Annotated in this window: 115 protein-coding genes and 1 pseudogene (2 of these 116 cut by a window edge); 42 read left to right on the top strand and 74 right to left on the bottom strand. The window is 71.6% G+C overall.

Annotation, left to right across the window (positions count from 1 at the left end; genetic code table 11):
- A protein-coding gene (locus tag DEJ18_RS01880; protein WP_111081891.1) for an NAD(P)-dependent alcohol dehydrogenase crosses the window boundary here: on the top strand, positions 1-493 show its 3' portion. It extends 554 nt beyond the left edge of the window; the window shows 493 of its 1,047 coding nt (coding positions 555-1,047); the start codon falls outside the window, past its left edge; its stop codon occupies positions 491-493.
- A 211-nt stretch (positions 494-704) separates the two neighbouring features.
- Positions 705-1,667 carry a helix-turn-helix transcriptional regulator gene (locus DEJ18_RS01875; RefSeq protein WP_181434092.1) on the top strand — a complete coding sequence of 321 codons (963 nt, stop codon included), beginning with the start codon at positions 705-707 and terminating at the stop codon, positions 1,665-1,667.
- Positions 1,668-1,712: 45 nt separating this feature from the next.
- Here the strand turns inward: DEJ18_RS01875 and DEJ18_RS01870 are convergent, their stop codons facing one another.
- Genes DEJ18_RS01870 through DEJ18_RS01855 form a run of 4 tightly spaced genes read right to left on the bottom strand, consistent with a single transcriptional unit; the run spans position 1,713 to position 5,580 of the window.
- Positions 1,713-3,122 carry a PhoX family protein gene (locus DEJ18_RS01870; RefSeq protein ID WP_111209337.1) on the bottom strand — a complete coding sequence of 470 codons (1,410 nt, stop codon included), beginning with the start codon at positions 3,120-3,122 and terminating at the stop codon, positions 1,713-1,715.
- Positions 3,112-3,969 carry a TIGR03943 family putative permease subunit gene (locus DEJ18_RS01865; RefSeq protein ID WP_111209336.1) on the bottom strand — a complete coding sequence of 286 codons (858 nt, stop codon included), beginning with the start codon at positions 3,967-3,969 and terminating at the stop codon, positions 3,112-3,114. Before DEJ18_RS01865 ends, DEJ18_RS01870 begins: the two co-directional genes overlap by 11 nt.
- On the bottom strand, positions 3,956-4,975 hold the full coding sequence (locus DEJ18_RS01860) for a permease (protein WP_111081887.1): 1,020 nt from the start codon (positions 4,973-4,975) through the stop codon (positions 3,956-3,958). The genes DEJ18_RS01865 and DEJ18_RS01860 overlap by 14 nt, the downstream gene beginning before the upstream one ends.
- Positions 4,976-4,998: 23 nt before the next feature.
- On the bottom strand, positions 4,999-5,580 hold the full coding sequence (locus DEJ18_RS01855) for a TetR/AcrR family transcriptional regulator (RefSeq protein WP_111209335.1): 582 nt from the start codon (positions 5,578-5,580) through the stop codon (positions 4,999-5,001).
- Between the two features lie 91 nt (positions 5,581-5,671).
- On the opposite strand from DEJ18_RS01855, the gene DEJ18_RS01850 reads away from it, so the two are divergent.
- Together DEJ18_RS01850 and DEJ18_RS01845 are read left to right on the top strand one after the other, a co-directional pair.
- Positions 5,672-5,986: a DMT family transporter gene (locus DEJ18_RS01850; protein WP_111081885.1), complete on the top strand. Its 315-nt coding sequence runs from the start codon at positions 5,672-5,674 to the stop codon at positions 5,984-5,986.
- A pseudogene (locus DEJ18_RS01845) lies at positions 5,986-6,198 on the top strand (DMT family transporter); the annotation flags it as partial. The gene DEJ18_RS01850 and the pseudogene DEJ18_RS01845, both read left to right, overlap by 1 nt.
- A gap of 202 nt (positions 6,199-6,400) precedes the next feature.
- Here the strand turns inward: DEJ18_RS01845 and DEJ18_RS01840 are convergent.
- Positions 6,401-7,540, bottom strand: coding sequence for a CE1758 family FMN-dependent luciferase-like monooxygenase (locus DEJ18_RS01840; protein WP_111209334.1), 1,140 nt, complete (start codon positions 7,538-7,540; stop codon positions 6,401-6,403).
- 99 nt (positions 7,541-7,639) lie between these two features.
- A complete protein-coding gene (locus tag DEJ18_RS01835; protein ID WP_181434091.1) occupies positions 7,640-8,554 on the bottom strand; it encodes a phosphatase PAP2 family protein in 915 nt (304 codons plus the stop codon).
- Between the two features lie 280 nt (positions 8,555-8,834).
- Here DEJ18_RS01835 and DEJ18_RS01830 point away from each other — a divergent pair, with 280 nt between their 5' ends.
- Positions 8,835-9,287: a DUF4383 domain-containing protein gene (locus DEJ18_RS01830; protein WP_181431167.1), complete on the top strand. Its 453-nt coding sequence runs from the start codon at positions 8,835-8,837 to the stop codon at positions 9,285-9,287.
- Positions 9,288-9,550: 263 nt separating this feature from the next.
- Here DEJ18_RS01830 and DEJ18_RS01825 read toward each other — a convergent pair whose 3' ends face one another.
- The 9 genes from DEJ18_RS01825 to DEJ18_RS01785 form a co-directional block, all read right to left on the bottom strand.
- Positions 9,551-10,891 (bottom strand): ATP-dependent DNA helicase, encoded by a 1,341-nt coding sequence (locus DEJ18_RS01825; protein ID WP_111209332.1) that lies wholly within the window; start codon positions 10,889-10,891, stop codon positions 9,551-9,553.
- On the bottom strand, positions 10,888-12,873 hold the full coding sequence (locus DEJ18_RS01820; protein WP_111209331.1) for a bifunctional copper resistance protein CopD/cytochrome c oxidase assembly protein: 1,986 nt from the start codon (positions 12,871-12,873) through the stop codon (positions 10,888-10,890). The genes DEJ18_RS01825 and DEJ18_RS01820 overlap by 4 nt, the downstream gene beginning before the upstream one ends.
- 130 nt (positions 12,874-13,003) lie before the next feature.
- Positions 13,004-13,291, bottom strand: coding sequence for an HU family DNA-binding protein (locus DEJ18_RS01815; protein ID WP_111050904.1), 288 nt, complete (start codon positions 13,289-13,291; stop codon positions 13,004-13,006).
- Positions 13,292-13,598: 307 nt separating this feature from the next.
- Positions 13,599-13,904, bottom strand: coding sequence for a 30S ribosomal protein S14 (gene rpsN / locus DEJ18_RS01810; RefSeq protein ID WP_110823155.1), 306 nt, complete (start codon positions 13,902-13,904; stop codon positions 13,599-13,601).
- Positions 13,905-13,907: 3 nt separating this feature from the next.
- The gene (gene rpmG / locus DEJ18_RS01805) at positions 13,908-14,078 is read right to left on the bottom strand and encodes a 50S ribosomal protein L33 (protein ID WP_022903746.1); all 171 of its coding nucleotides are present in this window, start codon (positions 14,076-14,078) and stop codon (positions 13,908-13,910) included.
- Positions 14,078-14,314: a 50S ribosomal protein L28 gene (rpmB, locus tag DEJ18_RS01800; RefSeq protein ID WP_110905118.1), complete on the bottom strand. Its 237-nt coding sequence runs from the start codon at positions 14,312-14,314 to the stop codon at positions 14,078-14,080. Before rpmB ends, rpmG begins: the two co-directional genes overlap by 1 nt.
- Positions 14,315-14,672: 358 nt before the next feature.
- Complete coding sequence (locus DEJ18_RS01795; RefSeq protein ID WP_111209330.1) at positions 14,673-16,121, bottom strand: lipase maturation factor family protein; 1,449 nt, start codon at positions 16,119-16,121, stop codon at positions 14,673-14,675.
- 10 nt (positions 16,122-16,131) lie between these two features.
- Positions 16,132-16,614 carry an SDR family NAD(P)-dependent oxidoreductase gene (locus DEJ18_RS01790; protein WP_111209329.1) on the bottom strand — a complete coding sequence of 161 codons (483 nt, stop codon included), beginning with the start codon at positions 16,612-16,614 and terminating at the stop codon, positions 16,132-16,134.
- Positions 16,615-16,621: 7 nt separating this feature from the next.
- Positions 16,622-16,945 (bottom strand): DUF1330 domain-containing protein, encoded by a 324-nt coding sequence (locus DEJ18_RS01785; protein ID WP_181434090.1) that lies wholly within the window; start codon positions 16,943-16,945, stop codon positions 16,622-16,624.
- A 38-nt stretch (positions 16,946-16,983) separates the two neighbouring features.
- Between DEJ18_RS01785 and DEJ18_RS01780 the strand changes: the two genes are divergently transcribed.
- Positions 16,984-17,331 carry a hypothetical protein gene (locus tag DEJ18_RS01780; RefSeq protein ID WP_111209327.1) on the top strand — a complete coding sequence of 116 codons (348 nt, stop codon included), beginning with the start codon at positions 16,984-16,986 and terminating at the stop codon, positions 17,329-17,331.
- A 159-nt stretch (positions 17,332-17,490) separates the two neighbouring features.
- Here DEJ18_RS01780 and DEJ18_RS01775 read toward each other — a convergent pair whose 3' ends face one another.
- Positions 17,491-18,246 carry a sulfite exporter TauE/SafE family protein gene (locus tag DEJ18_RS01775; protein WP_181434089.1) on the bottom strand — a complete coding sequence of 252 codons (756 nt, stop codon included), beginning with the start codon at positions 18,244-18,246 and terminating at the stop codon, positions 17,491-17,493.
- 138 nt (positions 18,247-18,384) lie between these two features.
- Between DEJ18_RS01775 and DEJ18_RS15960 the strand changes: the two genes are divergently transcribed.
- Positions 18,385-18,678, top strand: coding sequence for a helix-turn-helix domain-containing protein (locus DEJ18_RS15960; RefSeq protein ID WP_111209325.1), 294 nt, complete (start codon positions 18,385-18,387; stop codon positions 18,676-18,678).
- 224 nt (positions 18,679-18,902) lie between these two features.
- On the opposite strand, the gene DEJ18_RS01770 is transcribed toward DEJ18_RS15960, so the two are convergent.
- Positions 18,903-19,547, bottom strand: a complete 645-nt coding sequence (locus DEJ18_RS01770) for a TetR/AcrR family transcriptional regulator (RefSeq protein WP_111209324.1) — start codon at positions 19,545-19,547, stop codon at positions 18,903-18,905.
- A gap of 146 nt (positions 19,548-19,693) precedes the next feature.
- On the opposite strand from DEJ18_RS01770, the gene DEJ18_RS01765 reads away from it, so the two are divergent.
- From DEJ18_RS01765 to DEJ18_RS01755, 3 genes are read left to right on the top strand one after another with little or no spacing between them, the layout of a single operon-like run.
- Complete coding sequence (locus tag DEJ18_RS01765) at positions 19,694-20,017, top strand: putative quinol monooxygenase (protein ID WP_111209323.1); 324 nt, start codon at positions 19,694-19,696, stop codon at positions 20,015-20,017.
- A 27-nt stretch (positions 20,018-20,044) separates the two neighbouring features.
- Entirely contained in the window at positions 20,045-20,737 is a 693-nt protein-coding gene (locus DEJ18_RS01760) for an SDR family NAD(P)-dependent oxidoreductase (protein ID WP_111209322.1), read from the top strand.
- Positions 20,734-21,894 carry a low temperature requirement protein A gene (locus DEJ18_RS01755; RefSeq protein ID WP_111209688.1) on the top strand — a complete coding sequence of 387 codons (1,161 nt, stop codon included), beginning with the start codon at positions 20,734-20,736 and terminating at the stop codon, positions 21,892-21,894. The genes DEJ18_RS01760 and DEJ18_RS01755 overlap by 4 nt, the downstream gene beginning before the upstream one ends.
- A 47-nt stretch (positions 21,895-21,941) precedes the next feature.
- Here DEJ18_RS01755 and DEJ18_RS01750 read toward each other — a convergent pair whose 3' ends face one another.
- The 6 genes from DEJ18_RS01750 to DEJ18_RS01725 all read right to left on the bottom strand — a co-directional run bounded on the left by DEJ18_RS01750 (position 21,942) and on the right by DEJ18_RS01725 (position 27,169).
- Entirely contained in the window at positions 21,942-22,628 is a 687-nt protein-coding gene (locus DEJ18_RS01750; protein WP_111209687.1) for an alpha/beta fold hydrolase, read from the bottom strand.
- A 10-nt stretch (positions 22,629-22,638) separates the two neighbouring features.
- Positions 22,639-23,061, bottom strand: coding sequence for a Fur family transcriptional regulator (locus DEJ18_RS01745; RefSeq protein WP_111081869.1), 423 nt, complete (start codon positions 23,059-23,061; stop codon positions 22,639-22,641).
- Positions 23,058-23,978 (bottom strand): metal ABC transporter permease, encoded by a 921-nt coding sequence (locus DEJ18_RS01740; protein ID WP_111081868.1) that lies wholly within the window; start codon positions 23,976-23,978, stop codon positions 23,058-23,060. Before DEJ18_RS01740 ends, DEJ18_RS01745 begins: the two co-directional genes overlap by 4 nt.
- On the bottom strand, positions 23,978-24,871 hold the full coding sequence (locus tag DEJ18_RS01735; protein WP_111209321.1) for a metal ABC transporter ATP-binding protein: 894 nt from the start codon (positions 24,869-24,871) through the stop codon (positions 23,978-23,980). Before DEJ18_RS01735 ends, DEJ18_RS01740 begins: the two co-directional genes overlap by 1 nt.
- On the bottom strand, positions 24,868-25,782 hold the full coding sequence (locus DEJ18_RS01730; RefSeq protein WP_111209320.1) for a metal ABC transporter solute-binding protein, Zn/Mn family: 915 nt from the start codon (positions 25,780-25,782) through the stop codon (positions 24,868-24,870). The genes DEJ18_RS01735 and DEJ18_RS01730 overlap by 4 nt, the downstream gene beginning before the upstream one ends.
- Before the next feature lie 121 nt (positions 25,783-25,903).
- Positions 25,904-27,169, bottom strand: a complete 1,266-nt coding sequence (locus DEJ18_RS01725; RefSeq protein ID WP_111209319.1) for a PTS transporter subunit EIIC — start codon at positions 27,167-27,169, stop codon at positions 25,904-25,906.
- Positions 27,170-27,348: 179 nt separating this feature from the next.
- On the opposite strand from DEJ18_RS01725, the gene DEJ18_RS01720 reads away from it, so the two are divergent.
- Together DEJ18_RS01720 and DEJ18_RS01715 are read left to right on the top strand one after the other, a co-directional pair.
- Positions 27,349-27,585, top strand: coding sequence for a PTS sugar transporter subunit IIB (locus DEJ18_RS01720; protein ID WP_110823137.1), 237 nt, complete (start codon positions 27,349-27,351; stop codon positions 27,583-27,585).
- The gene (locus DEJ18_RS01715; protein ID WP_111209318.1) at positions 27,582-28,034 is read left to right on the top strand and encodes a PTS sugar transporter subunit IIA; all 453 of its coding nucleotides are present in this window, start codon (positions 27,582-27,584) and stop codon (positions 28,032-28,034) included. Before DEJ18_RS01720 ends, DEJ18_RS01715 begins: the two co-directional genes overlap by 4 nt.
- A gap of 21 nt (positions 28,035-28,055) precedes the next feature.
- Here DEJ18_RS01715 and DEJ18_RS01710 read toward each other — a convergent pair whose 3' ends face one another.
- The 6 genes from DEJ18_RS01710 to DEJ18_RS01685 form a co-directional block, all read right to left on the bottom strand.
- A complete protein-coding gene (locus DEJ18_RS01710) occupies positions 28,056-28,790 on the bottom strand; it encodes a GntR family transcriptional regulator (protein ID WP_111081863.1) in 735 nt (244 codons plus the stop codon).
- Positions 28,791-28,975: 185 nt separating this feature from the next.
- Positions 28,976-29,551, bottom strand: coding sequence for a GNAT family N-acetyltransferase (locus tag DEJ18_RS01705; protein ID WP_181434087.1), 576 nt, complete (start codon positions 29,549-29,551; stop codon positions 28,976-28,978).
- A 124-nt stretch (positions 29,552-29,675) separates the two neighbouring features.
- The gene (locus DEJ18_RS01700; protein WP_111209316.1) at positions 29,676-31,289 is read right to left on the bottom strand and encodes a dihydrolipoamide acetyltransferase family protein; all 1,614 of its coding nucleotides are present in this window, start codon (positions 31,287-31,289) and stop codon (positions 29,676-29,678) included.
- A gap of 44 nt (positions 31,290-31,333) precedes the next feature.
- Positions 31,334-32,293, bottom strand: coding sequence for an alpha-ketoacid dehydrogenase subunit beta (locus DEJ18_RS01695; RefSeq protein ID WP_111209686.1), 960 nt, complete (start codon positions 32,291-32,293; stop codon positions 31,334-31,336).
- Between the two features lie 86 nt (positions 32,294-32,379).
- Positions 32,380-33,516, bottom strand: a complete 1,137-nt coding sequence (locus DEJ18_RS01690; RefSeq protein ID WP_111081860.1) for a thiamine pyrophosphate-dependent dehydrogenase E1 component subunit alpha — start codon at positions 33,514-33,516, stop codon at positions 32,380-32,382.
- Between the two features lie 5 nt (positions 33,517-33,521).
- Positions 33,522-34,619, bottom strand: a complete 1,098-nt coding sequence (locus DEJ18_RS01685) for a histidinol-phosphate transaminase (RefSeq protein ID WP_111209315.1) — start codon at positions 34,617-34,619, stop codon at positions 33,522-33,524.
- A gap of 257 nt (positions 34,620-34,876) precedes the next feature.
- Between DEJ18_RS01685 and DEJ18_RS01680 the strand changes: the two genes are divergently transcribed.
- The 5 genes from DEJ18_RS01680 to DEJ18_RS01660 all read left to right on the top strand — a co-directional run bounded on the left by DEJ18_RS01680 (position 34,877) and on the right by DEJ18_RS01660 (position 39,602).
- Positions 34,877-35,278 (top strand): phage holin family protein, encoded by a 402-nt coding sequence (locus tag DEJ18_RS01680; RefSeq protein ID WP_111081858.1) that lies wholly within the window; start codon positions 34,877-34,879, stop codon positions 35,276-35,278.
- A 51-nt stretch (positions 35,279-35,329) separates the two neighbouring features.
- Complete coding sequence (locus tag DEJ18_RS01675) at positions 35,330-35,842, top strand: low molecular weight protein-tyrosine-phosphatase (RefSeq protein ID WP_111081945.1); 513 nt, start codon at positions 35,330-35,332, stop codon at positions 35,840-35,842.
- On the top strand, positions 35,839-37,224 hold the full coding sequence (purB, locus tag DEJ18_RS01670; protein WP_111209314.1) for an adenylosuccinate lyase: 1,386 nt from the start codon (positions 35,839-35,841) through the stop codon (positions 37,222-37,224). Before DEJ18_RS01675 ends, purB begins: the two co-directional genes overlap by 4 nt.
- A gap of 551 nt (positions 37,225-37,775) precedes the next feature.
- Complete coding sequence (locus DEJ18_RS01665) at positions 37,776-38,321, top strand: L,D-transpeptidase (protein WP_258376818.1); 546 nt, start codon at positions 37,776-37,778, stop codon at positions 38,319-38,321.
- 195 nt (positions 38,322-38,516) lie between these two features.
- Positions 38,517-39,602 carry a hypothetical protein gene (locus DEJ18_RS01660; RefSeq protein ID WP_111209313.1) on the top strand — a complete coding sequence of 362 codons (1,086 nt, stop codon included), beginning with the start codon at positions 38,517-38,519 and terminating at the stop codon, positions 39,600-39,602.
- 114 nt (positions 39,603-39,716) lie between these two features.
- On the opposite strand, the gene DEJ18_RS01655 is transcribed toward DEJ18_RS01660, so the two are convergent.
- On the bottom strand, positions 39,717-40,631 hold the full coding sequence (locus tag DEJ18_RS01655; protein ID WP_111209312.1) for a LysR family transcriptional regulator: 915 nt from the start codon (positions 40,629-40,631) through the stop codon (positions 39,717-39,719).
- A 71-nt stretch (positions 40,632-40,702) separates the two neighbouring features.
- Here DEJ18_RS01655 and DEJ18_RS01650 point away from each other — a divergent pair, with 71 nt between their 5' ends.
- Positions 40,703-41,794, top strand: coding sequence for an EamA family transporter (locus DEJ18_RS01650; RefSeq protein ID WP_111209311.1), 1,092 nt, complete (start codon positions 40,703-40,705; stop codon positions 41,792-41,794).
- Here the strand turns inward: DEJ18_RS01650 and DEJ18_RS01645 are convergent.
- The gene (locus DEJ18_RS01645) at positions 41,763-42,746 is read right to left on the bottom strand and encodes an epimerase (protein WP_111209684.1); all 984 of its coding nucleotides are present in this window, start codon (positions 42,744-42,746) and stop codon (positions 41,763-41,765) included. The genes DEJ18_RS01650 and DEJ18_RS01645 overlap by 32 nt on opposite strands.
- 20 nt (positions 42,747-42,766) lie before the next feature.
- Complete coding sequence (locus DEJ18_RS01640; protein WP_111209310.1) at positions 42,767-43,465, bottom strand: DUF4166 domain-containing protein; 699 nt, start codon at positions 43,463-43,465, stop codon at positions 42,767-42,769.
- A gap of 48 nt (positions 43,466-43,513) precedes the next feature.
- Here DEJ18_RS01640 and DEJ18_RS01635 point away from each other — a divergent pair, with 48 nt between their 5' ends.
- Positions 43,514-44,428, top strand: coding sequence for a cation diffusion facilitator family transporter (locus tag DEJ18_RS01635; protein WP_111209683.1), 915 nt, complete (start codon positions 43,514-43,516; stop codon positions 44,426-44,428).
- A 39-nt stretch (positions 44,429-44,467) separates the two neighbouring features.
- Here the strand turns inward: DEJ18_RS01635 and DEJ18_RS01630 are convergent, their stop codons facing one another.
- A complete protein-coding gene (locus tag DEJ18_RS01630) occupies positions 44,468-45,097 on the bottom strand; it encodes a hypothetical protein (protein WP_111209309.1) in 630 nt (209 codons plus the stop codon).
- Positions 45,098-45,274: 177 nt separating this feature from the next.
- Positions 45,275-46,534, bottom strand: a complete 1,260-nt coding sequence (locus DEJ18_RS01625; RefSeq protein WP_111209308.1) for an MFS transporter — start codon at positions 46,532-46,534, stop codon at positions 45,275-45,277.
- Between the two features lie 48 nt (positions 46,535-46,582).
- Here DEJ18_RS01625 and DEJ18_RS01620 point away from each other — a divergent pair, with 48 nt between their 5' ends.
- Entirely contained in the window at positions 46,583-47,491 is a 909-nt protein-coding gene (locus tag DEJ18_RS01620) for a LysR family transcriptional regulator (RefSeq protein WP_181434086.1), read from the top strand.
- Positions 47,492-47,551: 60 nt separating this feature from the next.
- Here DEJ18_RS01620 and DEJ18_RS01615 read toward each other — a convergent pair whose 3' ends face one another.
- From DEJ18_RS01615 to DEJ18_RS01600, 4 genes are all read right to left on the bottom strand, one after another.
- Complete coding sequence (locus DEJ18_RS01615) at positions 47,552-47,821, bottom strand: hypothetical protein (protein WP_111081849.1); 270 nt, start codon at positions 47,819-47,821, stop codon at positions 47,552-47,554.
- The gene (locus tag DEJ18_RS01610; RefSeq protein ID WP_258376817.1) at positions 47,818-48,459 is read right to left on the bottom strand and encodes a DUF308 domain-containing protein; all 642 of its coding nucleotides are present in this window, start codon (positions 48,457-48,459) and stop codon (positions 47,818-47,820) included. Before DEJ18_RS01610 ends, DEJ18_RS01615 begins: the two co-directional genes overlap by 4 nt.
- 181 nt (positions 48,460-48,640) lie before the next feature.
- Entirely contained in the window at positions 48,641-50,719 is a 2,079-nt protein-coding gene (locus DEJ18_RS01605) for a lectin-like domain-containing protein (protein ID WP_111209306.1), read from the bottom strand.
- A gap of 103 nt (positions 50,720-50,822) precedes the next feature.
- Positions 50,823-52,463, bottom strand: coding sequence for a glycoside hydrolase family 13 protein (locus DEJ18_RS01600; RefSeq protein WP_111209305.1), 1,641 nt, complete (start codon positions 52,461-52,463; stop codon positions 50,823-50,825).
- Positions 52,464-52,589: 126 nt separating this feature from the next.
- On the opposite strand from DEJ18_RS01600, the gene DEJ18_RS01595 reads away from it, so the two are divergent.
- The 5 genes from DEJ18_RS01595 (at position 52,590) to DEJ18_RS01575 (ending at position 56,504) form a co-directional block, all read left to right on the top strand.
- The gene (locus DEJ18_RS01595; RefSeq protein WP_111081845.1) at positions 52,590-53,147 is read left to right on the top strand and encodes an NADPH-dependent FMN reductase; all 558 of its coding nucleotides are present in this window, start codon (positions 52,590-52,592) and stop codon (positions 53,145-53,147) included.
- Between the two features lie 166 nt (positions 53,148-53,313).
- On the top strand, positions 53,314-53,829 hold the full coding sequence (locus tag DEJ18_RS01590; protein ID WP_111209304.1) for a MarR family winged helix-turn-helix transcriptional regulator: 516 nt from the start codon (positions 53,314-53,316) through the stop codon (positions 53,827-53,829).
- Positions 53,830-53,976: 147 nt separating this feature from the next.
- Positions 53,977-54,483, top strand: coding sequence for a Dps family protein (locus DEJ18_RS01585; protein WP_111209303.1), 507 nt, complete (start codon positions 53,977-53,979; stop codon positions 54,481-54,483).
- A 13-nt stretch (positions 54,484-54,496) separates the two neighbouring features.
- A complete protein-coding gene (locus DEJ18_RS01580; RefSeq protein WP_111209302.1) occupies positions 54,497-55,297 on the top strand; it encodes an SDR family NAD(P)-dependent oxidoreductase in 801 nt (266 codons plus the stop codon).
- Between the two features lie 10 nt (positions 55,298-55,307).
- On the top strand, positions 55,308-56,504 hold the full coding sequence (locus DEJ18_RS01575; protein ID WP_111209301.1) for an NAD(P)/FAD-dependent oxidoreductase: 1,197 nt from the start codon (positions 55,308-55,310) through the stop codon (positions 56,502-56,504).
- 144 nt (positions 56,505-56,648) lie between these two features.
- On the opposite strand, the gene DEJ18_RS01570 is transcribed toward DEJ18_RS01575, so the two are convergent.
- The 5 genes from DEJ18_RS01570 to DEJ18_RS01550 form a co-directional block, all read right to left on the bottom strand.
- Positions 56,649-57,755: an alpha/beta fold hydrolase gene (locus DEJ18_RS01570; protein WP_111209300.1), complete on the bottom strand. Its 1,107-nt coding sequence runs from the start codon at positions 57,753-57,755 to the stop codon at positions 56,649-56,651.
- Positions 57,756-57,809: 54 nt separating this feature from the next.
- The gene (locus tag DEJ18_RS01565; RefSeq protein WP_111209299.1) at positions 57,810-58,685 is read right to left on the bottom strand and encodes an SMP-30/gluconolactonase/LRE family protein; all 876 of its coding nucleotides are present in this window, start codon (positions 58,683-58,685) and stop codon (positions 57,810-57,812) included.
- A 90-nt stretch (positions 58,686-58,775) separates the two neighbouring features.
- Positions 58,776-61,142, bottom strand: a complete 2,367-nt coding sequence (gene treS / locus DEJ18_RS01560; protein WP_111081944.1) for a maltose alpha-D-glucosyltransferase — start codon at positions 61,140-61,142, stop codon at positions 58,776-58,778.
- A 56-nt stretch (positions 61,143-61,198) separates the two neighbouring features.
- Complete coding sequence (locus DEJ18_RS01555; protein WP_111209298.1) at positions 61,199-62,818, bottom strand: protein kinase domain-containing protein; 1,620 nt, start codon at positions 62,816-62,818, stop codon at positions 61,199-61,201.
- Positions 62,819-62,945: 127 nt separating this feature from the next.
- On the bottom strand, positions 62,946-63,803 hold the full coding sequence (locus DEJ18_RS01550; RefSeq protein ID WP_181434085.1) for a DUF1206 domain-containing protein: 858 nt from the start codon (positions 63,801-63,803) through the stop codon (positions 62,946-62,948).
- Positions 63,804-64,038: 235 nt separating this feature from the next.
- On the opposite strand from DEJ18_RS01550, the gene DEJ18_RS01545 reads away from it, so the two are divergent.
- The gene (locus tag DEJ18_RS01545) at positions 64,039-65,856 is read left to right on the top strand and encodes a glycoside hydrolase family 15 protein (protein ID WP_111209296.1); all 1,818 of its coding nucleotides are present in this window, start codon (positions 64,039-64,041) and stop codon (positions 65,854-65,856) included.
- A 16-nt stretch (positions 65,857-65,872) separates the two neighbouring features.
- On the opposite strand, the gene DEJ18_RS01540 is transcribed toward DEJ18_RS01545, so the two are convergent.
- The gene (locus DEJ18_RS01540) at positions 65,873-66,349 is read right to left on the bottom strand and encodes a calcium:cation antiporter family protein (RefSeq protein WP_258376816.1); all 477 of its coding nucleotides are present in this window, start codon (positions 66,347-66,349) and stop codon (positions 65,873-65,875) included.
- A 75-nt stretch (positions 66,350-66,424) separates the two neighbouring features.
- Positions 66,425-66,934 carry a calcium:cation antiporter family protein gene (locus DEJ18_RS01535; protein WP_258376815.1) on the bottom strand — a complete coding sequence of 170 codons (510 nt, stop codon included), beginning with the start codon at positions 66,932-66,934 and terminating at the stop codon, positions 66,425-66,427.
- Positions 66,935-67,056: 122 nt separating this feature from the next.
- On the opposite strand from DEJ18_RS01535, the gene DEJ18_RS01530 reads away from it, so the two are divergent.
- Positions 67,057-67,662: a DnaJ family domain-containing protein gene (locus DEJ18_RS01530; RefSeq protein WP_111209295.1), complete on the top strand. Its 606-nt coding sequence runs from the start codon at positions 67,057-67,059 to the stop codon at positions 67,660-67,662.
- 237 nt (positions 67,663-67,899) lie between these two features.
- Here the strand turns inward: DEJ18_RS01530 and DEJ18_RS01525 are convergent, their stop codons facing one another.
- The gene (locus DEJ18_RS01525) at positions 67,900-68,580 is read right to left on the bottom strand and encodes a hypothetical protein (RefSeq protein WP_111211621.1); all 681 of its coding nucleotides are present in this window, start codon (positions 68,578-68,580) and stop codon (positions 67,900-67,902) included.
- A 211-nt stretch (positions 68,581-68,791) separates the two neighbouring features.
- Here DEJ18_RS01525 and DEJ18_RS01520 point away from each other — a divergent pair, with 211 nt between their 5' ends.
- From DEJ18_RS01520 to DEJ18_RS01500, 5 genes are all read left to right on the top strand, one after another.
- On the top strand, positions 68,792-71,266 hold the full coding sequence (locus tag DEJ18_RS01520) for a phosphoketolase family protein (RefSeq protein WP_111211445.1): 2,475 nt from the start codon (positions 68,792-68,794) through the stop codon (positions 71,264-71,266).
- A gap of 67 nt (positions 71,267-71,333) precedes the next feature.
- Positions 71,334-71,801 (top strand): GtrA family protein, encoded by a 468-nt coding sequence (locus DEJ18_RS01515; RefSeq protein ID WP_111211444.1) that lies wholly within the window; start codon positions 71,334-71,336, stop codon positions 71,799-71,801.
- Entirely contained in the window at positions 71,798-72,481 is a 684-nt protein-coding gene (locus DEJ18_RS01510) for a fumarylacetoacetate hydrolase family protein (RefSeq protein ID WP_111211443.1), read from the top strand. Before DEJ18_RS01515 ends, DEJ18_RS01510 begins: the two co-directional genes overlap by 4 nt.
- A 156-nt stretch (positions 72,482-72,637) precedes the next feature.
- Entirely contained in the window at positions 72,638-73,636 is a 999-nt protein-coding gene (locus DEJ18_RS01505) for a sugar phosphate isomerase/epimerase family protein (protein ID WP_181434277.1), read from the top strand.
- The gene (locus tag DEJ18_RS01500; RefSeq protein WP_111211441.1) at positions 73,629-73,808 is read left to right on the top strand and encodes a hypothetical protein; all 180 of its coding nucleotides are present in this window, start codon (positions 73,629-73,631) and stop codon (positions 73,806-73,808) included. Before DEJ18_RS01505 ends, DEJ18_RS01500 begins: the two co-directional genes overlap by 8 nt.
- 75 nt (positions 73,809-73,883) lie before the next feature.
- Here the strand turns inward: DEJ18_RS01500 and DEJ18_RS01495 are convergent, their stop codons facing one another.
- The 3 genes from DEJ18_RS01495 to DEJ18_RS01485 all read right to left on the bottom strand — a co-directional run bounded on the left by DEJ18_RS01495 (position 73,884) and on the right by DEJ18_RS01485 (position 77,664).
- Positions 73,884-74,084 carry a hypothetical protein gene (locus DEJ18_RS01495; protein ID WP_111211440.1) on the bottom strand — a complete coding sequence of 67 codons (201 nt, stop codon included), beginning with the start codon at positions 74,082-74,084 and terminating at the stop codon, positions 73,884-73,886.
- 149 nt (positions 74,085-74,233) lie between these two features.
- Positions 74,234-76,777 carry an ATP-dependent DNA ligase gene (locus DEJ18_RS01490; RefSeq protein WP_111211439.1) on the bottom strand — a complete coding sequence of 848 codons (2,544 nt, stop codon included), beginning with the start codon at positions 76,775-76,777 and terminating at the stop codon, positions 74,234-74,236.
- Positions 76,774-77,664 (bottom strand): SDR family oxidoreductase, encoded by an 891-nt coding sequence (locus DEJ18_RS01485; RefSeq protein ID WP_111211438.1) that lies wholly within the window; start codon positions 77,662-77,664, stop codon positions 76,774-76,776. The genes DEJ18_RS01490 and DEJ18_RS01485 overlap by 4 nt, the downstream gene beginning before the upstream one ends.
- Positions 77,665-77,831: 167 nt before the next feature.
- Here DEJ18_RS01485 and ku point away from each other — a divergent pair, with 167 nt between their 5' ends.
- Positions 77,832-78,839 (top strand): non-homologous end joining protein Ku, encoded by a 1,008-nt coding sequence (ku, locus tag DEJ18_RS01480; protein WP_111211437.1) that lies wholly within the window; start codon positions 77,832-77,834, stop codon positions 78,837-78,839.
- 104 nt (positions 78,840-78,943) lie between these two features.
- Here ku and DEJ18_RS01475 read toward each other — a convergent pair whose 3' ends face one another.
- The gene (locus DEJ18_RS01475) at positions 78,944-79,447 is read right to left on the bottom strand and encodes a DUF6328 family protein (RefSeq protein WP_111082561.1); all 504 of its coding nucleotides are present in this window, start codon (positions 79,445-79,447) and stop codon (positions 78,944-78,946) included.
- 67 nt (positions 79,448-79,514) lie between these two features.
- Positions 79,515-80,000 (bottom strand): hypothetical protein, encoded by a 486-nt coding sequence (locus DEJ18_RS01470; RefSeq protein WP_111211436.1) that lies wholly within the window; start codon positions 79,998-80,000, stop codon positions 79,515-79,517.
- Positions 80,001-80,214: 214 nt separating this feature from the next.
- On the opposite strand from DEJ18_RS01470, the gene DEJ18_RS01465 reads away from it, so the two are divergent.
- Entirely contained in the window at positions 80,215-80,754 is a 540-nt protein-coding gene (locus DEJ18_RS01465) for a putative antibiotic biosynthesis monooxygenase (RefSeq protein WP_258377011.1), read from the top strand.
- A gap of 11 nt (positions 80,755-80,765) precedes the next feature.
- Here DEJ18_RS01465 and DEJ18_RS01460 read toward each other — a convergent pair whose 3' ends face one another.
- The 9 genes from DEJ18_RS01460 to DEJ18_RS01420 form a co-directional block, all read right to left on the bottom strand.
- Positions 80,766-81,701 carry a Ppx/GppA family phosphatase gene (locus tag DEJ18_RS01460; protein ID WP_111211434.1) on the bottom strand — a complete coding sequence of 312 codons (936 nt, stop codon included), beginning with the start codon at positions 81,699-81,701 and terminating at the stop codon, positions 80,766-80,768.
- 80 nt (positions 81,702-81,781) lie between these two features.
- Positions 81,782-82,639: a ribokinase gene (locus DEJ18_RS01455; protein WP_111211433.1), complete on the bottom strand. Its 858-nt coding sequence runs from the start codon at positions 82,637-82,639 to the stop codon at positions 81,782-81,784.
- 9 nt (positions 82,640-82,648) lie between these two features.
- The gene (locus DEJ18_RS01450; RefSeq protein ID WP_111211432.1) at positions 82,649-84,358 is read right to left on the bottom strand and encodes an MDR family MFS transporter; all 1,710 of its coding nucleotides are present in this window, start codon (positions 84,356-84,358) and stop codon (positions 82,649-82,651) included.
- Positions 84,355-84,978: a TetR/AcrR family transcriptional regulator gene (locus DEJ18_RS01445; protein ID WP_181431239.1), complete on the bottom strand. Its 624-nt coding sequence runs from the start codon at positions 84,976-84,978 to the stop codon at positions 84,355-84,357. Before DEJ18_RS01445 ends, DEJ18_RS01450 begins: the two co-directional genes overlap by 4 nt.
- Positions 84,979-85,044: 66 nt before the next feature.
- Positions 85,045-85,527, bottom strand: coding sequence for a GNAT family N-acetyltransferase (locus DEJ18_RS01440; protein WP_258377010.1), 483 nt, complete (start codon positions 85,525-85,527; stop codon positions 85,045-85,047).
- 54 nt (positions 85,528-85,581) lie between these two features.
- A complete protein-coding gene (locus DEJ18_RS01435) occupies positions 85,582-86,274 on the bottom strand; it encodes an HAD family hydrolase (protein WP_111211463.1) in 693 nt (230 codons plus the stop codon).
- Between the two features lie 137 nt (positions 86,275-86,411).
- Positions 86,412-87,017 (bottom strand): DUF3618 domain-containing protein, encoded by a 606-nt coding sequence (locus DEJ18_RS01430; RefSeq protein ID WP_258371232.1) that lies wholly within the window; start codon positions 87,015-87,017, stop codon positions 86,412-86,414.
- Entirely contained in the window at positions 87,017-87,466 is a 450-nt protein-coding gene (locus DEJ18_RS01425; protein ID WP_181434276.1) for a phage holin family protein, read from the bottom strand. Before DEJ18_RS01425 ends, DEJ18_RS01430 begins: the two co-directional genes overlap by 1 nt.
- Positions 87,463-88,374 carry a hypothetical protein gene (locus DEJ18_RS01420; RefSeq protein ID WP_111211431.1) on the bottom strand — a complete coding sequence of 304 codons (912 nt, stop codon included), beginning with the start codon at positions 88,372-88,374 and terminating at the stop codon, positions 87,463-87,465. The genes DEJ18_RS01425 and DEJ18_RS01420 overlap by 4 nt, the downstream gene beginning before the upstream one ends.
- Positions 88,375-88,567: 193 nt before the next feature.
- Here DEJ18_RS01420 and DEJ18_RS01415 point away from each other — a divergent pair, with 193 nt between their 5' ends.
- Positions 88,568-89,329, top strand: a complete 762-nt coding sequence (locus DEJ18_RS01415) for a glycosyltransferase family 2 protein (RefSeq protein ID WP_111211430.1) — start codon at positions 88,568-88,570, stop codon at positions 89,327-89,329.
- 166 nt (positions 89,330-89,495) lie between these two features.
- Here the strand turns inward: DEJ18_RS01415 and DEJ18_RS01410 are convergent, their stop codons facing one another.
- Entirely contained in the window at positions 89,496-90,425 is a 930-nt protein-coding gene (locus DEJ18_RS01410) for an NADP-dependent oxidoreductase (RefSeq protein WP_111211429.1), read from the bottom strand.
- Positions 90,426-90,517: 92 nt separating this feature from the next.
- Between DEJ18_RS01410 and DEJ18_RS01405 the strand changes: the two genes are divergently transcribed.
- Positions 90,518-91,018: a MarR family winged helix-turn-helix transcriptional regulator gene (locus tag DEJ18_RS01405; protein ID WP_111211428.1), complete on the top strand. Its 501-nt coding sequence runs from the start codon at positions 90,518-90,520 to the stop codon at positions 91,016-91,018.
- Between the two features lie 307 nt (positions 91,019-91,325).
- Here DEJ18_RS01405 and DEJ18_RS01400 read toward each other — a convergent pair whose 3' ends face one another.
- The 6 genes from DEJ18_RS01400 to DEJ18_RS01375 form a co-directional block, all read right to left on the bottom strand.
- Positions 91,326-92,513: an ROK family transcriptional regulator gene (locus DEJ18_RS01400; protein WP_111211427.1), complete on the bottom strand. Its 1,188-nt coding sequence runs from the start codon at positions 92,511-92,513 to the stop codon at positions 91,326-91,328.
- Between the two features lie 148 nt (positions 92,514-92,661).
- The gene (gene yicI, locus DEJ18_RS01395; protein ID WP_111211426.1) at positions 92,662-94,917 is read right to left on the bottom strand and encodes an alpha-xylosidase; all 2,256 of its coding nucleotides are present in this window, start codon (positions 94,915-94,917) and stop codon (positions 92,662-92,664) included.
- Positions 94,917-95,843, bottom strand: coding sequence for a carbohydrate ABC transporter permease (locus DEJ18_RS01390; protein WP_111211425.1), 927 nt, complete (start codon positions 95,841-95,843; stop codon positions 94,917-94,919). Before DEJ18_RS01390 ends, yicI begins: the two co-directional genes overlap by 1 nt.
- Positions 95,840-96,742, bottom strand: a complete 903-nt coding sequence (locus DEJ18_RS01385; protein ID WP_181434279.1) for a carbohydrate ABC transporter permease — start codon at positions 96,740-96,742, stop codon at positions 95,840-95,842. The genes DEJ18_RS01390 and DEJ18_RS01385 overlap by 4 nt, the downstream gene beginning before the upstream one ends.
- A gap of 205 nt (positions 96,743-96,947) precedes the next feature.
- Positions 96,948-98,252: an ABC transporter substrate-binding protein gene (locus DEJ18_RS01380; RefSeq protein ID WP_111211423.1), complete on the bottom strand. Its 1,305-nt coding sequence runs from the start codon at positions 98,250-98,252 to the stop codon at positions 96,948-96,950.
- 99 nt (positions 98,253-98,351) lie between these two features.
- Positions 98,352-99,359, bottom strand: coding sequence for a LacI family DNA-binding transcriptional regulator (locus tag DEJ18_RS01375; protein ID WP_111211422.1), 1,008 nt, complete (start codon positions 99,357-99,359; stop codon positions 98,352-98,354).
- Positions 99,360-99,633: 274 nt separating this feature from the next.
- On the opposite strand from DEJ18_RS01375, the gene DEJ18_RS01370 reads away from it, so the two are divergent.
- The 3 genes from DEJ18_RS01370 (at position 99,634) to DEJ18_RS01360 (ending at position 103,306) form a co-directional block, all read left to right on the top strand.
- Positions 99,634-100,119: a hypothetical protein gene (locus DEJ18_RS01370; protein ID WP_111211421.1), complete on the top strand. Its 486-nt coding sequence runs from the start codon at positions 99,634-99,636 to the stop codon at positions 100,117-100,119.
- Positions 100,120-100,309: 190 nt separating this feature from the next.
- Positions 100,310-102,199 (top strand): ABC transporter ATP-binding protein, encoded by a 1,890-nt coding sequence (locus DEJ18_RS01365; protein WP_111211420.1) that lies wholly within the window; start codon positions 100,310-100,312, stop codon positions 102,197-102,199.
- A 39-nt stretch (positions 102,200-102,238) separates the two neighbouring features.
- Positions 102,239-103,306, top strand: a complete 1,068-nt coding sequence (locus DEJ18_RS01360) for a hypothetical protein (RefSeq protein WP_146241632.1) — start codon at positions 102,239-102,241, stop codon at positions 103,304-103,306.
- Between the two features lie 9 nt (positions 103,307-103,315).
- On the opposite strand, the gene DEJ18_RS01355 is transcribed toward DEJ18_RS01360, so the two are convergent.
- From DEJ18_RS01355 to DEJ18_RS01335, 5 genes are all read right to left on the bottom strand, one after another.
- Positions 103,316-103,738 carry a 3-keto-5-aminohexanoate cleavage protein gene (locus DEJ18_RS01355; protein ID WP_111211418.1) on the bottom strand — a complete coding sequence of 141 codons (423 nt, stop codon included), beginning with the start codon at positions 103,736-103,738 and terminating at the stop codon, positions 103,316-103,318.
- A gap of 185 nt (positions 103,739-103,923) precedes the next feature.
- Positions 103,924-104,607: a hypothetical protein gene (locus DEJ18_RS01350; protein WP_111211417.1), complete on the bottom strand. Its 684-nt coding sequence runs from the start codon at positions 104,605-104,607 to the stop codon at positions 103,924-103,926.
- Positions 104,608-104,887: 280 nt separating this feature from the next.
- A complete protein-coding gene (locus tag DEJ18_RS01345; RefSeq protein WP_111211461.1) occupies positions 104,888-105,970 on the bottom strand; it encodes a Gfo/Idh/MocA family protein in 1,083 nt (360 codons plus the stop codon).
- Positions 105,967-106,659, bottom strand: coding sequence for a ThuA domain-containing protein (locus DEJ18_RS01340; RefSeq protein ID WP_111211416.1), 693 nt, complete (start codon positions 106,657-106,659; stop codon positions 105,967-105,969). Before DEJ18_RS01340 ends, DEJ18_RS01345 begins: the two co-directional genes overlap by 4 nt.
- A gap of 46 nt (positions 106,660-106,705) precedes the next feature.
- Positions 106,706-107,899, bottom strand: a complete 1,194-nt coding sequence (locus tag DEJ18_RS01335; protein ID WP_111211415.1) for a Gfo/Idh/MocA family protein — start codon at positions 107,897-107,899, stop codon at positions 106,706-106,708.
- A 237-nt stretch (positions 107,900-108,136) separates the two neighbouring features.
- Between DEJ18_RS01335 and DEJ18_RS01330 the strand changes: the two genes are divergently transcribed.
- Together DEJ18_RS01330 and DEJ18_RS01325 are read left to right on the top strand one after the other, a co-directional pair.
- A complete protein-coding gene (locus DEJ18_RS01330; RefSeq protein ID WP_111082582.1) occupies positions 108,137-108,565 on the top strand; it encodes a hypothetical protein in 429 nt (142 codons plus the stop codon).
- A gap of 80 nt (positions 108,566-108,645) precedes the next feature.
- Positions 108,646-109,998, top strand: coding sequence for an FtsX-like permease family protein (locus DEJ18_RS01325; protein ID WP_111211414.1), 1,353 nt, complete (start codon positions 108,646-108,648; stop codon positions 109,996-109,998).
- Between the two features lie 40 nt (positions 109,999-110,038).
- Here the strand turns inward: DEJ18_RS01325 and DEJ18_RS01320 are convergent, their stop codons facing one another.
- Positions 110,039-110,887: a class I SAM-dependent methyltransferase gene (locus tag DEJ18_RS01320; protein ID WP_111211413.1), complete on the bottom strand. Its 849-nt coding sequence runs from the start codon at positions 110,885-110,887 to the stop codon at positions 110,039-110,041.
- A 136-nt stretch (positions 110,888-111,023) separates the two neighbouring features.
- Between DEJ18_RS01320 and DEJ18_RS01315 the strand changes: the two genes are divergently transcribed.
- Positions 111,024-111,185, top strand: coding sequence for a hypothetical protein (locus DEJ18_RS01315; RefSeq protein ID WP_181434275.1), 162 nt, complete (start codon positions 111,024-111,026; stop codon positions 111,183-111,185).
- 37 nt (positions 111,186-111,222) lie between these two features.
- Here the strand turns inward: DEJ18_RS01315 and DEJ18_RS15895 are convergent, their stop codons facing one another.
- On the bottom strand, positions 111,223-111,307 hold the end of the coding sequence (locus tag DEJ18_RS15895) for a GrpB family protein (RefSeq protein WP_181434274.1). The gene runs 1,574 nt beyond the window's last position; the window shows 85 of its 1,659 coding nt (coding positions 1,575-1,659); its start codon lies off the right edge, out of view; the stop codon is at positions 111,223-111,225.

Raw genomic sequence — 111,307 nt, 5'->3', positions numbered from 1 at the left:
CGGGCTCGGCCACATGGGCGTCAAGATCGCCGCCGCACTCGGCGCCGAGGTCACCGTCCTGTCGCAGACCACCTCCAAGAAGGAGGACTCGCTCGGGTTCGGCGCGAAGGCCCACTACGCCACGAAGGACCCGGAGACGTTCGAGCAGCTCAAGGGCTCGTTCGACCTCATCATCAACACCGTCTCCGCAAAGATCGACATGGCCGCGCACCTCAGCCTGCTCAAGGTCGACGGCACCATGGTCAACGTGGGTGCCCCGTCCGAGCCCCTCGAGGTCCCGGCCTTCGCGCTGCTCCCGGGCCGACGCAGCTGGGCCGGCTCGTCGATCGGCGGCATCCAGGAGACCCAGGAGATGCTCGACTTCTGCGCCGAGCACGGCATCCTGCCGGAGACCGAGCTCATCAGCGCCGACCAGGTGAACGAGGCCTACGAGCGCGTCCTCGCCTCGGACGTCCGCTACCGCTTCGTCATCGACGCCGCGACGCTCGCCTGAGGCGGCCCGCGGGCCGGATCCGGCACCGCCGGCCAGCCGCACCGGACAGGAGGTCCGCCACCAGTCGGTGACGGGCCTCCCGTCCGCACCGGGCACGATCCTGACCGTGACCTCCATGAACCGCCCCGAAGGTCCGCAGAACGCCGTCCACCGGGGCACACCGCGCCGGCCCGCTCGCGATCGGGCGCTCCAGCAGGACAAGGTGGGAGACATGACGAGCCCGGAGAACCCGGCGCCGAAGGGTGCCATCGTCGCCGTGTCGGGGACCGACACCGGTGGCGCGATCCAGGACCTGGCCGGCATGTACGCCGGACGCTCCTGGTACTCCTCGCACGTCGACCGTGACTACTGGTACAAGTACGTCGGCGTCGGCGACGACCAGATGAGCATCCGGCGGTCGCAGATGCACGGGTACCTCCGCGGCGACGTCGCCGTCGAGGGCGAAGTCGTCGTGCAGTGGATCGACGCCGGCCGTGCCCGCGTCGACGTCGGCCGCGACGAGGTCCGGATGCAGCCGGGCATCCCGACGCTCTTCCCGATCGAGCAGCGGTTCGAGATGGAGTACGAGGACTGGGACCAGCGCCTCGTCCACCTGGACCGGGACCTCGTGCTCGACGTGGCGGCCGAGCAGTTCCTGGTCGACGGCACCCTGGCGTTCGACCGTGGGACCCCACCGTCCGCCGCGGCCGTCGAGGTCTGGCGCGGCTCCGTGGCCGCCGCCGTCCGTTCGCTGCGGGTCGACGGTCCGTCCTCGTTGGCGTGGCACGAGGCGCAGCGCGAGGTCGCCCGTTCCCTGTTCGGCCTGTACCGGTTCCAGGGCGAGGCCCGACCGGACGGGTACGGCGAGCGCCGCAACGCCCGGCTCCGGGCCGCGGTCGAGTTCCTGCACGAACACGCCGGCGAGCCGCTCAGCGTGTCCGACATCGCCCGGGCCGCCGACCTCAGCGTCCGGGCGCTGCAGGAGTCGTTCCAGCGGACGCTCGACCGCACGCCGATGAACTACCTGCGCGAGGTGCGACTGCGGCACGTCCGCGCAGAACTGCTGGCGGCGGAGCCGGGGACGGCGTCGGTGGCCGAGATCGCGTCACGGTGGGGCTTCACGCACATGGGCCGGTTCTCGGGCGAGTACCTCAACCGGTTCGGCGAGTACCCGCGGCAGACGCTCCGGCACTGACCGCGGCCAGCTGATGAGGCACCGCGCCGGACGTCGGGCGCCCGATCAGCCGACCTCGTCGCCCGTCGGGAGGGCCGTGCACCAGTCGATGGCGGTGCCCGCGAGCGATGCCTCGAGTGCACCCGACGTCGCGTCGACGACGCTGACGAGCGCCCCGCCGGACGACTGCGTCGCCACCGCGACGAACTGGCCGTTCGGCGACGGACAGACCCCGGTGATGCTCGCGTCGTCCGGGACGGTCACCGCGAGCCGGGAGGCCCGTGCCCCGTCCACGCGCAGGATGCGGGCCGCCAGGGTGCCGTCGGCACGGACCGACCCGACGACCCGCAGGTACGACCCATCAGCGATCGGCGCGATCCGGCCGAGGTAGGCCGATTCGGTGCTCGCCGCCGGCGCCGGCAGGTCGCTGCGCTCCCCCTCGGTCAGGTCGAGCTGCACGATGCCGTTGCCGGTCTCGACGACCGCGGTCGTCCCGGAGCCGACGAAGCCGTGCAGGTACGTGGCCGACCCCAGGCGGACGGCGTCGCTCCGCCCGCTCATGTCGACGAGCACCAGGTCGTCGGTCCCGGTCCGCACGAGGGCGCTCGCCGTGCGGGGCACGTACGCCCACTGAGCGACGGAGATCGGGGTCGCACCGACCGTCGGGGTGCCGTCGGCGGCGATCGGTTCGGGCTGGTGCGTGCCGGTGAGGTCGACGACGTACAGGCCGACGTCCTCCGAGCGCCCGGACGACGTGTCGGCGTACACGAAGCCGAACGAGGACCCGTCGACCGCCGCGTGCAGGGCCTTCGCGGTGCCCACCGGACTCGGCATGGACAGCCGCTCGACGGGCACGGCGTCGTCCTGCACCCCGCCGGCGAGCGGCACGATGTCGATCGCGGAGCCGCCGCCCTGGTCGTCCCGGAGCACGACGAGGGAGCGGGCGAGCACGGCGTACTCGGTGATGCCCTGCGCCCGGTAGACGGTCCGGGAGCCGGCGGCGTCGAGGCCACGGCGGACGATGCTGTCCGGGCCGCCTCCGGACCCCGGCACCACGGCGAGGACGTCGGTGCTGCCGGTCCGGATCGTCGTGCTGAGTTCGGACGTCGCCGCCTGCCCCGGCGCGCGCACACCGCGGACCGTCAGCGTGTACTCGCGGTCGTAGGCGAGGGGTCCGGCGAACTCGACCGCGACGGTGTTCCCGCTCGACGTGACCGAGAACGGGGCGGCCGGACGGACCCGCACGGCGGACGCCGGGACCTGCTGCACGGCCTGGTTCGCGGTGAGGATGACCCGCTGCGCCGGCCGGGTGACGAGGTCGCCGGCGTCGTAGGACACCGACCGCAGCCGGGGGCCCTGCTGCGACCCCACCACGGCGGCGAGCGTCGCGATGACGGCGAGCACCAGGACGGTCGCCAGGAACCGACGGCGGAACCGCTGCGTGACCGGGCGGCGCGGGCGGGACTCAGTACTCATACGGGTCCGAGGGCTGGTCGACCGGGGTGACCTCGGCGGCACGGATGACGAGGCGCGCGTCCGAGGACGTGTCCGGGTTCGCGGCGAGGGCGCCCTCGACGCGGACCCACTGACCCTCCTGCGGCTCGGTGTCGTCGGTCGTCACGCCGACGCCGACGGGCTGGGCGTCGACGGCACAGCAGCTGACGACGAAGCGACTGAGGGTGAAGGTGCCGTCCGCCCCGGGCACGACGAACCCGGTCAGGGTGAGCTTGCGGCCGACGAGCGCGGTCGTGTCGGTCGTCTGCCGGATGAGCGCTGCCCAGTCCTTGACGCCGTAGTCCGACGTGTCGACCGACTCGCTGCCGAGCAGGGCCACCGGCGCTCCGGCACCCGTCGCGTCGGAGAGCGACGCCGATCCCACGCTCCGCTGCTGGGCGGTGCGGGCGGAGAGCGTCGTCGGCGGCAGGACGAGCATCGCGACCACGGTCCCGATCGTGACCAGGGCGGCGACGGACCCGAGCACCAGGTGCAGGACGCGTCCGCCCCCGGCCGGGCGGGGTTCCGGGTCACCGTCGTGGGCGTGCGCGCCGTGGCGGGCGACGACGACGAGGCCCGCGACCGACGCGGGGACGGCGACCGCGGCCAGCACGAGGGTGAAGGTGGCGTAGCGCGGGTTGATGTACAGGTCGAGGTGGTCGGCGATCCCGAGCCACAGGGTGCCGAGGGCGACCGCGAGCACCGAACCGAGGCCGAGCAGGGTGCGGCGCATGACCGTCCGGTCGGGCCCCGTGCCGGCGGTGGGCCCGTGGTCGTGCTCGTGGTCGTGCGCCGTGTGCACGGCCTTCGACGGCTCAGACGAGGACATTCATCACCAACCCGACGGTCGCGGCGAACAGGACGCAGACGACGGCGAGCAGCACCAGGAAGCGTGCGCGGAACGTCGTGCGGAGCAGGGCGATCATCTTGACGTCGATGATCGGCCCGATGATGAGGAACGCGGTGATGGACCCGGGCAGGAACGTCGACGCGAAGGACAGCGCGAAGAAGGCGTCCACGTTCGAGCAGAGTGACACCGTCATCGCCAGGAGCATCATCGCGAGCACCGACAGCACCGGGTTCGACCCGACCGCGACCAGGGCGCTGCGCGGCACCGCGACCTGGATCGCCGCGGCCAGCCCGGCACCGACGAACAGGGCGGGCATCATCGTCGCGGTCTCGCCGCCGAAGTGCGATGCGCTCTCCCGCCACTTGTCGCGGACCGGCGGGGCACCGACGGCGGCACGGCACCGGGCCTCGAACGCGGGGAGCAGCAGGTCGGCCGGGCGTCGGTGTGCGGCGACGATCCAGCCGACGAGGTTCGCGACCACGAAGCCGCCGACGATGCGGGCGGGGAGGATCCACCCGGACCAGCCGAACGCCTGCGCGGTGCTGATGATGACGAGCGGGTTGAGGATCGGAGCCGCGACGAGGAAGGTGACCGCCTCGGCCGGGGTGAACCCGCGGAGCATGAGGCCGCGGGCGAGCGGGACGTTGCCGCACTCGCACACCGGGAAGAGCATGCCGATGAGCGAGATGACCGCGCGTCGGGGGATCGGTCTGGTCGGCAGGATGCGCTCGAGGACCCCGTGCGGGACCCAGACCTCGACGACGATCGACAGCACGATGCCGAGCACCACGAAGGGCAGGGACTCCACGACGACGCTGATCGCCAGCGTGAGGAAGTCCTGCAGGACGTCCGGCAGCCCCGCGGTGCCGACCGCCGGTGAGACCAGGCGGACGGCGAGGAGCGCCACGACGGCGGCGAGCACCAGACCGGGGCCGGTGAGCGTGCGGGAGCGCGTCGTGACGGGGCGGGCGCGGGTGCTCGTCACCCGGACAGGATAGGCGACCCGGGTCAGTGCCCGGCGACGAGGCCGGCGACGTGCCGCTCGAGCACGGCGATCGCCCAGTCGCCCGACTCCCCCGGTGCGAGACGGGCCACGTGCATCGCCAGGCCGTCGACGAGCGCGTGCAGTCGGCGGGCCTCGTACTCGCGGTCGGCCTCGGGGACCCCGAGCAGGTCGAGGACCATCTCGCACCACTGCCGCATCTCGGCGACGACCCGGTCGAGGGCGGGACGGAGCCCGGGATCGGTCAGGGCGGCGTTCCCGAGCGCCAGGTAGACGTCGAGTTCGATGACGCGTTCCTCGTCGAGGGGCAGCAGTTCGACGAGGACGGCGCGGACCCGGTCACCCGACGCCAGGTCGTCGGGGATCGCGTCGATGCGCTCGCGGGTCCGGGCGAACACGAGGGAGATGGCGTGCTCGCGGACGCTCGCCTGGGTGGGGAACGCGTAGCGGACGGTGCTCGGTGGCAGGCCGGCCTCCGCGGCGACGTTGCGGACCGACAGGGCACCGAGGCCGTCCCGGGCGAGGACCCGACAGGCCGCTTCCGACACCGTCCGGCGGCGTTCCTCGAGGTCGATGCTGCGCGACATGCACCAATGCTCGCACGACTGTACGACTTCGTGCTAGAACTGGTGGTCGTGAAGTCGCACACTCGTACGACTATGATCGAGAGGAGTCGCCATGGCCTGGGTCGTCCTGGTGCTGTCAGGAGTGCTGGAGGCCGTCTGGGCCACCGCGCTCGGAGCGTCGAACGGGTTCAGGAAGGTCGTGCCGACCGTCGTGTTCGTCGCCGGCATGGCCCTGAGCATGGTGGGACTGGCGTTCGCCATGAAGGAGATCCCGGTCGGCACCGCCTACGCCGTGTGGGTCGGCATCGGTGCCTCGCTGACCGTCGTCGTCGCCGTCCTGCGCCGAGAAGAGGCCGCGTCGGTCGCCCGCATCGCCCTCGTCCTCGGACTGGTCGCGTGTGTCGTCGGACTCAAGGTGGTCAGCTGATGCCCTGGGTCGTCCTCTTCGTCAGCGCCGCGTTCGAGACCGTCTGGGCCACCGCCCTCGGTGCGAGCGACGGCTTCACCCGCCTCGCCCCGTCCCTCGTGTTCGCCGTCACGATCATGCTGAGCCTCGGCGCCTTCGGCTACGTCCTCAAGCACATCCCGATCAGCACCGCCTACGCGGTGTGGACCGGCACCGGCGCCGCGCTCACGGTGCTCTGGGGCATGGCGACGGGTGCCGAACCGGTCACGCTCCTCCGCCTGCTGTTCATCGCCGGCATCGTCGGCTGCGTCGTCGGCCTGAAGCTGGTCCCCGCGCGGCCGCCCGAGCCGCGCCGCGCGGGCCGAGCCTCCGCCGGGCGGGCCCCTGCGCCCGACCGCGAGGCGGATCCCGTCCGTCAGGTGGTCACCGGAGAGGTCAGACCGACGCGCCGGTCCACTCGTCGACCGCGGCCACGTGGTCGGTGCCGGCCGTGCCGGCCGCTCGTGCGGCGGCGACGCGCTCGGCGTGCGTCGGCGGGTTCGCCGGCACGTGCTCCGGGCGGTCGGACTCGTTGATGCGGCGGAGCTCCGGCACGATGTCCTCGGCCAGGATGTCGATCTGCTCGAGCACGGTCTTGAGCGGCAGACCGGCGTGGTCGATGAGGAACAGCTGGCGCTGGTAGTGGCCGACGTGGTCCTTCATCGTGGCGTACCGGTCGATGACCTGCTGCGGCGAACCGACGGTGAGCGGCGTCTGGGTCGTGAAGTCCTCCATCGACGGCCCGTGTCCGTACACCGGGGCGTTGTCGAAGTAGGGGCGGAACTCGTCGATCGCGTCCTGCGAGTTCTTCCGCGCGAAGAACTGTCCGCCGAGCCCGACGATCGCCTGGTCAGCACGACCGTGACCGTGGTGCTCGTAGCGCTGGCGGTACAGGCCGACCATCTGCTCGGTGTGCTGGATCGGCCAGAAGATGTTGTTGTGGAAGAAGCCGTCGCCGTAGTAGGCGGCCTGCTCGGCGATCTCCGGGGTGCGGATCGAGCCGTGCCAGACGAAGGGCGCGACGCCGTCGAGCGGACGCGGGGTCGAGGTGAAGCCCTGCAGCGGCGTGCGGAACTGCCCCTGCCAGTTCACGACCTCGTTCTCCCAGAGCTGGCGGATGAGCGCGTAGTTCTCGACGGCGAGGTTCAGGCCCTGGCGGATGTCCTTGCCGAACCAGGGGTAGACCGGGCCGGTGTTGCCGCGGCCCATCATCAGGTCCATGCGGCCGTCGGAGATGACCTGGAGCATCGCGTACTCCTCCGCGATGCGCACCGGGTCGTTCGTGGTGACCAGGGTCGTCGACGTGGAGAGGGTGATGTCCTTCGTCACACCGGCGAGGTAGCCGAGCATCGTCGTCGGGCTCGACGCCACGAACGGCGGGTTGTGGTGCTCACCGGTGGCGAAGACGTCGAGCCCGGCCTGGTCGGCGTGCTGCGCGATGGTCATGATGTCGCGGACGCGCTGGGTGTCGTCCGGCGTGGTTCCCGTGGTGGGGTCGGTCGTGACGTCACTGACCGTGAAGATCCCGAACTGCATGATGCGCCGCCTCGTCTGTCTCTGGCTCGTTCCGGTTCGATGCGTTTGCATCGACCTGATGGGTCCAACGTAGCGCAGGCCGTGGCATTCCCGCGAGCGTCAGACGCGGACCGGAGGCGCCGACGCACTCGTCGTCGGCGGCACGTGGTGCATGCCGTCCGCCAGCCACACCGCGGTGATGGCGGCGAGGACACTCGCGGACGACGCCATCCGCCCCGCCAACAGCATGGCGTCGTGGTCCCCGTCCCCCGCCGTGCCGACCAGGAGCGCGACCACACCGACCACCAGCGCCGCCCCGACCGCGACGAGGAGCACCACCGTCACCACCCGACGCGGGCCACGTCGGCCGTCGCGGTCCCCTCGGACACCCCGGTCCACCTGGGGTCCGAGGGCCCGGACGAGCCCGAGCCAGAACAGCGCCACCGCACACGCGCCGACGATGTCGCTCACGCGGTGCCACCCGTACACGACCGTCTGGTTGGCGACGAACACCGCGTAGACGGCGCCCACGACCAGGACGGCCGGCCGGAAGCGTCGGGGCGTGACCATGAGCACGGCGAACGACGCGGCGAGTGCGATCGTCGCGTGGCCGGACGGGAACGAGTTCGGCGTCGTCGACTGAGCGATCTCCGGGCGCTCGGCGATACGCTTGAGCAACGTCGAGGTGGCCGCGGACGCGAGCACCACGAAGCCCGCTCCGAGCCCCACGGCGAGCCGCCTGCGTGCGAACGCGACGGCGGCGATCACGACGACCAACAGCAGGATCACCGGCACCGAGATGACGTTGAGGGCGGTGTCCGACCCGAACAGGTCGGACTCGCGGACACCGCCGAGCGCGGCGTCCTCGATCCGCTGCCCCGCCGGCGTCAACACCGCGACCGCGTAGACGGAAGGCACGATCACGAACCCCAGAGCCGCGAGCAGCGCCCACCGGAACCTCCGGGACACGCTCGGTCCACGTCCCTCGTCACGGGACTCCGGGGCGGTGCGCTCGGGGGTCCGGATCACGGGCATCGTCCTCCTCGGTGTCATGGTGGTCGGTCTCGTCATCCGTCTGGTGGGCGGGAAGCGATTGGGTCGCTCGGGGCCCGACACGATACCGTTGCAGCACTCGTCGGGAGCTGGGAACACCAGCCTCCGGAGCAAGGCCACGGCCGTCCTGCAGCAGGTGTCCGGACAGCGTGACACAGGTCGGGCCGGCTCCGGTCGGGCCAGCTCCGGTCGGGCCGGTGCACAGCTGCGAGACGGCGGGCAGCCGTACAGCGCGATCGTCGCGCAGGAAGAGGAGACCGAAGTGGCCATCAAGGAACCGGGCATCACCGCCTCGCCGAACCGCGCCCTGGCGATGACCGCCGGCACGCTGTTCGCGATCTGGGGCTTCCTGGGCTTCTTCTTCGCGCAGGACAACGGCGGCGCGTTCTTCAGCCGCGAGGGCGGGTTCCTCTGGAACTCCTTCATGCTCAACCCGGCACTCTGCGCGATCTGGGCGCTCCTCGCGGCCGCGTTCTTCATCGTGGGCCTCGGCAACACGATCGGGTCCCGCGCGGTGAACCTCGTCATCGGCGTCGTGCTGCTCGTCCTCGCCGTCTACGGCTTCGTGTTCTCGAACACCTCGGCGAACGTGCTCGCACTCAACACGACCGACAACGTCTTCCACGCCGTCGTCGGCGTCGTCCTGGTGCTCACCGCACTCGGCGCCGACAAGGAGAACCTCCGCGCCCTGCGGGCGGCCGGCGCGCGCGCCTGACGCTCCCCGAGCCCTCCCGACGCCCGTCTGCCGGTCCGGCAGGCGGGCGTCGTGGTGTCCGGGGCGGCGACGCGGCGAGCAGCACTGCCGGGAGGGCGGTGGGGCACTGCCGGGAGGGTGGTCGGCGCGACAGCGCCGCCGGGAGGCCCGTGGGCGCGCCGACAGGAGGCCCATGGGCGCGGCGGCGGCAGCGGCAGCCGTCCCGGAGTGGTCGCGCAGCGCGCCACAGCTCGCGCACGTCCCCGTCCCCGTGCGCGTCCCCGTCAGGAGTCGGCGGGGTCCTCCGCCCCACCCGGCGCGTCCGCGTGGGCCGGCTTCGCCGCCTCGAGCTGGGTCGCGACGACCCGGGGTGACTCGGACATGAACCGACGCACGTCCAGGTCGACGATGATGTCCGCCGGACGGAGCGGCCGTGTCAGGTACAGCCCGTCGAGCGACGTCAACCGCGACAGCGCCACGTACGTCTGCCCGGCGCTGAACACCCGGTTGCCGAGGTCGACCACCGCACGGTCGTAGGTGCTGCCCTGCGACTTGTGGATCGTCACCGCCCACGCCAGCCGGAGGGGGAACTGCTGGAACTCCCCCACGGTGTCCTTCTTGAGCTCCTTCTTGTCCGGGTCGTAGGAGTACTTGAACTTCTCCCACACGGACGGCTGCACCTCGAAGTCCTCACCGTCGACGCTGACCCACACCGTGTCCCGGATGCTCCGCACGATGCCGAGGGTCCCGTTCACCCAGCGCTGGTCCGGGTCGTTGCGGAGGAACATCACGTGTGCGCCGGGCTTCAACTCGAGCGCTTCGTCAGCCGGGAAGGTGCGCCCACCGAAGTCGCCGTTGACGTCCGCCCTGGCCGTCTTCACCTTGCCGGGGAGTCGTTCGAGGGCCGCCTTGTTGATCCGGGCCACGGTGTCGTTCCGCGTCGCCAGGGTGATCGCGTCGTCCGGGGCGGGGCGGGCTCCGGCGTCGTTGAGCTGCTGGGCGACGTCCGCGGTGACCCGCCCGTGCCGGACGGCGGTGAGCATCGCGGCGAAGGCGTCGTCGCGCTGACGGTGCACCGTGGCGAGCTCGATGATGTGCAGCTCGGCTTCGAGCCACACCTTCGCGTCGAAGAACCACATCGACCGGTAGTGGTCGGTGAAGTACGCGCGCTCGTCGCCGTCGCCCGGGACCGGGGGGAGTTGGTACGGATCACCGAACATGACGACCTGGACGCCCCCGAACGGTTCGGACCGCCGACCGCGTGCCTTCCGCAGCGCCCGGTCCATCGCGTCGAGCAGGTCGGCGTTCACCATCGAGACCTCGTCGATGACCAGGGTGTCGATGGTGTTGAGGAGCTTGCGGGTGTCGGGCCCCTGCTGCAGTTCGGCGTCGGCGATGAGGCCGATCGGCAGGCGGAACAGCGAGTGGATGGTCTGCCCGCCGACGTTGAGCGCGGCGACACCGGTCGGGGCGCAGATGACGACCTGCTTCTCGGTGTTCCACGACAGGTGGTTGAGCAGCGTCGACTTGCCGGTGCCCGCGCGTCCGGTGATGAAGACGTGGTCGCGGGTGGACTCGATGTACTCGAAGACCGCCCGCTGTTCGGCGGAGAGCTCGACGCTCACGGTGCGCTCGACCCGCTCGGCACGCCGTCATCGACACCGGCCGGAGCGGCGGCGACCGGGAGGCCCGTGGCCGCGTCCACCGCAGCGCTGCCGCCAGCCTCGTCCTGACGCCGCACTCGCACGAGTCCGACCACCACGACGGTGACGACCACGAGCACGCCGGCGACGATCAGGACCGTCCCGCCGCGTGCCTGGTCGACGAGCGGGTCCGGGCCCCAGGTGCGGCCCATCGCCCCGAACCAGGACGCCTGCAGCAGCCCGAGCGGTCCCTGCATGGCGATCCCGAGCGACACCGTGCCCGCGGCGACGACGACCGCACCGGCCACCCGCACCAGGAACGCCGCGGTCGACGGACGACGGGCGCCGATGGCGATCGGCGTGAGCAGGGTCGGGAGGGCCAGGAGCCCGACGAGCACGAGGACGAGGTCGACCACCGTGCGGCCCATGGCGTCACTGACGGACCAACGCAGCACGTCGGTCGCGTACACGCCCCACCAGACGCCGGCGAGCAGCAGGAACGCGGGGAACGGCTGGACGAGGTACCGCACCACGGCGTTGTCGACGAAGACCGTGGTCCACTCGGCGACCCCGGCGCTGTCGTCGGTGCGCGGCCGGACGGCGGCACGGATGAGCTGCACCGGAGCCGCGGCCCAGACGAGGGCGGGCACGACGAGCCCGAGCAGCACGTGCGCGCCGACGTTCGCCGACACGAGGTACCGGTCGTACGTGTGCAGGGAGCCGGAGGTCGCGACCACGAGCGCCACGACCGCGATGCCGGCGGCGACGGAGCGGCCGACCGGCCACGTTCGTCCCTGGCGGCGCAGCCGGACGACCCCCGCGGCGTAGGCGGCGACGAGCAGCACCGCGGCCATGAGCCAGAAGAGATCGATGTTCCAGTTCGTCGACCAACCCCACGGGCCGGGCGCGGTGGGGAGCGAGTCGTCGGTCAGGACCTCGGCGGGCGTCGGGTCGCTGGTCTTGCTCAGCGCCAGCTGCCCGGCGGGCGTCGCGGTCCGGCCGAGTGCGGCGGCGACGCCGGAAGCGACGCCCATCACCGCGAGCTCGACGACGACGAGCGTCCAGAACGGCCGGACCCGTGCGGGCGCGGTCGTCAGCGCGGCGATGACCCGGCGGCGGTGCACCGCCCCGATGATCCCCATCACGATGATGGCGCCCACCTTGACGAGCACCAGGACGCCGTAGGGGCTGCCGAGCTCGTCGAACGCCCCGAGACGGATCTGGGCCGAGACGACGCCCGAGACGGCGACGAGCACGAAGCAGCCGAGCGCCACGCTGGAGTAGCGGCCGACCACGGCGGCGAGACGCGCACCCGGCAGGACGTCGCGCACGAGCACGAGCATGACGAGTCCGCCCACCCAGAGCGCCGCACCGACGAGGTGCAGCCCGAGCGCGGTGACCGCGGCGTCGTGGCTGGCGGTCCCCGCGGCGTGGCCCTGCTGGGTGAGCGGGACGAGGCCGATCAGCGACACGGCCGTGGTCAGGGCGACCATCCCGCGCGACCGCACGGCGAAGCACAGCACCGTGACGACGGCGGCGACGAGCACGGTGGTGAGCCAGGCGAGACCGAGGTCGGTCCCGGTGAGGAAGACGCCCATCGACTGCCCGAAGCCGGCGTCGAGGCTGACGGCCCCACCCGCGACGCTGAGGTAGGTGAAGAACGTGGTGACGGCGGACGTGACGGTCCACACACCGGCAGCGCCCGCGGCGACGTCGACGGCCCGGTCCCACTCGGGTGCGGTCCGTGACAGGCCGATCGTGGCGAGGCCGAGCCCGCCGATGGTCGCCGCTGCCGACAGGTCGACGAGCATGCGGGTGAGCGGCAGCCCGAAGCGGACCACCGCCCCGGGGTCGGCGATGAGGGCGGCGTCGGCACCACCGCCGACGACGAGCGCCACGAGCAGGGACACGAACGCCACGAGCAGCAAGACGCCGGGGCCGGCGATGCGCGCGATGCGGTTCACCCGTCAAGCCTAGGCGGTGCCCCGGGCGCTCCGGGAACGCCGAGGGGCGTCTCTGGACGGTGGCGAGGGCCCGGCGGGGACGACGGAAGGGACGGCGCGGACGCCGTCCCTTCCGTGGAGCTGAGCGGTCCTACTTGACGGCTGCCTTGAGCTTGCTGCCGGCGCTGACCTTGACCGAGTCGCTCGCGGCGATCTCGATGGCCTCACCCGTCTGCGGGTTGCGGCCGGTGCGCGCGGCGCGGTGGGTCTTCTCGAAGGCGATCCAGCCGGGGATCGTGACCTTGGTGTCGTCCGCGACGGACTTGCCGACGACGGCGAAGAGCGCGTCGACGACGCCGTTGACGGTGGCCTGGCTCTGGCCGGACTCGGCGGCGACGGCAGCGACGAGCTCGGTGCGGTTCAGTGACTTGTCAGCCATTGGATGTCCTCCTCGGACTTCTTGCGTATGGGTCGGACGCGGAACGTCCGGATGTTGCGGGACGGTTGCCCCGTGCTGCGGGCCCAGCGGGCCGAGGGCCCGTGGAACCGGTGATGAACCTACCAGCCGGTTCCGTCGTTCCTCGTCGACTCGCCCGGTTTTCCGGGCCTGTCGAGCAACGCAAGGGGCTGCTGTGACCCGTGTGACGACCGTTGTCGCTGTCTGCCGTCAGAGGATGACGCGTGCCGGACAACGACGACGCCCCCGCGACCTCGGGAGGTCACGGGGGCGTCGGCAGGACTGGTGCTTACCAGGAGCTCTTCGTGATGCCGGGGAGCTCACCACGGTGGGCCATGTCGCGGAACCGGACACGGCTGATGCCGAACTCACCGAGGTGACCGCGGGGGCGGCCGTCGATGGCGTCGCGGTTGCGGTAGCGGACCGGCGACGCGTCGCGCGGCAGCTTCTGCAGGCCGACACGGGCGGCCTCGCGGGACTCGTCGGTGCCGTTCGGGTCCACGAGGGCCTTCTTCAGCTCGAGGCGACGCTCGGCGTAGCGCTCGATGATGACGGCGCGCTGGTTGTTCTTCGCGATCTTGCTCTTCTTCGCCATGGCCTAGCGCTCCTCACGGAAGTCGACGTGCTTGCGGACCACCGGGTCGTACTTCTTCAGCACGAGACGGTCGGGGTTGTTCCGGCGGTTCTTCTTGGTCACGTAGGTGAACCCGGTGCCCGCGGTGGAACGAAGCTTGATGATCGGACGGATGTCCTGACCCTTCTTCGCCATCAGATCTTCTCCCCACGGGCGAGGATGCCCGCCACGACGGATTCGATGCCACGAGCATCGATCACCTTGATGCCCTTGGCGCTGACGTTGAGCGTCACGTTACGACGCAGCGACGGCACGTAGTAGGTCTTCTTCTGCACGTTCGGGTCGAAGCGACGCTTCGTCCGACGGTGCGAGTGCGAGATGTTGTGACCGAAGCCGGGAACGGCGCCGGTCACCTGGCACACTGCAGCCATGGTTTCCTCCTGATGAATACCGTGCAGCCGATCGGCTGCACCCAAGGTCACTTGCCTGGCACGCACGCGCTGCACCACCGGAGTGGCTGAGCGAGGGGGTTGTGCGCGCCGCCCAGACCGGGGGCGGTCCGGATCGACGAGTCGACCTGGGCCAGCGCATCCGGGCCTGGAGGCTCGGATCCGGTACCACGCGACCGCGGCGTTCGCGACGGTCGGAGGGCAGAACAACGGGCGCTCCGCGCAGGCGCGGAGAACCAGCCGCCCACGTTACGCGACCCTCGGGCGCGTCGCAAGCCGGGCCTCCCGTGCACGACTGCGTCCGCGGCGGCCGGGCCGCAACCGCGGCCGCTCGCCGACGTCAGCGGCGCAGGCCCGACGGCGGCAGGAGCAGTCCGCGCTCCTGGCGGATCCAGTAGAGCCCGGTCGCGCGCCGTTCCGCCCGGGTGGCGAACCGGTACCGGAACACCCGCGCCCGCACCCACCGCGGCCGCTGCCCGTCGAACGGGTCGTGCCGGAGCAACCGGAGCGTCCTCCGGTCCGCCTCGAGCAACCGGAGCACGAACACCCGGAACCAGCCGTCGTCGGCCCCGAGCGCCAGGAACCACATCAGCCAGTCGAGCCGTAGGTGGTACGGCGCGAACTGGGCCGGACGGCGGCGCGGATCACCGGGCTTCCCCTTGAACTCGTAGGGCAGCCAGTCGTCCTCGTCCGGGACCTCGGCGAGGGTCCCCTCGACGATCACCTCGTCCCGCTCCTGCGTCACGCTGCCGAAGGCGCCGTAGGCGTTGGCGAGGTGCCAGCGGTTGAAGGACGCGTTCATGAGCTGCCGCCGGGAAACCAGGTTCTTCGCCGACGGCCAGGACAGCACGAGCAGCAGCAGGCCGACCGCGACCGTCAGGCCGACGAACCACGCTGGCGTCGCGGTCGGGCCGACCTCCGCGACGTCCTGGAGGAACGGCAGCACCGTCGCGATCGACCGGTCGTCGATCGCGGCGAAGGTGAGCACGAGGGTGATCCAGTTGAGCCAGGCGAAGTTCCCCGTCACGACGAGCCACGCCTGGGTGAGCAGGACCAGTGCCGCGGCGATCGAGGCGACCGGCTGCGGGGCGAAGAGCAGGAACGGGACCCCCAGCTGGACGACGTGGCTGCCCAGGGTCTCGAGGCGATGCACCGGCCGGGGCAGCAGGTGGGCCGTCCGCGACATCGGGTTCGGCATCGGCTGCGTCTCGTGGTGGTAGTACAGCGCCGTCAGGTCCCGCCACGACCGGTCCCCCCGCATCTTGATCATGCCCGCGCCGAACTCCAGCCGGAAGACCAGCCAGCGGATCGCGATGAGGACGACGATCGGCGGTGCGACCTCGTCCGACCCCAGGAACGCGACGACGAACAGGGACTCGAGCAGGAGCGACTCCCACCCGAACGAGTAGAACGTCTGCCCGACGTCCGAGATCGACATGTAGGCGAGCCACAGCAGCAGGAAGCAGACCACCGGCACCCATGCCGGCCCCCGCTGCGGCAGACCGACGACGATGCTGGCCGACAGCACGGCGCCGCCACCCGCGAGGATCCGCAGCCGCCGGTCGGTGTAGCGCCACCACCGCCACACGACGGGCAAGGTCTGCGCGTACCGCCGCTCCATGAACCGCGGGACGGGCAACAGGCCCCGCTCGCCGAGGAGTGCCGGGAACTGGGCGATCGCGGACAGGAACGCCAGGCACGCGATCGCCGCCACCCCGCGCTGGAGCACGAAGCGGGCGACGTCGTAGTCGCCCGCGCCCGCCCAACTCGTCCATGCCTGAAGGTCCACGGGCCGGAGGCTACGCGGGCGGTGCCGCGGGGAGGTCCGGGACCGCGCAGTCCGGCCGGAGCGGGTGACGGCTGACCGCGGCCCCGGCACCAGCGTCGTGAAGCGATGGCAGGAACGCGCTGGTCACCCGGACCGCCGACAGGTGATTGATGTCGACCGAGTCGACCCATTCCTCGTCCGGGATCCCGGCGATGCCTTCAGGGTGGACCCGTGCGGCTCCGGCATTGTCGACCAGGATGTCGACGCGGCCCGAGGCATCGAGTGCGGCGGTGGCGAAGCCTTCGACTCCGTCCACGGTGCTGATGTCGCCTGGGATGAAGGTGGCGCCGTCCGGAGTTTCGCCGGTAGCGCTGCGAGCGGTGACGACGACAGTCGCGCCGCCGTCGCGGAGTCGCCGCGTGATCGCGGCGCCGCGTCCTCGCGAGCCCCCGGTCACGACGGCACGCTTGCCAGCGAACTCGGTGCGGTCGGGCGGATTGATGTCGGTGAACATGCGCGGGTCAGATGGTGGCGGGAAGGCCGGGCAGGAAGACCAGGCGGCGGCGCATCGCGGTCGCTGCGATCTGACGGGCGGGCGCGTACTCCTCCGAGTCGTACCAGGCCTCAAGGGTCTCCATGTCGGGCCACTCGACGACGGCGAGCACGATGCCGGCGTCACCCTCGGCGATGGTGGGCTGGGCGCCGAGGACGACGAAGCGGCCCCCGAACTCCTCCACCGTGCCCGGCGTCGATTCGGAGTAGCGCTGGGCGCCGGCGGGGTCGAGTACTTCGAAGACCTCGGTGACGCTGTACGCGGGCGTGCGGGTGGTGGCATTTTCGGACATTGCGTGCTCCTTCGTCGAGGAGGAGGGCATCGGACCCATTGCACGGCGTCATCGATGCGTACGTCACCCCCGCACATCGGGACCACCCCGAGGCTGGCTGTCCCTCGGCTGCGCTGCCGGTCGACGCCAGCCGGCACGGGGCGGCACCACAGGCGGCATACCTGGTCGGGCTGGAGGGGTACTTCGCGAACATCACCGATCTGCTCTTGCAGCGCGCCGACGAGGATGGCGTCGAGCTGAGTCCGCCGGCCGCGCGCGAGCAGGCAATCGCGATGTTCAGTCAGATGGTCGGTGCACTCGTGATCTCCCGCGCCGTCGCCGAGCCGGACACGTCGTTGTCCAACGAGATCCTGACCGCAAACACCCGACAACTCCATCGGCAGTGACGGCAGTCGACGACCCATCGGCCATCGGGCACGCTGCCTCCAGCCGGCGCCCCGGGATCAGGTTGCGGCAGTGTCCGATGGCCGATCCCGTACGCGACCGGGCACGCCATTCCGCTTCGAGGGCGGTGATTGCTCCCTCCCATCCGGGTCGTGCGTCCGTCACAGCATGGTCATGCCCTTGATGAGGCTCGCGACGGCGCCTGCCCCCGCCGTGACGAGCATGATCCTCCGGCCGGTCTTGTGGGATGTGTGCCGTGCCGACCATGGCCCGATGGCGACGCCGGTGATGATGGCGGCAGCGGCACCAACCCATTGAGCGGCGGTGAACGTCGGCAGTTCGAGCTCCCCGACCGCGGCCAGGCCCGCGACAGTGGCGACACACATGACCGCGAACACGAACTGCGAGCTCGCCGCGAAGGCAGCGGCGCGCCAGCGAGTGAGTACGGCGAACACCGACAACGGCACCCCGCCGACCCCGGCGATCACGTTGATTGCCCCTGCCGTGATGCCAGTGATCCCGCTCGCCAGGAGTGAGCGCGAGCGATCACTCTCACCTTCCGACCGCCGGAACCGGTCGAGCAGGACGACCACGCCGAGGAGCACCAACGTCACGATGCCGATGGTCACCTGCAACGGCCCACCGGGAAGCAACGAGTGAACGGCGACCCCTGGCACAACGCCTACCGCGCCGCCCACTGCGAGCGTGATGGTCGACCGCCATTCGACCGCGCGCCACTGCTGCACGAGCAACAGCACCGAGGCGCCGCCCCCGCAGATGACGACAGCAGCGACGCCCGGACCTGGCCCGAGGGCGAGAACGAGCAGCGGACTCGCGAACAACCCGAAGCCGATCCCCGCCAGCCGCTGCAGAACAGTTCCGCCGAGGAGACAGGCGAGGATCAACACGTACGTCACACGACGACCCTTCCAGCAGAACAGACCCGCAACCTCAGTTTCGTCCTTCGGGAGCCCAACCGGGGTCGTTGTGTCTTGGTAGCGGATCGATCTCCGGCATAGTCAGCGCTCGAACGAGCGCCTCCGCGCTGCCGTCGAGTGGATTCACGAGCACGCTGCCGAACCAGTCAGCGTCTCCGACATCGCAAAGCGGCGGACTTGAGCGTCCGGGCAACCCAGGAAGCGTTTCAACGTCACCTCGGCGTTACACCTATGCAGTACCTCCAGCAGTTGCGACTCGAGCACGTTCGCCAGGAGTTGGTTCAAGCGGACCCGCCGACGACCGCTGTGCAGGCAGTCGCTCGCCGGTGGGGGCTTGCGCACCTCGGCCGATTCTCCGCCGCGTGCCTCAACGCCTACGGCGAGTACCCACGCGAGACCCTCCGGCGCTGACACGGCCATCTCAATAGCCGACCGTTCACCGGGCAGCTGCGACCAGGATCAGGACGACGGCGGAGTCGGTCACCGCACCGTGCCGCCGGTCGCCGTACACCGCCGTGGTGTTGCCCCCCCCCTGAGTAGTCGATGCTCCAGTGCGGTCAGCTCGCGGAAGTACAAGCTCTCCGCGTCAGTGAGACCCTTACCCGATTGGCGACAGACTAGGCGTATCCCTCGGCTTACCCGGACGCTCGTCCATGCTCCTCTGCGAGAAGGGGCCATAACGTGGCGACAACGCGTTCGGCGAAGTCGGCTGGGACATCGTGCCCGTACCGATTGAAGTCGGCGAAGTAGCTACCGAACGCCAGGCTCACGATGATGTCGATGTCCACGTCCTTCCGGACGGCGCCCCTCTCTTGAAGTTGTGTGAGCACGTCCGCGAGTTCCTGGCATCGCGGCTGGTTGCCGTGCTCTCGCATCTGCGCCAGCAGGCCTGGCTCGCGCTCGGCTTCGGCCATGAAGTTGCCGTGCAGGCTCATCGCTCGAGGATTGTGGAAGCGCGGATCGAGCCGACGTACCGCCTCGACCATTGCTTCTCGTGGGGTGAAATCGTCGAGGTTCAGGGGTGGGTACGCCTCGCGCTGCTTGCGTAACCCGTACTGCAGGGCTTCGACGACGAGTTCGTACTTGTTTGGCCAGCGCCGGTACAGCGTCGGACGCGTCACGCCAGCGTGTTCGACGATGTCCCGGATCGTCATCGACGAGTAGCCCTTCGTCGCGAGCAGCGCCCGCGTCGACTGGATGATCGCTTCTTCGATCAGTGGGTCGCGTGGGCGGCCTCCGGCGCTCGTCGGCGTCTGATCGTTGCTGGTTCCGTCAACCATCCCTGACCTCTCGCAGTCGCATTCGGTTTCATTACACGTCTTGACTGTAACGCAGGAGGACCGCTAGCGTTCAGCACGCCAGGTTTCGTTACAGACTGTGTCTGTAACCAAACTTGTCTGAGCCCAAGCTACGAAAGGAACCTCACATGACAGCGACCTCCGATGGTTACGTGACCGTCCTCTGGGACGCGAAGGCCAAGCCCGGCCGGGAGGACGATCTCAAGGCGTTCATCGCGGCCGCGGTCACGCCGTCCCGGAACGACCCCGGGAACATCGACTACGAAGCGCACGAGGTCGAGGGCGAGCCTGGCGCGTTCGTGATCTACGAGCGCTGGGAGAAGCGCGCCCTCCTCGACGCCCACCTCAGCGCACCGCGGATGGCGGCGCTCGTGCCGGAGATGCTCGAACTGATCGACGGGTCCATCGAGGACGGCATCCGGGTGCTGCGTCCCTTTCGGCCCGAGGCCTGAGCCGGACTGAACGAGGAGGAGAGAACCATGACCACAACGCTCATCACCGGCGGGAACCGCGGACTCGGGTACGAGGTCGCCCGTCGCCTGGTCGATGCCGGCCACGCCGTCTGGATCGGTGCTCGCGACGCGTCTTCTGGGCAGGAAGCAGCAGACCGCCTCGGCGCCCACTCCGTGTCCCTGGACGTGACGGACGATGCGTCCGTCGGGGCCGCCGCTGCCATGATCCGAGCCCAGGCGGGACACCTGGACGTCCTCATCAACAACGCCGGCATCCTCGGCGAGGTTGCAGCTCCCGAGGACATGACGGCGGATCAGCTGCGCGAGGTGTACGAGACCAACGTGTTCGGGCTCGTCCGCGTCACCCGTGCATTCCTTCCGCTGCTCCGGCAGGGGACCGACCCCTCGGTGATCAACGTCACCAGCGGCATGGGATCGTTCACGTTGACGCACGATCCTGCGCGGGTGGAGTCGCAGTACACCCTTGCGGCGTACGGATCGTCGAAGAGTGCCGTCACGATGCTCACCACGCAGTACGCGAAGACGGTTCCGGACGTCCGGTTCAACGCGGTCGATCCCGGGCAGACCGCGACGGCATTCACCGGTCACGTCGGGCAGTCCGTCACAGAGGGGGCCGAGGCAGCGGTGCGCATCGCCACGCTCGGCCCAGCGGCACCGACCGGAACCGTGACCGACCGCTTCGGCATCCTTCCGTGGTGACCGGACAGCTCCGGCGTCGAGGCGACGCTGGCACGCAGCGCGCCGCGACGCTGGAGCTGTTCTACGACCTCGTGTTCGTCTTCGCGATCACGCAGGTCTCACACCTCCTCCTCGGTCACCTCACGTGGGCGGGCGCTGGCCAGGCTGGGACCGTCCTGCTCGCCGTGTGGTGGTCGTGGAACTACACCACGTGGGCCACGAACGAGCTCGATCCCGAAAAGAACCCCGTCCGTCTCCTGCTGATCGCCCTCATGCTGGGGAGCCTGCTGATGGCGATCGCCGTCCCGCAGGCCTTCGGCGAGCACGGGCTCCTCTTCGCGGCCGCCTACCTCGCGATACAGGTCGGCCGCCACGCCTTCCTCACATTCGTGGCGGCCGCGCGCGGCAGCGTCCAACGGGAGCAAGCGGGACGCATCCTCGTCTGGTTCCTGATCGCCGGCGTGTTCTGGGTCGCGGGTGGGCTGGTCGAGGGCGGCTCGAGGGCAGGGCTGTGGTTGCTTGCGCTGGCCCTCGACTACATCGCTCCACGCATGCTCTTCCCTCTCCCCGGCCGACCGCGGCTCGCGGCGGAGTCCTGGCGGCTCGCCACCGGCCACTTCGCCGAACGATTCGGGTTGATCGTGATCGCTGCGATCGGCGAGACGATCATCCTGACCGGGGCAACCACCTCACAGCGGGAACTGGACGCAGGCACAGTGGCCGCGTTCATCAGCGCGTTCGCCGGGTCGGCAGCGCTCTGGTGGCTGTACTTCACCTCCACGAGCGAACTCAGCGAACGTTCGCTCGACGGTGCAGCGAGCCGTACCGGTCGCGCACGCGACATCTACACGTACGGCCACGTTCTGATCGTCGCCGGGATCGTCTTGACCGCCGTGGGTGACGAACTCATGATCGCGCATCCGTCGGACCCACTCCGGAGTGAGCAGCTGACCGCTGTCGTCGGGGGCCCCGTCCTCTTCCTCCTTGCGCAACTCGCACTGCAGTCACGGGCGACGCATCGCCTGGAACTCACCCGGCTGGCGGCGATCCTCGCGTGCGCGGCGCTGGGTCTGTTTGGTCGCTCCCTTCCCGCACTGCTGATCGGCGCACCGCTCGTCGCGGTGCTCATCGCCGTGGCGGTGCGCGATCAGGTCGTCGAAACTCGACGCATACGGTGAGTGTCGGCGGCCGGCAGCCAGCACCCGGGCGCCCGGCTCCCGGCCGGCTAGACGCCGTCCGTCGGACGGGGCGCGAGCGCCTGCACGATGAGCGCCCCGAGCTCCCGCGGCGCCGTGAGCATCGGCCAGTGCCCGGTGTGCAGCCCGACGATCTCGAGTTCCTCGGTCGCCACGAGTTCCGCGGCCCAGGCCTGGTGGTCGGCGACCATGCCGACCAGTTCGTCCGGCGCGATCTCGCACGTGATGACCGTCGCCGGGATCCGGTGTCGAGCGGGGTCGGCGTAGTGGAACCGGTCCGAGGCCACCCGCTCGGGTTCGGCGACCGCTCGGCGCTCGAGGTCCGCCCGGATCTCCGGCGTCATGTCGCGCACCGTCGCGGGCTCCCACACGTCCCACGACGGCAGCGGCACCTGCCCGTCGACGACCGGCAGCTCGTCGTTGACGCATCCGCCCTCCGGCCCGGGGAACGTGTCGACGTAGACCAGGTGCCGCACCCGGTCCGGACGTCGGTCGGCTGCCATGGCGGCGATCGGCCCGGCGCCGGAGTGCCCGACGAGCACCGCGGGCTCAGGGGCGGCGCCGAGGCGGTCGGCGAGGTCCGCGACCTGGTCGTCGAGCGTGGCCCCGCTCCGCGTCACCGCGTCGACACTGTGCCCGGCCGCTCGGAGGACCGGGACGACGTCGTCCCACGCGCTCGCGTCGAGCCAGAACCCGGGCACCAGGATGACGTGCATGTCGCGGAGACTACGCGCCACCTCGGACAGCGGCACGGGCCGTGCACTCGGCGCATTCGCCGAAGACGTCGACCACGTGGCTGGCGTTCGAGAACCCGTTCGCCGCGGCGGTGGCTCGCGCCCATTCCTCGACCGGGTCGGCCTGGATCTCGACGGTCCTGCCGCACACTCGGCAGATGAGGTGGTGGTGGTGGTTGTCCGTGGTGCACGCCCGGTAGAGCGACTCGCCGTCCTGCTGGAGCGAGTCTGCGTCCCCGTCGCTGGCCAGGTCGGACAGCGCCCGGTACACGGTGGCGAGGCCGATCGTCGACCCGCCGTCCCGCAGGTGCGCGTGCAGCGACTGGGCGCTGACGAACCCCTCGGTCTCGGAGAGGGCACCGCGGACCGCTTCGCGCTGCCAGGTGTTGCGTCGTGGCTTCTGCACGGCGTTCATGCTGCGACTCCTTCCTTCGTGGCGGCCGGGAGGCCCGTCCCACCGCCGGTGTGCTGCTCACGGTCCGTCACCCGGTCGCGTCCACGGCGCTCCTTCCGGGCCCCGAGGACCCGGCAGACCACCCAGATGAGGAACGAGATCGTCGTCACGTACGGGCTGATCGGCAGGCCGCCGCCGAGTGCCAACAGGATCCCGCCGACCACCGACGTCACCGCGAACCCGACGGACAGCAGCGGCACGAGCACCGGGTTGACCGTCACGCGCAGGGCCGCGGCCGCCGGGGTGACCAGGAGCGAGAGCACCAGGAGTGCCCCGACGATCTGCACCGACACGGCGGTGGCCAGGCCGAGCGCGAGCATGAACACGAGCCCGAGCGTCCGGACCGGGACGCCGGCGGCTGCGGCCACGTCGGGGTCGACGGACGAGAACATCAGCGGCCGCCAGATCACGACGAGGACGAGGACGACCACGGCGGAGATGACGACGAGGAACCCGAGCTGCGGGTTGTCGACGGCGACGATCTGCCCGGTGAGCAGGCCGAACTTGTTCGCCGCCCGGCCCTTGTAGAGCGCGAGGCAGAGGATGCCGAGGCCGAGCCCGAACGGCATGAGCACCGCGATGATCGAGTTGCGGTCGCGGGCACGGCTGCCGAGCAGGCCGATGAGGAGCGCGGCGATGAGCGAGCCCACCACCGAGCCACTGACGACGTTGACGCCGAGCAGCAGCGAGACGCTCGCCCCGGCGAAGGACAGCTCGCTGATGCCGTGCACCGCGAACGGCATGTTCCGCGCGACGACGAACGGGCCGATGAGGCCGCCGACGACGCCGAGCACGGCGCCCGCGATGATCGAGTTCCGCACGAGCACGAGCAGCTCGCCGTAGTCCTGGAACGAGAAGACCGTCGACCAGATGTCCATCAGAACCGCCCCTCGTCCGGGTCGGCCCCGTGCGGGGCGGGTTCACAGTGGTGGTGGCCGTCGCCGGCGGTGTCGTGCGCGTCACTCGCGCCGACGATGACGATCCGGCCCATCGTGCGCACGACGTCGACGGGCGTGCCGTAGAGGTCGCTGAGCACGTCGGCGCGGAGGACCTCGTCCGGCGCGCCGATGCGGAATCGTCCGCCGGCGATGTACAGGACGCGGTCGACCACGTCGAGGATCGGGTTCACGTCGTGGGTGACGAAGAGCACCGCGGCGCCCTGCTGCCGACGTTGCCGGTCGATGAGCTCGGTGACGCCACGCTGGTGCCGCAGGTCGAGCGAGATGAGGGGTTCGTCGCACAGCAGGAGTGCGGGGTCGGCGGCGATCGCCTGCCCGACGCGGGTGCGCTGCTGTTCGCCGCCGGAGAGCTCCGCGACGGGGGCGTCCGCGAAGTCCGTCGCACCGACCTCGTCGATGATCCGTTCGATGCGCTCCCGCTCTGCCCGACGCTCGGGGCGGACGCCCCAGCGGTGACCGGTGACGCCCTGGGCGATCATGTCGCGGGCGCGCAGGGGCGTGCCGGAGTCCATGAGCCGCTGTTGCGGGATGTACCCGATCCTCCGGTGCCCGCGGCGGACCGGTCGTCCGAGGAACGACATCGAGCCGCTCGTCAGCCGCTGCTGACCGAGGACGGTCCGGAGCAGCGACGTCTTGCCCGCTCCGTTCGGCCCGAGGACAGCGACGAACTCCCCCGGTGCGACGTCCAGGTCGAGTCCGTCCCAGAGCGTCCGGCTGCCGTACGACAGCCCGGCCTGACGGAGGGCGAGCACAGCGGGACCGCCACTGCGCTCGGCAGTGGCGGTCCGGGTCGGCTCCTGGACCGTCGTCACTTCGTCAGTGCCGCCTGCACCGCGTCGATGTTCGCCTGCTGCCACGAGACGTAATCCTCCCCCTTCGGGAGCGTCTCCGTCACACCGACCACCGGGACACCGGCGTCCTCGGCGGCCTTCTGCACCTGCTCGGTCTCCGGGCTGGAGGTCTGCTCGTTGACGGCGAGCAGCTTGACGTCGTCGTCCGAGAAGAGCTTGAGCGTGTCGTTGAGCGCCGCCGGCGGGACGTCGTCGCCCTCCTCGATCGCCTCGGAGAAGTCGTCCGGCGTCACGTTGTCGAGACCCATCGCGTCGAACAGGTAGCCGGGCACCGGCTCGGTGTACGCCACCTTGTCGCCGTCGACGGTCTGCTCGATGTCCTCGGTCTGCGACTCGAGGTCCTGCAGCTTCTCGGTCAGTGCGTCGGCGTTGGTCGCGAACGTGCTCTTGTCCGCGCCGTCCAGGTCGCTGAGCCGCTTCGCGACCTCGTCGACGAGCTTCACCATGGCCGGGTAGCTGTAGAAGACGTGCTCGTTGAACTCGTCGGAGCCGCCCGAGTCGAGCCCGGACACGTCGACGGCGTTGATCACGTCGGCCTCCGTGTTCGACGACTCCGCGAGCGTCGTCATGAAGTCGTCGTACCCGCCGCCGTTCTCGATGAGCAGGTCGGCCTTCGACACGGCGAGCTGCGTCTTCGCGCTCGACTCGAACGAGTGCGGGTCCTGCGACGGGTCGTTCAGGATGCTCGTCACGTCGACGTGGTCACCACCGATGGTCTCGACGATCGAGCCGTAGACGTTCGTCGAGGTCACGACGCGGATCCGACCGTCACCAACGTCGTCCGACGAGGTGGAGGAGGCCGCGCACCCGGTCAGGGCGAGCGCGGCGGCGCCGACGACGAGCGGCAGGGCGAGGAAGCGGCGGGAGTGCATGCGGAGGACGCTAGCGCCAGGTGATAACGATTGTCAAAAGCGCGAGCATCAGACGATCCGTAGAACGACGGGAGGCCCGTCACCAGCTGGTGACGGGCCTCCCGGAGGGCAGCTCCGGCGACTACGGCTTGGTGACCGCGTCGATCGAGTTCTCGGCGATCGTGTCGTCCTCACGACCCGGGGTCCGCAGGTTCCACTTCTTGATGACGAAGCTGAAGAGGAAGTAGTAGACGACCGCGTACGCCAGGCCGATCGGGATGAGCCAGATCGCCCCGTCCGCCTTGCCGAAGTTCAGCACGTAGTCGATCGCACCCGCCGAGAACGAGAACCCGTCGTTGATGCCGAGGGCGTTCACCAGCGCCAGCGAGGTCCCAGTGAGGACCGCGTGGATGACGTAGAGCGGGAACGCCACGAACATGAAGGAGTACTCGAGCGGCTCGGTGATGCCGGTCACGAACGAGGTCAGCGCGGCCGAGAGCATGATGCCGCCGACGAGCTTGCGGTTCTGCGGCTTGGCGTTGCGCCAGATCGCCAGGGCGCCGGCCGGCAGCGCGAACATCATGATCGGGAAGAACCCGGCCTGGAAGATGCCCGCCGAGGGGTCTCCGGCGAGGAAGCGCGCGATGTCGCCGTGGTAGGTGACGCCGTCGGTGGTGAAGCTGCCGAGCTGGAACCACGGGAAGAAGTTGAGCAGCTGGTGCAGGCCGACGGGGATGAGCATGCGGTTGACGAACCCGAAGACGCCACCACCGATGACGGCGTTGTCGGCGACGGCCTGGCCGGCAGCGGTCAACGCGATGTCGAAGTAGCGGTAGACGAACGACATGAGCACGGCGATGACGAGGCCGGCGACCGCGGTCAGGATCGGCACGAGGCGACGACCGGAGAAGAACCCGAGGAAGTCGGGCATCTTCGTGCGGTGGAACTTCTGCCAGAGCAGTGCGGAGACGAGCCCCATCACGATGCCGCCGAGGACCCCGAAGTTGATCGTGGCCTGGTCGCCGTTCGCGTCCTCGACGCCGGCGAGCACGATCGGCGACATGGCCGCGAACACCTGGTACATGACCATGTAGCCGACGACCGCGGCGAGGGCCGTCGTGCCGTCGGACTTCTTCGCCCAGCCGATCGCGATGCCGACCGCGAAGAGCAGCGGCAGCCACGTGAAGACACCGTTGCCGGCCGCGGCGATGATCGTCGCACCCTGCTCGAAGCCGGGGATCGCGCCGAGCATGTCGGACTGGCCGAGTCGGAGCAGGATGCCGGCCGCGGGCATGACCGCGATCGGGAGCAGGAGGCTGCGGCCGAGCCGCTGCGCGTTGGCGAAGAGCCTGCTCTGCTTCTTCGGCGTCTTCTTCTCCGGCACGTCCGTGGGGGCAGCGGTGCTCATCGGCGGTCCTCTCGTCATCGGGTGGAGCTGGTCGGGGTGAGTTGAGTCGTGTGGTCGGCGCAGGTACCCTCGGCAGTGTCGCCAGGTCCGGTCCTGTCCGGTCATGACCAGTTCGTAGTGTCGATGACCACGGACGGCCGTGTCAACCTGTGAGCGAACCCGTAACGAGGAGGAAACAGATGGCCGACATCAAGGCAGCCGACATCATCGCCGCACTCGGCGGAACCGACAACATCGACGAGGTCGAGGGCTGCATCACGCGCCTCCGCGTCGAGGTCGAGGACGGCGACCTGGTGGACAAGGACGCCCTCAAGGCAGCCGGCGCCCAGGCCGTGGTCGGCGGCGGCACCGGCTGGCAGGTCATCGTCGGTCCGATCGCCGACAACCTCGCGCAGGACATCCAGGACGAACTGTGACGGTCGTCCGCACGCCGTTCGCCGGTCCGGTCGTCGCACTCGCCGACGTGCCGGACCCGGTGTTCGCCGAGCAGCTCGTCGGTGCGGGCGTCGCGGTCGACCCCTCCGGTACGACCGGTCCGGTCACCGCGGTGGCACCGGTCGACGGCACCATCGTCAAGCTGCACCCGCACGCCTTCGCGCTGCAGGGGTCGGCGGGCACCGACGTCCTCGTGCACGTCGGCATCGACACGGTCAAGCTCAAGGGCGAGGGCTTCGAACTGCTCGCCACCGAGGGTGACACCGTCTCGGCCGGCGACCCCGTCGTCCGCTTCAACCCGTCCGCCATCACTGCGGCGGGCTACTCGCCGGTCGTGCCGGTCGTCGTGCTCGGTTCCACGCCGGACTCGGTCCCCCAGGACACCGTCGGCAGCACGGTAGCTGCCGGGGACGCCCTGTTCGAGGTCTAACGACGCTGCTGACGCGGCGGGTCAGGCGATGGCCCGCGCTGCCGTGACCTCCATCTGGACCCGGTAGCGGTCGGACCGGTACCAGCTGCGGGCGTGCTCGACCGGCCGGGTGCCCGAGTAGGACACCCGGTCGAACTCGAGCAGCGGCGCCCCGGTCCGGGTGCCGAGCAGCGTCGCGACCTCGTCATCGGCGGGATTGGCCGCGACGGTCTGCTGCGCCCGGTCGATGGGGTGCCCGTAGACGTCCGCCGCGATGGAGTACACCGAGCCCGACAGGTCGTGGTCGAGCAGACCGGGGAAGACCGCTGCGGCGAGCCAGGCGTCGTCGACCGAGACCGGCGCACCGTCGGCCATCCGGAGGCGCTTGAGGTGGTACGCCGCCTCGCCCTCGGCCAGGCGGAGCGCGGCGACCGTGGCGGCGGGCGGCACACGCTCTTCGCGGACCAGCACCACGGTCGTCGGCACGTGCCCCATCGCCCGCATCTCCTCGGTGAACGAGGCGAGGTGCAGCGTGGACTGCATCGGACGGTGCGCGACGAAGGTGCCCTTGCCGCGCACCCGCTCGAGGTGCCCCTCGTTGACGAGCTGCCCCAAGGCCTCCCGGACGGTGATCCGGGAGACGCCGTACTCGGCGATGAGCTGCCGCTCCGAGGGGATCGCGGCACCGGGTGCGAGCCGCGTGGTGATGAGGTCGAGCAGGATCCGCCGCAGCTGCTGGTGCTTCGGTTCAGCACCCTCGGTGATGCGGCGGGACAAACGGACTCCTCGTGCTGCGGCGGTGGTCCTGTGCGGACATGACCAGTGCTCTCACAGTACCGTTCCATCCCGAGCGGACCAACGACGGCATGGCGTCGTCCAGGCCCGGTGGGCGCTGTGCAGGCCCTCCCCCGGACCGCGACGACCGGGCCGGCTCGGTGCTCGCCGACCGGCCGGGAGGCCCGTCAGGCGTTGTCGACGAGCCAGTCGAGCTGGGCGGGGGACAGCGCCCGGTCACTCCACGCCTGGCACTCGACACCGGCCGGGGCAGCCGTGCGCGTCGGTCCCTGCCACACCTGGGACAGACCCACCCGGGCCAGCACACGCGCGGACGCCGGGTTGTTCGTGAGGACCCTGGCGGTCACCGGGACGTCGGGCCGGAGCTCGCGCGCGGCGTCGACGGCAGCGCGGGACAGTTCGGTCGCGTACCCGTGCCCGTGGTGCTCCGGGACGAGCCGGTACCCGAGGTTCCAGACGCCCCCGGCGGTGAGGTCGACACCGCCGATGCCGAGGAACACGCCGGACTCCGCCGAGCGGACGGCCCACGAGCCGAGCCCGTGCCGCACGCGACCGCCGATCTTCCGCTGGACGAGGTCCTCGGTCTCTGCGCGGGCGATGTGCCGCCCCGCGGGCAGGTGGGTCCACGTGCGGGCGTCGGAGAACAGCTCGTGCACCGCGTCGATGTCCGCGGGCGTCACGGGGGTGAGCACCAGGCGACCCGTCCGGATCTCCTGCTGCGGGATGAGCAGCTGGTGGACCATGCCCTGATCCTCCCCCGCGCCGCCGACATCGGCGTGAACGGCACACCAAGACCGCGCGACCCGGACCGTGCCGGCCAGCAGGGTCGGCGCGGACCGGATCGCGCGGTGCGGACGGTGTGGTTCGTCAGTCGAGCAGGAGCGCGGGCTCCTCGATGACCGAGGCGACGTCATGCACGAAGCGGGAGGCCACGTCACCGTCGACCACGCGGTGGTCGAACGAGGCGCCGATCGTGGTCACCATGCGGGAGCGGACGTCGCCGTCGACGACCCAGGGCTTGGGCTTGATCGTGCCCATCGCGACGATCGCGACCTCACCCGGGTTGAGGATCGGTGTGCCGGTGTCCATGCCGAAGACACCGATGTTCGTGATCGTGATCGTGCCGTCGGCCATCTGCGCCGGCGACGTCTTGCCGTCACGGGCGGTGAGGGTCATCTCCTCGATCGCCTTCGCGAGCTCGAGGAGCGACATGTCCTGCGCGTCCTTGATGTTCGGCACGAGCAGCCCGCGGGGCGTCGCGGCGGCGAACCCGAGGTTCACGAAGTGGTGGACGATGATCTCGCGGTCGGTCCACGACGAGTTCACCGAGCGGTTCCGGCGCACGGCCCAGATCACGGCCTTCGCCATGATGAGCAGCGGCGACACCTTGACCCCGGCGAACGTCGGCGACTCCTTGAGTCGCTTGACGAACTCCATCGTGCGGGTCGCGTCGACGTCCACGAACAGCGACACGTGCGGGGCGGTGAACGCCGACGTGGTCATCGCGGTCGCGATGGCCTTGCGGACACCCTTCACCGGGATCGTCTCCTGGCGGACGCCACCCCACTCGGGCGTCTCGATGTTGCGGAAGACGCTGGCCTGCTTGGCGTGCCGGATGACGTCGTCACGCGTGACCTCGCCGGCGAGCCCGGTGGCGACGACGGTCGTCAGGTCGACGTCCAGGTCCTTCGCGAGCTTGCGGATCGGCGGCTTCGCCATCACCTGCAGCGCCGAGGCGCTCGGCATCGTCGGGCGGGCGGGACGACGGCCCTGGGCGGCGACGGCGTCGGCGGTGGTCGCCTCGCCGTCGTCGGTCACCAGGTCGAGGTCGGCCTCCCGACTGGAGGCCCGGCTCGCCTCGGCGGCGGCCGCTGCGGCCCGGCGTGCGCCCGGCTTCCGGCGGGACGGCGCGGACGTGGCAGACCCGTACCCGACGAGGACGGCCCCGGAGCCTTCGTCCGTGCCGACGACACCGGCGTCGACGGCGACCTGGGCCGACGCGGGGGCGGTGGCTGGTGCGGGGGCGGCGGCCGGAGCGGGGGCGACGGCCGGAGCGGGCACGGCGGCGGCCTGCGCGCTCGGCGCGGGAGAAGCAGGCACCGGTGCCACGGGTGCCGGAGCAACGGGTGCCGCGGCAGCGGCGGGCACTGCCGGGGTCGGGGGCTGTGCTGGGGTCTGGGTCTGCGCGACGGGAGCGGCGTCGGCGACGGGAGCCGGGCCTCCCGTCGGTGCCGCGGCCGCGTCGGACTCGACGCGGATGATCGGCTTGCCGACCTCCACGGTGTCGCCCTCGGCGACGAGCAGCCCGGTCACCGTGCCGGCGAACGGCGACGGCAGTTCGACGAGCGACTTCGCGGTCTCGATCTCGACGAGCACCTGGTCCACGGCGATCTCGTCACCGGGGGCGACGCGCCACTGGACGATCTCGGCCTCGGTCAGGCCCTCCCCCACGTCGGGCAGGGGGAATTCGGCGACGGACACGTCGGCTCCTTCAGCAGGGTTCGGTCGTACGGGACGGGTGCGGGTCAGTAGGCGAGGGCGCGGTCCACGGCCTCGAGGACGCGGTCGGCGTCGGGCAGGTGGAAGTGCTCGAGCTTCGACTGCGGGAACGGGATGTCGAAGCCGGAGACCCGCAGCGGCGGCGCCTGGAGCGTGTAGAACGCCCGCTCGGCGACGGTCGCGGCGATCTCGCTGCCGACGCTGATGAAGCCGGAGTCCTCCTGCGCGATGACCAGGCGACCGGTCTTGCGCACCGAGGCGAGCAGCGGCTCCCAGTCGATGGGCGAGATCGAGCGGAGGTCGACGACCTCGCAGCTCGTGCCCTCGGCCTCTGCGATGTCCGCCGCCTGCATGAGCGTCGCCACCATCGCGCCGTGGCCGACGAGGGTGACCTCGGTGCCGGTGCGCGCGACGCGCGTGGTGTGCATCGGGACGTGCCCGTCGACCAGGTCGACCTGGCCCTTCGGCCAGTAGCGCGACTTCGGCTCGAAGAACACCACCGGGTCCTTCGACGCGATCGCCTCCTGGATCATCCAGTAGGCGTCGTTCGGGGTGCTCGGGCTGACCACGCGCAGGCCGGGGGTGCGCGCGAAGTACGCCTCGGGGCTCTCCTGGTGGTGCTCGATCGCGCCGATGTGCCCGCCGTAGGGGATGCGGATGACGATCGGCAGCGACATGTGCGCCGGCAGCCGGTTCGCCATCTTCGCCAGCTGCGAGGTGATCTGGTTGAACGCCGGCCAGACGAAGCCGTCGAACTGGATCTCGATGACCGGGCGGTACCCACGGAGCGCCAGCCCGATCGCGGTCCCGACGATGCCGGACTCGGCGAGCGGGGTGTCCCGCACGCGGTCGGCGCCGAAGCGGTCCTGCAGGCCCTCGGTGATGCGGAAGACGCCGCCGAGACGACCGATGTCCTCGCCCATCAGCAGGACCTTGTCGTCCGCCTCCATCGCCTTCGCCAGGCCGGCGTTGAGCGCCTTGGCCATCGGGAGGGTCGGGGTCGGGTCAGCGGGGACCTCGCCTGCGCCCGGGTGCGACCGGAGCGTGTAGTCGAAGAGCTGCTCGGTGGTGCTCATGCGTGGGCTCCTGCGTCCTGGCCGGCCTCGTAGTCCCGGAGCCATGCGCGCTGCTCGTCGATGCGCGGGTGCGGCTCACGGTAGACGTTGTCGAACATCGCCTCCATCGGCGGGTCCTGGAGGGCGTTCGTGCGGGTGCGGATGTCGACCGCGATCTGCTCGCCCTCGGCGTCGAACTCCGCGAACTGGGCGTCGGTCGCGCCGCGGCTGCGGAGGTACGCCTCGGACCGGGTGATCGGGTCACGGGCGACCCAACCGGCGAGCTCGTCGTCGGCCCGGTAGCGGGTGGGGTCGTCGGAGCTGGTGTGCGCACCGATGCGGTAGGTGTCGGCCTCGACGAACGCCGGGCCCTGACCGGTCCGGGCGTGCTCGGTCGCGACGACGCTCGCCGCGTACGAGGCGAGCACGTCGTTGCCGTCCACCCGGATGCTCGGGATCCCGAAGCCACGCGGCCGGTCGACGAGCGGGGTCGGCGACTGCACCGACACCGGCACCGAGATCGCCCAGTGGTTGTTCTGCAGGAAGAAGACGACCGGGGCGGTGTGCGACGCAGCGAACACGTACGCCTCGTTCACGTCACCCTGGCTGGTCGCGCCGTCGCCGAAGTAGACGATCGAGCACTCGTCGACCGTCGGGTCACCGGTGCCGACGACGCCGTCGAGCGCCTGGCCCATCGCGTACCCGGTGGCGTGCAGCGTCTGCGCGCCGATGACGAGCGTGTAGATGTGCGTGTTGCCGCGCTCGTCCGGGTCCCAGTTGCCGTGGGCCTGCCCACGGAACAGCGAGATGATCTCCATCGGGTCGACCCCGCGCTGCAGGACGACGGCGTGCTCGCGGTACGACGGGAAGACGTGGTCCTGCGGTCGGAGCGCGAACGCGGACCCGACCTGGGCGGCCTCCTGCCCGTGGCTCGGCGCCCACAGACCGAGCTGGCCGGTGCGCTGCAGGTTCCCGGCGGCGTGGTCGAAGCGTCGGGTGAGCACCATCTGCCGGTGCATCGCGAGGAGGGTCTCGTCGGGGAGGGCCTGTGCGACGGCGGCGAGTTCGGCGTTCTCGTCGGTCTCCACGAACCGGCCCTCGGGGTCGAGGAGCTGGACGGGGGTCGTCGCAGGAGCCGCGGCGCGGAACAACATGTCGGTCAGCGTACCGGCCGGTCGGAACCCGCTGTTGTGAGACGTCCCACAACGGCACCCGCGGTTTCGAGGAGCTTTGCGACAGCCTCGTGCTCGCCGATCGAGATGCGGATGCCCTCGGGCGCGAAGGCCCGGACGATGAGGCCGGCGTGCTCGAACGCCTCTGCGGCGAGCGCGGTGTGCTCACCGGTCGGGAGCCACACGAAGTTGCCCTGCGCCTCGGGGACGTCCCAGCCCTGGGCGAGCAGCCCGGCGCGGATCCGGTCCCGGCGCTCCGCCAGCTCGGCGACCCGCTCGAGGAGCTCGCCCTCGCGCTCGAGACTGGCCAGCGCTGCCGCCTGTCCCTGCGCCGTCACCGACAGCGGGATGGCGCACGCACGGACGGCATCGAGGACGTATGCCGGTCCGAGCGCGTACCCGACGCGCAGGCCCGCCAGACCGTACGCCTTCGAGAAGGTCCGGAGCACGACCAGGTTCGGGTACCGCTCGAGCAGCGCCGGACCACGGACCGCGTCGACGTCGGTGACGAACTCGGCGTAGGCCTCGTCGAGCACCACGAGCACGGAGGCCGGCACCTGCGCCATGAACGCCTCGAACTCGGGCCCGGTGACGATCGGCCCGGTGGGGTTGTTCGGCGTGCAGACGATCACCATGCGGGTCCGTTCGGTGACCGCCGCTGCCATGGTGTCGAGGTCGTGCCCGCCGTCCGGCCGGTTCGGCACCTGCACGCTCGTCGCACCGGCGACCGTGACGACCCCGGGGTACGCCTCGAACGACCGCCAGGCGTACACGACCTCGTCACCGGGGCCCGAGGTCGCCTTCGCCAGCTCGTGCAGGATCGCGACGCTGCCGGGGGCGACGTGGACCTCGTCGACCGTGGTGCCGAAGCGGTTGGCCAGGACGGCACGGACCGCGAGCGCGGTGGCGTCCGGGTACCGGTTGAAGGCGGTCTGCGCCTGCACGGCCTCGACCACGCCGGGCAGCGGCGGGAAGGGGTTCTCGTTGCTCGAGAGCTTGAGGGCGTCCGGCGCGGCCTGGCGTCCCTGCTTGTAGGGCGGCAGGACCGCGATCTCAGGACGGATGTGCACAGGTCGGTCGGTCACCGGGTCAGGCTAACGGGCAGGACCGCGATGCTGCGCCCCCGAGGTGACGGATGTGCACAGGTCGGTCGGTCACCGGGTCAGGCCAACGGGCAGGACCGCGATGCTGCGCCCCCGAGGTGACGGATGTGCACAGGTCGGTCGGTCACCGGGTCAGGCCAACGGGCAGGACCGCGATGCTGCGCCCCCGAGGTGACGGATGTGCACAGGTCGGTCGGTCACCGGGTCGGGCCAACGGTCGCACGCGGCATCATGGGTTCATGCGGTTCCTCGTCCGGCTCATCGTCAACGCCGTCGCCCTCTGGCTCACCACCCTCATCGTGGCCGGGGTGTCGGTCGACTCGTTCGGGGACGGTGGTCCCGTCGAGACCGTCCTCACCTACCTGCTCGTCGCACTCGTGTTCGGGATCGTGAACGCCGTGGTCGGGACCCTCATCCGGATCGTCGCGTTCCCCCTCTACGTGCTGACGCTCGGGCTCATCTCGTTCGTCGTCAACGGCGTCCTGCTGCTCATCGTCGCCGGGGTCTCGACCGCTCTGGGCTTCGGGCTGTCGGTCGAGTCCTTCGGCTGGGGCATCGTCGGGGCGTTCGTGCTCGCGGTGGTCTCCTGGCTGGTCGGGCTCGTCGCCCGCCCGGTGCTCCGCGGCCGCGGTCGTGCCTGACGGACGGGCATCGCGCCCGTCACCCGGCTGCGCCATGATGTGCACATGACCATGGACGCCGGCGCCCCGTCGCCCTTCCGTGTCTCCTTCGTCTGCAGCGGCAACATCTGCCGGTCGCCCATGGCCGCGATCGTGTTCGCGCAGACGGCCGCCGACGCGGGCATGGCCGACCGCTTCGTCGTCGAGTCCGCCGGCACCGGCGACTGGCACGTCGGCGAGCCCGCGGACGAGCGCACGATCGCAGCGCTCGCGGCACGCGGATACGATGGCAGCAGGCATCGCGCCCGTCAGTTCGACCCGGACCGGTTCCCGGACCTCGACCTGGTGGTCGCACTCGACCGCTCCCACGAACGCATCTTGCGTTCATGGGCTCCGACGATGGACGACGCCGCCAAGGTGACGCTCCTGTTGCGGTACGACGACGCCTGGCCTCAGCAGGCCGACGTGCCGGACCCGTACTACGCGGACCGACACGAGTTCGACCGGGTGCTCAGCACGGTCGAACAGGCCTGCCGAGCGCTATTCCACCAGCTCGAGCCGGCAGTCCGCCAGGGAGCCCCATGACCCCCCTTCCCCCGCAGCCGATCAGCCCGCTCGACGGGCGTTACTACCCGATCGTGCACACGGTGGGTGAGCACCTGTCCGAGGCCGGGCTGAACCGGGCCCGGATCCGGGTCGAGGTCGAGTGGCTCGTCTTCCTCACCGACCACGCGATGTTCACCACCTCGCCGCTGTCGGTCGATGACAAGGCAGCCCTCCGCGCGATCGTCGACGACTTCGGTCAGGCGCAGATCGCGGAGCTCGCCGAGATCGAGGCGACCACGCGTCACGACGTCAAGGCGGTCGAGTACTTCGTCCGCCGTCGGCTGAGCGACCTGGGCCTCGACGCCGTCGCCGAGCTCACCCACTTCGCCGCGACGAGCGAGGACGTCAACAACCTGTCGTACGCGCTCACCGTGCGGGACGCGGTCGAGCACGTCTGGCTGCCGTCCGCACGCGCGGTCGTGGAGCGCCTGCGGGAGATGGCCACGAGCCTCCGCGCCGTCCCGATGCTCTCGCACACGCACGGCCAGCCGGCGACGCCGACCACGCTCGGCAAGGAGATCGCGGTCGTGGTCTACCGCCTGGAGCGGATCCTGTCCCAGGTGGAGCGGGGCGAGTACCTCGGCAAGTTCTCCGGCGCGACCGGCACCTTCTCGGCGCACCTGGCCGCCGACCCCGAGGCGGACTGGCCCGCACTGTCCCGCGAGTTCGTCGAGGGCCTGGGCCTGACGTGGAACCCGCTGACGACCCAGATCGAGTCGCACGACTGGCAGGCCGAGCTGTACGACCGGGTCCGCCACGCCAACCGGGTCCTGCACAACCTGGCGACCGACGTGTGGACCTACATCTCGATGGGGTACTTCACGCAGATCCCGGTGGCCGGGGCCACGGGGTCCTCGACGATGCCGCACAAGATCAACCCGATCCGGTTCGAGAACGCCGAGGCGAACCTCGAGATCTCGTCGGCGCTGTTCTCGACGCTGTCCGAGACCCTCGTCACGAGCCGCCTGCAGCGCGACCTGACCGACTCCACCACGCAGCGGAACATCGGCGTCGCGTTCGGGCACTCGCTCCTGGCGCTCGACAACCTGCGCCGCGGGCTCGGCGAGATCGCGGTGAACGAGACGCGCCTGGCCGAGGACCTCGACGGCAACTGGGAGGTGCTCGCCGAGGCGATCCAGACGGTCATCCGTGCCGAGGTCACCGCAGGGCAGTCCGACATCGAGGACCCGTACGCGATGCTCAAGGAACTCACGCGCGGCAAGCGGATCGGACGGAACGACCTCGTCACGTTCGTGAACGGGCTCGACATCTCGGACGGCGCGAAGGCCCGACTGACGAACCTGACGCCCGCCGGCTACACCGGCCTGGCAGACGAGCTGGTCGACCACCTGGACGTCTGACCCCTCCGCACGACGCGACGTCGGCGGCGGTGCGCAGCGCGATCGCGTTGCGTGTCGCCGCCGACGGTGCGGTTCGCGACCGGACGGGAGGCCCGCCTCATCGAGCTCCCGGAACCCACCGGTTGCTGCTACGTTCGCGGTGCTGCGTCCGCTCAGCCCGGGGGCGGCAGATCGTGACGTGCCCGCTCGCCCGACTGGATGGACCCACACTCCGTGCTCCGCTCCCACATCCCCGCAGTCGCCACCGTCCTCGCGGCCACCGCCGGGCTCCCCGGCTGACCGTGGCGAGCTCCCCGACCGGCCCACGACGGCGTGCGCCCCTGGTCGCCGCCGCCGTGACCGTCGTGTGCGCCGGGGTGGTCGCCGTCGTGCTGACGGGCACGCTGGCTCCCACGCCGGCGCCGGCCGGAAGCCCCACCGCAGTCCCGTCGCCGACCCGGACGGCCGCCGAGACCCCGCCTCCGTCCCCCTCTGGGACGCCGGTCGACCTCGCTGCGGTCGACGCCCCGGCATCGACGACGATCGCGACGGCCTCTGGCTCGTCTGTCCCGGTGAGCGCCGAGCCCGACGGCCCTGCGACCGGGCGGCTGACGAACCCGCAGTCGTCCGGCGCGCCGTTGGTGTTCCGCGTGGTCGACCAGCGCGACGGCTGGGTGCGGGTGCAGCTGGCGCAGCGTCCGAACGGCAGCACCGGCTGGGTCCCCGACACCGCGGTGTCCCTGTCGACCACGGACTACGCGATCGTCGTGACCGAGGCCACGAACACCCTCGACCTCTACCGCGCGGGGGACGTCGTCGACTCGTACCCGGTGGCCACGGGGACCGGGGGGACGCCCACGCCGACGGGCCGCTTCGCGCTGACGGAGCTCCTCGCGCCGACGAACAGCGGCTACGGCCCGTACGCGTACGGCACGACGGCGTTCTCCGACGTCCTCAACTCCTTCGGTGGTGGAGCGGGTCAGATCGGGCTGCACGGCACGGACGACGCTTCGAGCATCGGCGCCGACGCCTCGCACGGCTGCATCCGGATGCGGAACGCCGACATCTCCGCCCTGGCCGGACGCCTGCCGCTCGGGACGCCGTTCCAGGTGCGCTGAGCCGGGCCAGGTCGCGCCCGTCCGGGACCCGACCGACCGGAGGCGGGCGACGCCGATCCCGAATCGTGACCTTCAGCGCACCTTGCCGTGAGAGAACTTCAATACGATGTCGAGGGACTCAAGGGGGGCCGCGACGTCGCGGGAGCCGGGGTCTGCGTCGCGCCCCGCCCGGGCGCCCGTTCCCGGGAGCACAACATGCACCGTCCACCGCTCACCGCCGCGCTCGCGGCCTCCGTCCTCGCCGCCGCGCTCGTCACGCTGCCGGCCGTCGCGAACGCGGACACCACGACGATCCAGGCGACGACCCCGTCGTCCACCGAGAACCAGGCACGCGCGGTCGCGAGCGGCGGAGACGAGTGGTTGACCCAGGCCGACCTCACGACCTGGAGCACGGGCGCGTTCCCGGAGTCCTGGTTCACGACCGGTCCCACCACGTCGAGCGTCGGCGGCCTCGAGCTGCCGCTGGGGACGGCCGTCGGGCACGCCCGCACCGGCGATGCCACCACCGACCTCACATCCCTCTACAGCTCGGACCGCGCGGGCCGCGAGGGCCTCGGGCTCGCGACCGCCGACCTCGTCGCGAGCGGCGGCGCGCGCTACAGCGTCTTCGTCGACCTCGGGGGTTCGACCGACAACACGACCCCGGCCGTGCTCACCGCGGTGAACGGTGGCGCCACGGGTGTCGACGGTCCGTGGCGCTCCGCCGTCCCGATCGGGGACATCGCCGCCGGTACGGACGCCGCCCTGGCGGACTTCCAGGCACAGATCGCCGCCACGTCGCCCGACGCCGTCATCACCGGGTACGGCGCGTCGGCCGCCTCCGCAGCGGGCACCGTCGTCGGCATCCTCGGCGACGGCACCGACTCGTACTTCACGCCCGAGCCCACGGGCACCATCGTCCTCCCCGGAACGGTCACCCCGTCGACCCTCCGGGCCGCGGGGATCGACATCACCGCCACGGGCTTCATCCCCGGCGAAGAGGTCTCTGCGTTCCTGCTCCTGCCCAACCTCGAGGTCGTCCCGGACAGGAACGTCTTCACCGCCGGCGCGGACGGAGCCGTCTCCGGCACGGCGGAGTTCCAGTCCTCACTGCCGGCCAGCGAGTACCGACTCTTCGTCGAGGGCCTGGACTCCGGCGTCGCCGTCGTGTTCGCGTTGACGGTCAGCCCCGATGCCGTCACCACGCCTCCGGTCGCGCCACCGGTCGCGACGCCCGCACCGACGCCGGGAAGGGCGCCGGTTGCCGTCCCCGTCGCCGGTCCCGCGGCCTTCACCGGCTGAACCACCCCGCACGCCCCGGGCGGCGACGCGCAACCGACCACCGGAGCGCGTCGCCGCCCGTCCTGCGTCCTGCGGACGGGAGGCGCGTTCCGGTCCGGCCCGCACCGCACCTGCTCAGGTGGTGACGTCCGTCGCCTCGGCGACCAGGGCCTCCAGGACGACCCGGACCGCGGGACGGACCGCGCGGTCCGGACGGACCAGCGCCTCGATCCGCCGGCCCGCCCGGACGTCGGCGAGGGTGGCGAGGTGGAACCGTCCGGGTGCGCGCGTGCGTGAGGTGTAGCGGGGCACGAGCGCGATGCCGTGTCCCGCGGCGACCAGGTTCTCGATCACCGGCAGGTGGATCGTGCGGAACGCCACCGACGGTGGCGTGTCCGACGCGGCCGCCATCGCGGTGAGCACCCGGTCGATCGGGTAGTCCTCGGGCACGCCGATCCAGGTCTCACCGACGACGTCCTCGATGCCGACCCGTGCCCGGCCTGCCAGGGGGTGGTCGAGCGGCAGGGCGACGTCGAGCGGTTCCCGGAGCAGCGGGACCGTCTCGACGGTCCGGCGGTCCGCACCGCGGGCGCCGTCGGGCCGGTGGCCGATGACGACGTCGTGGTCAGCGGTCAGCGGGGCGAACTCGCCCTCGCTCACGTCGACGTCGGAGAGTTCGAGCGCGATCGCGGGATGGGCGCGCATGCGGGTGAGGAGCCCGGGCAGCAGCAGTTCCGCGGCCGAGGGGAACACCGCGAGGTCCACCGTGCCGGTGGCACCGGCGAGGTGCTCCGCCCACGCGGACTCGACGGTCGCGAGGGCGGTCGCGACGCCGGTCGCCATCCCCGCCAGGGCACGACCGTGCTCGGTGAGGCGCACGCCGCGGCCGACGCGTTCGACGAGCGGCACCCCGGCCTGACGCTGCAGGGTCCGGAGCTGCTGCGACACGGCACTCGGTGTCCGGTGCGTGGCGGTGGCGACCGCGGTGACACTCCCCCGCTCGGCGAGTTCGCGGAGGACGGGCAGCAGGGCGATGTCGAAGCCGACCATGCAGGGACCCTACAACGAGCCTGTCGGATCGTTCGCTGGTGCTACTGCGTCGGGTGCGGGACGATCATCCGGTGCTGTTCCGCGATCGCATCCTCGCCCTGGTCGTCGCCGTCGCCTGGGGCCTGAACTTCCCGGCGACCGCGATCGCGCTCGAGCACTACCCGCCGTTCCTGCTCGCGGCGGTGCGGTTCACCCTGCTCGCGGTCCCGACGCTGCTGTTCGTGCCACGGCCGAAGGTGCCGTTCCGGTGGATCCTGCTCGTCGGCGCGACGCTCGGGGTCGTGCAGTTCGCGTTCCTGTACCTCGGCATGGCCGCCGGGATGCCGTCGGGACTGGCGTCGCTCGTGGTGCAGGCGGCAGCGCCGTTCACGGTCCTGCTCGCCGGGGTGCTGCTCCGGGAACGTCTGACCGCGCGCCAGGTGATCGGCGTCAGCATCGCCGTCGCGGCCCTCGGCGTGATCGCCGTGCACCGGGCGCAGACCGCGGCGCTGCTGCCCGTCGCGCTGGTCCTCTGCGGTGCCCTCGGTTGGGCGTTCGGCAACGTGGCGACGCGGCGGACCGGCCCGGTGAACCCGCTGCACCTGACGCTCTGGTGGGCGGTCGTCCCGCCGATCCCGATGGCCGTGCTGTCGTTCGTCGTCGAGGGACCCGAGCGGATCGGCCACGCGCTCGGCACCGCGTTCACGCTCGAGGCACTGCCGGCCGACCTCGGCGTCCTGTACATCGTCGTCGCGGCCAGTCTGGTCGGCTACGGCATCTGGTCGCGGCTGATGGGGAAGTACCCGTCGAGCACGGTCGCGCCGTTCTCGATGCTCGTGCCGGTCGTCGGGGTGCTGGCCTCGTGGGCGGCGTTCGGCGAGGTCCCCGACGTGGTCGAGGCCGTGGCCGGTGCAGTCGTCGTGGGGGCGGTGCTGTGGTCGTCACGGCCGCCCCGCGTCGTCGAGACGCCGCCGGACCTGCGTGACGCCGCCGGATCCGGAGGTGTCCTGGGCGGACCGGGGCGTCCTCAGCAGACGGGGGCGTCCCCCGTCACCGACTCGGTCGACTCCACCGCAGCCGCCGACGCCGCGGCTGCCGGCTCCACCACCGCCGACGACGCCGCGGCTGCGGCTGCGGCGGCCGCGGCCGGCCTCACGCCCGGCGCTGGCGCCGCTGGGCGATGATCTCGGCGAGTGCCCCGCGCAGGTGCGGGTACCGGAACTCGTAACCGGCCTGCGTGAGCCGGGTCGGCACCACCCACCGGCTCTTCAGCACGAGCTCGGTCTCGGTGCGGATCGCGAACGACCCGAGCTCGAGCATCCACCGCCAGGTCGGCAGGCCGGAACGCCGCCCGACGGCGTCGCGGAGCGTGGCCATCACGGTGCGGTTGTCGGACGGGTTCGGACTCGTGACGTTGACGACGCCGTCGAGGTCCGCGTGGTCGCGGATGAACCGGATCGCCCCGAGGACGTCGTCGATGTGCACCCAACTGAAACGCTGCCGCCCGTGCGTGTGCCGGTCGTGGTGGTACGTGCCCACTGCGAGACGCGCCCGGGTCGGGAACCACGGGCCGTCGTACTGCGGTCCGCCGAGGCCGGCCTGCGCGAGACGGAGCAGGGGCACGAGCGCGCTGCCGTCGCCGAGCACGATCGCCATCCGCAGCGCCACGCGCCGGGTGCTCGGCAGGTCGGCGCCGAAGAGGGCGTCCTCCCACGCGCGGGCGACCCCGACCGAGAAGCCCTCCCCGAGCTCCCCCGTCTCCTCGTCCTGCGGGCGGTCGTCGGCGTGCCGGTAGATCGTCGCGGTGGACGCGTTGAGCCACAGCGGTGGCGGGTGCTCGGCGGTCCGGATCGCCTCGGCCAGCTCGAGCGTGGTGTCGACCCGGGAGCGCAGGATCTCCGCACGGTTCCGGCGTCCGTACCGGCAGTTCACGCTCTTGCCGGCCATGTTCACGACGAGGTCGGCTCCGTCGACGAGTTCCCGGATCCGCAGGGTGTTCCCCCAGACCGCGTCGCCGGCGCGACCGACGGTGACGACCTCGTACCCCTCGGCGCGGAACGCGTCCTGCAGGTACCGGCCGACGAACCCGCTCGCCCCCGCCACCACCACACGCCGCTGCTGCTGCTGCTCGCTCATGCTGTCCTCCTGGTCCCGTGTCACGCGTCGTCGGGCACGACGGCGTACCGGAACGCCCCCTCGTACCGGTACAGCGTGCCGAGGACCGGGGCGGAGAGCACCAGGGACACGCGCTGCACGTCGGCATCGTCATCGAATCGTTCGGTGAGCACCACCCGCGGTGCGATGACGGCCGGGAGGCTCCACCCACGTCCCAGCGCGCGGACCGTCACGCGCGTGGAGACCAGGCGGAGGGCTCCGGCATCCGGTCCGGTCGCCGCGACGTCCACGGCCAGCAGCGCGCTCACCCGGCCGCGGTGGCCGAGGTGGTCGACGAGACCCTCCGGCTCGGCGGTGATCGCGTCGACCATCGTCCGGTCGCCGGAGCGGAAGTGGAAGGTGCGGCGAGCGCGGACGGCGACGCGTCCGGCGTCACGAGCGGGGACGGGACCGGGCGCGAGGTCGACGGCCCCGGCTCCGGCTCCGCGACCGACGCGCACCGGGCGGTTCTCGACCGTGAACGGGACGTCGTGCTCCCAGACCGGGAACACCACGGCGTCGCGGGCGAAGAGCGCCAGGACGGGCCAGAGCCACCGGCGCGGGGTCCCGACGACGGTGAAGACCCCCTCGCCGCGGCCGACGGACCCGGGCGGGACCGGACCGAAGTAGGTCCGGAGATGGGGGTGCAGGCGGGCGAGGACGTCGGCGGGCGCACTCAGCTCGTACGGCGACCGGCTCACGACCCCGATCCTGGCACGTCGTCGGACGGTGCTCCTACGATGGCGGGCATGGGACACGACCACGGCCACACGCACGGACACGCGTCCGAGCGCGCGCTGCTGGTCGCCTTCTGCATCTCCGCGGGGATCCTGCTGGCCGAGGTCGTCGGGGCGGTCGTGACCGGGTCGCTCGCCCTGCTCGTCGACGCCGGGCACATGGTCGTCGACACCGGCGGGCTGGGCATCGGCCTCGTCGCCACGCGTCTGGCACGGCGGATCCCGACGGCCCGACGCACGTGGGGGTACCAGCGGGCGGAGGTCCTCGGCGCGACCGCACAGGCCGCGATCCTGCTCGCGGTCGGCGTCTACGTGGTGATCTCCGCGGTCCAGCGGTTGTTCGTGCCCGAGGAGATCGAGGCGGGACCACTGCTCGTCTTCGGCTTCGTCGGGCTCGTCGGCAACCTCGTGGCGTTCGCGGTCCTCGTCCGGGCGTCGGGCGAGGGGTTCACCTCGCGGGCGGCGCGACTCGAGGTCCTCAACGACACCCTCGGGTCCGTCGCCGTCATCGCGGCCGCCGTCGTGCTGTTCCTGACCGGCTGGGAGCGGGCGGACTCGGTCGCAGCACTGCTCATCGGGGCGCTCATCCTGCCCCGTGCCGTGAAGCTCCTGCGCGAGACCGCGGACGTCCTGCTCGAGGCCACCCCGCGGGGGCTCGACCTCGACGCGGTCCGCGGGCACATCCTCGAGCTCGACCACGTGATCGCCGTGCACGACCTGCACGCCACACTGGTGTCGACCGGTGTCCCGAACCTCACCGCGCACGTCGTGGTGGACGACCACTGCTTCACGACCGCGCACGCACCGGCGATCCTGGACGAGTTGCAGCAGTGCGTGGCGGAGCACTTCGACGTGCCGGTCGAACACTCGACCTTCCAGCTCGAACCGGTGTCCCACCAGCGACACGAGCACGAGGTACACGCCTGACCGGTGCCGACGCGCCCCACGGGGCCTCGGTCCGGTGGGTCAGCAGTCCGACTCGTCCGTCGGGTACGCCGTGATGACCCGCTCCGTCGTCGCGGACACGATCACCTTGACGAAGCCGTCCGGGCTGGGCGTGCTGCCGTCGTCGAAACGGACCGGTGCGGCGTAGCAGACCTTGCCGTCCCCGGCGTCGACCGGCAGCCCCTTCTGCGGGTCGGTCAGAGCCGTGTGCACGGCGGTGAACATGGCGTCGTCCCAGTCCCGGCTCGTGGTGTGGCCGCGGAGGACGTCCTCCCAGTCGGCGGTGTGCCGGACGCGGATGTGCTCGTAGCCCTGCGCGGCGTTCCCGCACTGCATCACGACCGTGCCGAGGGCCGTGGTCCCGTACGAGGCGACGCGGGCACGACTGTCCGAACCACACGGCCACAGCGCGCGTCGACCGGGGAGGTCGGGGCCGACCCGGTCGATCACCGCGACGCCGCCGTCGCTCGCCGCGGAACGGCCTCCGGCTCCCTCGCCGACCGGGACACCCGCGGTCGCCGAGGGTGCTACGGACGACACCGCGTCGTCACCCTGGCGGGCGTTCGACACGACGAAACCACCGATCACGAGGCCGGCGGCGAGGACCGCCGCGAGACCGGTGAAGGTGGATCGCGAGCGCTTCTGGGGCATCGGGCCAGTATGCCGGAGGGGTGCGCGCCTCCGGGGCGCCGGAGCCTCGGGACCGCCGGATGCCAGGGAACGCCGCCGGACTCCGAGACGCCGCCGAGCCCGCGAGACGCCGCCGGATCGAGCAGCGTCTCACGCGTTCGGCGGCGTCTCGGATGGACGGGGGCGTGTCGCGCCGGGTCAGGCGCGTGCGGCCAGGCGCGCCCCCGCGACACTCGCGAGCGTCGCGACGAGCACCACGTACCCGATGAGGACGGGCAGGGTCGGCAGGACGAGCAGTGCGGCGCCGACCGCGACGACCGGGACGGTGAGCCCGGCGTAGGCGATGAGGAACGTGGCCGCCAGGACGCCACCGCGCTGCTCGGAACCGACGAGGGCACCGGCGCTGCCGATGGAGGCGCGGAAGAGCAGGCCGACCCCGGCGCCGGCGACGACCCCGCCGCCGATGAACCCGGCGACCTGGAGCACCACCGCCGAGACCGCGAGGACCGCGAGGCCGCCGACCAACAGCCCGACGCCGAGCCGGATCTGCGTGCGCTGCGGGAGCTTCGCGAAGACGATCTGCGACAGCGCGCTCGCGGCGAAGACCCCGAAGGTCGTGGCACCAGCGGCCAGTCGGTCGGTGACGTGGAAGGTCGTCCCGAGGAAGGTCGGCGCGACCGAGGTGAAGAGCCCCTGCACGGCGAGTGCGGCGAAGGCACCCGTCCCGGCGGCCCAGAAAGCGGTGCCCTGACCCTCGGGGGCCTGGAGGCGCTGCGGGTGGTACGGCGGCGGGCTCACCGGGCGGTCGACGGTCTCGGGCACGGCGAGCACCCCGACGAAGGCGACGGCCAGGGCGATCACGAACACCACGTAGGGCACCATGAGCGGCTGTCCGACGAACTCGGCCAGCGCGCCTCCGGTGAGGGCTCCGAGCGACAGTCCGCCGAGGTTGACGACACCCGCGGCCACGCTCGCACCCGTCGCCGAGGACTCGTCGCCGGTCGCCCGGACCCTGAGCTCCCCGAGGTGGGCGGTCGCCGTGGCGGTGAGGGTCCCGACACCGAGGCCGGTGACGAGCCGCGCCACGATCAGCCCGGTGACGTCGTTCCAGAGGAGGAACAGGACGGCGGCGACGAGTTCGAGCGCCACGGACACCAGGATGAGCGGACGACGGCCGTGTACGTCGCTGAGGTGCCCGGCGAGCCAGAGCGAGGCGACGACGCCGAGGCCGTACGCGGCGAAGACGACGGTGGTCGTGAAGGTCGGGAAGCCGTCACGCGCCTGGTAGATCACGTAGAGCGGGGCGGGGACGGTCGCGAAGGCCATCACCGAGGTGAAGGCGAAGGCGACGGCCCAGAAGCCGAAGCCGTGGCGGCGACGCGTGTGTGCTCGACGGCCTCGTGGGGCCGGAGCTGTGGCCGGGGCGTCGGACGCCGACGTTGCAGTGACGGTTGACATGCCTCGATGGTCCCGCCGAGGTCTCATCGGGTCAAACGGACGCTCTTGATGATCGCCATCGATCAGGTCGATGATGAGGGGATGGAGACCCGCCTGCTGGAACAGTTCGTCGCCGTCGCGGCCGAGGGCAGTGTCACCCGAGCGGCCGAACGGCTCTGGGCCGCGCAGTCGACGGTGTCGGCGGGGATCGCCAGCCTGGAACGGTCGCTGGGGACACGGCTGTTCGAACGCGGCGGTCGGCGCCTCGTCCTGACCGCGTCCGGTGAGGACCTGCTGCCGCACGCCCGCGCCGTGCTCGAGTCACTCGACCGGATGCGGGACCTCGCTGCCGTCTCCGACGCCGAACTCCGGGGCCGGGTGCGCCTCGGGATCTTCACGAGCATGGACGTCGTCGACCTGACGGGGGTCCTCCGCGGGTTCCGTCAGCGGCATCCGCTCGTCTCGGTGGAACTGATGACCTCACCGACCGGGACCACGGGGCTCGTGCAGGACCTGGTGGCGGGGCGGCTCGACCTGGCCTACACGGGCCTGCCGACCACGCCGTCGGGAGTGGTCGTCGAGCCGCTCCGGGTGCTGCCGTTCCGCGTGTTCGTGGCGGCCGACCACGTGCTCGCCGGACGCGGGTCGGTGTCGCTCGCCGACCTGGCGGACGAGTCCTTCGTCGACACCGCGCACGGGTTCGGCAACCGGATGATCCTCGACGCAGCGCTCGAGCGACTCGGCATCCGGAGACGGGTGGTGGCGGAGATGAACGACATGCCGGCGGTCGTGCGCTTCGCGTCGGCGGGCATCGGTGTCGGGGTCGTGCCGGACTCCGGCGTCCGGTTCGACGGTGCGGTGCTGGAACTCGAGGACGAGGTCGAACCCCTGCGGATCGGCCTCGCGATGCGGAGCGCCCCGGAGCCGAACCGGGCGACGCTGGCGCTCGCGCGGGACATCGTCGCGGCGACGCACTGACGTCGGGCGGAGCCACGGTCGCACCGTGCGTCCACCACGAGTCGCGTCAGTGGGCCGGACCTAGTGGAAGCCGTCCCCGTCGCCCGTGCCGTCACCCGGCGTCTTGTGCCCGCCGAGCATGTCGTTGTCGTCCTGGTCGGTGGTGGACGTGAGCTGGAGCATCGCCATCACCACGACGACGACGATGAACCCGACACCGAAGAAGACGAGCGAGAGCGTCACCTCGCGCGTGGACATCAGCACGACGAGCCCGACGACGACCGCGATGATCGCGGACATCCCGAGGAGTTCGGCCGGACGCAGGCGGTCACGACGGCTGGGGGTGGTCATGCGTGTGGTGCTCCGTCCGGGGTGGCCGTGGGGGCGGCCGTTCCCCACTTGTGCGAGAGGCCGGCGATCAGGTGGAAGACCGCCGCGATGGCGAGGTACGCGCCGAGGAGTCCGACGAGGACGATCGACGCGTCCAGGGTGCCGGTGACCCGCTCGACTCCGCCGAGTTGCTGCGAGTAGTCGGGGGGTGTCACGAGGAAGGCGATCGCGAGCAACAGGGTGAGCCCGCCGATGGTCGTCCAGTCGCGGGAGAACGGCGACCGGCCCCGCGAACGGAGGCCCTGCGCGAGTTCGAGTGCCCCCGTCAGGACGGCGTACGCGACCACCACGGTGATGAACGCCGGGAGGCCGAGACCACTCCCCGCGATCGCGGTCACGCCGGCGAGGACGGAGAGCACCGCCTGCAGGAGTCCGGAGCGGCGCGGACCGGCGTCGTCCGCGAGGCGGGCCACGCTCCCCCACGCCAACACGGCACCGTCGACGAGGGCGAAGACCCCGAACAGCACGAGACCGAACCCGGCTGCGTGGTTCGAGGAGAAGGTGATCACCATCGCGATGACGGCGGCCGGGACTGCCCGGAGGACGGGGACCGGCCAGTACCGCGCGCGCTGGTGGGCGTCGTCCACGGAGTCGGACACAGGACCTCTCTCGGGCTGGCGGTTCGTACGGTCGATCCTACCGCCGCCGTCCCGGTCGTCCGCCCGGGCCGCTCGGGGCCGTGCCACGCCCCGGCCGGGCGCCGTCAGCAGGGGCACCCGGGAGCACCGGAGCGGCGGCGGTCGGGGTTGGCGTCGGCCTCCCCCACCACCGCCGTCCCCGTCACCCCTGTCCGGCGTCGTCGCCCACAGCAGCGTCCGGGCCGACGGACCGCCGCCGACGACGCAGGAGGAACCAGACACCGCCACCGGCGGCGGCGAGCGCCGCCGCGGCCGCCCCGGTCACAGCCAGGCCGGAGGACCCCGTGTAGGCGAGCTTCCCAGGGCCGACGCCCCGCTCTCCGGCGCCACCGCGGGGCGCGTCCGACGGCGATGCCCCCGAGTGCCCCGATGCGGTGGGGCCAGCGGGTCCGACGGTTCCCGCCGGACCGGTCGGGCCCACAGGACCTGCCGGGCCGGTCGGCCCGCCAGGACCTTCCGGACCTTCCGGACCCGCTGGCCCTCCCGGACCCTCCGGGTCGACCACGCGGATCGGGACCTCGGGAGACTCCTCACCGCCGTCCGGGTCGGTGGGCGAGGTCGCCGTCGCCACGTTCACCACGTCCGACCCGTCGCCGCGGTACTCCGGGTCGAGGCGGGCCCGGACCTCGAAGGCGTGCTCCTGCCCCGGCGCCAGATCTGCGTCGGACGTGCAGGTGACGCGCTGCCCCTCCGCCGTGCAGCCGTCATCCGACCCGACGAACGTCAGCTGCGCGGGCAGGTCGTCCACCGCGCCGACGTCCCGCGCCGTGGACGGTCCGGAGTTCCGTGCGGTCAGGACGTACTCGACCTCGTCACCGGGAGCGACCGGGTCCGTCGTCGTGACCGACTTGCCGGTGCTGAGCTGGGCGACGGCCGTGACGGGGGCGGACGCGACGGACGTGTTGTCGGCCTCGTTCGTGTCCGCCAAGCCCGGCGCGGTGCGCACCGTCGCGGTGCTCGTCAGCGTGCCGGTCGCGTCCGGGTCGGCCGTGCCCTCGATCGTCACGGTCGCCGATCCGCCGCGCTCGAGCCCGAGGGCGGTGTGCACGTCGCCCGTGCCGGTCGGGGCGGTGCACGTCGAGGGGGCCGTCGCCGCGCAGGTCCAGTGGACGTCGTGCACCCCGTCTGGGACGTCGACGTCGAGCGGGCTCGGCGAAGACGCGTTCGCGCCGACGTTGGACGCGGTCACGGTGTACCGGACCTGCCCGCCGGCGACGACCGGCGGCATGTCGTGCTGGACCCGGAGGTCTGCGGGCTGGCTGACGTGCAGGTCGTCGATCTCGTGCACGCTGGAGAACGACCCGGTGGCACCGGCGAACCCGAGACGCAGGGTCTCCGGCAGCGCCGCCTGTCCGGATCCCTGGAGGGGCACGCGGTCGAGCACCGTGTGCATGCCGTCCGGCGTCTCCAGCTGCACCGTCAGCGACAGACGGCCGTCCTCGGGCAGGAGCGTCACCCGCACCGTCCGGGTCGCCGGGCTGCCCGTCGCGACGCCGGACGTCACGACGGCGTGGTCGACGAACCGGTACCCGGAGACCCCGTCCCCCGAGCCGCGGATCGTCACGGTGTCCGGTGTCTGGCCCGGTCCGCTCCCGTTGAACGGCAGCGAGAAGTTGCCGTACTCGTCGAGGGCGACCGCTGCGAAGGCCCCGGGCAGGCCGGGCAGGGTGCACGGTCCGCTCCCCTGGGTGGTGTCGGACCGGCATGCGTAGCCCAGCGCCGACCCGTACGCACCGACGCCTGCCGGGACGGAACCGTCGGACAGGGAGAGGAGGAGCCCGTCCGCACCGGTCTCGGCCGAGGTCCACATCGCGTAGTCGAACTCGATGTCGAGCCCGAGCGAGGACGGGAACACGTCGCCCATGGCCCACGCCCCGGCCTGGTTGCGCGTCGCCTCGGTCAGACGGAGCCGTCCGCCGGTCGTCACCGCCGACCCGCTGAGGGTCCCACCGGCTGCGTCGTCGAAGCCGGTGGACCAGGGGAAGGTGAGGTCGTCGGCGGTCGCTGCCGGCGGCGGCAGGGTCGGGACGGCGACGGTCCCGAGGGCGACCGCGGCCGCCGCCAGGGTGCATGCACGGACGAACGCCCCGCGCCGGCCCCACCGGCGCCTGGTCGACCGGGCATCGGTGGACCGGGCATCGGTCGGACGGGCGCTCGGAGCCCGGGCCGGGCCGCGGCGGCGAGCGGGAGGAGGTGATGAGCAGGTGGTGTCGTGTGTCATGCCACCGATCGTCGCTGTGCGAGGACCGCGCCGAGACGGCGCCGACCCGACCTGTGGATCGACACCACGGGCCTCCCGGATGTGGAGGGGAGGCCCGTCCCTGCTAGGCCACCCAGACCGTCGTGCCGCCCGGCAGGACGCCGTCCCCGAGCCGGCCGGACGTGACGATGACGGCGCCGTCCGGCATCGGCACCGGCTCGTCGCCGAAGTTCGTGTACGACCGCCACCCGTCGTGCCGCGCGAAGGCGACCACCTCGGGCGACGAGGTCTCGATCCACTCGAGCTCCTCGCCCTGCTGCAACCGACGACGAGCAGCCAGGGCCTCGCGGTAGCAGGACAGCGTCGACCCGGGTACCCGGTCCTGGGCCTCCACGCTCGACGCTCCGAAGTCCTCCGGCTGGGGCAGGTGCGGCGCGACGTCACCGAAGCCGAACGACGGCCCCGTCTCCGTCCACGGGATCGGGACGCGGCAGCCGTCCCGGCCCTTCACGGTGTGACCGGTGCGGAGCCACTTCGGGTCCTGCAACCGGTCGTGCGGGATCGCCGGCGCCTCGTGCAACCCGAGTTCCTCGCCCTGGTAGACGTAGGACGAGCCCGGCAGGGCGAGCACGAGCAGCGTCGCAGCGCGGGCACGTCGGAGGCCTGCCTCGCGGTCGAGCGGCGGCGTCGCCCCGTCGGACATGAGCCACTCGTCGGTGTCCGTGCCGTAGGGGAGCCCGTAGCGGGTGGCGTGGCGGACCACGTCGTGGTTCGACAGGACCCACGTGCTCGAACCACCCGAGGTCTGCGCCGCCTCGAGGTTCTGGTCGATGAGCGTCCGGAACTCGTCCGGGTCGAACGGTGCCTCGAGGAGGTCGAAGTTGAAGGCCTGGCCGAGTTCGGTCGGTCGGGCGTACAGCACGCGACGCGGTGCCGCCGCCCACGCCTCGGCGATCGCCGCGCGCGGTGGGTCGTACTGGTCGAGCACCTTCCGCCAGTCCGCGAAGATCTCGTGCACCTCGTCGCGGTCGTACAGCGGATCGGAGCCGTCGAGGGGCAGGGCCTCGGCGTTCGAGGGACGGTACGGCTCGGACAGGTCCTTCGCCAGCCCGTGTGCGACGTCGACCCGGAAGCCGTCCACGCCCCGGTCGGACCAGAAGCGGAGCGTGTCCTCGAAGTCCTGCCGCACCTCGGCGTTCGTCCAGTCGAGATCGGGCTGCTCGGGCGCGAAGAGGTGCAGGTACCACTGGCCGTCCGGCACCCGGGTCCACGCGCTGCCGCCGAAGTTCGACACCCAGTCGCTCGGCGGCTGGTCGCCGTCCGGCCCGGAGCCGTCCCGGAAGACGTACCTGGCGCGCTCGGCGGACCCGGGAGCCGCGGCGAGCGCCGCGCGGAACCACTCGTGCTGGTCCGAGGTGTGGTTCGGCACGAGGTCGACGATGACCCGGAGGTCGTGCTCGTGGGCGGTGTGGACGAGTTCGTCGAGCTGCTCGAGCGTGCCGAGCTTCGGGTCGACATCCCGGTAGTCGGCGACGTCGTAGCCACCGTCGGCGAGCGGCGACGGGTAGAAAGGCGACAGCCACAGTGCGTCGACGCCGAGTTCGGCGAGGTACGGCACACGGCTGGTCACGCCGGCGATGTCCCCCACGCCGTCCCCGTCGGAGTCGGCGAAGCTCCGTGGGTACACCTGGTAGACGACGGCCTGTCGCCACCAGGTCGGGTCGGTGGTGCGGGGCGAGTCGCTCGGCGTCTTCTTCGGGGTCACGTCGCCGACAGTACCGACGGCCCCTCCGCACGGTGCGAGCCTCGGACACGCCGCTCGTCACCGGTGGGGAATCCCGCGTCGGACGGATTGGTTGTCGGCTGAACCATCTCGACCAGAAGGAACGCCATGACCCAGATCGTCGCCCTCGTCGGCAGCCTCCGCGCCGGATCGACCAACCGCCAGCTCACCGAAGCCGCCGTGCAGCACGCACCGGAGGGCATCGAGCTCACGGTCTTCGACGGCATCGTCGACCTGCCCTTCTACAACGAGGACCTCGACGGCGACACCCCGCCCGCCGCCGCCGTCGCGTTCCGCCAGGCCGTCGCCGACGCCGACGGACTGCTGCTCGTCACCCCCGAGTACAACGGCACGATGCCGGCGGTGCTGAAGAACGCGCTCGACTGGGCGTCGCGTCCGTTCGGGTCGTCGCCGATCTCCGGCAAGCCCGTGGCCGTCATCGGTTCCGCCTTCGGCCAGTACGGCGGCGTCTGGGCCCACGACGAGGCCCGCAAGGCCGCGGGCATCGCCGGTGCGAAGGTCCTCGAGGACGTCAAGGTCGCGATCCCGCAGTCCGTGGTCCGCTTCGCCGAGACCCACCCGCGTGAGGACGAGGAGGTCGTCGGCCTGGTGCGCGGTGCCCTCACCGCGCTCGCCGACGCGGCAGGCGCACCGGTCGCCGCCTAGGCGCCCCTGGTCGCACCGGACGCCTCCGACACGCCCCGAACCACCCGGGGCGACCGCGGGCCGGACGGGAGGCTCCCCATGAGCGGGTGGGGAGCCTCCCGTCCGTCTGCTGTACGTCTGTCGCATCGCTAGACAGCCTCGCTACCAGACGGATTACAATTCCGGGATGACCACGCAGGAGATCACGGAGGCGTCCGGGTACTGGTTCCCGGACGACGACGCGACCCAGCGCGGGGTCGCCGTGTTGAACGCCCTCCGGCGCTACCGTGCCGCCGAGACGGCCATGCGCCGACGCACCCGCGACTCGATGGGCATGGGCGAGACCGACCTGCTCGCCGTCCGTCACCTGCTGCAGGCGCAGCGCGCCGGACGCTCCGTCAGCCCGAAGGACCTCTCCGCCTACCTGAAGATCTCGTCGGCCTCGACGACGATCCTCGTCGACCGCCTCGTCAAGAGCGGCCACGTCCGACGCGAGCCGCACCCCACCGACCGACGCGGTCTCATCATCGTGCCGACGGTCGAGACGGACGCCGAGGTGCGTGCCACGCTCGGCGTGATGCACCGCCGCATGATGGAGATCGCCGAGGGGATGACCGCCCAGGACGCCCGCGTCGTGGCGGTGTTCCTCGACCGGATGCGGACCGCGGTCGACCAGGTCGACCCGACCGTCGTCGCACACTGACCTCGCACGAGGCACCGGCCGACACCGCGCCACCCAACACCGTGCCGGCCGACACCTCGGGGGACGCCACCTCGACACCCACTGGGAGCCCACAGTGGCGGAGCGGGTAGACCGGCATGGTCAGTACCGAGAAGAAGGAGTCGTCACATGCACGCGTCGGACAAGCTCGCTGCCAACCTCCAGAAGGTCCTCGTCGACCTGATCGACCTGCACCTGCAGGGCAAGCAGGCCCACTGGAACATCCTCGGCACCAACTTCCGCGACCTCCACCTGCAGCTCGACGAGATCGTCGACGCCGCCCGTGAGTTCGCCGACGACACGGCGGAGCGCATGCGCGCGCTCTACGCCGTCCCGGACGGTCGTTCCGCGACCGTCGCTGCGGGGACCCACCTCGACGCGTTCCCGGACGGCGAGGTGCTCACGCACGACGCCATCGACCTGATCACGCTGCGCCTCTACCAGACCACCGCGACCATGCGCGACGTGCACGACGAGGTCGACGAAGAGGACCCGACGACCGCCGACCTGCTGCACGGCTTCATCGAGCGTCTCGAGCAGCTCGCCTGGATGGTCAGCGCGGAGAACCGTGCACCCCGGACGCCGCTGGCGAGCGCGACGACCGCCGCGGTGGCCGAAGCCTCCGAGCACGAGTAAGTCCGGACCGGACGTGGACCTCGGGATCCAGGACAAGACCGCTCTCGTCTTCGGTGGTGACTCCGGCATCGGCTGGAACACGGCGCGCATCCTCCTCGCGGAGGGCGCCACCGTGGTCGTCACCGACATCGACCAGAGCCGACTCGACACCAGCGCCGACCAGCTCGAGGCGCCGGTCGGCAAGCTGCACGCGTTCGCCGCGGACGTCCGCAGCGCCGCGAGTCTCGCCGCCCTGCACGAGCAGGTGCGGGACGCCGTCGGCGAGATCGACATCCTCGTGCAGTCCTCGGGCGTCACCGGCGCCCAGGGGATGTTCCACGAGATCGACGAGGCCGGTTGGCAGGAGACGCTCGACGTCGACCTGATGGGCCCGGTCCGGATCACCCGCGAGTTCATCGGGGACCTCCGGAACGGCGGTTGGGGTCGCATCGTCTACCTGGTGTCCGAGGACGCCACGCAGCCGTACGACGACGAATTGCCGTACTGCGCCGCGAAGGCCGGTGTCCTGTCGTTCGCGAAGGGCTTGTCGCGGTCCTACGCGGAGGAAGGGTTGCTCGTGAACACGGTCTCCCCCGCGTTCATCCACACCCCGATGACCGACGCCATGATGGACAAGCGGTCGAAGCAGCTCGGCACCTCGTTCGACGAGGCGATCTCGAGTTTCCTCGACGACGAGCGTCCGTACATGGAACTGGGGCGCCGCGGTGAGCCGGAAGAGGTCGCGAACGTCGTCGCGTTCCTCTGCTCCGAACTCGCCAGCTTCGTGAACGGCTCGAACTACCGCGTCGACTCCGGCTCGGTCGCAACCATCTGACGGAGGACCCGTGACCCACCACCGCTACCTCGTCGTCGGCGGCGGGATGGTCGCCGACTCCGCTGCCCGCGGCATCCGCGAGCTCGACCCCGACGGCACGATCGGGGTCATCAGCGAGGACGTCGACCGCCCGTACGCCCGCCCTGCCCTGTCGAAGAAGCTCTGGACCGACCCGGACTTCAGCTGGGACGACAAGGTCGACCTGCACACCGAGGAGACCGGCGCGACGTTCGTGCTCGGCACGCGCGTGACGTCGATCGACCGGAACGCGAGGACCGTGACGACCGACGACGGCGCAACGGTCGGCTACGAGCGCCTGCTCCTGGCCACCGGCGGCCGCCCGCGGGACCTGCCCGGTCTCGTGCCGTCCGACCGGGTGCTCAACTACCGCAGCGCCGCCGACTACCGCACGCTCCGCCGGCACGCCGACGCGAACGCGCACGTGGTCGTCGTCGGCGGGAGCTACATCGGCACCGAGATCGCCGCTGGCCTCGTGCAGAACGGAGCCAGCGTCACGCTCGTCACCCCGGACGACGTGCTCGGCGGCCACATGTTCCCCGCGGGCCTGGCCGCCGCGTTCCAGCAGCGCTTCGTCGACGCCGGGGTGACGGTCCGCACCGGCCGCCGCGTCGAGTCCGGCGAGGAGACCACGGACGGCGTGACACTCACGCTCGACGACGGCTCCACCATCACGGCCGACGCCGCGGTGGCCGGTCTCGGCATCGACCCGACGACGCAGCTCGCCGAGGACGCCGGCCTGGCGGTCGACGACGGCGTCACGGTGTCGACGACGCTCGCCACCGAGGACCCCGCCGTCTTCGCCGCCGGCGACGTCGCGTCCTACCCGGACCGTCTGCTCGGCACCCGGCGCGTCGAGCACGTCGACAACGCCCAGCAGCAGGGTCGGCAGGCCGGCCGGAACCTGGCCGGCGCCGACGAGCCGTACGAGCACACGCCGATGTTCTACTCGAACGTCTTCGACCTCGGGTACGAGGCCGTCGGCGTCGTGTCCTCGTCGCTCCGCACCGTCGAGGACTGGGCCGAGCCGAACGAGCGGGGCGTCGTCTACCACCTGGACGACGACGACCTGGTCGCCGGCGTGCTGCTCTGGAACGTGTCCGGCAAGACCGACGAGGCCCGCAAGGTCCTCGCGGAGGCGCACGCGCTCACGCCCGACATGCTGCCCGGCACCATCACCGCCGACTGAGCGAAGGGCCGGCCGGTCAGGTCGTCGGACGGGAGGCCCGTGTCCGGTCCTGCGGGACCCGTCACGGGCCTCCCGTGCGTCCGGGCCTTCCGTGCGTCCGGGCCTCCCGTCGTCCGGGTCAGGGCAGCCGAGGTGCGAGGCGGTTCAGAAGGGCCGGCGGTCGCCGCGCCGCTCCGGCGCGACCGTCTCGACCACGGCCTCGCGGTCATCTGCGTCGACCGGGATGCCGTCGCCGTCGGCCATCGCGACGGCGTGGGCCGACTTCGCCTCCTCCAGCTGCTCGTCGTCGCCCTTCGCCATGCCGGCCAGCTCCATGAAGCGCGACTTCACGACGAGCCACCGGTCGGTGGCACTGAGGCGGTCGAGGTCCGACGCGGTCGAGTCGTCACGGACCCGCTGGAGCGAGGAGACGCCACGGTCGGGCAGGCGTCCGTCGACGTGGGCCACCGCGAGCCGCGCGACGGCGTCCGCCTGCGCGTGCATGACGGAGTGGGCCCCACCGACGACCTCGCGGAGGACCGCGTACGGAAGGGCACGGGCGAGCCGTCGGACCCAGGCGCGCGGGACGAGCGCGTCGTGCTCGCCGCGGACGACGAGGGTGCGTGCGTGCACGTCGGCGGCGCGCTCCTCGATCGGGTACGCGATCATCTCCGGCAGGACCTTCCGGAACCAGTGCCACCCGCAGAGCGCGTAGGCCGTGATCGCGTGCCAGCGCACCGCGGCGGGCTCGTGCACGGCCGAACGCAGGAAGCGGAGCGCGGCCTTCCGCACGGACCGCGCCGCCGGGTCGAGGACCGGGCTGATGAGCACCACGTCGGAGAGTTCGGGCCGGCGGGCGGCGACCTCGGTGACGACCTGGGTCCCCATCGAGTGGCCGATGAGCACCGGATCGTGCAGGCGCAGGTCGTCGATGACCTGCTCGACCGCGTCGGCGTAGCGCTCGATCGACACGGCACCACGGAACCGCGGCACGCCGGCGAAGCCCGGCAGGTCGAGGGCGTGCACGGGCCCGTTCTCGTTGAGGTGCGGGGCGAGCCGCTCGTAGTACGTCGACGCGATGCCGAGGCCGGCGACCAGGACGAAGGCCCGCTCACCCGGTTCGCCGATCGAGCTGACACGCACGTACGTGCCGTCGACGGCGATCCGGTCGACACGGACCTCGACGTCGGCGTCCTCGGCGTGCGCGAGTTCGCCGGCCGGGTCCGGGGCGCCCGGTGGGACGGTGGTCCCCTGGTCGTGCTCGTCGTTCACTGGCGCTCCTCGCGGTGACTGGCGGTCGCCCAGGCTACCGCGAGCGGCCGACCGTCAGCCGCCGAACGGGAAGGCCGGGCGTCCGTGCACCCGGGTCGGCACCGCGAAGACGGACCCCGAGTGCGGCGCGTCCCCGAGCTGCTCGTCCGTCAGGTTCTCCCGCGCGGTCCCGACGAGCAGGAGGGACATGTCGGTCCCGCCGAACGCGACCGAGGTGACGTTCGGCGCCGGGATCTCGACCGTCTCGAGGTGTGCGCCGTCGGGGCCGTACCGCTCCACGCGCGACGCTCCGTAGATCGCGCCCCAGAAGCACCCCTCGTCGTCACGGACCAGGCCGTCGTGGGCGGCACCGTCGATGAACGGCTCGAGGTCGCCGAGCTCGCCGTCCGGCCCGTACGGACCGCGGTAGATCGTGTTCGTGTCGGTGTCGGTGACGTACATCTCGGAGCCGTCGTCGTTCCACTCCATGCCGTTCGTGGTGCCGAACCCGCTCCGCAGGACCCGCACCGACCCGTCCGGCGAGAACGCGTACAGCACCCCGGCCGGCGGTCCGTCGGTGGGGTCCATGCTGCCGACCAGGAAGCGCCCGAACGGGTCGCACTTGCCCTCGTTGAAACGCATCTGGTCGTTCGCGTGCTGCACCCCCGCCAGTTCCCGCTCGACGTGTCCGTCGCTGTCCGTGAGCACGACCGTGTCGTCCTGCGCGGCGATGAAGCCCCGGTCGGCACGCGGCTGGAACGACGGCAGCGGCGGGTCGAGCCGGACGGTGCGCACGACCTGCCCGTCGGCGTCCGCGGTGGTGAGCGTGCCGGCCGGGATGTCGACCCAGCGGGCCACCTGCTGCCCGGGGTCCCACACGATGCTCTCGGCGAGGGTCGCCCGCACGTCGGAGAACACGGTGACCGGACCGGTGGTGGCGCTCGTCGTCATGCCGTCCGGTCTACCGGTCGACGGGTGCCGGGCTGCTCAGCCGACCGCCCGTGGCGTCCCGATCACGCGGGACGCCACGGGCGTTGGTGCTCACTGCTCGGTCGGCCGGCGGAGGACCAGGAAGCGGGAGCCGTAGGCGCCGATGCTCAGCGGGAAGCTGCACAGGTCGTCCACCGTGCCGAGCTCGGCGTGGTCCGTCGCGTCGATGACCGTCGCACCGTGCGGCAGCTGTTCGGAGCGGATCGTGCCGTCGAGCGCGGTGTCGGTCATGTTGAGCACGGTGATCTGCACGATCGGTTCGCCCTGCTCGTCGGTCGACTCGAGCTCGTGGACCATGACGAGCATCCCGCGGTGCGCGACCTCGGGCACGTCCACCTGGCGGGCCGAGGCGATGCCGTACTCGGTGCGGACGCGGAGGAGCTCGCCGAGCCGCGACGCGAAGGAGTCCGGCCGCTCCAGCTGCTCCGGGAGTGGGCCGTACAGGGAGCGGGCCCGCGGCATGCCGGACGCCGATCGCTCGGTGTCGGGGGCCACGCCGAGCAGGTCGTGCGCGCCACGCTCGATCCACCGGGTGTCGCCCTCGGCGATGAGGTCCGTGACGAGCTCCTGCGGGAGCGTCAGCGAACCGAGCAGGTCCCACCCGGAGAGCGCGAAGACACCGGGCTGCCAGGCGTTGAACGCGGCGAGCAGCAGGTGCGCGTCACGGATCTGCGGGACGTGCTCCTCGGTGATGTCGTCGAGGGCGGTGTGCCCCTGGGTCGCCGCGATGAGCGACGCCGTGGTGCACGCGATCCCGTTCGTGGTGAACACCAGGTTGTAGTCCGCTGCGGGTGCGGTCAGCGCCTCGGTGAGGTCCGCGCGGATCCGCTCGGCGAGCGCACCACCCGTGGTCTCCTCGCCGTGGAACGTGTAGACGTCCTCCTGGTGCAGGGTCGCCCAGTGCACGAGCTCGTAGGTGAGTTCGTCGTGGTTCTGCATGCCGTGCACGAGGCTGACCGGCTCGACGCCGAGCTCGAGGGAGGTCCGGAGCGTCAACCGCAGGAACTCGGTGTCACCCGTGGCGAGGGCGTGGTGGTACGCGGGCCGGTTGATGAAGTCGTACGACAGGTCGGCGCCGACGGCCCCGGTGTCGCGGATGTCCTCGATCGTCAGGTTCAGCTCCTGGAAGGTGAAGCCGCCGACCTTCCGGACCATGCCCGCGATCACGTGGTTCGCCGCGTGCGAGAGGGGGTGACCCTCGGACCAGCCCGGTGCCCCCTCGGCGCTCTTCTCGACGCCGAGGAACCCGTTCGCGTCGAGTCGGAGCGCACTCGTCCCGAGGTCGCCCAGGGAGTGCAGGGCGTCGCCGATCACCAGGCGCATGCCCGCGAACGTGGGGTCGAGCCAGTTGACCGACGGCTGCCCCTCCTTGAAGTAGTGCAGGTACACCCAGCGCCGGGTGACGCCGTCCACGCCCACGACCGGGGCGGTGACGCTCCAGTTCGTCTCCTTGACGCCGGGCTGGTGGAAGATCACGCGCTGCAGCTCGCCGATGATGTACCCGCGCTCGGCGAGGGCGGACTCGGTGGCGGCGTCGAGGTTCACCGAGTCACGGTGCTCCGGCACGGTCGGGAGCAGGTGCCACTCCTCCGGCGGGATCTCGACCATGTGGTAGATGCCCGGGTAGTCCTTGAACGCCATCTCGGCGAGACGGAAGTCCGCACCCTTGCCGGTGTGACCCGGCACGATGTCGTCGATGATGCTGCCGCCGTGCTCCTCGGCGACGTCGGTCATCCGCTGGAACGTCTCCTCGTCGCCGAAGGTCGGGTCGATCTGCGTCCCGATCCGGTCGAAGTGGCCGTCGACGCTCGGGGTCTCCTGCCAGCCGCGGATGCCGCCAGCGCGCTTCACCGGTCCGGTGTGCACGCCGTTGATGCCGATGCGCTCGAAGGCCGTCCAGAGTTCGGGGTCGGCGAGCGCCGTGAGGAACGACTCCCCGGGGCGGGTGATGAGCGAGATCGGGTACGCGGTGAACCAGACGTCCGAGGTCGACACGGCCCGTCGGGCGTCTGGTCGGGCGTAGGGGTTCCGCCACATGCTCGGGGAGCCGGAGAGCTGTCGGCTCAGGACGTCGGCGTCCTTGAGCATCGACTGGCGGACCAGCCACTCGATGTACGCCGGGTTCTCGCCGTTCGCCGCGCGGGGGTCCGAGAACCGGCGCTGCAGGCTTCCGCCGCGCAGGTTGGCCCGCGGGCGCAGCCGACGGGGTCGCGCCGGGTACAGCTGCTCGTCGTAGGTGATCTCGGGGGTCGTCGGGGTCGCGTCCTCGTCGGTCGCGTCCTCGTCGGCCGTGTCCGCAGCGGACGCGGTCGCACCGCCGTCGCCCTGGTCGGCCCCGGCCCGGTCGACCGGGAACCGTCCGCCCGTGATCTGCTCGTCGGCGACCTGCTCGTCGATCCGGGGTGCCTCGTCGTCCATGTCCACGTCTCCCACGCTAGTCATGCGTCCCCGACGACGGTCGCCGGTTCGGCGGGTCAGCCGGCGCGGTCCGGTTCCGGCGCCGCCCGGACGTCCCCGGAGTGCCGACCGCCGGTCCGTGCACCGCCGGTCCGTGCACCGCCGGCCTGCGGCCCACCGGTCTGCGGGCCACCGCTCTGCGGCCTGCCGGACGGTGTGCTGCCGGTCCGCGCGATCGGGACCGCGTCGCTGGTGCCGGTGCGCAACGACTCCTGCCGGAGCTCCAGTTGCGTCACCGCGAGCGCCGCGAGGTCCCGCAGGTTCGCCATGTCGGCCTCGTCGGCGGTGCGGGGACGCGAGTCGAGCACCGCGAGCGTGCCGACCGTCGCGCCGTCGTGCCGGACCAGCGGCACGCTGACGTAGAACCGGATGCCGAGCGGCCCGGTGACGAGCGGGCTGTTCCGCATCTCCGGGTGGGTCGACCCGTCCGGGATCACCACGGGCACCGGAACCGGGGCGAACCCGTTCCGGAACGTGATGCTCCGGGCGGACTTGTCCACGCCGTCGGCCACGTACGACTGCGACCACTCCCGGTCCTCGTCGAGCACCTCGATGAGCGCGATCGGCGCGTCGAACAGCCGTGCCGCCATCGCGGTGGTGCGCTGCAGCGCCTCCTCGGGCAGGACGTCGAGCGTCGTCGGTCGCCCGTCGTCCTCCCCCGACGCCGAACCGGAAGCAGGCGCCGGACCCGAGCCGGACGCAGGTGGCGAGCCCGACCCGGACGCGGCTTCCGCCACGGCACGACCGGCCGCGGGATCCGCCGCGGCCACGTCGGCCGGTTCGTCGCTCGCCGTGTCGGTGAGCACGACGTGCCGGAGCAGCGCGACGAGTTCGGCACCGACGGGCCGCGCCGCCGGGTCCTGTGCGGTCATCGCCGCGAGCGCCTGCTTCCAGTGGTCGGGCAGCGGCTCCGGCACCACGGGGTCGCGTGAGAGCCGCGCGAGCGCGGACTCGACGAGCGAGCCGGGGAACTCCCGCCGACGGGTGAAGCACTGCAGCAACACCAGCCCGAGCGAGTACACGTCACTGGCCGGGCCGACGTCCGCGCCCCTGGCCTGCTCCGGGCTGAGGTAGGCGGCGGTGCCGGTCGTGACGCCGTCCGCGGTGAGCCGCTCGACGCCGGCCGCCAGGGCGATCCCGAAGTCGGTGAGCCGGGCACGTGCCCGGTCGGACCCGTTGCCGTAGTCGACGAGCAGGATGTTCGACGGCTTGATGTCGCGGTGCACGACGCCCTGCGCGTGGATGTAGTCGAGCGCCTCGGCCATGTCGTAGCCGATCTCGGCGATGTGCCGCGAGGCGAGCGGACCGAGCGACAGCCGCTCCTCGAGGTCCTGACCGTGCACGAGCGCCATCACGATGAACCGCTGCAGCGACCCGTTCTGGTCCTCCACGACGCCGGCGTCGAGGAGGCTGACGAGGTTGTGGTGGTCGAGCGAGGCCAGGACGCCCTGCTCGGCCTCCTGACGGGCGATGTCGACGATGCCCGGGTGGAAGAGCTTCACGGCGACCGGCCGGTCCAGGCTCTCGTCCCACGCCCGGTGCACGACCGACATCCCGCCGCGGCCGATCACCTGCTCCAGGCGGTACCGGCCTGCCAGGGGCGCGGCGGCCTCCTGGTGTCCCTCCGTCGGAGCCATGCTTCCTCGTCTTCGATGTGGGCGGACCGCGACGCTCGTCACGGGCGCAGGCGACGCGCGACGTGCCGCCGCGATGCATCATCGCACCGCCCGGGCCGCGGTGTCCGCGACCATCCCGTGGACGCGGTCAGATCCGCGCGTACCGAGCGCGGAAGAAGCTGTACACGCCGAACGCGGCGAACCCGAGCCCGACCACGACGAGGACGACGGACCCGCCCGGCATCGACCGGAGGGCGTCGAAGGCGCCGTCGAGTCCGCTCGCCTGCTCCGGGTCGCTGCGGAACGCGGCCACCGCGACGAGCACGCCGACGATGACGACCGCGATGCCCTTCGCCACGTAGCCGAGGGTGGCGAGCACGGACACCGTCCGCCGGACGGACTGCGGTTGCGGCCGGAGGTTCTTCTTCCAGGATCCACGGACCCCGATCACGACGAGCCCGATCCCGATCGCGATCGCCACCGCGGCGACGACGAGCAGGAGCACGACACCGCCCGGCGTCGCGAGCGCGGTCGCGGCGGCGCTCTTCGTCGAGCCGGACGAGCTCTTCCCGGCGCCGAGTGCGTAGCTGGCGGCCGAGTACGCGATCACGCCGTAGACCACGGCCTTGCCGACGTTCTTCGCCCGGTTCAGCCAGGCCCGCGCGTCGTCCGTGCGGCCGCCCACGACGGCCTCGATGACGAGCCGGATCATCAGCGCGGCGGTGCCGACGGCGACCAGCCAGAGGAGCACGACTCCACCCGGGACCGAAGCCAGCTGCGCGAGGGCACCGGACTGGTCGGTGTCACCGGATGCCGATCCCTGTGCGCCGCTGGTGGCCGTGGCGTTCCCGACGCCGAGCAGCACCGCGAGGTACCCGATGAGCAGGTGCACCACACCGCCGCCGACGAACCCGGCGCGGGCCGTCGTCTCGAACCACCTGCTGTCGGCGGCGCGGCGCGCCTGTCGTCCGGTCTCACGGGCGGCGTCCTGGGCTGCGTCGGTCACCACACCGAGCTTGCCCGGCCGGAGAGCCGCTGTCCGGTCGGCCCGGTCGGCATGCCGACACCGCCGGACGGGAGGCTCGCACCCGGCCCGCCCCGGGCCCCGCGTCCGCCACCGGCGCGCGTTGCGCGTCCGCAGCCGTGCCCAGCCGAGCCGAGCCGAGCCGAGCCGAGCCGAGCCGAGGAGCGGGGTACGCCCGACGCGCCACACGCGGAGCCGATCGGGGCACGATGGGACCATGCCGGAACGGACACGAGACACACCCGATGCGACCGACAACGAGGAACGCACCGACGGGTACGTCCCGCTGCGGTCCTACGCAGCGATCGGCGACGGCCGGACCGTGGCGCTCATCGCGCGGGACGGCCGGATCGACTGGCTCCCGATCCCGTCGATGGACTCACCCCCGGTGTTCGCGAGCATCGTCGACGCCGAGCACGGCGGGCACGTCGCGCTCCGGCCCGTCGACGACGACGCCGAGGTGTCCCGGCAGTACCTCCCCGGCACGAACGTCCTGGTCACGACCTGGACGACCCCGAACGGGACGGCCACGGTCACCGACGCGATGGTGACCGGTGTCGCGGGCCGGCTGCCCTGGGCCGAGATCGGCCGCTGCGTGCAGGGCGTCGAGGGGTCGGTCGAGATGGAGTGGGCGGTGGTCCCCGGCACGTTGCTGGGCACGGCAGAGCCGAAGCGCCTGGACACCGGCAACGGCACCGTCATCGGCATCGACGGCGTCACCATCGCGATCGTCGAGCAGGGGTTCGAGCCGGTGCACGACGACGGTCCGCGGTTCTCCGGCCGGTTCACCACGTCCGTCGGGTCGAAGGGGATCCTGACGGTCGTCGGCACGCACGACGAACCGATCTTCCTGCCGGAGCCGGAGCGCAGCCTCGAGGGCGTCGACCGCACGATCGCGAACTGGTCGGCGTGGTCGAAGGAGTTCGAGTACGACGGCCCGTGGGCCGAAGCGGTCCACCGGAGCGCCCTCGCGTTGAAGCTGCTCATCTTCTCGCCTACCGGCGCGATCGCGGCTGCCCCGACCACGAGCCTCCCGGAGGACCGCACCGGCGGCAAGAACTGGGACTACCGGTTCGCCTGGGTCCGCGACCTGGCCTACACGGTGCACGCGCTCACGCGCTTCGGGCTGCGCGAGGAGACGCACGCCGCGGTGTCGTGGGTGATGCGCACCATCGCCGAGCACGACGAGACGATGCCGATCTTCTACGGCCTGGACGGGTCGAAGACCGACGGGGTCGAGGAGCGTGACGTCCCCGGCTGGCGGGGCATCGGCCCCGTGACGATCGGCAACCGCGCGGGCGACCAGCTCCAGCTCGGTGTATGGGGCGACGTCTTCGCGATCCTCCGGCAGTACGTCAGCGCCGGCAACGTCCTCGACCGGAAGACCGCGACGGTGCTGCAGGACCTGGCCGACGACGCATGCCACCGCTGGGTCGAGCCGGACTCCGGCATGTGGGAGCTGCAGGACGCGCAGCACTACGTCACGAGCAAGATCGGGTGCTGGCAGGCGCTCGACGCGGCCGTCGAACTGCATGACGCCGGCATGATCGACGGCCCGCGCGAGAAGTGGCTCGAGAACCGCGAGCTCATCGAGCAGTGGGTCGGTGAGCACGGGTGGGACGAGGAACTCGGGCACTACGTGATGTACCCGGGCAGCGATGCCCTCGACACCTCGATCCTGCTGCACGCGATGTCGTCGTTCGACCGCGGCCCCCGGATGGCGTCGACGATCCGGGCGATCGAGGAGCAGCTCCAGCGCGGCCCGCTCGTCTACCGCTACTCGGGGATCGAGGACGAGGAGTCGCCGTTCGTCGCGTGCTCGTTCTGGCTCGCGGCGGCGATGGCCTGCGTGGGCCGCATCGACGACGCGCGGGAGCTGATGGACGAGATGGTCGACCAGGCCAACGACGTCGGGCTCTTCGGCGAGATGCTCAGCGAGGACGGCTCGTTCATGGGCAACATCCCGCAGGGGCTGTCGCACCTGGCGCTCATCCAGGCGGCGCTGACGATCGAGGACGTCGCGGCCGAGCAGTGACCGCGGCCGGCGGCGCTCAGCCGAGGGAGATCGCGACGAGGCCCGCGATCCCGACCAGGTAGAGCACGACCACGACGAACGAGTCGACGCCCATCCCGACGATCCGCCGCTGCGGTCGGAACACGAGCCCGACCGCGTACACGAGCGTCAGCAGCGCCGCGAGGGCCGTCAGGTAGACGTCGCTCGCGTTCGCCTGCGGCAGCACCGCCTTGCCGGAGAGCACCGTGGCCACGAGGAACAGCACCGGCAGGAACGCGTTCCCGCCGAAGACGTCGGACACGGCCAGGTTGTCGTCGCCCTGGCGGACGGCCTGGAGGCCCGTGGAGATCTCCGGCAGGCTCGTCGCCAGGGCCAGGACGGTCGCGCCGAACAGCACGCCGGACAGCCCGATCTGGCTGGAGGCGGCGTCACCGGCCCGCTCGAGCACGACACCGGCGACGAGGGTCGCGAGCGCCGAGACCGTGAAGACGACCGCGGCCCTCCGGGTGCTCATCGGCGGGTCGTCCGGCTTGCGGGTGCGGTGTCCCGAGGCGTGCGGGCTGGCGTCCGGAGCGTGACCGCTCTCGTGCTACGGCAGCCCCTTGCCGGCGCGCTGCACGAGGAAGAGCCCGACGATCCAGATGAGGGCGATGAGCACGACGTCGGGGGTGAGCCGGGCGACGACGAGGTCCGGTGGCAACTGGCTGCCGGCGATGACCACGGCGAGGACCGCGACGACGACGATCGCCTCCAGCACCAGCGCCAACGACGCCGCACGGTACGTGATCGGTCGCACGCCCTTCCCCCGCTTGCCGAAGGCGTCGAGCACGGCGATGACCACCGTCTGGATCGCGATGCCGCCGAGGATGTTGCCGGCGGCCACCTCGATCGACCCGGAGAGTCCGGCGCTGACGGTGATGGCGATCTCGGGCAGGTTCGTCGCGACGGCCAGGACGATGAGGCCGCCGAGCGCACTGCCGAGGTGCAACCGGGCATCGAGCACGTCGGTGGTCTTCGACAGCTGGATGCCGGCGATCCAGATGACGGCCGCACCGGCGACGAAGACCAGACAGAGCAACCAGAGGGGCAGGGATTCCACCTCTGCGACCCTGGACCGCCGAGCCCGTCCTGTCCGTGTCCTGCGCCCATCGGCTCCTCGTCGCGGTTCGAGGTCACCGGCTGAGGGCCGCGGTCGGTGGTGGGGCGCATCATGGTCCGACGATGAACGACGTCGATGCCCGGATGGACCGCCTGCGGAAGGCCGCGCGGTACCGCTACCAGCAGCTCGTGGACGCCGAGGTCGAGCGGGGCTCGCTCGACCCGGACGAGGTCCGCGCCGAGCGCGAGGAACGCCGCTTGCTCAAGGCCGCCGACGTCGCCGCGCACGCGCGGGCGCAGATCGCCGAGGCCGAACGGCGCGGGGTCTTCGAGGGGAACCCGTACCACGGCAAGCCGCTGCCCGGGCTCGGCGAGCAGCACGACCCGAACTGGTGGATCAAGGCGAAGATCGAACGCGAGGACATCCGCGGGATCGCCCCGCCCGCCCTGTCGTTGCGCACCGAGGACGCCGAGCTCGACGACCACCTGGACGCACTCTCGGCCGAGTCCGACGTGCGGGACGTCCTGGTCGACTTCAACGCCCGGGTGAAGGAAGCGCGCCGGCAGCTGCTCGGCGGTCCGCCCGTGGTCACCCCGATGCGCGACGTCGAAGCAGAGGTCACCGCATGGAAGGACCGCCGGGAGGCCCGGTTCGCCTCCGACGCGGTCGCTGCGGCCGCGCGGGCGGCCGAGACCCGACCGACCCGGTGGTGGCGCCGGCGCGGCTGACGCGCCCCGCGCCTCCCGTCCGCCGCCGCGCCCGGCCGCCCGTCCCGGGCCGCCCGTCCCGTGGTTCCACAATTCGCGCATCTCGGTGGGTGAGGTGCGCGGATTCGGGAACCGGGAGGGGCGGTGGCGGTGTGTCGTGGAACCGGGGCGTGCTCGGGTGGGGACGCGAGGACGCCGCCCCGCGGGTGCGGGGCGGCGTCCTGGTGGTGGTGCTGCGCGTCTGGTGGACGCGGGGTGTTACTTGATCTGGGCGGTGATGGTGGCGGTGCCGACCAGGAGGCCGCCGGTGACGGCGTCGGTCTTGAAGGTGTCGTTGAGCAGCTTCGCGGCGTCGTCGGAGATGTGGACGGTGGTGCCGGTCAGGATCGCGTTGTCACCCTCGAGCTGGAGGGGCTTGAGGGAGCCGCCGTGCAGCTCGAACAGGAACGCGTTCGGCGCGGCGACCTCACCGTTGACGAGGACGTCACCGTAGAGCTTCGACGAGCCCGGGTTCACGACGAAGTTCTCGAGCGTGACGGTGGTGTCGCCGGCCTTCAGGGTCAGGCCGGAGTCGTCGTGGTTGAGCAGACCCTGGACGTAGGGACGGTAGTCGCCGTCCGGGCTCCAGTAGGTGACCGAGCCGGAGGTGATCGGGAACGACACGGCGCCGTCCTCGAGGGTCGCATCTCCCGAGACACCCGGGGTGAGCTTGAGGGAGGTCAGGGCGTCGGTGAAGCCCTTGTCGAGGGCGACGGAGGTGTCGCCGCCGAGGACCTCGGGGACCGACGCGACCGGGGCGGGGATCTTCGACTCGGAGCTGGAGACGGTGTGCACGACCGGGGTGGACGCGTTCGCGGCGGTCACGCCGAACGCTGCGCCACCGAGGACGAGGGCACCGGTCGTGGCGAGGGTGATCGAGGTCTTGAGGGACTTGCGCATGTCTTCGTTCCTTTGCTTGTCGCGCTCGGCGCGGATCAGGGATGGATGCGCGCCGAACACACCCCGCGAAAGGGGTGGAGAACCAGCGATGTGCGGCTGGTGAGCGCTTGCGGGCCGTTCCCGGCTTGTGACAGTGATTCGGGGCCCCTCGCCGATCGGATTGGAGAGATTTCTGGATTCCCCGGATCGGGTCCCTCGTAGCGTGTGGAGCATGCCCACGTCGCACTCGTCCACCGACCGGATCCGCGCGATCGACGCCTGGTGGCGCGCCGCGAACTACCTGACCGTCGGGCAGATCTACCTGCTCGACGACCCGCTGCTCGAACGGCCGCTGGAACCCTCCGACATCAAGCCGCGGCTCCTCGGGCACTGGGGCACCTCCCCGGCGCTCAACCTCGTGTACGCGCACCTCAACGCCGTCATCAGCGAGACCGAACGTGACGTGCTCTACATCTGCGGCCCCGGCCACGGCGGGCCCGCGATGAACGCGAACGCCTGGCTGGACGGCACGTGGAACGAGCTCTACCCCGACATCACCCCCGACCCGGCCGGGCTGCAGCGGTTCTTCCGCCAGTTCTCGTTCCCCGGCGGCATCCCCTCGCACGCGGCGCCGGAGACCCCCGGGTCGATCAACGAGGGCGGTGAGCTCGGCTACTCCCTCGCGCACGCGTACGGCGCCGCGCTCGACAACCCCGACCTGGTCGTCGCCTGCGTCGTGGGCGACGGTGAGGCCGAGACCGGTCCGCTCTCGGCCTCCTGGCAAGCGCACACCTTCCTCGACCCGGTGTCGGACGGCGCGGTCCTGCCGATCCTGAACCTCAACGGGTACAAGATCGCCAACCCGACCGTGCTCGCCCGGATCCCCGACGAGGACCTGCAGTCGTACTTCCGCGGCCTCGGCTACGAGCCGATCGTGGTCGACTCCGGCCGGGTGGACCACGACCCGTTCGCCGTGCACGCCCTGTTCGACGGGGCGCTCCGCCGCGCACTCGCGACGATCGACGACATCCAGGCGGCCGCCCGCGCGCAGGCTGCCCGCGCAGCCGCCGGCGAGATGGCCGGTGCCGCCGACCTCCGCCCGCGCTGGCCCATGATCGTGCTCCGGACCCCGAAGGGCTGGACCGGCCCGAAGGTCGTCGACGGCCAGCAGGTCGAGGGCACCTTCCGCGCGCACCAGGTCCCGCTGCCGAACGTCCGCGACGACGAGGGACACCGCCGGCAGCTCGAGGAGTGGCTGCGCTCCTACCGTCCGGAGGAGCTGTTCGACGCGGACGCCCGGCCCATCGGGATCCTCGAGACGATCCGGCCCACCGGCGAGACGCGGATGAGCGCGACCCCGCACGCCAACGGCGGTCGGATCCGCACTGCGCTCGACCGCCCGGGCCTGGCGGAGTTCGCCGTCCCCGTCGGCGAGGACGCGTCGGCCACCGGCACCCTCGGGCCGTGGCTCGCCGCCCTCATGCAGCGGAACCCGAACTCCTTCCGGTTGTTCGGACCCGACGAGACGATCTCGAACAAGCTCGACGCGGTCTTCGACGTCACGAGCCGCGTCTGGCGAGCCCGACGGGAAGCCGGCGACGAGCACATGGCCACCCGCGGTCGTGTCATCGAGGTGCTGTCCGAACACCTGCTCGAGGGGATGCTCGAGGGCTACGTGCTGAGCGGCCGTCACGGGGTGTTCAACACGTACGAGGCGTTCGCCCACATCGTGGACTCGATGGTCGGCCAGTACGCCAAGTGGCTCGAGTCCTCGACCGACATCGACTGGCGTGCTCCGGTGTCGAACCTGACGATCCTGCTGTCGTCGCACGTGTGGCGGCAGGACCACAACGGGTTCTCGCACCAGGACCCCGGCTTCCTCGACGTCGTGGCGTCGAAGCAGCAGGACCTGGTCCGCATCAAGCTGCCCGCCGACGCGAACACCCTGCTCGCCGTCGCCACGCACGCGTTCGAGACGACGGACCGCATCGAGGTGATCGTCGCCGGCAAGCTCCCGGAGCCGGTGTTCCTGTCCCTCGAGGACGCCGTCGAACACGCCGCGGCCGGCTTCGGTGTCTGGGACTGGGCCGGCACGGAGCAGACCGTGGGCCGTGCCGACGTCGTGCTCGTCAGCGCCGGCGACGTCCCCACCGTCGAGACGATCGCGGCGGCCGACATCATCCGGAAGCACGCGCCCGACGTCGGCGTCCGCGTCGTCAACGTCGTCGACCTGTTGTCACTCGGCGACCCGCGCAAGCACGAGCACCCGGCGTCGGACGAACGCTACGACGAGGTCTTCCTGCCCGGGACACCGGCGGTCTTCGCCTTCCACGGCTACCCCTCGCTCGTGCACAACCTGACGTACCGCCGGCACGGTCACGACGACCTGCACGTGCACGGCTTCCTCGAGCAGGGCACCACGACCTCGCCGTTCGACATGCTCATGCGCAACGAGATGGACCGCTACGCCCTCGCGCACGACGCCCTCACCCGAGTGGCCGACGGCTCCGACCGGTTCGCGGACCTGCTCACGGCCCTCACCGACGCCCGCACCGCGGCGCGGGAGTTCGCGTACACGAACGGCGAGGACCACGAGGCCGTCTCCGGGTGGGAGTTCACCGGCTGGCCGCAGGACGAGCCGTCCGACGGCGGGACCGGTGGCGACCCGGGGCAGGGCGAGACCGAGGGAGCGGCTCCTGGACGCTGAGAGGACTGCCGGTCCGGAAGGCGTGCCCGTCAGCGGGCGCCCTGCCGGGCCGGTCTAGGGTTGCCCGGTGCAGTCGTTCTCCGTCCGGTCGCTCGTGGAGCACCCCGCGCTCCGGTTCCTGGTCGTCGGCGGCCTCGGCTTCGTCATCACGATGGGCATCAACTACGGGCTCAAGTTCTTCGTCATCCCGCAGCACCCGGTGACGGCGTTGGCGATCGGCATCATCGTCGCGACCGTCGTCTCGTACTTCCTCAACAAGAAGTGGTCGTTCGGGGACCGCGGTGAACTGCGCACCGGGCACGAGGTCCTGCTGTTCGTCGTCGTCAGCGTGATCGGCGTCGGGCTCAACTCCGCGCCGCTCTGGATCTCCCGCTACGTCTTCGGCCTGGCGGTGCCGAACGTGTCCCTCGCGGGGCAGGAACTCGCCGACTTCATCAGCGGACCGGTCATCGGCACGTTCATCGCGATGGGCTTCCGGTACTGGGCGATGAACCGCTTCGTGTTCCCGGTCCGGCCTGCCACGCTGGACGCGTGATCGACCTCGTCGTGCCCGCCCCGGGCCTCCCGACCGTCCCGACCGGCACCGGCGGCCGGTTCCCGGTCCGCCGGGTGTACTGCGTCGGGCGCAACTACGCGGCGCATGCGCGTGCGATGGGCCACGACCCGGACCGTGAGCCGCCCTTCTTCTTCGGGAAGCCGGCTGACGCACTCGTCACCGACGGCGCGGACACCCCGTACCCGCCCGTCACGGCGCGCCTCGAGCACGAGGTCGAGCTCGTCGTCGCACTCGGCGGCGGCGGGCGCGACGTCCCGGTGGCCGACGCACTCGGACTCGTCTGGGGGTACGCGGTCGGCATCGACCTCACCCGCCGGGACCTGCAGGCCGAGGCGAAGCGACTCGGGCGTCCGTGGGACCTGGCGAAGGGGTTCGACCACTCCGCGCCCGTGGGCACGATCACGCCGGCCGCCGGGGTCGATCCGACGTCGGGCGCGATCGTGCTGGACGTCGACGGGGAACTGCGGCAGTCGGGCGACCTGGCGGACCAGATATGGAGCGTCGCCGAGACCATTGCGGCCCTGTCCCGGTCCGTCGGACTCGCGCCCGGTGACCTGCTGTTCACCGGGACGCCGGACGGGGTCGGACCCGTGGCTCGAGGCTCGGTGCTCCGGGGCGCGATCGACGGCGTCGGGGTCGTCGAGACACGGATCGTCTGACGGGTGCCGGCGTGTCGTGCGCTGTGAGCGTTCCGAGGCGGTGCGCGTAGACCCGACCTCGAACGCTGCGCGGGGAACGGTGCAGCGGTCCGCAGACAGGACGTGCAGCAGCTGCAACGGGGCAGTCGAGCGTGTCCGGATCATGGAGGTGGTCCTGTGGAGGAACACGACCTGCTCGCCACGTCGTGGACGTGGGCCGGGCCTGAACCGGTTCGGGAGCGCATCCGGGCCGTCGCCGACGCCGGCTTCGCGGGGATCGCGCTCGCCCTGGACGACCTGCACGAGGTCCGCGCCACCACCGGTCTCGCCGACCTGCGCCGGATGCTGGACGACGCCGGCGTGGTCTGGGTCCAGCTCGGCACCCTCGGCGACTGGTGGTCGACCACGAGCCGGAGCGACCAGGACGCCGACCGTGGGGTCGTGCTCGAGGCGGCGGCGACCCTGCGCGCCTGGCAGGTCGTCGTCCGCGCCGACGACTCGGTGCCCGGGGTCTCCCTGGCGGTGATGGCCGAGGCGTGGGAGCGGCTCGCGGTGCAGGCCGAAGGGGTCGGGGCGCGGCTCGTGCTCGAGCCCGAACCGTGGTCGAACCTGGCGACGGTCGAGCGGGCCTCGCGGTTCGTCGCCGCCGGTCACCCGAACGGCGGCCTGCTCCTCGATGCGATGCACGCCCTGCGGGGCGGCTCGACGCTGGCGTCCATCGCGCAGGGTGTCGCACCGTCGGCCCTCGCCGCCGTCGAGCTCACCGACGGGCTGCTGCACACGCCGAACGGGATGACGCTCGCCGACGAGTCCCGCGACGGCCGCTACCTGCCCGGCACCGGGGCGTGGGACCTGCCCGGGTTCGTCCGCACCGCCCGCGGCCTGGGCTTCGACGAGCCGTGGGGCGTCGAGGTGCGTACCCCGGCACTCCGGGCGATGCCGCTGCGCGACGCGCTCCGGATCGCCGCCGCCGCGACCCGCGCGGTGCTCGACGCGGCTGACGCGCACGGCGGACCGCCCGCTCCGGCGATGCCGACGTCCGCTGCCCCGACGTCGGCCGTCGACTTCGACGCGTCGCGGCCGCCGGTGGCGCCGGTGACCCCGCTGGCCGCGGACGGGATCGTGCCCCGCCGGACCGGCCCAGCGTCCTCCGCGTACCGTGACGGACATGACTGATCAGGCACACCCCGGGAACGACGAAGCGCTGCGTGCGTCGCAGGAGGCCATCGACGAAGCGAAGGCCGCCGCGACGGAGGCCGGCGAGGCGGACAAGCGCGCCGCCGCCGAGCAGGACCTGCCGCTGGAGTCCGGCAGCGCCGCCGCCGACGGGCCGGCTCCCGCGGCCTGACGCGCTCTGGCTACCGTGCGTGAGCTGGTGCGCTCGGGCTGAGGTTCGCCGCAACCCGCACCCCGAGCCGCTCGGTCAGTCGTCGACCTGGTCGCCGAGGAAGTCGGCGTAGGTGGCCTCCGGGTCGGTGACGCCTCCGGCGTCCACCATCTGTCGGTCGTCCTGTCGTGCACCGACGGCTCCGCCCTCGCCACCGTCCTGCTCGCCTCGCCGGTCCCCCAACGCATCCCCGCGCTGGTCCTGCGTGAACGGCGGCAGGTACTTGCTCGCGTCCATGTCGCGTCCTTCCGTCCCGAGGACCGTAACAGCCGTGCTCGGGACTCCGGGCGGCCTCGTCGAGATCGTCCCCCGGGTGCGCGGACAACGGGGGACGGAAGTTCGCCCGGGGCGGACCCCATGCTCGTGCATGCGGATTCCGGAGCAGCTCAGTCCGGCACGACCTCCTCCGGGACCTCGCGCACGACGTCCTCCGGCGACTTGTCACTGCGCCATCCCCGCCACGACGGCTGCCGGAGGCGTCCGTCGCCGGTCCACTCCGCGAACTCGACCTCGGCGACGCGTTCGGGTGCGACCCAGTGGGCGTCCCGGGCGTCCGGACGGGGGACGTCGACGAACGGGGACGTGTCCCGTTCCGTGCGGCCGAGCAGCACGCCGATGTCGTCGAGGTCCTGGTCGCGGAAGCCGGTGCCGACCTTGCCGACGTAGACGAGTCCGTCGTCGCCGGGGATCCCGAGCAGCAGCGAACCGACGCCCCCTTCGCGACGCCCCGCCCCGGGCTTCCAGCCGCCGACCACCACCTCCTGCGTGGCGTGGTGCTTCAGCTTCAGCCACGACTCGGAGCGCCTCCCCTCGACGTAGCGCGAGGAGCGCTTCTTCGCCACGACACCCTCGAGCCCGCGCTTCTTCGACCGGGTCATCGCCGCTGCCAGGTCGCCGTCGGACTCCGGCGGGACCTCGATCAAGCCGCCCGGGTCGACGACCGTGGTGAGGGCCTCGCGCCGGGCGGTGTAGCCGAGGCGGGTGAGTTCGTGCCCGTCCGCCTCGAGCACGTCGAAGAGGAACAGCCGCACCGGGGTGGACGCCCGTGCGGCGCTGACCTCCCTCGGCTTCGTCAGTCCCATCCGGTTCTGCAGCAGCTGGAACGACGGTCGCCCGTGGCGGTCCAGCGCCACGATCTCGCCGTCGAACACGCCGTCCACCCCGGCCCGCTCGCCGAGCTCCTGCAGCTCGGGGTACTGGTCGGTCAGGTCGTTGCCGTTCCGGCTGAGCAGGCGCACCGCACCGTCCCGGACGGTCGCGAGCGCCCGGACGCCGTCCCACTTCATCTCGAACGCCCACTGCCGCGGGTCGAGTGCGGGCTCGCCCTTCTGCAGCGACGCCTGCATGGTGCGTCGCTCGGCCGGTTCGGTGGAGGCGGAGGCCGCCCGGTCGATCCGCTCGCGTCCGGCGGCGGACGGCCGGGAGGCCCGCTCCGCTCCCGCCCCGTCGGTCGCCTCCCCCTGCGACGGCTGGTCCTTCGTCCGGTGGATGAGCCAGTTCTTCTCGTCACCGCTCCGGCCCCGCCCCCGCCCGCGCGTGTGCAGGAGCGCGAGCCGCCGGACGCCGTTCGTCCGACCGTGCAGCGTGACGATGACCTCCTCGCCCTCGCGCCACTTCTCGAGCTCGTAGGTGCCGTCGTCCCAGATCGTGACCGTGCCGCCGCCGTACTCACCGGCGGGGATGACCCCCTCGAAGCCGCCGTACTCGAGCGGGTGGTCCTCGGTCTGCACGGCCAGGTGGTTCGCCCCGGGGTCGGTCGGCTCCCCCTTCGGCAGCGCCCAGCTCACGAGCACGCCGTCGTGCTCCAGGCGGAAGTCGTAGTGGTTCCGGGTGGCGTGGTGCTCCTGGATCACGAACGTCGGGGTGCCGTCGGTCCGCACGGTCGGCGACGCCTGCGGCACCGGCTCCGGGGTCCGGGCCGCGTCACGCTTGGCACGGTACGTCGACAGGCGGTCCTGCAGCTCCTGACGCTCCTGTCGCTCGCGCTCGTTCACCTGCTCGGTGCGGGCTCCGTCCCAGTGGCCGGCGTCGGCACGCCCGACCCCCAGGGAGGCCGCGGCGACCGGGTGCAGCAGGTCGCCGAGGTCGGGCACCCGTTCGAGCACCTCGTCCAGGGTCAGGTGCGCCAGGCCCGGTTCCGTCAGCTCCGCCCAGGTCCGAGGTGCCGCCACGGTCGGGTGCGACCGGCCACGCAGCGAGTACGGCGCGATCGTCGTCTTGTTGCCGTTGTTCTGCGACCAGTCCACGAACACCTTGCCGGCCCGCTCGGCCCGGCTCATCGACGACAGCACCAGGTCCGGCATGTCCTGCTCCAGCGCCTTCGCCAGCTCGTGCGCGACGTCGGAGACCTGCTGCGCGGTCGCCGATCCGTCGAGCGCGGCGTACAGGTGGATGCCCTTCGAGCCGGAGGTCACCGGGTACGGTTCGAGCCCCATCCCCTGCAGGACCGTCCGGGCAACGAGCGCCACCTCGACGCACTCCGGCAGTCCGACGCCCTCACCCGGGTCCAGGTCGAGGACGATCCGGTCCGGGTTCTGGTGCGCGCCGCGCGGTCCGAAGCGCCACTGCGGGACGTGCAGCTCGAGCGCCGCCTGCTGAGCCGTCCACACCAGCGTCGGCATCTCGTCGACCACGGGGTACTCGACGTCGTGGTGCTCGTGGGCGATCGTGTGGTGCCGGATCCAGTCGGGGGCGGAGTCGGGCAGGTTCTTCTCGAAGAAGACCTTGCCGTCGACGCCGTTCGCCCAGCGCTTCCGGGTCATCGGCCGCCCGGTGACGTGCGGGATCATCCACGGGGCGATGCGCTCGTAGTACTCGATCACCCGCCCCTTGGTCGTGCCGGTCTCCGGGTAGAGCACCTTGTCGAGGTTCGTCAGCGTCAGACGTCGGTCGCCCACCCGCACCGTCGTCTTCTTCGCCACGGGGCTCACAGGGCGACCCCGGTGGCACCGCCCACCGTCAGCGTGGTGCCGGACGTGTAGGACGACTCGGGGCCGGCGAGGTAGACGTAGGCGCTGGCGAGTTCGACCGGCTGCGCGGGTCTGCCGAGCGGCGTGTCCTGCCCGTAGGCGGCGATCTCGTCGCCGGGGTAGCTGATCGGCTGCAAGGGCGTCCACACCGGGCCGGGAACGACGGTGTTCGCCCGGATGCCCTTGGCCGCGAGCTGTCGGGCGAGCCCGTTCGTGTACGTGATGATGGCGGCCTTCGTGGCGGCGTAGTCGATCATCCGGTCCTGGGGCAGGTACGCGGACACCGAACTCGTCGTCACGATCGCACTGCCCGGCGCCATGTGCGGCACCACGGCGCGGGTCAGCCAGAACAGCGAGTACAGGTTGACCTTCATCGTCCGGTCGAAGTCCTCGGTGCGCTGCTCGGTGATGTCCTCGTGCACCTGCTGGTACCCCGCGACGAGCACCAGCGCGTCGATCCCGCCGAGCAGGTCGACAGCGGTCCGCACCAGCTCACCGCAGAACGCCTCGTCGGTGAGGTCGCCGGGGAGCATCACCGCGGTCCGGCCGAGGTCGGCGATGACGTCGCGCACCTCGGTGAGGTCCTCGATCTCCTCCGGCAGGGCGTTCAGCGCGACGTCCGCGCCCTCCTTCGCCATCGCGATGGCCGCAGCGCGACCGATGCCGGAGTCCGCCCCGGTCACGAGCACGCGGTACCCGCGCATCCGCCCGGTGCCCTCGTAGCTCGTCTCACCGTGGTCGGCGGGCGGGTCGAGGTCGGCGGCGCGGCCGGACCCCTGCTGCGTCTGCGCGGGGAAAGGCGGACGGGCGTACTGCTCCCGGGGGTCCTGCTTGTCGAGCTGGCTCATGGGCCCATCGTGCTCGCGGATCCGGTCCGGTGACACAGGAGCGGCAACCTCCGTGGAGGACGTGGGTCGTGCCTCCCGGCTGTGGAGGGCGAGCGGCCGCCCGGCCGCACCTGCCGATCCGCTCGGAACTGAGCGCCGATCCGCATGCCGCCGGGCATCATGAGCGCATGAGGTCGATCTGGAAGGGCTCCATCGCGTTCGGGCTCGTCAACGTGCCGATCAAGGTGTACGCGGCGACCGAGACGCACGACGTCTCCCTGCACCAGATCCACGACGAGGACAAGGCACGCATCCGGTACAAGCGCGTCTGCGAGCTCGGGCACGAGGTCGAGTACGGGGACATCCAGAAGGCGTACGACGACGGCGAGAAGACCGTGGTCCTCACCTCCGACGACTTCAAGCAGCTGCCGCAGGAGCAGTCGCACGAGATCGAGGTGCTCGAGTTCGTGCCCGTCGAGCAGGTCGACCCGATGATGTTCGAGAAGACGTACTACCTCGAACCGGATTCCCGCTCGCCGAAGGCGTACGTGTTGCTCCGGAAGACGCTCGAGCAGACCGACCGCCTGGCGATCGTGCAGTTCACCCTCCGCCAGAAGACACGGCTGGGGGTGCTGCGGGTGCACGACGACGTGCTGCTGCTGCAGGGCCTGCTGTGGGGCGACGAGGTGCGGGCGGCGGACTTCAAGTCGTTGGACACCTCGGTGAAGGTCAGTGCGAACGAGCTGAAGATGTCGTCGTCGCTCGTCGAGAGCATGTCGACCGACTTCGACCCGGACCGCTACACGGACGAGTACCAGGAGGAGCTGCAGCAGCTCATCGACGCGAAGCTGGAGTCCGGCGACGACGTCGACACCGCGGAGACGTTCGGCAAGGACGCGGCCGACGACGACGACACCGGTGGGGACGTCATCGACCTCATGGCCGCGCTGCGCGCGTCCGTGGACAAGAACCGGTCGGGAGGGTCGGGGGCGCGGTCCGGAGGCGGGGCGCGTTCGGGGAGCGGGTCGCGGTCCGGCAGTGGGAGGTCGCACGACGAGGACCGACCGGCGAAGTCGTCGTCGTCGTCGGAGAAGGCACCGCCGAAGAAGGCACCCGCCAAGAAGACGCCGGAGCGGAAGTCCGCCGCCGAGAAGGCCCCCGCCAAGAAGGCGCCGGCGAAGAAGCAGGCCAGCTGACCGCGGAGCCGCAGCCCCACCGCGGAGCCGCAGCCCACGTCGTCGGTGCGGTCGCCGGTCACCGGCTCCCCCGACGGCCACGGCTCCTGCGTGGACGCGCCTGCTCAGTGTGTGTCCCGCGCGCTCCGTCGGAGTGCGAGGGGCAACGAGACCCACAGTGCGGCCGTGCCGACGAAGACCGCGGCACCGCCGATGACCCCGCCGCGGCCCCCGAGCACCACGTCGAACACGAACAGGACCGTGCCCGCGAAGAGCAGCGCGCTCGCCACGAGGGCGCCGAGCAGGATGACGTTGCCCGCTCGGACGAGGTCGTGCTTCTGCCGCTGTCGGAACACGAGCCGGTGCGTGGCGACCGCGGACAGTGCGACCACGGTGACGAGGACGGCCAGGACCACCAGGACGAGGTAGATCGTCTCCTGCTGGTCGGACAGCGACGTGAACCGCTGCTGGAACGGCAGGGTCAGGAGGAACCCGGCGAGGATCTGCGTGCCCGTCTGCACGATGCGCAGCTCCTGCTGGATGTCGCTCCAGTTGCGGTCCCAGCGCTCCGCCGGGGTCTCGTTCCGCCCGCGCTCCGTGCCGCGGTCCTCGCTGTCGGTCGTGCTCATGGCTCAAATGTACGCAGCCACAGCGAGCCGGTCTCGCCCGCCGCGCGCGCTGCCGCGTCGTGGTCGTTCAGCGGCTGATCCTCGTCATGGTCACCGGGCGACCGAAGTAGTTGACTTCCCCAGCGGAGAGCGTCATCGCGCCGCCCCTCCACTCGAAACGCGACCGGTGATCACCAGCACGGTTGTCGCTGATCGACTTCCACGTCCCGGAGCGAGACCCAGTCCCGCTGTACCCGTACGGGACGTTCGAACTCGAGCGCATGCAGAGCGACGTCGTCGAACACCCCGGGCCGATCGGGTTCAACGCGCGCCCGAGCGCTGATCGCTGGGAGACCGCCGCGATGACCTGCCCGGTGTCAGGGTCGGTGAGCAGCGTCGCCCTTCCTTGCTGACGCACGGCGGCGATGTCGCCTTCTGACTGTGTGGCGCCCACCTGCTCGAGGCGCGCGACGACTGCTGTGTTGGTGGTCACCTCCTGCTCGGCAGCCACCGGCGGCGCCAGGAGCGTGGACACGAGGAGGATCGGGACGGCGAGGGAGGTGAGCGCGAGCATGGGTGCAACGTATCGCACACCAACGTCACGTACCAGCTCGTCGGACGCACGCGACATGCGCGTGAAACACGACCGGCGCGACACTGGTCGGATGACTCCACAAGAGCCAGGGAACCACTCCCCATCGGCACGGCCTGCCCGCCGCTCGCGCGTCGGTCAGGAACCGGCGACGGGGGCCCAGTCGTCACCCGAGACCGCCGGCCCGCCCGTCACCGTGTCCATCACCCGCCTCGTCGAACCCGACCGCATCCCGGAGGTCACCCGCTGGGTGCAGTCCGGCGTGAACCTCGCCAACCGCTACCCGGGGTTCCTCGGCTCCGGGTGGGTGCGTTCGACGGCGCGGTCCCGCGAGTGGCACATGCTCTACCGGTTCGCCGACCACGACTCCCTGTCGACGTGGGAGAACTCGGACGACCGCCTGCGGTGGCTCGACCTCGGCCGGGACCTGGTCGTCGAGTCACGGGTCGAGAAGCGCACCGGCATCGAGGGCTGGTTCGACGTGCCACAGGACGCCCCTGCCTCGACCGCTCCCCCGCGTTGGAAGCAGGCGGTGAGCATCTGGCTCGGGTTCTTCCCGGTGAACCTGGTCTTCACGGTGCTGGTCGGGTGGCTGCTGCCGTCGTTCGCGGGCCTGTCGGAGCTGCCCCGTGTCCTCATCACGACGCTCGTGCTCACGCCGATCATGACGTTCTGGGTGCTGCCGTTCGTGACGAAGCTCATCCGCCCCTGGCTGCTGGCACCGCCCCGCACCTGACGCCCTCGCAGCTAGCCGAGCACCGAGAGCTGGTCGAGCCGTTCGAGGATGACGCCCTCGCGGAGCGCCCACGGGCAGACCTCCAGCGCGGGCAGGTCGAAGATGTCCAGGCAGGCCTCGGCGACGAGCGCGCCCGGCACCACCTGGTGCGCCCGACTCGCCGAGACCCCGGGCAGCGCCGCGAGTTCCGCGACCGACATCGTCAGCAGCGAGGGCAGCCGCTCCCGCAGCACCGCGCCGTCGAGGGAGCGCGGGACGAGTGACCCGGCGGCCGACGGGGCAGCACCGCAGATCCGGGCGATCGATCGGAAGGTCTTCGAGGTGGCAACGGCCCGGTCCGGGGCTCCGGCACGGAGCAGCCGACCCGCGTCGCGGGCGATCTCGACGCGGATCTCGTGCCGGATCCGCCGGACGTCGTCCTCCGAGGGGGTCCCCGAGGCGGGGAACGACCGGGCCAGACGGGCGGCACCGATCGGCATCGACCACGCGACGTCGGGCGCTTCGTCCGCGCCACCGGCGATCTCGAGCGAGCCACCGCCGATGTCGAAGACCGCCAGGCGCCCGGCGGACCAGCCGAACCAGCGGCGGACGGCCAGGAACGTCAGGCGGGCTTCGTCGGACCCGGAGAGCACGGCCAGCTCGACGCCGGTCTGCTCCTCCACGTGGGCGAGGACGGCATCCGAGTTCACGGCGTCGCGGACGGCCGAGGTCGCGAACCCGAGCATCTCCTCGCACCCGCGGTCCTCGGCGACCCGGACGGACTGCGACACGAAGTCGGTCAGTGCGTCGATGCCGACCTGCGTGACGGCCCCGCGGTCGTCGAGGTGCTGGGCGAGCCGCAACGGCTGCTTGAACGACGACGCCGGCAGCGGGGCCGCACCGCCGTGGGCATCGACGACGAGCAGGTGACCGGTGTTCGAACCGATGTCGAGGACTCCGACGCGCATGCGCCCACGCTAGCGGGGCTGCGACCCGGCCGGCTCCACCCGGGTGCGCCGGGTCCGCCGGTTCCGCCGGGAGGCCCGGCTCATGCCCGCAGGAACGCCTCGAGCTGGTTCGTGGTCGGGTAGGACGCCTGCGCGCCGGCACCGGTCGCGGCGTACGCACCGACGCCGACCGCGGACCGTGCCGCCGTGACGAGGTCGTCCCCCTCTGCGAGCCGGACGGCGACGGCCCCGGTGAACGCGTCCCCGCAGCCGGTGGTGTCGACCGGGTCGACGGTGACGGCCGGCACCGCGACCGGTGCAGCGTCGCCGTCGTGCACGACCGCACCGTCGGCACCCCGGGTGACGATCGCACGGGCGACCCCGTGGTCGCCGAGGTCGGCCGCCTCGTGCTCGTTGACGAGCAGCACGTCGGTCAGGGCGAGGAGCTCCCGCGGGACGCCGGCGGACGGTGACGCGTTCAGGAGGACCAGGACGCCGGCTTCGTGCGCCACCCGGGCAGCGGCGAGCAGCACGTCGGTCGGGACCTCGAGGCAGAGCACGACCACCGTGGCGCCGGCGACGACGTCCGTCGGCAGGTCTGCGGGGGCCAGCGTGGCGTTGGCGCCGCCGGACACCACGATGGTGTTCTCGCCGTGCGTGTCGACCGTGATGACGGCGGTCCCCGTGGCGACGCCCGGTCGGACGACGACGTGCGTGGTGTCGGCGCCGGAGGCCGCGACCGAGTCCCGGAGCAGGGCGCCGGCAGCATCGTCGCCGACCGCGCCGATCATCCGCACGGTGCCGCCGAGTCGCGCGGCGGCGACCGCCTGGTTGGCGGACTTGCCACCGGGCAGGGTCACCAGGTCGGACCCGTGCAGGGTCTCTCCGGGCCGGGGGAAGCGCTCGGTCCGGACGACCAGGTCCGCGTTCAGCGAGCCGACGACGGCGACGGTGCCCACGGGGTGCGCCTACTCGTCCTGTCGTGTGGTCGGCACCGAGCCGGTGGCGGCACCGACCGGTCGGGCGTCGGGCTCCGACCCGGACCGGGCGCTGCCCTCGCGGCGGGCCCGCTCGAGTTCGTCGGCCTCCGCTCCGCCGACGGCCTCACCACGCGCCACCATGCCGGCGACGTCGGCGAGCTGCATCTGCGGGATGAAGAACGCGAGCACGAGCGCGACGGCGATGAACGGCAGCAGGTACCAGAACACGGGCGACAGCGAGTCGGCGTACGCGTTGACGATCCCGTCCTGCACGGCCGGGGGGAGTGTCGCCAGCTGCGTCGGGTCGATGCTCGCGCTCGCACTCGCCGCGTCCGTCGCACTGCCGCCCGCACCACGGAACACGTCGGTCAGGGAGTCGGTCAGGCGCGAGGCGAACAGCGCACCGAAGACCGCGACGCCCAGGGAGGCACCGACCTCACGGAAGTAGTTGTTCGTCGACGTCGCGGTGCCGACCTGCTCCGGCGGAACGGCGTTCTGCGCCACGAGGACCACGACCTGCATGATGAGCCCGAGCCCGGCGCCGAACACGAACAGGTACACGCAGATCAGCCAGATCGGGGTGCTGGCCGCGAGGGTCGTCATGCCGAGCATCGCGATCCCGACCACGACCGTGCCGATGATCGGGAACGCGCGGTACCGACCGGTCTTCGTGATGAGCGTGCCGGAGAGGATCGACGTGCCGATGAGGCCGACCATCATCGGCAGCATCAGCAGGCCCGACACCGCGGCGGACGTGCCCGAGGCCATCTGCAGGAACGTCGGGACGAAGCCGATCGCGGCGAACATGCCGAGTCCGAGCACGAAGCCGATCGCCGTCGCGATGACGAAGGTGCGGTTGCGGAAGAAGGACAGCGGGATGATCGGGTCGGTCGCGCGCGACTCGACGAACACGAACAGCGCCGCGGCGACGAGGAACCCGGCACCCCATGCCCAGGTCTCGAAGGCGTCCCAGCCGTGGTTGCGGTTGCCGCCGAACTCGGTGAAGAAGACCAGGCACGCCGTGGTCGCTGACAGCAGGGCGACCCCGAGGACGTCGATCCGCTTCGTCGCCTTCTTGCTCGGAAGCGTCAGCGCGAACCACGCGACCGCGAACGCGGCGATGCCGACCGGGATGTTGATCCAGAACGCCCAGTTCCAGGTCATGTGGTCGACGAAGAACCCGCCGAGGAGCGGCCCTCCGACGGCGGAGAGGCCGAAGATCGCCCCGAGCGGACCGAGGTACTTGCCGCGCTCGGACGCCGGGACGATGTCCGCGATGATCGCCTGCGACAGGATCATGAGGCCACCGCCGCCGAGACCCTGCAGTGCGCGGAAGACCACGAACTGCCAGAAGTCGGTCGACAGCGCGCACCCGAGCGACGCCAGCGTGAACAGCGCGATCGCGACGAGGAACAGGTTGCGCCGGCCGAGCACGTCACCGAACTTGCCGTAGATCGGCATCACGACGGTGGAGGCGAGCAGGTACCCGGTCGTGATCCAGGCCTGGTGGGCGACACCTCCGAGCTCGCCGACGATGGTCGGCATGGCGGTCGAGACGATGGTCTGGTCGAGGCTCGACAGCAGCATGCCGGCGATGAGGGCCGAGAAGATGATCCAGATGCGCCGCTGCGTGAGGAGCAGCGGCCCGTCGGTCTGCTGGCGCCCCCGGCGCGTGGTGCTCGGAGCGGTGGCGCTCATGCGGTGCCTTCCTGGTCGGGCGTGGTGATGGCCGCCGTCATCAGGCGGGTGTTCGTGTCGAGGAGCTCGTCGAAGCGGGGCCCGGTGGACTCGTCGAAGTCGTCGTCGAAGTACGCGGCGGCGCTCACCCGGACGATGCCGATGGCGGCTTCGCTCACGAGCCGGGCACGCGGGTCGTCGGGGACGGTCCAGCCGAAGCGGTCGCGCACCGCTTCGGCGACCTTCGCGACCTGGGCGTCGGTGGCGGACAGGAAGCGCGCCGTGAGCACGGGTTCCCGCTCGAACACCCGGCGCACCAGGGCCTCGTCGGCGCGGTCGATGCCCGCGACGTGGAGGTGCTCGATGATCATCGCGACCACCGAGTGCAACGGCCCGAGGGTCGCCGGGACGAGCTCACCCCGGGCGAACGCGGCGAGCATCTCGGTGTCGGCGTTGAGCTCGATGCCGAGGACGACGTCTTCCTTCGACGCGAAGTGGTTGAAGAAGGTCCGCCGCGACACCCCGACGCGCTCGCAGAGCTGCTCGATCGTGAAGCCCTGCAGTCCGCCGTCGACGACGGCACGACGGGCCTCTTCGACCATGCGGCGGCGGAGGGCCCGCGTCCGTTCAGCAGTGCTCACCGGCCAAGAATTGCACTGTCAGGCGGTCAGTGCAATTCGAGCCGGGCGGATTCCCAGGGTCAGCGGTCAGAGCGCCTTCGCGAAGCAGTACGACCACGGCATCGTCTCGGCGTACGGCTCGTACACGTCGATGCGGTCCCACCCGGTCTTCTCGTACAGGGCCACGGCCTCGGGCTGCTTGTCGCCGGTCTGCAGGATGAGGCGCTCGGCGCCCTGCTCCCGTCCGACGCGGGCGCACTCGTCGAGCAGCGCGGTCGCGGCGCCCTTGCCACGAGCGGCGGCGAGGACGATGAGGCGCTTCAGCTCGATCTCGTCGCCGAGTCGGCGGACGGCGATGTGCCCGAGCACGGTGCCGTCCTCGTCGACCGCCAGCAGGGAGGTGACGACGGTCGCAGGGTCGACGGTGAGCACGCGGTTGCGCTCCGCGGTGATCTCCGGGGCCTCACCGGGGTTCGCGTCGCCGTACCGCTCGTGCATCTCCTCGTCCATGGTGGCGCGGAGTGCGACTCCGCGCGGGTCGTCCCAGGGCACGCGTTCGATGGTGATCACGATCGTCCATCCTGACACGGGTCCGTCGCACCGGTGCACGCACCGGCACGCCCGTCACTCGTCGCGACCGGAGGATCCGAGCGAGCCGATCGGGCTGGCGTCCAGGTCCGCGAGCAGCGCGGCCGCGTCGTCGTACACGGCGGCGGCGCCGGCACCGCGGAGCTCGTCCCCGCCGATGCCACCGGTCATGACGCCGATGCAGGTGACCCCGAGGCGCCCGGAGGAGTCGACGTCCCACATGGCGTCGCCGACCATCACGGCGGACGCGGCGTCGACACCGACCTTCTCGAGGGCCACCTCGATGATGTCCGGCGCCGGCTTGGCCTGCTCGACGTCCTCGCCACTCGTGACCGCGGTCACCCACTGGTCGGCGTCGAGCAGCTCGAGCAGACGGTCGAGCTCGTTCTGCGGGGCACTCGTCGCGAGGACGACGGCGTGCCCGCGCGCGGCCACGGCCTCGAGCAGCTCACGGGCACCGGGCAGCAGGCGCAGCTGCGGCATGTGCTCGGAGTAGAAGGCGGTGTGGAACTGCTTCGCGGTGTCCCGGACCTCGTCCGTCGCCTCCGGCAGGAGTTCCTCGAGCAACTTCGACGAGTCCATCCCGATCGCCCGGTGCACCCGCCAGGCGTCCACCGACTCGCCCGCGGCGCGGAAGGCGCGCCACCAGGCGTCGATGTGGGCGTAGTTCGAGTCGGCCAGGGTGCCGTCGATGTCGAACAGGACGGCGGTGGAGGGGGTGTCGGGCATCACTCCACCCTGCTCCGCGAGCGGCGACCGCCGCCCCAGGTCCGCGGGCACCGGATGTTCCACGGCGGAACCGACCCGGAACGGACGGGAGGCCCGGTACCAGCTGGTACCGGGCCTCCCGTCCTGGACGGAGTCCGTCAGGCGTTGCGGACGTCGTCCGCGGACGACTGCGCGTTGTCCTTCACGTCGGACGCGGCGCCCTGCGCCTCGTCCTTGACGGTCTGGGCCGCGTCCTGCGCGGTGCCCTTGAGGTCCTGCGCGTGCTCCTTGGCGGCGTCGACGAGCGGGGCGCTGGCGTCCTTGGCCTGCTCCTTCGCCTTGTCGACGAGCGGCGCGGCCTTGTCCTTCAGCTCGCCGGCGAGCTCCTCCTCCTTGGTGGAGGACGGCAGGAGCGAGGAGGCGAGCCAACCGACACCGAAGGCGATGAGGCCGACGGCGAGCGGGTTGCCCTTCGCCTTCTCGACACCGCGCGACGCGGTGTCCTTCACGGAGCCGGCGGCGTTCGAACCGGAGCCCGAGACGCTGGAGCGAGCCGAGTCGGCCGCGCCCATGACGGAGTCGCGAGCGCTGCCGGCAGCACCCATGACCGATTCACGGACGTCCTGGAACTTGCCCTTGACCTTCTCGGACTGGCGGTGGGCGATCTGCGACGGGCTCACCTTGTCGGCGAGTGCGTCGACGTCCGAGCCGAGTGCGCCACGGGTGCGCTCGATGTCGGCGCGGATCTCGTCTGGGGTGCTCATCAGTTCCTCCCGGTGTTGGGCTTGAGTGTCTCGGGGACTTCCTTGACGGTCTCGACCGTCTGGGGGGCGCCGTCGATCTGCTTGATCTCCTTGCGACCGCGCGACGCGAGGATCGCTGCGACGACGGCGTAGATCACGGCGATGATCACTGCGGACCACGCGTTGCCGATGAGGTAACCGAGACCCCACCACGCGGCGATCGTCAGGAACAGCAGGGCGAAGAGCCCCGCGACGCCTGCGCCGCCGAACATGCCCGCGCCCTTGCCGGCCTTCTTCGCGGAGTCGGTCAGCTCCGCCTTGGCGAGCGCGACCTCCTGCCGGAAGAGGGTCGAGAGGTCGCGGGACACCTCGGAGAGCAGCTCGCCGAGTGGCGTCGTCGCAGCGCGCTCCTCGGGGGTGGACTGCCCGGGCACCGTCCGACCGGACGCGCCGGGGAACGGATCGGTCATACGAGCGGCCCCGTCCCGGTGGTGCCGGTGCCGGTCGTGCCCGTGGTGCCGAAGCCGGTCGCACCGGTGGTACCGAGTCCGATGGTGTCGTACCCGGTGGTGCTCGTCGGGGCGTCGTAGCCGGTGGTGCCGGAGGTCGCGGTCGTGCTGCTGGCCTCGGCTTCCTTCTCGTGCTTGATCTCCGTCGTGAGCGCCTTGGTGAGGCGACCGGCGAGGATGCCTGCGCCGGCGGCGATCGCGATGAAGGTGCCCGGGCGACGTGCGGCGAAGGACTTCACGTCCTCGATGAGGGTGCCCGGTTCGCGGCCTTCGAGGTAGCCGGCGAACGAGCTGGCACGGCCGGAGAGGTCGCGGACGACCTTCGCGGCGAGGCCCTGCTCGTCGTCGTTGTCGGCCATCTTGCCGAGCTGGTCGCCGATGGTGCGCAGGCCACCGGCAGCGCGCTGCTGCTGGTCCGAGGCCTGGTCCTTCAGCGTGCCGGACGCCTGGCCGAAGAGCTGGCGGGCGTGGTCGGACACTTCGGAGGCGACGTTCGTGGCCTGCTCCTTGGCGGTGCCGGCGACGTTCGCGGCCTTCTCCTTGGCGTCACCGGCGACGTCGGAGGCGGCACCCTTGGCGGCCTGGGCCTTGGCCTTGCCACCGCTCGAGTCCGAGCCGGAGTCGTCGTGACCCGCGGAGGACGGCGTGGCGGTCAGGCTGCTCGTGGCGGAGGCCCCTGCGGGGAGCTGCTGGTCGGCGGGGATCGCGTCGAGTGGCTCGACGTCGTCGAAGCCGGTCGGGCGCTCGACGGGCGTTCCGCTCGCGTAGGACGGGACCGTGACGCCGGGCTGGATCTCGTGACCCTCGGCGGCAGCCGTGGCGTCGTGGATGGGCGTCCCGGAGTCGTTCCCGGGTGGGTTCGTGGTCATGGTCGGCCTTCCGGTCTTCATCGTCGCCACGGGCGGAGCACCCGCGGCGTGTGGGACCGAACCTGCGCGCCGGACACTGGGATGGCTTCCAGGAACGCCGTTCCGCGCGGATCTCGGACCCGACCCTCCCCAGAACGCCAGACCACGTCCGGATCGCGGGGTCTTCCCAGCGTCGTTCCGGTTGGCTCGGGCCATGCCAGTGGTGTCGGTCGTGATCCCGGTGCGGAACGATGCCGAGCACCTGCGTCGTTGTCTCGCGGCGCTGGCCGCCCAGTCCCGCCCGGCTGACGAGCTCGTCGTGGTGGACAACGGCAGCTCGGACGACAGCGCGGCGGTGGCACGCGCGGCAGGGGCGGTCGTCCGCAGTGAGCCGGTCCCCGGGATCGCCCGCGCGGCATCACTCGGCTACGACACGGCGAGCGGTGACGTCATCGTGCGTCTCGACGCCGACTCCGTCCCGCCGCCCGGCTGGATCGCGGCCGCGCTCGGCCTGCTCGAGGACGAGGACGTCGTCGCCGTGACCGGTCCCGGCCGTCCCTCCGACGCCGGGCCCGTCGTGCATGCGCTCTGGCCGGTCCTGTACATGCAGCCGTACTTCGTCCTCATGCACGGGGCCCTCAGCCGTCCGCCCCTCTTCGGGTCCGCCGCTGCACTCCGCCGCTCGACCTGGCTCGCCGTCCGGGACCGTGTCCACCGGGACGACCCCGAGGTGCACGACGACATCGACCTCAGCATGCAGTTCGACCCGGCCTGGCGGGTGCTGGCCGACCGCTCGCTCACGGTGCGGGTGTCCGCGCGACCGTTCTCGAGCCTCCCGTCCGCCGTGCTGCGGACGCGTCGCGCCTTCCACACGTTCCGCGTGAACGGTCGCCGTGCCACGCCGACGCGTCGGTGGGCGCGGCGGGCACGGGTGGCTCTCCAGGCCCGCGACCAGGCGTGGTGGCGCGGCCGCTGACCTGGCCCGGGGGAACCGGGACGGGCCGGCCGCCGCACGACGGGGAGGTCCGCCCGGTTCGACTTCCCGGGGCCCTCGACAAGAACGGGGCGGTCGAGGTGGTGCGATCGCCGCCCGGCGTCGGAGCACCGACTCCGTGAGGTGACCACCTCGAGGACCGAGCGGCTCAGGGCAGGACGATCACCTTGCCGGCGATGCGACCCGTGCTCGCCTCCGCGTGCAGGGCCGGCAGCGCGTCGAGCGGAATGCGGCGGGTGACCTCGACGTGGAGCGAGCCGTCGTCCACCATCGCCGCCAGCCGTGCGAGGCGGTCTCGGTTCGGCAGCACGAACACCACGGCGGAGCGGACGCCGCGCTCGGTGTCGTCGGGAGCTGCCATCCAGGCAGTGGTGCTGACGACCACACCACCGTCACGGACGAGGGTGACGAGACGGGTGAACTCCTCGGGCTCGATCGGCGCGAGGTTGAGCAGGACGTCGACCGGTTCGGTGACGGCGTCGGCGAGGTCCGTCGTCGTGTGGTCGACGACCTCGTCCGCGCCCGCTGCGCGCACGGCGTCGGCGCTGCGGGGACTCGCGGTCGCGATGACGTGCACACCCCACTGCTTGGCGAGCTGGACCGCGTACTTCCCGACCACGCCACCGGCTCCGACGACGAGCAGGCGTTGCCCGGCTTCGAGTCCACCGTCGTCGACGAGTGCCTGCCACGCGGTGAGTGCGACGGACGGAAGGGCCGCGGCGTCCTCGAGCGGGATGCTCGTCGGTGCGTGCACCAGGGCCTCGGCGGGGGCGATGACGTACTCCGCAGCGCCGCCGTCGCGCTCCATCGGCAGGAACCCGATGACGGCGTCACCGACGGCGAGCCCGTCGACGCCGGCGCCCAGGGCGTCGACCGTGCCGGAGACGTCGTAGCCGGGGACGTGCGGCAGGACGACCGGGATGGGGAGGAACCCCGCTCGCATGCCGTTGTCGGCGGCGTTGAACGCGGAGGCGGCGACGCGCACGCGAACCTCGCCCGCAGCCGGGACGGGCTGCTCGATGTCCACGGTGCGGAGCACCTCGGGGCCGCCGACTTCGGAGAACTGGATGGCCTTCATGGTCGTTTCCTCTCGTTGTTGCTTCGAGTTCGAAGCACTTGCCAGGAACGTACCACTGCTTCGAACTCGAAGCAACAGGTAGGATCGAGATCGTGCCGGAGACCCCACGCCCACTGACCGCCGCGGAACTGTCCGCCTACCTGTCCTTCACCGAGGTGAGCGCCCTGCTCCGCCCCGCGGTCGAGAAGCAGCTCAAGGACGTCGGGGCGCTCAGCTACGTGCAGTTCCAGCTGCTCGCGCGACTCGGCGACACCCCGAGCGGCAGCCGGAGCATGACCGACCTGGCCGACGGCGTCGTCTACAGCCGGAGCGGGCTGACCTACCAGGCGCAGTTGCTCGACCAGCGCGGGCTCGTGTCGCGGTCGGCGTCCCCCGAGGACGAACGCCGGGTCGTCGTGACCATCACCGACGCCGGGCGCGAGGTGCTCGCAGCGGTGTTCCCCGGGCACATCGCCCTCGTGCGGGAACTCCTGTTCGCGTCGCTGTCGGACGACGAGACCGAGGCGCTCGCCGGCATCCTCGGCACGGTGGCCGGCCGCCTGCGCGAGGCACCGCCACGGTCGGCAGCCCCACGTCGTCGCAAGGCGACCTGAGCCCCCGCCCTTCATCCAGCCGGCCGACCGAGCCGTCGAGCGGCACCCGCGGCCGGACCTGAACACGCCCCAGCCGGACGGCGTAGCGTCGCTGCAGTCGCCCAGCCGGAAGGCACACGAGGGACCCTGACCTCGTGGAGCGACGGCTCGCGCCTGCCACTCCCGGAGGCACGCGCTGGCCGTGGACGCCCGCCCCTGACCCGAACTGCGGCGGGCGTCCGCGATCCCATCCAGATCGGCGCCCCGGAGGCCCGTGACGGTCCGGCCCCGCGCCTCCCGTCCGGAGCGTCCGCACCGACGAGCGGCGTCAGCCCGCGGCGGGATCCGCGAGCAGCGACGCGAACGCGAGCTCGGCCGCACCGCGGAACAGCACGCTGCCGACGAGTTCAGCCGGCACGATCCGCAGGTCCTCGCCCATCGCCGTCATCGTCTGCGCGCGGACCGCGTCCTCCAGCCGGCTGCCGACGTGCCGGAGCAGCGTGCCGAGGAACCCGCCGAGCACGACGACGTCGGGGTTGACGGTGTGCACCACGTTGCGGATGGCGACGGCGAGCGCCGTGACCTGCCGCTCGACGACCGCGGCGAGCTCCGGCCCGGGCCCGTCGGCGAGGACCTCCCCGAGCCGGTCGGCCTCGTCGATCCCGAGTCCCGCGGCGTCGAGCAGTGCCGCCTGCGAAGCCTCGGTCTCGAGGCAGCCGACCGCGCCACAGTGGCACCGGATGCCGTTGGCGGCGACGAAGGTGTGCCCGAGTTCGCCGGCGTACCCGTCGGTGCCGGTCAGGGGACGGCCTCCGGTGATGATCCCGCCGCCGATGCCGCTCGCGCCGCCGTTGACGTAGACGACGTCGGTGGCGCCACGGCCGGCCCCGTACAGGAACTCCGCGGTGACACCGAGGTTCGCGTCGTTCGCAGCCCGGACCGGCAGCCCGGTGCGCTCAGTGAGCGGCGCGGCGAAGGCCTCGTCCCGCCAGGCCAGGTGCGGTGCGTACCGGACCACGCCGTCGTCGACGCGCACGATGCCGGGGACGGAGACGGCGACGCCGACGACCCGACGGCTTGCGATCCGCTGGCGCTCGACCGCGGCGGCGGTGAGATCAGTGGCGATGGTCAGAGCCTGATCCGGCGTGGAGACGGTCGAGGTCCGGACGGTACGACGTTCGTGCTCGGTGCCGTCCAGACCGATGACGGCCAGCGTGACAGCGTCGATCTCGGGGACGATCGCGAGGGCGACGACCTCGGCGGACGCGGACACGGTCGCACTCGGACGGCCGACGCCGGTCGCGGGTGGCGCGTCCCCCTCGACGACGAGGCCGAGGTCGACGAGCTCTCCGACGAGGGCAGCGACGGTCGACCGGTTCAGCCCGGTCTCACGCGTCAGTGCCGAGCGCGGCATCGGCCCGCCCTCGTGCACGAGCCGCAGGACCCGGGCGAGGTTACGCCGCCGGACGACGTCCGTGGTGCGCACCGGACGGGAGGCAGTACTGGCCTCCGTCATCTCCGCTCCGATCCGTCGTGGTCCCCGTCAGCGTAGTGCGCGGCACGGCGCCCGCCCGCGGCGCTCCGCCAGGCCGAGCCTCGGCCCGGCGGACATCCTGCCGCCTCCGGAGGCGCGAGACGTCCGCCGAGCCGAGGCTCGCCGCGGGTCAGCCGGCGACGCTGACGGTGCCGTCGGCCGCGTAGGTGACTTCGTACGTCACAGCACGGCCGTCGGGCGCCGTCACCACGACGGGCCGGGCGCCGGCACCCGCGGAGCCCGGGAACGCCCGGAACTCGAGCGCCTCGTGGTAGTCGTGGTCCGGCCGGTCGGTCCGCGTGGACAGCGGGAGCACGGCGCCCTCGCGGACCCAGAGCGGCAGCGTGTCGAAGCCGTGCCGCTCCCGCCGCCAGACCCCGCCGGCGACGACCTCGCCCGTGAACCAGTTCGTCCACGAGCCGGCGGGCATCCAGTACTCGACGTCGCCGGTCTCGCTGAACACCGGCGCGACGAGCAGGTCCGCGCCGAGCATGTACTGCCGGTCGCAGTACGCCGCGGTCGGGTCGTCCGGGAACGCCAGCGGCATCGGGCGCATGACGGGGATCCCCCGCGCCGACGCCTCGAGCCCGGCCGCGTACAGGTACGGCATCAGCCGGAGCTTCAGTTCGGTGAAGACCCGCGTGACGTCGACGGCCTCCTCGTCGAACGCCCACGGCACCCGGTAGGAGCTGCTGCCGTGGAACCGGCTGTGCGACGACAGCAGCCCGAACTGCACCCAGCGCTTGAAGACGGCCGGGTCGGGCATCCCCTCGAACCCGCCGATGTCGTGCGACCAGAAGCCGAAGCCGGACAGCGCGAGCGAGAGCCCGCCGCGCAGGGTCTCGGCCATCGACGGGAACGACGAGGTGTTGTCGCCACCCCAGTGCACCGGCATCTGCTGCCCCCCGGCCGTGGCCGAGCGGGCGAACAGCACGGCGTCGCCCTTCCCGCGGGTCTCCTCGAGCACCTCGAACACGGCCTGGTTGTACAGCTGCGTGTAGAGGTTGTGCATGCGCTCGGGGTCGCTGCCGTCGGCGTAGACGACGTCCAGGGGGATGCGCTCGCCGAAGTCGGTCTTGAAGCAGTCGACACCCTGCTCGACGAGCGCCCGGAGCTTCGCCTGGTACCAGGCGGTGGCCTCGGGGTTGGTGAAGTCGACGAGCCCCATGCCGGCCTGCCACAGGTCCCACTGCCAGACGGTGCCATCGGGGTTCATCACGAGGTACCCGGCATCGGCCGCCTCGTCGAACAACTTCGACGCCTGCCCGATGTACGGGTTGATCCAGACGCAGACCCGCAGGTCCTTGTCGTGCAGGCGCCCGAGCATGCCGGTGGGGTCCGGGAACACCCGGGGGTCCCACTCGAAGTCGCACCAGGTGAACTCGCGCATCCAGAAGCAGTCGAAGTGGAACACCGACACGGGCAACTGGCGGGCGGCCATCTCGTCGACGAACGAGGTCACGGTCGCCTCGTCGTAGTCGGTCGTGAACGAGGTCGACAGCCACAGCCCGTACGACCAGGCCGGCACGTGTGCCGGGCGACCGGTCAGCGCGGTGTACCGCTCGAGCACGCCCGCGGGGGTGCCGCCGCCGATGACGTGGAAGACGAGTGACTCCCCCGGCACCGAGAACTGCACGCGCTCGACGGTCTCGGACCCGACCTCGAAGGACACGTGTCCCGGGTGGTCGACGAGCACGCCGTAGCCGCGGTTCGTGAGGTAGAACGGCACGTTCTTGTACGCCTGTTCGCTCGACGTGCCGCCGTCGGCGTTCCAGATGTCGACGGTCTGCCCGTTCTTCACGAGCGGCCCGAAGCGCTCCCCGAGTCCGTAGACGAGCTCCCCGACGCCGAGGTCGAGCTGCGCGTGCACGAACGTGTCCGACGCGGGGGCGTCCGCGCCCTGGACCCGGGCGTTGCCGACGACCCCGCGGGACACCTCGGCCCCGGGCTCGAGCGTGACGTACCCGAGCGACTTGTGCCCGGAGCCGGTCAGGACCCGCCCCTCGGACAGGAACCGGAGGTCCCACGGCGCTCCGGGCGTGACGACGGCCGACAGGTCGCCCGAAGTGAGGATCCCGACACCGTCCTCGACCGTGACGGAGCCGTGCCCCGCCTCCTGGCCGACCAGGTCGAACGACAGCTCGGGTCGGCGACCGCGGTGGTGCTCGACGCGGACGGTGACGACGCCCTCCATGGGGCTGGACAGCGCGACGGTGAGGGTCGGACGGTTGAGGGTGTCGCCCCGCGACGCGATGACCTTGGTCGGCGCCGTGACGACCAGGCGGTCACCCTCGGGCGACTGCCGTGCGTCGATGTCGTACGCCTCGGCGGCGTACACGGGGTGGACTCCGGGCCTGAGCTGCCAGAACCCGTCGGTGAACTTCATTACTTGACCGCTCCTGCCGTGATGCCGCGCGCGAGCGTGCGCTGGAAGATGAGGAAGAACACGAGCGTCGGGATGAGCCCGAGCAGGGCCGAGGCGCTCGTGGTCGTGACGTCCATGAGCCGGTCGCCCTGCAGCAGGGAGATCGCGACGGGGACCGTCTGGTTGTCGTTGCTGACCAGGAAGGTCAGCGGGATGAGGAACTCGTTCCACGTCCAGATGAAGAAGAAGATGAGCAGGACCGACAAGGTCGGGCGGCTGATCGGGACGATGACCTGCCAGAGCACCCGCCAGCGGCCCGCGCCGTCGAGCGCCGCTGCCTCGAGGATCTCCTTCGGGAAGGTGCCGTACACGCTGGAGAGCAGGTAGGTGCCGAACGCGGACTGGATCACCGTGAAGACGATGATGACGCTCCACACGTTGTCGTACAGTCCGATGCCCTTGAACATCATGTAGAGCGGGTAGAGCAGGACCTCCTGCGGCAGCATGTTCGCGAGCATGAACAGCACGACGATCCAGGTGCGGTAGCGGACCCGGCCGATGCCGATCGCGAACGCGTTGAGGATCGAGATGAGCACCGCGAGCAGTGCGACCATGCCGCTGATGAACACGCTGTTCCAGAGCTTCAGCGGGAAGTCGACCCGGTTCCAGAACGTCGTGATGCCGTCGAAGGACAACTGGGACGGCCAGGCGAGCGGCCCGCCGGCGGCGTAGTCCGCGGGCGTCTTGAACGAGTTGAGCAGGATGAGCAGGAACGGCGCCGCGATGAGCACCGCGATGACGATCCCACCGGCGAGGACGACCCAGTCGGAGGGCCGCTTGACCCCACCCTCACCGGGCCGCTTGCGCGGCTTCGCCGTCGTCGGCCGGGAGCCCCGTCCCGCGTCCGCGGTGACGGTCGCCCTGGTGTCGGGTGCGGACACGGTCATCGTGCCTCCTCCTTGCGTTCGGCCCGGTTCTGGGCGGCGATGAACCCGATGGCGACGATGACGATGACGACCGTCAGCGCGGTGGCGATGGTCGCGCCGTACCCGACCTGCTGCGCCTGGAAGAACTGGCTGTACGAGTAGTAGCTCGGCACGATCGTGGCGTTGCCGGGGCCGCCGCCGGTCAGGGCGTAGACGGGACCGAACACCTTGAGTGCCGCGATCGTGCAGGTGAGGACGACGACGAAGATCTCGGGCCGGATGATGTGGACGGTGATGGAGCGGAAGCGCTGGAACCAGTTGGCGCCGTCGAGCTCGGCTGCTTCGTAGAGCTCCGGGTCGACGCGCTGCAGTGCCGCCATGAACACGACGACCGGGTAGCCGATCTGCACCCAGACGAGGACGACCGCGACGGAGAGCAGTGCGGTGTCCGGGCTGCCGAGCCAGTTGTGCTGCAGTCCGGAGAGCCCGACCGCGCCGAGGACCGCGTTGAGGGCACCGTTCTCGGGGCGGAGGATCCACCCGATGACGATCGCCGCGATGACGGCCGGCAGGATCTGCGGCAGGTAGTACGTGGCGCGGAGGAAGCTGGCGAGCTTGCCGCCGAACTTCTTGCCGATGACGTCGAACAGTGCGGCGGCGAGGACGAGCCCGAGGCTGGTCGGCACGATCACCATCGCGAGGATCATCACGATGCTGTTCCGGAACGAGATCCAGAACTGGCCGTCCGCCATGAGCCGGCGCCAGTTGTCGAGGCCGGTGAACTGCGGCGGCAGGATCCCGCGGTAGTTCGTGAACGACAGGTACACGTTCCAGCCGAGCGGCACGAGGATGATCGCGGCCAGCAGGACGAAGCCGGGCAGCAGGTAGAACCAGTAGCTGCCGCGGCCGGAGGCGGGCATGATCGCGCCGTCGTCGCTGCGGCGGGGGCGGGGGACGCGGCCGCGGAGCGGCGCGAGCGGAGGACTGGACGCCATCGTCGGGCTTCCCTTCCGGGGAGGTGGGGGTCTGCGGGGTGAGGGGGCCGGGAGGCGCGGATCACGTCGGATGTGATCCGCGCCTCCAGGCAGATGGTCGCGTCGCGACCCGTTCTGCGGCGCAGCAGGGTCAGCCGGTGACGGCCTTCACGCCGTCGGCGTACTGCTGGCCGAGTTCCTCGTTGACCTGTTTCGGCGAGCTGCTGCCGTTCAGGACGCTCTGCAGGCCGGCGTTCAGCTGGTCGTAGAAGGTCGAGGTGGGCCAGTCGGGGTAGAACGCCAGGCCGTCACGCTCGGTGAGCGTGTTGAAGTTGGCGATGAGTTCCTTGCTCTTCTCGTCCGTGATGTCGGACTCGGTCGCCGCGACCGGGACGCCACCGTTGTTGCCGATGATCGCCTGCATCTCCGGGCGGAGCGTGATGTCGATGAACTCCTCGGCGAGCGTCTTGTTCTTCGCCTTGGTCGGGACGACCCAGAGGTTGCCCGACGAGCCGGGCGACATCTCGGCGCCGGGGTAGAGGAACGTGCCCCAGTCCTGCTGCATCTCGGTGCCGAAGCGGCCGTACCACCACGAGCCGGAGAAGAACATCGGGTACTTGCCGCTGATGAAGGCGGTGCCCGCGTCCTCGGCCTTCATGCCGGTGGCGTCCTTCGAGATGTAGCCCTTGTCGGTCCAGTCCTGGATCGTCTTCGTGGCGTACGAGATCTGCTCGTCCGAGAAGTCGACCGGGTTCTTGTACAGCTGGTAGTCGTCGACCCAGCTCCGGTCGGCCTTGGTCAGCGCGAGCTGGTACCAGAGCTGGCCGAGCGGGTACTCCGCTGCCGACTCGGCGAGCGGCGTGACGCCCTTCGACTCGAAGGTCGCCATCGCGTCCTCGAGGTCGGCCTCGGTCGTCGGGACCTCGACGCCGTACTTCTCGAAGAGCTCCTTGTTGTAGTAGAACTCGACGTACTCGCCGTAGTCGGGCACGCCGTACCAGGAGCCGGAGCCCATCACGCCCTTCTCGTCGTACCGGGCCGTGGTCTGCAGCGACTTGGCCAGCTTGTCGTCCCAGCCGTACTTCTCCACCGCGTCGTCGAGCGGGCTGAGCAGGCCCTGGCTGGCGAGCAGGCCAGCCGTGGCGTTGCCCTTGTTGTACTCGATGAGGTCCGGGGCCTGATCGGAGTTGAGCGACTGGCTGGCCGTCTTCCGGATCTGCTCGAAGCTCTTCTCCTGGAACTCGACCTTCGCGCCGGTCTCCTCCTCGAAGACCTTGATCGACTCCTTCCAGGCCTTGCCCATGGCGGAGTCCTCGGACTCGAAGTGCCAGAGCTTCAGGGTCTTGCCGTCCTCGTTGCTGCGGTCGTCGGCGCTCCCGCCGGCCGAGCAGCCGGTGAGGACGACGGCGGTCGCGGCGAGCCCGGCGAGTGCGCCGAGCAGGCGTGACTTCTTCATGTCGCTACTTCCTTGTAGGTGGTTTCGGGGCTGGGTTGGTCGTGACGATCGAAGCGCTTCGACGATGGGCGGACGAAGGCGACGACCGATCGGGGCCGGTCAGTGCACCGGCCGGATGGACCCGCGGTCGATGAACCGCGGTCGGAGGAGGGTGACACCCGGTTCACGGGCACCGTCGACCTGACGGACGGCGCCCTCCACGGCGCCGCGGCACATCTCCTCGAGCGGGAGGGGGATGGTGGACAGGGGGACCTCGAGCGCGTCGGTGTCGTAGCTCGCGCACGCGGCGAGCACACTGACGTCCTCCGGGACGCGGACGCCCCGGGACACGAGGTGGGCGAGGACGGCCTCGACGACGGGCTCGTTGCAGTGGAACACGAGTGCCGTCATGTCCGGCAGTCCGGCGAGCAACTCGTCGGCGGCCGCGCGCTGGTCGGCACGGTCGAGGGACGGGTACAGCGCGAGCGTGGCGATGCCGGCGGCCCGGCACTCGTCCTCGAACGCGTCGGCGAACCGGCGGATGAAGCCCGTGTGCCGCTCCACGTACGTGGCGGGGTGGCCGATGACCCCGATGCTCCGATGCCCGGCGGCGGCGAGTTCGCGGACCGAGGTGCGGCCGGCCTCGGCGAAGTCCAGGTCGATGCACGTCAGGCCCGTGGTGTCACCCGGGACGCCGACGAACGCCGCTGCGGCACCCGAACGGCGCACGACCTCGGCCCGCTCGTCGTCCGTGGACACCCCGAGCACGACGACCCCGTCCACCAACGAGCTGTCGACCACGCGACGGATGCCGGTGACCTCGTCGTCGCGGGCGAGCAGGAGCACGTCGTCGTCGTGCGCCCGTGCGGCCTCGACGACCGCGGTGACGAAGCGCATGTGCGTCGGCAGGTGCGCGTCCTCCCGGATCGGGGCGGACAGGGCGAGGATGTTCGTGCGGGCGCCGGCGAGCATCCGGGCGCCGGCGTTCGGGCGGTAGTCGAGTTCGGCGACGGCCTGGTCGATGCGCGCCCGGGTGGTGGCGGAGATGCTGCGCTTGCCGGAGAGGGCGTACGAGACGGTCGAGATCGACACGCCTGCGGCCTTCGCCACCTCGTGGATCGTCACCATGTGCGCACCTCCTCGTGCCGGTCATCGTCGCTCGCGGGTCGCCGGCGAAGGGCCGGTGAAGCGCTTCGACGAGCTCGCGACGGTGACGCTAACAGCGTCGAAGCGCTTCGCGCAACTCATTTGTTGGTCGCACGGACAAATGGAGCGCGCCATGGGGATCGACGCCGTGAGGAAGGCGGACGCCCGGCGGGCACGCGGAAGCGGACATCACGAATCGTCATCGCTCGAGCGACTTCGTGGGTCCGGCGCGGGTCTCCCTGCCAGGATCGTCCGCATGGGGGCACGCCGCACGTACGTCATGACCGCATTCGTGATCAGCACCATCGGGGCGGTGGCGCTCAGCGGGTGCACGGCCGGTGAACCAGCGCCGACGAGGACCGTGACCGTCAGCGCGACACCCCGGGCGCTGCCGCCGGGTGACACCGACATCAGTGCCGCCGCGGTGTGCGGGCAGGTGAGCGCCGTCGAGACGATAACCTTCAACGCCGCCGACGCCCGCCAGCGCGGTGCACTCGGAGACGAGGCGTACCGGTCTCGTCTCGACGCGGCACGCTTCGTCTACGAGCGGCTCCCGTCTTCCGGTGACGTCGGCACGGCAGTCGCCGCGCTGCAGACGTGGCTGACGGACCACCCGGCCAGCGGTTCGGCGCTCGCGCTCGATCCGGACGACGCGGAGTTGCAGGACGCCATCCAGTCCGTCGGAGCGGCCTGCAGCGCGGCGGGTTCGCCGGTCAGCATCTCGGCTGCGTCCGGCGGCTGACGAGCAGACCGTCCCGGCGGCCCGTCCGTCTGCCGCCCGCCGCCTCCGTGGGAGCCGGGTCGCGCATCCGCTCGCACCGGGTGTGTCGATCGGGCCGTATCCTTGCCCCTTGCTCGTCGCCTTGCGGGAACGACGCGGTTTCGAGCACGGCGACATCGCGGTCGGGCCCGTCGCCACGGAAGGAACTGCAATGAGCATGGAGAGCGCGGCCTGGAGCTCGCTGTACAAGATCTCGACCGCTCGGGACGGCAAGCACGGGTTCTCTCGTGAATCCGTCCGGCGGATCCTGACGTTCGCCGTGCCGTACCGGGCGAAGCTGGTGGTCTTCATCGCCCTCTCCGTCGTCGGGGCCGTGCTCGCGGTGGCGACGCCGGTGCTCGCCGGCCGGGTGGTCGACGTCATCGTGGCGCAGGGCGCGGTCACCACGATCGTCTGGCTCGCCGTCGTCATCGCGCTCGTGGCCGTGGGCGACGCCGTCGTGTCACTCGTGACGCGCTGGTACTCGGCGCGGATCGGCGAAGGCGTGATCCTGGACCTCCGCACCGCCGTCTTCGACCACGTGCAGAAGATGCCGATCGCGTTCTTCACGCGTACGCGGACCGGCGCCCTGGTCAGCCGCCTCAACAACGACGTCATCGGAGCGCAGCAGGCCTTCAGCGGCACGCTCTCCGGCGTCGTCACGAACCTCGTGGCGCTGGTCCTCACCCTGTCCGTCATGCTCAGCACCTCCTGGCTCGTGACGGTGCTCGCGGTGGTCATGCTCCCGGTCTTCCTGATCCCCGCGCGCCGCATGGGCAGCCGGTTGGCCGCACTGCGCCGCGAGGCCGCCGACCACAACTCCGCCATGAGCACGCAGATGACCGAGCGCTTCTCGGCGCCCGGCGCGACCCTCGTCAAGCTGTTCGGCCGGCCCGGCGAGGAGTCCGAGGAGTTCCGCGTCCGCGCCGCCCGAGTCCGCGACATCGGGGTCCGGACCGCGATGCTGCAGTTCGTGTTCGTCACCGCGCTGACGCTCGTGTCCGCCCTCGCCCTCGCGCTCGTGTACGGGCTCGGGGGCTTCCTCGCGCTCGCCGGCCAGCTCGACACCGGTGCGGTGGTGACCCTGGCGCTCCTCCTCACCCGCCTCTACGTGCCGCTGACCAGCCTCGCGAACGCATGGGTCGAGATCATGAGCGCGGTGGTCAGCTTCGAGCGCGTCTTCGAGGTGCTGGACCTCGAGCCGCTCATCCAGGAGAAGCCCGACGCCGTCACCGTTCCCGCCGGTCCGGTGGCCGTCGAGTTCGACGACGTCCGTTTCGCCTACCCGTCCGCGGACAAGGTGTCCCTCGCCTCCCTCGAGGAGGTCGCCACGCTGGACACCCGCGGCGGCGAGGAGGTGCTGCACGGCGTGTCCTTCCGGATCGAACCGGGGCAGACCGTCGCCCTCGTCGGGACCTCCGGGGCCGGTAAGTCCACGATCGCGCAACTCCTTTCGCGCCTGTACGACGTCGACAGCGGTGCCGTGCGCCTCGCGGGGACGGACGTCCGCGACGTCACGTTCGCCTCCATGCGGCACACCATGGGCATGGTGACCCAGGACGGCCACCTCTTCCACGAGACCATCGGCGCCAACCTGCGGCTCGCGAGGCCCGAGGCGGCGGACGACGAGGTGTGGGACGCCGTGCGCCGTGCGCGGCTCGAACCGCTCATCCGGTCCCTGCCGGACCAGCTGGACACCATGGTGGGTGAGCGCGGCTACCGGCTGTCCGGCGGTGAGCGCCAGCGGATGACCATCGCGCGGCTCCTGCTCGCGCAGCCGCGCGTCGTCATCCTCGACGAGGCGACGGCGGCGCTGGACTCGACGTCGGAGGCCGCCGTGCAGGCGGCACTGAGCGAAGCGCTCGAGGGCCGGACGGCGATGGTGATCGCGCACCGTCTCTCCACCATCCGCAGCGCGGACATGATCCTCGTCGTCGAGGACGGCTCGATCGTCGAGCGTGGGACGCACGAGGAACTCCTCGCCGTCGGCGGGCGGTACGAGGAGTTGCACCGGACCCAGTTCGCCGTGCAGAAGGACGTCGCGGCGGAGGAGACGCACTGAGCCGTTCCTGACCGCCGTCCGCTCTGCCATGCTCAAGACATGTCGGACGGGTCCACCCGTGCGGGCACGTGGTGGCGTCGCGGGAGGTCGGCGCGACCGTGGCTGCATGCCCTGATGGCCGCGGTCATCGGGATCGGAGCGGCGCACGTCGCGCACGTCGGCGATGTCCTGGTCCTCGTCACCGGCATCGTCGGCCTCGTGGCGCTGCTGGGTGCGGCAGCCACCACCTGGGTCGCCCTCGCCGTGGTGGCCGTCGTCGTGACCGGCAGGACCAGGACGGCATGGCTGGGCCTGCCCGCGCTCGTCGTGGTGCCCGCGGTGCTCGTCGTCGACGTCCTGCCCGGTGTCCACGGTGCGGTCGGGCGTGCCACCGCGAGCGGCGCCGCCGAACTCGACGTGACACCATCGCCGCTCCTGTACCTCGTCGGCGCCGTCCTCGCGGCCGTCCCCGCGCTCCTCGTCCATCCCGGCCGCGCTCGAGTCGTCGGCCTCGTGGCGTCGGCGGCGGGGGCGACCGCGATCGTCGTGCTCGCCGCCGTGATCGGCGTGCAGGCCCACCAGCGCGGTGTCGAACGCGACCAGGAGGCCATCGAGCGTGCGCAGACCGCGATCGGCGCCGACTTCCGGCCGGTCACCGTCGCCCCTTCCGGCTACGGCTCGATCCACGAGGCGAACATCGAGAAGCGCCTCCCCGGGTTCCTGCAGGTGTTCACGTCACCGGCGTCGAAGGGACACGCCCCCGGACAGACGAGCGGCGACGACCTCACCGTCGTCACGATGGCGGCGGACACTCCCGTCTGCGGTCGCTCCGTCGAGGGGGTCGGCAGCGACGGCGGATCCGAGGTCGAGGCCTCGTGCACGGCCAGCGCCGGGTTCGGCCGCCGGACGAGTGCCCACGGGCAGGAGGTCTCGGCGGTGGTCGGGGACACCCTCGTCGCGGTCAGCGCGCGGTCCGAGGTGGACGTCAGCGTCCTGGAGGACGCCGTGCGCTCAGCGGAACCGATCGGGGACCAGGCGTACCGGCACGTCCTGCTCGGCGACGGTGACGAGTACACCGACGAGCTCGATGGCAACCGCTGCCCAGTCACCGGCGCGGTCTGCGGCTGACGCCCGTCCTCACCGAGGCGCGGTGGACCGCATGATCGACACCGCAGCGCTGACCAGCTCGGCGTTCGACCCGACGACGGACCCGTCCTCGGCCACCGTCGTGTCCTCGAGCCCGGTCCGGATGCTGTCACCGTGCGCGACCGCTCGCCGCATGATCGTCCACGAGGCGGTCCCGATCCCGTGGTGCAGTTCCGGCAGGCCGACGTCGGCGGTGGCCAGCAGGGCCTCCATCTCGGTCGAGAGCGCGATCGCGTCGGCCGGGTCCTGCTCGAGGGGTTCGACGACGAGTCGCGCGAACCGGGACCAACCCCCACGGCGGAGGAAAGCGCGGACGTCGTCGACGCTCAGGACGCACGCCTCGATCCCGACCCCACGCGTCACGAGCAGCGCGCTGATGTCGTCGATGCCCGATTCGCCCTGGTTGGCCGCCACGAGGTCCGGCAGCTCCGTCCGCCCGTCGACGAGGCGCAGACGCGAGGCGGCGCGATCTCGTCGGGGGTCCGCGGCACCGCGGGGTGGGTGACGTCGCCGGTCCGGGCGACCTGGAGCTCGATCACCGTGCCGAGCCTACGGACCTCGTGCTGCGACGGCCGGCTGCCAGGTCAGGAGGCCGCGGATCAGCGGAGGAGCAGCGAGTGTTCAGGAACGGGGCACGTGGCCATCAACTCGCCGACTCGGCTGTGTTCGCGCAGCCAACTCTCGAGGCCCTGGTCGAGGTAGCCCGCCAACGCAAGGAGAACTGCGTGCGCTTCGCCGAGCGGAAGACGCACGATGGAGCCATCAGCGTTCTTCTCCCCCGGCAACGGGACGCCCCAGATGATGTGCTCGTGGTGCGCGATCCTGTTCCGGAGTGCCTGCACGCGACGTGCCGCTGTCTCGACGAGCGCGCGGTCGAGAGCTCTCACGTTCGGGAACGCGTACCGCAGAGCCGGCTTCCAGAGGGTCGTGTCGTAGATCCGGCGCTGCCGATTCGGGCCTTCGCCCTGCCAGGTGCCGCGTCCCAGGATCTTCACCCAGAAGCCGAACATCAGCGTCGACACGAGTTTCCCGTGCACGACCTCGTCGGGTTGCGTGAGGCGACCGAGTCGAGCCACCCGCCACGCATCCTTCACGAGTCTGAGTGTGTCGTCATCGAGGATGTCGACGCGGCTGAACCACTGCAGACCGTGTGCGGCAGCGAGTTCCCGAGCCATCGCGGACCGCATCGCGACCTCCAGTGTGCCGAGGTCATCGAACACCGCCAACCCGACTGACGCCGCCCATCGGTACAGCTCTATGGCGTCGACGCCGCGCCACGGCATGCAGTCTCGTACGGCGCCAACCTCGGCGCCGGAACCGTGGCCTTCAGTCGTTGTATGGGTCTCTCCGGTTGCACAGCGGACTCCGGCGACCTAATCTAGCGACACAGCCCCCGGCGCAGCGCACGCAAGTGTGACGGCCGGGGTTCTTCGTTCCTGCACACCCGCACCCGCCGGAGGCGGTTGGCGAAGTCGCCCTTGGCATCGAGCATCAGCATGCGGCGGAGCGCTTCCCTGGAGTGTCTCTCGGCGCGGAGCGCGATGTGCTGCGGCCCGTCCGCAGCTACGTGAGCGGGACCGGTGCCGGCCGGGAGGCGCGACTCGCGACCTCGACGACGGCATGCGTCCGCCCCGCGGTCGCGATGGACTCCATGACGTCGAGCACGTGGAACGCCAGGGCACCGGAGGCCCGGTGCGGCTCCCCCGAGGGGATCGCTCGCGCCATGTCCGCGAGGCCCACCCCGCGCCCGGCGTCCCGGTGCCCGGCGAGTTCCGGCAGCTCCCGGAACGTGCGGTCCTCCGCGGTGGCGATGCGGGTGGGGTCGGAGAACCGGTTCGGGTCGGCGACCGACAGTGACCCGGCGGTGCCGTGCACCTCGAACAACGGTGCCTCGGTCGCCCAGACCTCGAACGACACCGTCATCGTGGAGACGACCCCGCCCTCGTGTTCCAGGACCGCGACGACGTGGGTGTCGACGTCGACCGGCAGGACCTGGCCGGCGTTCGGTCCGGTGGCGACCGTGCGCTCCCGGGTCGAGCGGGTCGTGGTGCCGCTGACGCGCACGACGGAGCCGAAGAACGTGACGAGGCTCGTCAGGTAGTACGGGCCCATGTCGAGCAGCGGGCCGCCGCCGGGCTGGTAGTAGAAGCCGGGTGCGGGGTGCCAGAGCTCGTGGCCGGGTGCGCTCCACGACACCGCCGCCCCCACCGGTGTGCCGATGCGCCCCTCGTCGAGCGCGGCACGGGCGGTCTGGATGCCGGTGCCGAGCACGGTGTCCGGCGCGCTGCCGACCCGCAGGCCCGCGGCCTCGGCGGCGGCGAGGACGGGCGCGGCTTCGGCAGTGCTCAGTGCGAGCGGCTTCTCCCCGTAGACGTGCTTGCCGGCGGCGAGCGCCCGGAGCGCCACGTCGGCGTGCGCAGCCGGGATCGTCAGGTTGAGGACGACGTCGACGTCATCGGACGCGAGCAGCTCGTCGACCCCGAGCGCCTGCACGCCCTGTTCGGCGGCGACCGCAGCAGCGCGGGCGGTGTCGAGGTCGGCGACCGCGGTGAGCCGGAGGTCCGCCAGCGACGGGAACTGCTCGAGGTACTGCCGGCTGATGTTGCCGACTCCGACCATGCCGACGCGGAGGGGTGCGGTGCTCATCGGGCTGCCCACAGCAGACCGCGCTCGATGATGGTCCGGACCGGCTGCGACTCCACGATCTCGATCCGGTGCCCGGGCGCCGAGACGAAGATCCGCCCCTTCCCCCACTGCCGCGTCCAGATCGCCGGCGAGGTCACCGGGCGGTTCCAGGCGTCCCAGCTCCGTGCCTCTTGGGTGGTGGTGGCGAGGACGTCGTCGTACTCGTCGCTGAGCACCCAGTACTGCTCGCTGACCAGGTCGAAGTCGCCGATGCCCTGCGTGATCGGGTGCTCGCGGCCGAGGGCCGTCATGTGCACCGTGTACGGGATGTAGTTGTCCGACTGCTCCCCCACGCGCTCGTCCGGGTGCTTGCCGGCGTGGTGGGCGAACTGGCCGCCGATCATGTGGAGGTAGTCGGCGTTGGCGCGGTACGAGTCCGCGATGCCGCCGTGCCACCCGGCCATGCCGGTGCCGGCGAGCACCGCCCGCTGCAGACCGGCGAACTCCTCGTCGGCGATCGTCGACATCGTGTTCACCTGCACGACCAGGTCGGTGGCGTCCATGACCGCCTGGTCGGCGTAGACGGCGGTGCCCTCCTCGACGCGCACGTCGAAGCCGTGGTCGCGGAGGAACGGGATGAAGAGCTCGGTGGTCTCGACGGGCATGTGCCCGTCCCAGCCGCCGCGGACGACGAGTGCCTGGCGTTGCATGGATGCAGCTCCTGAGGGGAAGGGGTCGGTCATCGGGTGGGGCAGGTCATCGGGCGGTGACGGAGGTCCAGGCGCTGCCGTCGGCGGCGCTCCGCTGCACGGCGTCGAGGACGTCCTGCACGTGCAGCCCGACGGCGAAGGACGGCTCCGGCTGCTGCCCGGTCGTGATCGCGGTCACGAAGTCGACGACCTCGTGCACGAAGGTGTGCTCGTAGCCGATCGTGTGTCCGGTCGGCCACCAGTTCGCCATGTACGGGTGCTCCGGCTCGGTGACGAGCACGCGCCGGAAGCCCTGCTCCCCAGCGGGGGCGGTGGCGTCGTACACGCGGAGTTCGTTCATCGCCTCGAGGTCGAAGGCGACCGCGCCCGTGGACCCGCTGATCTCGATCGTCAGGCCGTTCTTCCGCCCGGTCGCGTAGCGGGTGGCCTCGAACGTGGCGACGGTCCCACCCGGCCGGGCCGCGCCTCCCGTCAGCCGGCCGAGGAACCAGGCGGCGTCGTCGACGGTGACCTGCCCGCGCTCGTCCGATGCCGTGCCGGACAGGCCGACACCGTCGGCCAACAGCGGCCGCTCGTGCACGAAGGTCTCGAGCGTGCCGCTCACGGTGCCGAGCGTGGCGCCGGTGACGTGCTCGACGAGGTCGACGGCGTGCGCGCCGATGTCGCCGAGCGATCCGGACCCGGCGAGCGCAGCGTCCAGCCGCCACGTCATGGGTCCGTCCGCATCGGAGAGCCAGTCCTGCAGGTACAGCACACGCGCGTGGCGGACCTCGCCGATCCGACCGGCCTGCACGAGCTGGCGGGCGAACGCGAGGGCGGGGACGCGCCGGTAGCTGAAGCCGACCATCGACCGTATCCCGCGTGTGGCGGCCGACTCCGCGGCGGCCACCATCGCTTCCGCCTCGGCGACGGTGTTGGCGAGCGGCTTCTCGCACAGGACGTGCTTGCCGGCCTCGAGCGCGGCGATCGCGACCTCGACGTGCGAGGAGCCGGGCGAACAGACGTCGACGACGTCGATGTCGGGGTCCTCGACGACCCGGCGCCAGTCGGTCTCGGCGCGCTGCCAGCCGAAGCGGGCGCGGGCTGCCTCGGTGCGCTCCGGGTCGCGCCCGACGACGACCGTCATCTCGGGCTCACGGTCGAGCGGGAAGAACCGTGGCGCCACCCGCCAGGCCTGCGAGTGCGCGGCTCCCATGAAGCCGTGGCCCACCATCGCGACCCGCAACCGGTCCTCCGTCATCACATGCTCCCTCGCATCGTGCGTCCGCCGTCGACGCTAGGGACCGGTGGGTGGCCGGGACAAGCCGGACGGGAGGATCGGAAAACTTTCGTGGGTGCCTCCCGGTCGACAGGTGGTCCCGTCGGTGACGACCGGATGAGTGGATGTCATCCCCGAGGAGCACGACGGTCCTCCTCCGAACCGATCCGGGCCACCGTCCCGATCCGATGGGATCGGAGCAACGACGAAAGGCACCCCGTGTCCCACACCCCCACCACGACGCTCGCCCTCGGCACGCTCGCACTCTGCGCGCTGTCCCTGACCGGCTGCGCCACCCTGAGCGACTCCATGCACAACCAGGTCAGCGGCCACGCGGACAGCCGCGCTGACCTCGCCTCCCCGCCCGCGTGGATGCCCGCGGACGCGACGGACATCACGTCCGTCACGGGGACGGCGGCGAAGGACGACGCGGACGCGCCCGAGACGGTCGTGTTCACCAGCGCCGACGGCGTGAGCGCGCAGGGCTGCGACACGGTGCCGAGGACCTCCGCACCGGTGATGACCGTCCCCGAGGCTCCCGACGCGTACGCGGCGAAGACCGTCGTCCGGTGCGGCGCCTGGTCCCTGGCGTCCGAGGAGGACCGGTGGGTCGCCTGGACGCCGAACACCGGCGACGGCGCGTCCTGACCGTGCCACGTCATCGCGGCCGACCCGCTCCTCGTCGGCTCCGCACGAGGGCCCGCGCCCTGTCCGAGAGCCGTTCGACGGTGCCCGTCGCCGCCCTGTCCGCCGGCCTCGGAGCCCTCATGGTGACCGGTTCGGAAGCGGCGCAACGCATCGTCGAACTGGGAGCGCGCACCGGCGAGAGCGCGACGGTCGCGATGATCCTGCCCGTCGTGGCGTGGGTGTTCATCGCGATCGCCCTGTACGTCAGCGCCGTCGTCGCGTCGAACACCTGCGCGACGGTGATCGCCGGTCAGACCCGCTCCCTGGCGCTGCAGCGTGTCCTCGGCGCCACCGGCGCCCAGCTCCGTCGCCAGATCACGAGCGCCGGTCTGGTCTCCGGGGCCGTCGGCTCCCTCATCGGGGTGGTGGCGGGGACGGTCGTCGCGAACGTCGCACTCGCGATCGCGGCTGCAGCGTCGGTCCTCCCGCCGCTGGGCTGGTTCCTCCCGCCCGCCTCGGGTCCGATCGCCGTGCTCGTCGCGGTCATCACGACCATCGCCTTCCGCATCGGCTCCCGGGACGTCCTGTCGATCCCGCCACTCCGTGCGCTCGACGCGGCTGTCGAACCGGTGCCCGGTGCGACCCGCACCACGACCCGGAACGCCGTCGCGGCCGTGTTCTTCCTCGCCGGGGCTGCCGGCATCGGCGTGGCGTTCGTCCTCGGCGCCACGACCGTGAACGCCCTGCTGCTCGCCGTGGCGAGCGGCGCACTGTCGTTCACCGGGGTCGTCATCGCGTCCCCCGTACTCCTGCCGGCCGTCCTCCGCCTCGTCGCGTCGGCGAGCGCGCAGAGCATCATCGCGTCGATGGCCGCACGGAACTCCCTCCGTGCACCGAAGCGCACCGCTCGGGCGACCGTCGGCCTCGTCATCGCGGTGACCCTCATGTCGACCTTCTCGGTCGGCTTCGCCACCTACGCGACCATGCTCCAGCGGCAGGCCGCCGGCGACCCGGTGTACTACCGCGGCATCCAGGCGCAGTTCGACCAGCTCGCGGTCATGTTCGCGGGACTCGTCGGTGCGGCAGGGGTCATCGCGGCCGCCGGGGTCGTGGCGGTGACCGCGCTGACGATCGCCCAGCGCAGCAGGGAACTCGGGCTCCTCCGGGTCGTCGGCGCCACCGCGCAGCAGATCCGGTCGCTCGTCCTCGTCGAGACCGCCATGACGATCGCGATCGCCGTCGTGCTCGGGGTCGTCCTGGGGACGGCGTACGGGTGGGCCGGCGCCTACACGCTCCTCGGCGCGACGAACGGGGCGGTGCTCGTCGGGCCGACGGTGCCCGCGTGGCTGATCGTCGTCGTGCTCACCGGTGCCGTCTGCACCGGTCTGGCCGCCGCCCTCGGGCCCGCGGCCCAGGCGGTGCGGGGGACGCCCGTCACGGCGCTCCGCGAGTAGCGGGAGCGCCGTCCGCCACGACGCTCGGGTCGCGGGTGCGTCAGTCGCGGGTGGCGACGATCGTGTAGGTCGTCGGGATGCGGTCGCGGTCCTGCTCGGGCCACGCCCACGACCCGTCGCCGGTCTCCTCCATGCGGGAGCTGAAGCGCCACGGGAGCGTCCGGCCCTCGTCGAGTCGTCGGAGCCGGAGTCCGGCGCCGAGCAGGGCGTTCACGATCTCGGACAGCGGGTGCGGCCACTCGTACGTGCGGGGCTGCGACACGGTCCCGTCGCCGGCGTAGGTGGTCGCGTCCTCCCACTGCTGGGCGGTCCCGTCCGGGAAGTACCGGTGGCGCGTGACGAGCTCGTCGGCGTCCTCGTCCAGGGCGTACAGCGCCGGGTGACCGTCGCGGATGAAGAAGACCCCGCCGGGCCGGAGGAGCGCGGCCACCTGGGCGGCCCACCGGTCCAGGTCCGGCAGCCAGCAGATCGTGCCGATGCTCGTGTAGACGACGTCGAAGTCGCCCGTCACGGCGGCCCGGGCGTCGAGGACGTCGGACTCGACCCACGAGACGTCGACGCCGGACCGCCCGGCCAGTGCCGCTGCCGACACGAGCGCCGGGCGCGAGAAGTCGATGCCGGTCACCCGCGCTCCTTCCCGCGCGAGCGAGACGGTGTCGGTGCCGATGTGGCACTGCAGGTGGCAGACGTCCAGGCCGTCGAGGGACCGACCGGGGAGCCAGGGCGTGAGCGCCGGCAGGTCCTCGCGGACGACGTCCGACCGGTGGGCCGGGTCGGCGAAGGCGTCGAGCGCGTAGGCGCCCTCGTGGATCGGCACCCGGTCGTCCCAGTTCGCGCGGTTCGTGTCGCGGGCGTGCTCCCAGTCGACGTCGACGTGGTCCATGCTCATGCGCCCGACCCTACCGAGCAGGGCGGCCGCTCCCGACGGGACTCGGGACCAGGTCGGACGCCATCCGTGACGGAACGCCCTCCGAACACCTCGGAGAGAGAGCCGGATGACGGATCCGGACGACTGGAGGACACCGATGCACGACCCGACCCCGACCGACGACCGCTGCCCGAGCGTGTTCGACCGGTGGCACTGCGGGCTCCGGCAGGGCCACGGCGGGCTCCACACGTGGACGGACGCGCACGGTCGGACGACCTGGAACGACACGGCGCACGGCCGCCGGCTCCCCGACCTGTGAGCACCGGGCGACGCACCGACAGCGCGGCATCGATCGGTCAGACGACCTGCGCCGCCCGCGCGGCCCGCGCGCGGGCCATCACCTCGCGGATCACGTCCGTCTTCGCGTCCGCGTAGTCGTTC

Origin of the sequence: Curtobacterium sp. MCSS17_015 (genome assembly GCF_003234265.2) — a bacterium.
GTDB lineage: Bacteria > Actinomycetota > Actinomycetes > Actinomycetales > Microbacteriaceae > Curtobacterium.
This window is presented reverse-complemented; position numbering and strand designations above follow the sequence as displayed.

Bases quoted from the DNA above. Each gene is read 5' to 3' on its own strand.
- DEJ18_RS01625 (WP_111209308.1), bottom strand. From the start codon at position 46,534: ATGTCAACCGTCACTGCAACGTCGGCGTCCGACGCCCCGGCCACAGCT.
- DEJ18_RS01370 (WP_111211421.1), top strand. From the start codon at position 99,634: ATGGGGGCACGCCGCACGTACGTCATGACCGCATTCGTGATCAGCACC.
- DEJ18_RS01875 (WP_181434092.1), top strand. From the start codon at position 705: ATGACGAGCCCGGAGAACCCGGCGCCGAAGGGTGCCATCGTCGCCGTG.
- DEJ18_RS01740 (WP_111081868.1), bottom strand. From the start codon at position 23,978: ATGGACATCTGGTCGACGGTCTTCTCGTTCCAGGACTACGGCGAGCTG.
- DEJ18_RS01595 (WP_111081845.1), top strand. From the start codon at position 52,590: ATGACCCAGATCGTCGCCCTCGTCGGCAGCCTCCGCGCCGGATCGACC.
- DEJ18_RS01765 (WP_111209323.1), top strand. From the start codon at position 19,694: ATGACAGCGACCTCCGATGGTTACGTGACCGTCCTCTGGGACGCGAAG.
- DEJ18_RS01530 (WP_111209295.1), top strand. From the start codon at position 67,057: ATGAACGACGTCGATGCCCGGATGGACCGCCTGCGGAAGGCCGCGCGG.
- DEJ18_RS01675 (WP_111081945.1), top strand. From the start codon at position 35,330: ATGGACGCCGGCGCCCCGTCGCCCTTCCGTGTCTCCTTCGTCTGCAGC.
- DEJ18_RS01865 (WP_111209336.1), bottom strand. From the start codon at position 3,969: ATGTCCTCGTCTGAGCCGTCGAAGGCCGTGCACACGGCGCACGACCAC.
- ku (WP_111211437.1), top strand. From the start codon at position 77,832: ATGAGGTCGATCTGGAAGGGCTCCATCGCGTTCGGGCTCGTCAACGTG.
- DEJ18_RS01855 (WP_111209335.1), bottom strand. From the start codon at position 5,580: ATGTCGCGCAGCATCGACCTCGAGGAACGCCGCCGGACGGTGTCGGAA.
- rpmG (WP_022903746.1), bottom strand. From the start codon at position 14,078: ATGGCGAAGAAGGGTCAGGACATCCGTCCGATCATCAAGCTTCGTTCC.
- DEJ18_RS01605 (WP_111209306.1), bottom strand. From the start codon at position 50,719: ATGACACACGACACCACCTGCTCATCACCTCCTCCCGCTCGCCGCCGC.
- DEJ18_RS01320 (WP_111211413.1), bottom strand. From the start codon at position 110,887: ATGAGCATGGACCACGTCGACGTCGACTGGGAGCACGCCCGCGACACG.
- DEJ18_RS01745 (WP_111081869.1), bottom strand. From the start codon at position 23,061: ATGAACGCCGTGCAGAAGCCACGACGCAACACCTGGCAGCGCGAAGCG.
- DEJ18_RS01375 (WP_111211422.1), bottom strand. From the start codon at position 99,359: ATGGTGACGATCCACGAGGTGGCGAAGGCCGCAGGCGTGTCGATCTCG.
- DEJ18_RS01645 (WP_111209684.1), bottom strand. From the start codon at position 42,746: ATGAGCGAGCAGCAGCAGCAGCGGCGTGTGGTGGTGGCGGGGGCGAGC.
- DEJ18_RS01730 (WP_111209320.1), bottom strand. From the start codon at position 25,782: ATGCACTCCCGCCGCTTCCTCGCCCTGCCGCTCGTCGTCGGCGCCGCC.
- DEJ18_RS01630 (WP_111209309.1), bottom strand. From the start codon at position 45,097: ATGCCCCAGAAGCGCTCGCGATCCACCTTCACCGGTCTCGCGGCGGTC.
- DEJ18_RS01315 (WP_181434275.1), top strand. From the start codon at position 111,024: ATGCACGACCCGACCCCGACCGACGACCGCTGCCCGAGCGTGTTCGAC.
- DEJ18_RS01470 (WP_111211436.1), bottom strand. From the start codon at position 80,000: ATGCTCGCGCTCACCTCCCTCGCCGTCCCGATCCTCCTCGTGTCCACG.
- DEJ18_RS01565 (WP_111209299.1), bottom strand. From the start codon at position 58,685: ATGACGACGAGCGCCACCACCGGTCCGGTCACCGTGTTCTCCGACGTG.
- DEJ18_RS01770 (WP_111209324.1), bottom strand. From the start codon at position 19,547: ATGGTTGACGGAACCAGCAACGATCAGACGCCGACGAGCGCCGGAGGC.
- DEJ18_RS01785 (WP_181434090.1), bottom strand. From the start codon at position 16,945: ATGTCCGAAAATGCCACCACCCGCACGCCCGCGTACAGCGTCACCGAG.
- DEJ18_RS01450 (WP_111211432.1), bottom strand. From the start codon at position 84,358: ATGAGCGCCACCGCTCCGAGCACCACGCGCCGGGGGCGCCAGCAGACC.
- DEJ18_RS01690 (WP_111081860.1), bottom strand. From the start codon at position 33,516: ATGTTGTTCCGCGCCGCGGCTCCTGCGACGACCCCCGTCCAGCTCCTC.
- DEJ18_RS01870 (WP_111209337.1), bottom strand. From the start codon at position 3,122: ATGAGTACTGAGTCCCGCCCGCGCCGCCCGGTCACGCAGCGGTTCCGC.
- DEJ18_RS01835 (WP_181434091.1), bottom strand. From the start codon at position 8,554: ATGCCCGTGATCCGGACCCCCGAGCGCACCGCCCCGGAGTCCCGTGAC.
- DEJ18_RS01520 (WP_111211445.1), top strand. From the start codon at position 68,792: ATGCCCACGTCGCACTCGTCCACCGACCGGATCCGCGCGATCGACGCC.
- DEJ18_RS01525 (WP_111211621.1), bottom strand. From the start codon at position 68,580: ATGCGCAAGTCCCTCAAGACCTCGATCACCCTCGCCACGACCGGTGCC.
- DEJ18_RS01660 (WP_111209313.1), top strand. From the start codon at position 38,517: ATGCACCGTCCACCGCTCACCGCCGCGCTCGCGGCCTCCGTCCTCGCC.
- DEJ18_RS01365 (WP_111211420.1), top strand. From the start codon at position 100,310: ATGAGCATGGAGAGCGCGGCCTGGAGCTCGCTGTACAAGATCTCGACC.
- DEJ18_RS01420 (WP_111211431.1), bottom strand. From the start codon at position 88,374: ATGACCACGAACCCACCCGGGAACGACTCCGGGACGCCCATCCACGAC.
- DEJ18_RS01340 (WP_111211416.1), bottom strand. From the start codon at position 106,659: ATGCAACGCCAGGCACTCGTCGTCCGCGGCGGCTGGGACGGGCACATG.
- DEJ18_RS01430 (WP_258371232.1), bottom strand. From the start codon at position 87,017: ATGAGCACCCCAGACGAGATCCGCGCCGACATCGAGCGCACCCGTGGC.
- DEJ18_RS01400 (WP_111211427.1), bottom strand. From the start codon at position 92,513: ATGACGGAGGCCAGTACTGCCTCCCGTCCGGTGCGCACCACGGACGTC.
- DEJ18_RS01545 (WP_111209296.1), top strand. From the start codon at position 64,039: ATGCCGGAACGGACACGAGACACACCCGATGCGACCGACAACGAGGAA.
- DEJ18_RS01635 (WP_111209683.1), top strand. From the start codon at position 43,514: ATGGGACACGACCACGGCCACACGCACGGACACGCGTCCGAGCGCGCG.
- DEJ18_RS01380 (WP_111211423.1), bottom strand. From the start codon at position 98,252: ATGAAGAAGTCACGCCTGCTCGGCGCACTCGCCGGGCTCGCCGCGACC.
- DEJ18_RS01655 (WP_111209312.1), bottom strand. From the start codon at position 40,631: ATGGTCGGCTTCGACATCGCCCTGCTGCCCGTCCTCCGCGAACTCGCC.
- DEJ18_RS01460 (WP_111211434.1), bottom strand. From the start codon at position 81,701: ATGCGCGTCGGAGTCCTCGACATCGGTTCGAACACCGGTCACCTGCTC.
- DEJ18_RS01555 (WP_111209298.1), bottom strand. From the start codon at position 62,818: ATGGCTCCGACGGAGGGACACCAGGAGGCCGCCGCGCCCCTGGCAGGC.
- DEJ18_RS01335 (WP_111211415.1), bottom strand. From the start codon at position 107,899: ATGACGGAGGACCGGTTGCGGGTCGCGATGGTGGGCCACGGCTTCATG.
- DEJ18_RS01750 (WP_111209687.1), bottom strand. From the start codon at position 22,628: ATGCACGTCATCCTGGTGCCCGGGTTCTGGCTCGACGCGAGCGCGTGG.
- DEJ18_RS01425 (WP_181434276.1), bottom strand. From the start codon at position 87,466: ATGACCGATCCGTTCCCCGGCGCGTCCGGTCGGACGGTGCCCGGGCAG.
- DEJ18_RS01815 (WP_111050904.1), bottom strand. From the start codon at position 13,291: ATGGCTGACAAGTCACTGAACCGCACCGAGCTCGTCGCTGCCGTCGCC.
- DEJ18_RS01705 (WP_181434087.1), bottom strand. From the start codon at position 29,551: ATGGTCCACCAGCTGCTCATCCCGCAGCAGGAGATCCGGACGGGTCGC.
- DEJ18_RS01345 (WP_111211461.1), bottom strand. From the start codon at position 105,970: ATGAGCACCGCACCCCTCCGCGTCGGCATGGTCGGAGTCGGCAACATC.
- DEJ18_RS01850 (WP_111081885.1), top strand. From the start codon at position 5,672: ATGGCCTGGGTCGTCCTGGTGCTGTCAGGAGTGCTGGAGGCCGTCTGG.
- DEJ18_RS01615 (WP_111081849.1), bottom strand. From the start codon at position 47,821: ATGACCACCCCCAGCCGTCGTGACCGCCTGCGTCCGGCCGAACTCCTC.
- DEJ18_RS01390 (WP_111211425.1), bottom strand. From the start codon at position 95,843: ATGACCGTGTCCGCACCCGACACCAGGGCGACCGTCACCGCGGACGCG.
- DEJ18_RS01695 (WP_111209686.1), bottom strand. From the start codon at position 32,293: ATGGCCAAGGCGCTCAACGCCGGCCTGGCGAAGGCGATGGAGGCGGAC.
- rpsN (WP_110823155.1), bottom strand. From the start codon at position 13,904: ATGGCGAAGAAGAGCAAGATCGCGAAGAACAACCAGCGCGCCGTCATC.
- DEJ18_RS01415 (WP_111211430.1), top strand. From the start codon at position 88,568: ATGCCAGTGGTGTCGGTCGTGATCCCGGTGCGGAACGATGCCGAGCAC.
- DEJ18_RS01725 (WP_111209319.1), bottom strand. From the start codon at position 27,169: ATGAGCACCGCTGCCCCCACGGACGTGCCGGAGAAGAAGACGCCGAAG.
- DEJ18_RS01720 (WP_110823137.1), top strand. From the start codon at position 27,349: ATGGCCGACATCAAGGCAGCCGACATCATCGCCGCACTCGGCGGAACC.
- DEJ18_RS01590 (WP_111209304.1), top strand. From the start codon at position 53,314: ATGACCACGCAGGAGATCACGGAGGCGTCCGGGTACTGGTTCCCGGAC.
- DEJ18_RS01485 (WP_111211438.1), bottom strand. From the start codon at position 77,664: ATGAGCCAGCTCGACAAGCAGGACCCCCGGGAGCAGTACGCCCGTCCG.
- DEJ18_RS01495 (WP_111211440.1), bottom strand. From the start codon at position 74,084: ATGGACGCGAGCAAGTACCTGCCGCCGTTCACGCAGGACCAGCGCGGG.
- DEJ18_RS01360 (WP_146241632.1), top strand. From the start codon at position 102,239: ATGTCGGACGGGTCCACCCGTGCGGGCACGTGGTGGCGTCGCGGGAGG.
- DEJ18_RS01680 (WP_111081858.1), top strand. From the start codon at position 34,877: ATGCGGTTCCTCGTCCGGCTCATCGTCAACGCCGTCGCCCTCTGGCTC.
- DEJ18_RS01350 (WP_111211417.1), bottom strand. From the start codon at position 104,607: ATGCCGTGGCGCGGCGTCGACGCCATAGAGCTGTACCGATGGGCGGCG.
- DEJ18_RS01410 (WP_111211429.1), bottom strand. From the start codon at position 90,425: ATGAAGGCCATCCAGTTCTCCGAAGTCGGCGGCCCCGAGGTGCTCCGC.
- purB (WP_111209314.1), top strand. From the start codon at position 35,839: ATGACCCCCCTTCCCCCGCAGCCGATCAGCCCGCTCGACGGGCGTTAC.
- treS (WP_111081944.1), bottom strand. From the start codon at position 61,142: ATGGACGACGAGGCACCCCGGATCGACGAGCAGGTCGCCGACGAGCAG.
- rpmB (WP_110905118.1), bottom strand. From the start codon at position 14,314: ATGGCTGCAGTGTGCCAGGTGACCGGCGCCGTTCCCGGCTTCGGTCAC.
- DEJ18_RS01500 (WP_111211441.1), top strand. From the start codon at position 73,629: ATGACTGATCAGGCACACCCCGGGAACGACGAAGCGCTGCGTGCGTCG.
- DEJ18_RS01475 (WP_111082561.1), bottom strand. From the start codon at position 79,447: ATGAGCACGACCGACAGCGAGGACCGCGGCACGGAGCGCGGGCGGAAC.
- DEJ18_RS01540 (WP_258376816.1), bottom strand. From the start codon at position 66,349: ATGAGCACCCGGAGGGCCGCGGTCGTCTTCACGGTCTCGGCGCTCGCG.
- yicI (WP_111211426.1), bottom strand. From the start codon at position 94,917: ATGAAGTTCACCGACGGGTTCTGGCAGCTCAGGCCCGGAGTCCACCCC.
- DEJ18_RS01435 (WP_111211463.1), bottom strand. From the start codon at position 86,274: ATGCCCGACACCCCCTCCACCGCCGTCCTGTTCGACATCGACGGCACC.
- DEJ18_RS01585 (WP_111209303.1), top strand. From the start codon at position 53,977: ATGCACGCGTCGGACAAGCTCGCTGCCAACCTCCAGAAGGTCCTCGTC.
- DEJ18_RS01840 (WP_111209334.1), bottom strand. From the start codon at position 7,540: ATGCAGTTCGGGATCTTCACGGTCAGTGACGTCACGACCGACCCCACC.
- DEJ18_RS01385 (WP_181434279.1), bottom strand. From the start codon at position 96,742: ATGCCCGCCTCCGGCCGCGGCAGCTACTGGTTCTACCTGCTGCCCGGC.
- DEJ18_RS01790 (WP_111209329.1), bottom strand. From the start codon at position 16,614: ATGTTCACCGACATCAATCCGCCCGACCGCACCGAGTTCGCTGGCAAG.
- DEJ18_RS01760 (WP_111209322.1), top strand. From the start codon at position 20,045: ATGACCACAACGCTCATCACCGGCGGGAACCGCGGACTCGGGTACGAG.
- DEJ18_RS01620 (WP_181434086.1), top strand. From the start codon at position 46,583: ATGATCGCCATCGATCAGGTCGATGATGAGGGGATGGAGACCCGCCTG.